This window comes from Modicisalibacter luteus DSM 23508 (genome assembly GCF_000378505.1).
GTDB lineage: Bacteria > Pseudomonadota > Gammaproteobacteria > Pseudomonadales > Halomonadaceae > Modicisalibacter > Modicisalibacter luteus.
The window spans coordinates 171,494-286,328 of the sequence record NZ_KB899990.1 but is presented as its reverse complement, the minus strand read 5'-3'; the positions used below and the strand labels follow the sequence as shown (position 1 = coordinate 286,328).

Here is a 114,835-nt window from a genome sequence, read left to right as displayed (position 1 = left end):
TCAGCGCTGCCTCGCAGTCGATGCCCTGCGCGGCAATACGGGACGCGGCGATCCAAACTATCATCGACTGGGCCGATTGTTCGAGTGGCTGGCGGATGAGGCCGACGAGGCCAAGGGCGATGGCGCCCGAATGCGTCTGATCGATCCCGTGTTGCGTCAGTATGCGGAGATCGCCGAGCAACTGTGCCGCATCGGCGAAGTTGATGAGGAGCGGCTGGTCGCGTTCCTGCGCTTCCAGCCGCAACCACCCAGGCTTAGAGAAACCGAGGCTCAGTAACCCTCGACCACGGCCGTGACGGTGATTTCCACCTTGAGCTCGTCCGCCGGCATGGGGGCGGTCACGCAGGTCCGCGCCGGCGCATGCCCATCAGGAACCCAGGCGTCCCAAACCTCGTTCATGGCCGCGAAGTCGCCCCCCTCTTTCAGGTAGATCGTCGCCGTCAACAGGCGGCTACGGTCGGAGCCGATCTCCGCAAGCAACGCATCGACGCGTGCCAGCATGCTGCGTGTCTGCTCCTGAATGTCGCCGTGGCGGGCTTCGGGCCCTGCCACCTGGCCGCACAGATAGGCGACGCCGTTATGAATGACGGCTCGGCTCATACGAGCCTTGGTATCGTGACGCTGGATCATATTGGATTCCTGAATGATGATGGGTTAGCGAAGCAATAGCAGCGGAATATACGTGTTACGCAACATGCCTGTCGTGGTGCTGCCGACCAGCAGGTGGCGAATGCGCGAGTGGCCGTAGGCACCCATCACCAGCAGGTCGATGTCGTGTTCCTGCTGATAGGCATGCAAGGTCGGCTCGACTTCACCGGCACGAATCTCGCCACGGGCATCGACTCCTCCCTTCTCGAGCGTACGCACTGCCCAGTCCAGTTGCGCCTGGACATCTGCGATCTCCGCCCCCACCGTCACGACATGGCAGGTCATGCCTTGCAGAAAGGAGCTGGCCGCCAGCGTCTCGATGCCCTTGCAGGTGGTCTTGCTGCCATCGAAGGCGATCAGTACCCGCTCAGGTCGCTTGAATGCCTCGGGAACGACCAGAATCGGGCGATGCAGGGCGCGTACCACGCGCTCCAGGTTGGAACCGAGATGTTCGCTGGCCTTATGCGCTGCCTCGCCGCGTTTACCCATCACCAACAGACGGATTTCCGACTCCAGTTCGCTCAAGGTAGCGACCAGCTCGCCGTTGCGCTGACGCGCCTTGGCCGACTCGACCCCGTGCTCGATGGCGCGCTCACGCGCAGCCTCGAGCATCATGCGCCCCTGCTCCTGGGCCAGGCGCGCGCGCTTTTCATCCAACGAGGCAAGCTCCTCGAGCAGATGTTCGCGACTACCAAGGCCGATGCTGCCCGACAGGTCGCCCTCGTTGGGGGGCGGGTGGTTGTCCAGCACATGCAGGAAGGTCAGTGGCGCCTCGAGTCGCTGGCTGGCCCAGGTCGCATAGTCGCAGACGGCGGTGGCATAGCCGGAGCCATCGATGCATGCCGTTACGTGTTCGCTCATCGTGCTCATTCCTTCTTGTCGTCTCGCGTCGTTCTAGGATGCATGCCCGCATGCCGCCAGGGAATCCTAATGCCCCCCCATCATCTTCTCGACCGCCTCGGGCTTGTCGTGAACAGCGAACCGATCGACGATCGTCGCGCTGGCTTCGTTCAGCCCCACTATCTCGACCTCGGTGCCTTCGCGACGGAACTTGATCACCACCTTATCCAGCGCGCCTACAGCGGTAATGTCCCAGAAATGGGCCCGCGACAGATCAATGCGTACCCGCTCGAGGGTTTCCTTGAAGTCGAAGGCATCGACGAAGCGATCCGCTGAAGTGAAGAACACCTGACCGACGACCTGATAGTTACGGGCGCGCCCGTCATTGCTCATCTCGCTGCTAATGTAGAGTACCCGCCCCACCTTATTGGCAAAGAACAGCGAGGCCAGCAGTACCCCGACGAATACGCCTATAGCCAGGTTATGGGTGAGGACTACCACGACTACCGTAGCCAGCATGACGATGTTGGTGCTCATGGGGTGCTTCTTCAGGTCGCGCAGTGAATCCCAGCTGAACGTACCGATCGAGACCATGATCATCACCGCTACCAGTGCGGCCATGGGTATCTGCGATACCCAGTCACTGAGGAACACTACCATCAGCAGCAACACGACACCGGCGATCAGGGTCGACAGACGCGTACGACCACCGGATTTCACATTGATCACCGACTGGCCGATCATCGCGCAGCCGGCCATGCCGCCGAACAGACCGGCGCCGATGTTGGCCAGCCCTTGCCCCTTGCACTCACGGTTTTTGTCACTGGGAGTATCGGTCAACTCATCGACAATGGTTGCCGTCATCATCGACTCGAGCAAACCGACCACACTCAGCATGATCGCATAGGGGAAGATGATCATCATGGTTTCGAGGGTCAGCGGTACGTCCGGCCACAGGAAGACCGGCAGAGTATCGGGCAATTCGCCCATGTCGCCGACGGTACGGATGTCCATGCCGCTCATCATGTAAACGAGGGTCAGCACAACGATACACACCAGCGGAGACGGTACCGTCTTGCCGATCTTGGGCAGCAGCGGAAACAGGTAGATGATGCCAAGCCCTGCAGCGGTCATGGCATAGACATGCCAGGTCACGCCGATCAGTTCGGGCAGCTGGGCCATGAAAATCAAAATTGCCAGGGCATTGACGAAGCCGGTCACTACAGAGCGCGACACGAAGCGCATCAGCTCGCCCAGGCGCAGGTAGCCGGCAACGATCTGTAGCACGCCGGTCAACAGTGTGGCCGCGAGCAGGTACTCGAGACCATGCTCACGCACCAGGGTCACCATAAGTAGCGCCATGGCACCGGTGGCCGCCGAGATCATCGCCGGTCGCCCGCCGGCGAAGGCGGTGATCACAGCGATACAGAACGAGGCGTAGAGACCGACCTTGGGGTCGACCCCGGCAATGATGGAAAAAGCGATGGCCTCGGGTATCAACGCCAAGGCGACGACGATACCGGCAAGGGAATCGTTCTTGATATTGGAAAACCAGGTCTGTTGTAGGGAGCGGATCATTCTCGATTCCGTGATTGTCAGCCGTTCACGTTCCCGCTGTGAGCATGACGCCCACTGAAGGAAGAACACGAGGCTGGATTTCGAAAATAGGCAGGCACATGCGCTACCGTCGTAAAGCAGATTGACGCGCTGGCCATGAGCGGAGAATGACGAGACGAGCTCATGCCATCGCAGCATGCAGGGAGCATGCGGGGAGGGTCAGACGCTAGGGTGGACTGCAGCCAGTGTGGGATGAAGACATTGGGTTACGCTTCCGGTCATGAATATCATCGACGCATGCGACAAAAGTCGCGTTCGTCCAATCAACAAGTGGCGGATTCTAGCAGGTTTTACCCACCCCGTTCACGGCCGAGCGGCGGAACGGGCATCACTGGGCGATGAACCACCAGCCTGACGCTCCAGGCGGCGTTCGATCAGGCTTTTGCCCAGTAGCGTGCCCAGAACCACAGTGCCGCCGATAAACGCCAGTAATGAGGGCTGTTCCTCAAGGATCCACCACACCCACAGCGTCCCGGCCACAGTCTCGAGCAGCATCAACAAGCTGACGTCGGCTGCTGACAGATAGAGCGGCCCGCGCTGGATCAAAGTAAAGCCCAGAGGAAGCAGGACCAGGCAAAGTAACGCTAGCCAACCTGCCTGCGTCACTGACGGCAGCAGTATCCCGCCCATCATCGTCGCCATGGGCCAGGCCACGACAATGAGAAACAGTCCCGACACGGCCAGCATAGGACTCATGTCGATATCGGGGCGGGTTCGGCATAGGGTGAAATTCGCCGCCATCGAAACGGCCGAGAGCAGAGCGAAGGCATTGCCCAGCCACGAGCCGGGGCCGGCATCGTCAAGCACGATCAGCGACGTCCCCGCCAGGCACAGCAGAATCGACAGCCAGGTCCGCCACGGCAGCCGCTCATGCAGGAAGAAACGCGACAGCAAGGCGGCGATCAATGGCGTACCAGCCAGGATCATCAATACATTGCCGCCTTTGGTGTATTGATTGCCCAGCACGAAGCCAAGATTGGAAAGGCCGAAGAACACGGCCACTCCCAGTCCGGTGAGCCCACAACGTCGAAACATCGTACCGATGCGACGTCCGCTGCGCAGTAGCAGCACGATCAGCATACCCAGCGCAAACAGCGCACCTCGCCAGAACAGGACCTGACTGTCGGGCATTCCGACCAGCTTGATCAGCAGCGCATCGGGAGAAATGATCAGCGGGCCAGCCGCCGTCATCAGCAGGCCTTTCTGGCGCAAGGACAACGAAGAGAACGACAAGGACAACCTCTCGGTCGGCAACGATCAGCCGCTCAGCCTGAACGCATTTCATGCCGTAGGCAAGCCGGGCCGAGACTCAGCCCAGATCTGTGCCATCGCCGCCCTGTTCGGTACGCTGCGAGGAAGAAGGTGCCCGCTCCGACAGCGTTGTGCGAGCGCCCCCCTGTCCCATCGCCTTGAAAGCCTCCATGATGTCCATGGGCAGAGGGAACACGATTGTCGAAGAGTTACGGTTGCTCATGTCGCTCATGGTCTGCAGGTAGCGCAACTGAAGTGCTGCGCCATTCTCGGACATGACGTTGGCCGCCTCGACCAGTTTCTGTGACGCTTGCAGCTCGCCCTCGGCATGGATCACCTTGGCACGCCGCTCACGCTCGGCCTCGGCCTGGCGGGCGATGGCGCGAATCATGCTCTCGTCGAGATCGACATGCTTGATCTCGACATTGGCAACCTTGATGCCCCAATCCTCGGTCTGGGTATCGAGGATTTCCTGGATATCATTGTTGAGCCTGTCGCGCTCGGAGAGCATCTCGTCGAGATCATGCTTGCCGAGAACCGAGCGCAGCGTGGTCTGCGCCAATTGGCTGGTGGCAACGACGAAGTTCTCGACCTGAATGATGGCCTTTTCGGGGTCGACGACGCGGAAATAAAGCACGGCATTGACGCGCACAGTGACGTTGTCGCGGGAAATCACGTCCTGTTCCGGTACATCCATGGTGATGACCCGCAGATCGACCACCTCCATCTTCTGGATCAACGGAATAATAAAGAACAGCCCCGGTCCCTTTACCGCCTGGTAGCGTCCCAGGAAGAACACCACGCCTCGCTTGTACTCGGGCAGGATGCGGATCGAAGCCGCGATCAGCAGCACGACCAGCACGACGGGGACAAGATAGGAAATCATCATGGGCCACCTCCAAGCGACGCTTGCATGAGCGATGGTTAGCGGGTTACACCGACATTCTTACAGGATTAGCCAGAGCTGAACGGGGCGGATGCACTACCGAGCGGCATAACCTCGAGGGTCAAACCATCGACAGCGACGACCTTCAACTGCTGCCCCTTGTGCACCGGCTGGCGACTCCGCGCATTCCAACGCTCGCCGCGAAGGCGAACATGCCCGCGGCTAGTGAAATCCTCGAGTGCCACCGCCTCTGCACCCAGCAGCTCGTCTTGACCGGTACGCGGCCGTTTTCGCCGCATCCTGACGAAGCCGATCACCGCCCATAACATGAACCCGGACGCCACCAGGGCCACCCCCCCGATCAATGGCACCGACACCGCCATGTTGCGATCGTCCATCAGGATGACCGAGCCGACCACGAAGGCGACGATCCCCCCGATCCCCAGAATGCCGAAACTGGGCATCAATGCTTCACCGACGATCAGCCCCAGCCCCAGCAATACCAGGGCCAGGCCGGCATAATTGACCGGCAGTACCTGGAATGCGAACAACGCCAGCAGCAGGCAGATCGCGCCGATAACGCCCGGCACCATGGCACCGGGATTGATTAGTTCGAACAGGAGTCCATAGAAGCCGGCGATCATCAGCAGATAGGCGACATTGGGATCGGCGATGATCGACAGAAGCTCGGTTCGCCAGTCGGGCTCGACGCGCTCGAGAGTCAGCCCCGCGGTATCCAGAGTCAGCGTCCCGTCGCGCATGACCACCTCACGACCATCGATCTGCGCCAGCAGGTCTTCGATGTCGGTCGCCACCACATCGGCAACGTCCTGCTCCAGTGCCTGGCGCGCCGTGAGATTCACCGCCTCGCGCACGGCACGTTCAGCCCAGTCGGCGTTGCGCCCGTGGCGCTCGGCCAGGCTACGAATATAGGCCACGGCATCTTCGAGAACCTTGCGCTCCATTGCCGTATCACCCCGGCGTGGCTCGCTGGTCTCCGGATTATCGTTCCCGTCCTGCTCGGGTCCGGCCGGATCCTCGGAGCGCTCGTCGCCACCGCCGGGCGGGCCACCGCCACCAATGCGTACCGGTGTGGCCGATCCCAAATGGGTAGCTGGCGCCATGGCCGCTACATGGCTGGCCATCAGCAGGTAGGTACCGGCACTGGCGGCGCGGGCGCCCTGCGGCGCAACATAGACGACGACCGGAACGTCGGAAACGAGCATGGCCCCGATCATGTCGCGCATTGCCGCATCCAGGCCGCCGGGGGTATCCAGGCGCAGGATCACGAGTTCGGCATCCTGGGCCTGGGCGCGTTGCAATCCACGCTGGAAGTAATCACTGGTGGCCGGGCTGATACTGCCATCGATAGTCATGACCACTGCAGTCTGGCGCGTCTCCTGGGCGCCGGCCACCCAGGCCAGCAACGCTCCACAGATCAACGCGACTATCCAGCCGACACAACGCAAGGCGCTTGAAGCGCGGATGGGATTCAGCACGGCGACCTCCCGGCCAGGAAAATCCTGATCCTGCTACCACTGTAGCTTACTCCAGGGCATCGCCGTGTAGACTCAGATCAAGTCATTGATCCGAGGGACTGGTCCGACGTCGGCCGGGACTGTGCTGCCTCACCGGGACGATACGCCGGGACGCCAGGCTGGGCAGCGGTTGCTGGAAGGCCGGCCGGACCGTGTCCGTTGACGCAAAGCCGATCCGGGGTAACTTCCTCGATACATGTCGCGCCCAGCAGTGCCATGTTGCGGGCCACCTCATCCTGCATCAGGCGAATCGCATGCGAGACTCCCGCTTCTCCGGCATAGGCCGCCGCGTAGTTGAAGGGTCGCCCGATGAATACGAACTTCGCTCCCAGCGCCAGGGCCTTGAGCACATCGGTGCCACGCCGAAAGCCACTATCGACCATGACCGGTAGGTCGCCGACGGCGTCGACCACGGCCGGCAACGCCCGCAGCGCAGCGATGGTACTGTCTAGCTGGCGTCCGCCATGGTTGGAAACGATGATGCCATCAACCCCGGCATCGCGCGCCTTCCGGGCATCCTCGGGGTTCAGGATACCCTTGACGATCAGTTGTCCCGGCCAGATTCGCCGGACCAGCTCGAGGTACTGCCAGTTGAGATGGCTGCGGCCGGAGAAGTCACGGTTGACGTTCGTAGAAATGACCGGAATACCGCGCGTGGCGTAATTGTTCTCGAAATGCGGAATACCATGCTTGTAGAGCGTGCGCAGGAAAGTGCCAAACAGCCAGCGGGGCCGAATGAGCCCGTCGAACGCCAGGCGTAGGCTGGGTCGCAATGGCGAGGAAAAACCACTGCGCTTGTTGTTGTCACTGTTGGGCGGTACAGGATAGTCCACAGTGATGACCAGTTTACTGAAGCCTGCCTGCCTGACGCGCTCGATGAGTGCCTCGATGCCTGCCGGATCGCCGGGCAGGTAAGCCTGGAACCAGTCCGTCCCTCCCGTTGCTGCCACTTCCTCCATGGGAATCAGCGAGGTGCCACTGAGTATCATGGGAATACCGGCCCTGACCGCAGCCTGAGCCTGGACGATGTCGCCCCGGTAGGCCGAGAGCGCGCTGATGCCCATCGGTGCAATACCGAAGGGCGCACTGTATCGCTTGCCGAGCAGATCGGTCTCCAGCGATACCCGGGAGACATCGACCAATGCCCGCGGCACGAAGCAATAATCGTCGAAGGCGCTGCGGTTGGCTGACAGCGTCTTGCGATCCTCGGCGGCATTGGCCACATAACCGAAGATCGGACGCGGCAGATGGCGTCGCGCCGCCTTCTCGAAATCCTCGAAATTCAGTATCGACGCCAGGCGTCGAGAGCGTAAACCGGACATGGCAGGTCCCTGAGTCATTTCATGTGGCTAGCGAGCCGTGCCCTTGGCGCAACGCCCATGCTTCGGCATTGACCAGATCGTGAGGTTTCTCACCATCCAGTGCCTGGCACAGGTTATCAACGGCACAGCGCGCCATCGCATCACGTGTCTCGAAGGTCGCGGAGCCGACATGCGGCAGGGCCACGACATTCGACATCCTCGGCAGAGGCGAGTCGGCCGGCAGGGGCTCGCGTTCGTACACGTCGAGGCCGGCCCCGGCGATGACGCCTTCCTTCAAGGCGTGGACCAGCGCCGCCTCGTCGACGACACGGCCACGGGCGATATTGATCAGTATCGACGATGGCTTCATGCACCGCAGTTGATCGGCGCCGATGAGATATTCGGTCTGGGGCGTCAAAGGCACGGTCAGGCAGACGAAGTCCGACTCGCCGAGCAGCGTCTCGCAATCGCGGCGCTCGACGCCCCAGCGCGATTCGAATTCCGGCTTGGGTGAGGCGTGGGTATAACGCACCTGCATACCGAAGCCCAGCGCACGCCTGGCAATGGCCTGCCCGATGCGCCCCATCCCGACCAGACCCAGCGTCTTGCCATGCACGTCGTGGCCGAACTGTGCCTCGCTGACATGCTGTGTCCAGTGCCCCTGCCGAACGAAATCGGTCAATTCCACCAACCGTCGCGCCGTGGCCATGAGCAGCAGGAAGCCGGTATCGGCAGTGGTCTCGGTCAGTACGTCAGGGGTATTGGTCAACACGATGCCGCGTCGGTTCATCTCATCGACCGGCAGGTTGTCGTACCCCACCGAGATGGTGGCAACGGCTTCCAGATGCGGTGCATCGTCCAGCGTGCCTGGCGAGACCTGCAACTTGCCGCCAATCAGGCCATGCGCCTTGTGCAGCGCTTCCCGGTAAGCCATGGGGTCGTGATCGGGCTCCTCGAAATAGTCGACGTGGAACCGCTCTTGCAGCCGATCGAGATGCCATGGCTTCAACCGGCGCACGGCAACGACACGTTTGCTGTTCATGGGATTGCCCTCGATCAGTTGCCTGTCGGCACGCCGGGCATATCGAAGCCGATATCATCCAGACGCGAGAATAACGTCTGTCGCTGTTCGGCATTGAGTTCGACCAGCGGCGGGCGCGGGCGAGCCCAGCTATCCATGCCGCTATAGCGCGCCGTGGCCGCCTTGAGTGCCGGAATCATCGGCACGCTCTCGAAGATGCGCCGGGTACGGATCAGGGCCGCCTGCTGGTCGTCGGCATCGTCGTCCTGCCATTGCCTGGCCAGCGCCGCGATCGGTCCGGGATTGACATTGGCCGTGGCGCTGATGCATCCCGCCCCGCCGGCACGCAGCGTATCGAGCAGGAACGGCTCGCTGCCGGCATATACCTGGAAGCCGTCGGCACCGAAGCTATCAATCATCGCCTTGGTGTTGTCCCAGTCCCCCGAGCTGTCCTTCACGCCGACCACGGTGCCGGGATAGGCCGCGAGCAGCCGTTCGATCAGCGACAGCGAGATCGGTACCTGGGAGACCGGCGGAATGTGGTACAGGTAGATGCGCAACCGCTCATCCCCCACCCGCTCGATGACATCGGCAAAGTAACGGAACAGCCCTTCGTCGGAGACGCCCTTGTAGTAGAACGGCGGCAGCATCAGCACGCCTTCCACCCCCTTGTCCACGGCGTGCCGGGTCAATGCCACAGCGTCGGGAATCGCACAGCTGCCGGTTCCCGGCATCAGCCGTTCGGCAGGAATGCCGTCATCGATCAGTGCGTCCAGCAACTTGCACTTCTCGTCCACCGACAGCGAATTGGCCTCGGAATTGGTGCCGAACACGGCCAGGCCCACATCGTTGTCCAGCAGCCAGCGGCAATGCGCCACGAAGCGCGCTGTGTCCGGCGCAAGGTCCGCCGTGAATGGGGTAATGACCGGCGACCATACGCGCCCTGTATCGATACTCATCGTTGTTCCTCTTGTCTATTTTTCTCTATGGCTGCCAGCTCAGCCCCACGGTGCCTGGGCGTAACGGTCGAGCACGTCCGGATCGAAATCGAAGCCCAGCCCGGGCCGCTGCGGCAAGAGCAGCTGACCATCGACGAATTCCAGTTGATGGTCGATCAACTTTCGGAAGTTAAGTACCTGGTCATCGGCGAAGAACTCGACATAGGAGGCGTTGGGTGTCGAGGCGACGAGGTGCGCATGCAGATCATGGAACCAGTGCGGGCACAGATCGACGCCATAGCTGGCCGCCGTTGCTGCGATACGCCGGAATTCGCTGATGCCGCCGCATACCGCAGCATCGGTCTGTAGGATCATTGCCGCTTCCTTGTCGAGCAGCTCCTTGAAGCGCCAACGTCCTGCCTCGATCTCGCCAGTGGCGACCGGCACCGGGGTGCGTTCGGCCAGGCGGCGGTGGTTGTCGATGTCGTCGGGGCTGAACGGCTCCTCTATCCAGTACGGCGCGTAGGGCTCGGCCATGCGCATGAAAGCCAGCGCCGACGGCAGGTCCCGCCAGGCGTTGTTGGCGTCCAGCATGACGATGACGTCGTCGCCGACGGCTTCTCGCACCGCAGCCAGGCGCGCCTCCTCGCCTTTCAGGTCCTCGCGGCCAACCTTCATCTTTACGGCCTTGAAGCCCAGTGACACGTAGTGGCGCATCTCGTCAGCGAGTCTGTCGGGAGTTTTGCCGTCCAGGTAGTAGCCACCGCTGGCGTAGGCCGGCACGCTGTCGGTGTAAGCCCCCAGAAACTTGTAAAGTGGCAGGTTGGAGGCCCGGGCATTGCGATCCCACAAGGCGGTATCAAGGATGCTGATGGCCCGCATCACGGAACCGGTGCGGCCATGCAACAGGCTTTCCTGATACATCGCCTGCCACAGGCCTTCGACGTGATGGGCGTCCTGCCCCACCAACACCGGACGCAGCAGGTCGCGTACGGCGCGGGTTACTAGCTCGCCGGCATTGTTTCCACCGTAACAGAAGCCGATCCCGGTCACGCCGTCGTCCCCTGTCACCTTCACCAAGGCGTAGTCGCGCTTGAACACCTGGCGATTGGAGAAACTGGTAGGAGTATCGAGCGGTACGCTGACGGTTCTGGCCTGGACATCGGTAATACGTGTCATTGAAAAAGTCTCCTGAATCGGGGTCGATCAACCGTGTTTGAGGCGGCGCTTGAACGGCGCGCGTAACCAGCGGAACAAAGGAGTGGCCTGCAGGACCGAGATCAAGGCGATGCCCAATAGCACCACGGCGATCGGGCTTTCCAGGAAGACGCCGTAGCTGCCATTACCGATCAGCATCGACTGGTGGAAACCGTTTTCCATGACCGGGCCGAGAATCAGACCGATCACCATCGGCGCGGGTGATACATCGGCCTTCTTCAACCAGTAGCCGAACAGACCAAAGGCCAGCATCAATCCCACATCGAAGATCCGGTTGTTGATGGCGAACGAGCCGATGATGCACAGCGTAATGATGGCGCAGGCGACGAATCCATCGGGAATCTTGGTCACGCTGACGCTGGCCTTGGTAAACAGCAGCCCGACGATCAGCAGGGAGACAGTGGACAGCATGACCGCCCAGATCAGGGTGTAGGTGACATCGCCATGCTCGGTCAGCAGGTTGGGTCCGGGCAGAATGCCGTGCACCATCAGTGCACCCAGCAGGATCGCCGTGGAAGAACTGCCCGGGATGCCCAAGGCGATGGTGGGAATTAGCGCACCACCGACCACCGCATTGTTGGCCGCTTCGGGGGCGGCGACCCCGGCGATGTCGCCCTGGCCGAATCGGCTCTTGTCCTTGGCGAAGCGCTTGGCCTCGTTGTAGGCGAACCAACTGGCAGTATCACCGCCAGTACCGGGAATCAGGCCGGTAGCGATGCCAATACCTCCCGAGCGCAGAATATTGGGCATCAGCGCCTTCAGTTCGGCGAACCGCGGCACCAGCCGGTCGGTGATGCGACTGGCGACCTTATTGTCGCGATGTGCGTTCTCGATCAGCGTCAGCGCCTGGGGAATAGAGAACAGGCCGATCAGGGCAATGGTGAACTCGACGCCCGAGAACAGATTGATGTTATTGAAGGTCATGCGCGGTGTGGCCGTGGTCAGGTCCATCCCGATGATGCTGATCAATAGGCCCAGTGCACCGGAGAACAGCCCGTTGATGACCGACCCCTGGGCCAACGAACCGATGATGGTGATGCCCAGCACAGCGATGGCGAACAGTTCCACCGGGCCGAACTCGACGACCAGGCTGCCCAGCAACGGAGCTGCCAGCAGGAGCGCCGCACCGCTCATCAGCCCGCCGAAGAAGGATGCGAACAACGAAATACCCAGCGCCTTTCCGGCCTGGCCCTGCTGCGACAGCGGGTAGCCGTCGAGGACCGTTGCAGCAGCGGCCGGCGTGCCTGGTGTTTTCAACAGGATGGCAGCGATGGAACCGCCATAGGAGGCCCCGACGTAGATGGAGGCCAGCATGCTCAACCCGGTGGCAGGGTCGAAGGTGAACGTCAGCGGCAGCAGTAGGGCCAGCGCCATCGTCGCCGAGAGCCCCGGCATGGTACCAACGAATAGCCCCAGCAATGTGCCCCCGACGACAAAGGCAATATTTGTCAAGGTGAGGACATTGGTCAGCCCCGTCATGACTAGTGACGTATCCATATTCTTTACCTGAAGCGAGTGAGTGCAACGTCAGACGAATGACGGCAGCAACGGTATGGGAAGGCCGAGGAATGCGATAAATACCAGGCAAATGACCGTAACCAATACGGCAATACCGATGGCCGCCACCTTGAGCGATACGGTGCGAATCATCGCCAAGGTAGCCACCATGAACAGCACGGTAGCGATCAAATAGCCCAGCACATTTATGAGCGGAACATAAAGGACGGCCAGGGCGAAGACGAGGGCGGCAGAAACCTTTCCCCGCATGCGCCCCTTCTCTTCTTCGGTTGCTTGGGGCTCGTCTTCACCCACCGTGTCGGGCCCGCTGGCTATCTTCCTTTTCCAAATTTCGGACACCACCATGGCCAGAGACAGCAGCCCGACCGTCACTGAATAGATGAGGGGCATCTGTGCAGCCGCATCTGGATATTCCAGTGCATTCACATAGAACAACACAGCGACGCCTACTCCAGAGATACCCAGGAATACACGGCTAACGTTCATGACATACCCCTCTCTATTTCAAGCTATTTCGCCGGTTACTTCTGGGAATCGCTGGCTTCCATGTTCGCCCACATTTCCTTGACCTGACTTTCCACGTCTTGGAACATCTGGTCGTATTCCTGCCCCGTTACCAAGTCCACATTGAGAGCGCGCTTCTTGGCCTCAGCCAGGAACTCCTCATTGGTTGCGAGCTTGTCGAAGGCCGCGACCAGTTGCTTGCGTGCTTCCTCGGGAATACCGGCAGGCGCGCTATAGCCACGGGAGGAGCCGGCTACCACATCAATCCCCTGCTCCTTGAGGGTCGGGACGTCAGGCAAGATGTCGAGACGCTCGTTGGCCAGCACAGCCAGGGCGCGTAGGTTTCCTGCCTCGATCTGGTTGTAGACGGTACCCACATTGTTGAAGCTGGCATCGATCTTGCCGCCCATGGCTGCCGTTGCAGACGGGCTGTCGCCTTGGAAGGGCACTTTCTTGAACTCAATACCCGCCTTGTTCTCGACGAGCAATGTCGAGAAGTGGTCATCACCACCGACGCCAGAATTGCCGACTGTGACCGTTCCAGGTTTTTTCTCTGCGGCTTGCTTGAGGTCCGCAAATGTCTTGAAGGGGCTGTCATTGGAGACCACGATGATGGCCGGATCGGTGACGACATTGGCCAGTGGCGTGAAGTCATCCTGGCGGTAGGAGATGGCATCGTTCATGACGTAATTGGTCATCAGCATAGGCGTATTCGTCACGCTGATAACCGAGCCATCCTTGGGCGACTGGGTGGTAAGCCGTGTCCAAGCAATAGCGCCGGCTGCGCCAGGCAGATACTCGTTGACGAAATTCACTCCCAGGCTCTCGCTCAGGTAGGGCTGGACGAGTTGGGCCAGGGTGTCGCTGCCCCCACCAGGCTTGAATCCGATGAGCACCTTGACCTCCTCGGCTGCAGAGTAGTCAGCGCTCGCCATCATTGGGGTAATGGATACGGTTATTCCAGCAACGAGTGCGGCAGTTAGCGTTTTTAATCTCATTTCGGCGTCTCCAATTTGCATTGTATTTGTTGCGTGCCGTTTGAAACCTAGTATTCTTACAACAAAATTGTCAATAATTTTGTTAACCATAAAACTAAAGGCGAATGTCGCCTCACAAAGACAATTAACTCGATGCGAAGACGCGCTAACGCTCGATCAGGAGACGGTAATGACCAACAAGAAAGGCATGTCGACACGGCTGACCAATTACGGTGACGAAGGATTCTCTCTTTTCCTGCGCAAGGCTTTCATTAAGGGCATGGGATACACGGACGATGCGCTGTCACGCCCAGTTATTGGCATCGCCAATACATTCAGCGGATATAATGCCTGCCATGGCAACGTGAACGATCTTGTCGAGAGCGTTAAGCGTGGCGTGATGCTGGCCGGCGGCCTCCCGGTAGATTTTCCAACCATCTCGCTGCATGAATCCTTCGCACACCCCACCAGCATGTATCTGCGCAATCTCATGGCGCTGGATACCGAGGAAATGATCCGCGCCCAGCCCATGGACGCCGTTGTCCTGATTGGCGGCTGCGATAAGACGGTGCCGGCCCAGTTGATGGCTGCTGCCAGTGCCGGTATTCCGGCGATCCAACTGGTGACGGGGCCCATGCTGGTAGGCTCGCACCGAGGCACGAGGGTGGGCGCCTGTACTGACTGCCGGCGTTTCTGGGCCGCCTACCGTGCCGGGGAAGTCGATGATCAGGAAATCATCGAGGTCAATGATCAGTTGGTTCCTACCGTCGGGACCTGTTCGGTGATGGGAACGGCAAGCACCATGGCTTGCCTGGCCGAGGCCATGGGAATGATGCTACCCGGTAGCGCCGCAGCCCCGGCCGTCACGGCAGATCGACGCCGGATCGCCGAACTCACCGGCACCGAAGCGGTACGTATCGCAGCTGAGAAAGTCACTCCTGCACTGATTATGACTCCCCAGGCTTTCGAGAATGCAATGCGCGTCCTGCTGGCCCTGGGCGGCTCTACCAATGCCGTGGTCCACCTGGCCGCCATCGCCGGTCGTCTGGGGTTCGACTTAGACTTGGAGGCTTTCGACCGGCTGGGACGTGATACGCCTGTCCTCGTCGACCTCAAGCCTTCGGGGCAGCACTACATGGAGGATCTGCATCGTGCAGGTGGCCTCGCCGCCCTGCTGCGTCCCATCCGGCATCTTCTTCACGAGGATGCGATGACAATTAACGGCCGAACCCTCGGCGAGAATATCGACGCCACGCCAGAAATTATCGATCAACAAGTGGTGCGTCCTCACGACAACCCTATCTATCCGCAAGGTGGAATTGCTGTTCTGAGAGGCAATCTGGCCCCTAACGGCGCTATCATCAAGCAGTCTGCCGCTCATCCAGAATTAATGCAGCACACAGGCCGCGCCGTGGTCTTCAGTTCCATGGATGATCTGGCAAATCGAATCGACGACCCTGAGCTGGACGTCGCCCCTGACGACGTGCTGGTATTACAGAATATCGGACCCAAAGGCGCCCCCGGCATGCCCGAAGCTGGTTACTTGCCGATTCCTAAAAAGCTGGCCAGTCGCGGCGTCAAGGACATGGTACGTATCTCCGACGGACGCATGAGTGGCACCGCCGCAGGCACTGTCGTGTTGCACGTTTCTCCGGAAGCTGCCGCCGGTGGACCACTGGCTCTAGTCAGAAATGGCGACCTTATCCGCCTCGATACTCGGGCCAGGGAGCTGACCTTACTGGTAGATGACGCGGAGCTCGAGCGCCGCCGGCAATCGCTATCTCCGGCGCTAGTAACCCAAGAGGCCCTTGGCTATCGCCGTCTGTTCTTGGAAGAGATACTTCAGGCGGAGGAGGGTTGCGATTTTCGTTTCAGCCGTCCGCCCATGACTCAGTCCGTACCAAGATAGATGTAAAGTACGTTTCGCAGGCCGACCAGGGTCGGCCTGCCGTTTCCCGGAAGCTTGCAATGACACGAATGCCCTTGACCAACTCCGCCGAGCCAATGAGACAAGCCGCCAGTGTGGAAGATATCGTGGCCGCGCTCGAAGCAGATATCGTGATTGGCCGCCTGTTTCCCAAGGAGCGCCTGGTAGAGGAGGACCTCATGGTCCGCTTCGACTGCAAACGTCATATGGTCCGGCAGGCCCTCTTTCAGTTGGAAACCACGGGGCTAGTCGAACGCATTAAGAACCGAGGGGCCTTCGTAAAATCCTATACGCCCGAGGAAGTCGAAGCCATTTATGCGATGCGCGAGATACTGGAAATCGCCAGTGCCGAGCGCATTCCCATGCCTGCTCCCAAAACAGTGATGGCCGAACTGGAAGAAATCCAGCGCCACCATAACGAGGCCGTGGACCGTGGCGATCTGCCGGCCGTGTTCCACTACAACATCGCCTTTCATCGCACGTTGTTCGCCGCTTGTGGCAACCAATACCTGTCGGAAACGATCAACGAATATGCCCAGAAAGTCTATGCCATACGTTCGATCGGTACCTCAGACCAAGCAAGCGTTCAGCGTGCCCGCCAGGAGCATATCGCTATGATCGAGGCGCTCAAGGCTGGCGACAGGGACGAACTCATTCGGCTTTGCCGCAACCACTTGGGAATTTCCAAGGATCGCTATATCAACCTCTACAACATGCGCCTGGGTCATCGCTAAATACGCTACGCAGGCATCGCCAGGATGGCGGACGACCCCATATAGTGAACGTGCCGACACTCAGCATCATCATCCCTACCCTCAACGAGGCTGCGGCCATCGAGTCGCAGCTATCGTCGTTGCTGGGTCTGTGGGTGTGTGGCTGCGAAATCATCGTCGTCGACGGGGGCAGTACCGACGAGACTCGCCGACTCGCCGCGCCTTATGCCAGCCTTGTCATCACCAGCCGTCCCGGTCGAGCGGCTCAGATGAACGCCGGTGCGCGTGCCAGCCGAAGTGAGCGGTTGCTGTTCTTGCATGCCGACACGCGCCTGCCACGCCGAGCCGACAAACGAGTGCTTGCCGCCTTGGTCGATGGTCATGTGTGGGGACGGTTCGACATCCGCCTGGAAGGACATTCGCCTTGGCTATCGATGGTGTCACTTGGCATGAACCTGCGTTCACGGCTGACCGGCATAGCCACCGGCGACCAGGCTTTGTTCATGACGCGTGATGCCTTCGAGACAGTCGGCGGCTTTCCGGAACAGCCCCTGATGGAAGACATCGAGCTTTGTCGCCGCCTGAATCGACTTTCTCCGCCCGTATGCCTGCGAGAGCGTGTCGTCAGTTCGGGCCGGCGCTGGGAGGCCCAGGGGACCTGGCGTACCATCTTTCAGATGTGGCGGTTGCGCTACCGCTACTGGCGAGGCGTCGACAGCCGGACCCTGGCAGAGGAATATCATGACGTACGCTGACGCCGCGTTCCCCCTGGCGATTCTCGCCAAGGCCCCCATCCCCGGCCAGGCCAAGACACGTCTCATCCCGCAACTAGGTGCAGAAGGGGCCGCCGAGCTACATCGTCAGTTGGTCTGGCAGACGCTGGAAACTGTAGTAGCAACCACGCCCCCGGCTTCGATCACTCTATGGACTTCGCTGGCCCACCCAGGCTCACCGGAATATGCCTTTTTCGAGACCTGTCGCGAACGCTTCGGCATCCGGCTGTGTGAACAGCCAACCGGAGACCTGGGCCGGCGCATGTACGCCGCCTTGGCAGCCATGCCAAGTCCTGGCCTGGTAATTGGTAGCGATTGTCCGGTATTGACTCCCGATCTGCTGAAGCGTTGCCATGTCGCGCTGGAAACGGTGGAATGTGTCTTCCTGCCTGCCGAGGATGGCGGCTATGCGCTGGTCGGCTTGCGCCGTGCCAACCGCCAGATATTCGAGGGCGTCGACTGGGGAAGCGCTCGAGTCATGCAACAGACACGGGAGCATATCGACGCACTCGGCTGGCGGTGCGCCTGCCCTGCCGTGGTCTGGGATATCGATCGTCCCGAAGATCTGGCGCGCTGGCAAGCCTGGCACCAAGACTCTATCTGACCGGGTCACTTGCCCGCCGCTTCGTGCGCCATCTCACCCACCACGCCGGCCATGTCGTCCAGTGGCAGATCGCAGTCCTGCAAGCCGTGGCGTTCGGCCAGATAAGCCGGGGAATTCCACTCGATACGCGTCCCGTCATCGACCTTGCGAATCACCATCTTTTGCGGCAGGTCGAGCGCCGCACTTCCCTGGCACTGCAGCATCGGCGTGTCTACCTTGGGATTGCCAAAGATCACGGTCAACGTGGGCGGCAATTCCTGGCCGGCATCTACGGCCCCCTGGGCATGATCAATGACCGTGAACAGCGTCAAGCCACGCGATTCCAGGGCCTTGCGTAGCTTCGCCTCGACCTCGTTGACCGACTCCTGGCTGGTCACATGCTCGATACCTGGAAAGGGACCTTCAGTTGTTGCTGCCTGGGCAACGCCCAGCGTGAGGGTCAACAGCAGGGCGCTGAGCGATGCGCGGTGACCGGCTGGGATACGTAGTGTCATGACAGTTTCTCCATGAAATGGGTGGTCGCCGTATCAACCAGCATCGCCATTGAAGAAACGGCGGGTGCCACGCTGTGTCATGGCATCGGCAATGCGCCCCAGCCCCTGCCGATAGGCCGCGGTGCGCAGGGAGAACCGCTTTTCCTCGGCCAGGTCGAAGCAACGCGTGGCCTCACGGTCAATCCGTTCGGCCAGCCTTGCTTCGATCTCGTCGGCGGACCAGTAATCGCCGGTACGATTCTGGACCCATTCGTAGTAGCTGACGACCACCCCGCCGGCATTGGCCAGCACATCCGGCAGCACGGTGACGCCGCGCTCCTCGAGACGGGCATCGGCTCCCGAGGTTACCGGGCCATTGGCGATTTCCAGAATGCTGTCGGCGCGCACCCGGTCGACGTTGTTCTCGTCGATCTGATTTTCCATGGCTGCCAGCACCAGCACGTCGACATCGAGCGCCAGCAGATCCTCGTTGCTCATGTGCTCCACGCCGGATTCCTCGCACAGCGAGGACTCGCAGTACAGCATGCCCTTGAGTTCACGCGTGGCGTGCTTGTGCTCATGGATGGGGTCGGGGTCGAGCCCGTCACGCGACAGGATGGCACCTTTCGAGTCCGACAGTGCCACGATGCGGTAGCCACCCTGCCTGGCCAGGCGGGCAAAATGGTAGGCGGCATTGCCGAATCCCTGAACAGCAACGGTCATGTCCTGAGGTGTCTTGCCCTGGCGCTGCACCCACAGGTTCAACACCTGCAACGCTCCGCGCCCGGTCGCCGCCACGCGCCCTTCTGACCCGCCAAGGCCAAGCGGCTTGCCGGTAATCACCGCCGGTACCTGTCGGCGGGCGATCTGATCGTACTCGTCGGTCATCCAGCCCATCACGGTGGGATTGGTATTCACGTCGGGCGCAGGGATATCGCGGTCGGGGCCGATGATGTCGTGAATGGCGCGAATGTAGCCGCGAGACAGCCGTTCCAGTTCGAGACGCGACAGCTTCTTGGGATCGACGCATACGCCGCCCTTGGCCCCGCCGAACGGCAGACCGAGCACACTGCACTTGATCGCCATCCAGAAACCCAGCGCCGTGACTTCGTCTTCATCGACATCGGGATGAAAGCGGATGCCGCCCTTGGCCGGCCCCCGGGTGTCGTCGTACTGCACCCGCCAGCCCTGAAAAACACGCAGCGAACCGTCATCCATGCGAACGGGAACACTGACGCGAATGCTCAGCCTGGGTTGGGCAAGGCGCTGGCGCACATCCTCATCGGCATCGAGATCGTCATAGATCGCTTCCAGGCGCGACTGGGCATCGCCCAGTGTCGTTTCCAGCTCGGTCATGAACCGCTCCTTCGCGTCGAATATCGTACGTCCTGTCTTTCCGGTCAGGGCGTGCTGCAGCTGGCCCCAAAACGATAGCAACTGAAACAGCGGTGATGGCGTAGCATGACTCGGGTATCGAGACTGTCACGCAGGGTATCCACCGCATAATCGGGATCGTCATCCACTAACGTACAAGCGTAGACTTTTACGTGCCCCTGCTCCTTGACCAACATGCGGCTGTAGCTGCACATGAAATGCGCCCGACTTGTCTCTGTCGGGTACTTTTCCATGCATTTTTCTGTGATTTCAGGCGAATTGTCGTCGCTGCCCGGCGTGCCGAAATCGGGAAAGGCGGTGAACGCCAGATTGTCGGGCAGGCCTTCACGCCGAAAGATCGTTCGGAAAGCTGCCTCGACAGCCTCGGCGTTCTCATCGGTCGATTGCTGCCGAGCCACCGAAACCTCGAAGCCATGCTCGTGAAGCCAGCGAATGCCCTGCAACGCCTTGGCGAAGCTGCCTTCTCCCCGGTCTCGATCGTGACGCACCGGGTCGGGATGATCGAGACTGACCCGGAAGCGAATCGGAAATGGTTGTGACACCAGCGGTAACAGCTGATGAGTTCGACGCAGCAGCGGGTCGGTGGCATTGGTTAACACGAAGCAAGGACGACGCTCGCTGGCATAACGCAGGATATCGATAACCCCCTTGATGACGAAGGGCTCGCCGCCGGTGAAGGAAAACTGCTTCACGCCCAGTTCTACGGCTTCATCCAGAAAGGGCTGAACATCGGCAAGGCGCATGGCGTCGAGCCGGCCATCGCCCGGACGGGATCCTTCCAGGCAAAAGGGACATGACAGATTGCAGGCGGTACCGGTATGCAGCCACAGCTCATCGAGACGTTGAAAATCGACGTAGCCGCGCGGTTCCCCAGCCCGCGTGTGCGTCCATGCCCCGCGCAGTGCCTGGTAGGGCGTCGCATCGATAGCGGGGATTCTACCTTGCACAGACGCAGTATCTGGTAATGTCATGGATACACTCCCAAAGGTATCGATAACGACGATGGCCCGCGCGTTCGGCCAGGAAACGCGATAGCGTATAACCACTGACCAGCGGCAAGGATGGCCGTTCCATTACTTTCAAGGATGATGAAGGTGGTGCTTATTGAAACGTAACAAGCTTTTCCTGCTGCTTCTCGTGGGTCTGGGCATCGGCCTGTTTTTTGTCCTGGGCGGTGACGACCTGCTCGAACTCGGGTTCCTGCGTGACCAACTCGGCAACTTCCGTAACTGGTTCGACGACTCGCCCTGGCTGATGGCGGGTGGTTTTTTTCTGGTTTACGTGACCGCTGCAGGCTTGTCATTGCCAGGCGCCGCCCTTCTGACACTTTTATCAGGCGCGTTGTTCGGCCTGGGCAAGGGTCTGCTGATCGCCTCGTTTGCCAGTGCCATCGGTGCCACACTGGCCTTTCTCCTTTCCCGCACCCTGCTGCGTAGCATCATCGAGAGGCGCTTCAAAGGGGTGCTGGCTAAAGTTAATCGCGGCCTGGAAAGTGACGGACCGTTTTACCTGTTCAGTCTGCGCCTGGTCCCGATCTTCCCATTCTTCATGGTCAACCTGGCGATGGGCGTGACTCGCCTGAAAACGCGTACCTTCTATTGGGTCAGTCAACTGGGGATGTTGCCCGGCACTGCGGTGTACGCCAACGCCGGGAAGCAGTTGAGCGAGCTGGAATCACTCGAGGGGATCCTGTCGCCTGAACTGCTGTTATCGCTAATTCTGCTGGGTTTGTTTCCCTTGGTCGGCAAGAAGATCGTCGATGGCATGAACCTGCGTCGGCAGCGAAGCCGATATCCACGACCGCGCCGGTTCGACTATGACATCGTAGTGGTCGGTGCGGGCTCGGCCGGCCTGATGGCCAGTTATATCGCTAGCGCGGTCAAGGCCAAGGTGGCACTGGTCGAAAAGCGCCGCATGGGGGGCGACTGCCTGAATACCGGCTGTGTGCCTTCGAAGGCATTGATCCGTGCGGCACGAGCCGCTCACGAAGTGCGTACAGCCTCACGCTTCGGGATTCATGGCACAAACGGGTTCGGCGAGCCGCGTATCGACTTCGCCGCCGTCATGGCCCATGTTCATGACGCCATCGCCAAGGTCGCCCCGCATGACAGTGTTGAACGCTGCACTGGCCTAGGCATCGATGTGATCCCAGAAGAAGCCACTCTCGAATCGCCCTGGATGGTGCGAGCCGGCGAGCGCCGGCTCGCCGCGCGGCATATCATCATTGCTACCGGCGCCCGGCCGCGCCTGCCCGACCTGCCCGGGCTCGAACATGTCGACGTGCTGACATCGGAAAATCTCTGGACCCTGGAGTCCCTGCCCGAACGACTGGCGATCCTGGGTGGCGGCACCATCGGCTGCGAACTCGGCCAGACCTTCGCGCGCCTGGGCAGCAACGTCACCCTGGTCGAGGGCGAGGCTGGCCTGTTGGCCAGGGAAGACGATGACGTCAGCGATCTCGTCCAGCAGCGGTTGATCGCGGAAGGAGTCACTCTGCGCCTCGGCTCCCGCGCCGTAGGTGTGGAAACCAACGAGACGGGACAGCATGCCCTGATCGTCGAGCATGACGGCGAACGCAACAAGGTGCCCTTCGACCGGCTGCTGGTCTGTTTTGGCCGCCAGGCCAATGTCGAAGGGCTCGGCCTCGAATCGCTGGGCATCGTCACTACCGACCAGGGCACACTGGAAACCAACGAATGTCTGCGGACCCGTTGCCCCAGTGTCTGGGCATGTGGCGATGTCTGCGGCCCCTATCAGTTGACGCATGCCGGAGCGCACCAGGCCTGGCATGCTGCCGTTAATGCCTTGTTCGGCGACGTGAGGAGCTTCGCGGTCGACTATCGCGTCATTCCTGCCGTGACTTATACGCAGCCCGAGGTTGCCCGTGTCGGTCTCAATGAGCGTCAGGCACAGGCCGAAGGCATCGAGTACGAAGTGACGCATTACGCCTTGCGAGAAAACGACCGCGCCATCACCGAGGGTGCAACTGAGGGATTCGTCAAGATTTTGACCGAGCCCGGCAAGGATCGCATCCTGGGCGCCACGCTGGTCGGGGAAAATGCCGGGGAGTGGCTGGCCGAAATCACCTTGGCGATGAAGCACCGTATCGGGCTGAGCAAGTTACTGGGCACCGTACATCCCTACCCGACCCTGTCCGAAGCCAACAAGGCGGCAGCAGGACAATGGAAGAACGCTCACAAGCCCGAGCGTCTACTGCGCTGGCTGGGACGCTACTTCGCCTGGCGGCGCCACGACCGACAGCAATGATAAGCGGGGTAAGCTTCTTGTATACTGCGTGACGCGACCCCGCTGATCCAGCGCTGTATCAACACTGCTGCGCTAGTCGATCCAGCGTTGAATAGGCTCATGACGCTCACTTACTTCTTGTAAACTGCGCCTTTTCACCTGTTCTTGCCCTGGCTGGCCGCTGCTCGCGACGTTCCGACACCAACTGGGTCGTCTCCGCTTTCCATCGCTTATCCAAGAAGGAAACACCGATGTTCAAGGACACGCTGCGCAAGCTCATGCTCACCCTGGCTTTGGTCGCACCGGTGGCCGCCGCCGAGCCGCTGGTGTTTACCGCTATTCCCGATCAGGACGAAACCAAACTGCGCGAGCGTTTCCAGAAGGTCGCAGACTACCTGGCCGAAGAACTCGACACCGAGGTCCGCTTCGTGCCGGTGAAATCCTATGCCGCTGCCGTGACTGCCTTCCGAAACAATCAGGTCCAGTTGGCATGGTTCGGCGGGCTCTCCGGCGTTCAGGCGCGTCAGCTCGTCCCCGGTTCCGAGGCGCTGGCTCAAGGCGTCGAAGATGCCCAGTTCCGTACCTATTTCATTGCCCATGAAAGTACGGGACTAGAGGCCTCGGACCAACTGCCGGAGTCCATTCAAGGCATGACCTTCACCTTCGGCTCGAAGGGCTCAACCTCCGGACGCTTGATGCCCGAGTATTACATTCGCCAGCAGTTCGACGCCTCTCCCGAGGAGGTATTCAGCCGAGTCGGCTTCAGCGGCAACCATTCTCGCACCATCGATCTGGTCGAGTCGGGTACCTACCAGACCGGTGCGCTCAACTTCGCCGTATGGGAGAGCGAGGTCGCCGCCGGTAACGTGAATACCGATGCCGTCAAGGTGATCTGGGAAACGCCCACTTATGCCGACTATCAATGGACCATTCGCGGCGATGTCGATGAACGCTTCGGCGCGGGTTTCAAGGAGCGTGTTCGCAAGGCGCTGGTCAACATGGACGACCCGAAACTTCTCGCCAGCTTCCCCCGCGAGGGTTTCATCCCGGCCAGCAACGATGACTATCAGGGCATTCGCGATACTGCGCAGGCGCTGGATCTGATCGATTGATGACGGCTCTAGCTCTCGAGCGAATCAGTGCCGCTTATGGCGAACAGCGTGTCCTCGGCCCGCTGACGTTGCACGTCGCCCGTGGCGAGAAGGTCGCCTTGGTCGGCCATAGCGGCGCGGGCAAGTCCACGCTACTCAGTTTGTTGTACGACAAGCGGCGTCGAGATATCGCCCTGCTGCCTCAGGACCTGGGCCTGGTGCAGACGCTTAGTGTGTTTCACAACGTCTACATGGGTCGCCTGGCGGCCCATTCCACTCTCTACAACCTGGCCAACCTGATCCGGCCGTTGCCGAAAGAAGTCCACCGCGTGCGCCAAGTGCTCGAGACACTGGATATGGTCGACAAGCTATGGTCGCCGGCGGGTGAGCTCTCGGGAGGTCAACGCCAGCGCACCGCCATCGCACGTGCGCTCAATCAACCGGCCAGCGTGCTGCTTGCCGATGAGCCAGTGTCAGCGCTGGACGGGCCACGTGCAGAATCGGTCATGCAGGCCCTGACCCAGCATTTCGAGACCAGTGTGATCGCATTACATGACGTCGAGCTCGCTCTGCGCCACAGCACGCGCATCGTCGGCATTCGTGACGGCGGCATCGCCCTGGATAGAGCAAGTGAACGCCTCAGCACCGGCGACCTGCGCTTCCTTTATGACGTTTCCGCCCCGGCCGCCTGATGTTTCGCTCGTCGTCTGATACCGCCCATTCCGGCCTCCGCCGATCCGCGACGGTTCGCACCAGCCTCGGGTTTGTGGGCGTGGCATTGTTGTGTCTGGCAATCGCCGACATCCAGGTCACGACTGTAGCGCCATGGCGCGAGCTGGGAAGGCTGGTGATCGGCCTGGTCACGCCGGACTTCAGCGATCCTGCGTCGATCGGCACGGCGTTGATGCGTACGGTGGCCTTCGCCTTCGTCGGAGTCGCCCTGGGAGCATCGGCGGGGTTTCTGCTGGCACTGGTCTTCCATCTTCGAGCGGTGCGCACGCTCTGCGCCTTCGTGCGTGCCATTCATGAGCTTTTCTGGGCGTTGATCTTCCTGCAATTCTTCGGCCTGCATCCATTGACCGGAGTACTGGCGATTGCCCTGCCCTACGCTGGCGTGTTCGCCAAAGTCTATTCGGAGATTCTCGACGAAGCCGACCCACTGCCCATGCAGGTGGTACCGGCAGGTACGGGACTGATTTCCAGCTTCCTGTTCGCCCGCGTGCCTGACGCTTGGCAACACTTGGTCAGCTACACTGCCTACCGTCTGGAATGCGGCTTACGCTCCAGTGCGGTGCTCGGCTTCGTCGGCATGCCCACACTGGGCTTTGCGCTGCAGTCGTCGTTCGCGCAGGGTTATTATTCCGAGGTCGGCGCTTTGCTGCTGGTGTTCTTCGTGCTGATTGCCACCCTGCGCTTTTGGGTCCGCCCTTGGCTGGTGCCGCTTTACGTCGTTGTGTCCCCGTTCCTGCTCGGTAACGGCCTGCCGATCATGTGGGGCAACGTGACGCGCTTCTTCACCGAGGACATCGTGCCGGCGCCGCTACGCCATGGCGAAGGCTGGGCAGCCCTCTGGCACTGGTTCAGCGACCTGCTGCTCACCGAGGCCCTGCCCGGTTTATGGACCACCGTGGTGCTTACCCAGATTGCGCTGGTCGGCACCGGAGTCATTGCGCTGCTGACCTTTCCGTTGATCTCGCGGCACTTCACTACACGCCCCGGCAGCATGCTCGGTCACGTCGCACTGGTCGTGGCCCGCTCGACACCGGAATACCTGCTCGCCTACGTCCTGCTGCAGCTCTGGGGACCCTCGATGCTGCCCGCCATCGTGGCCCTGGCGCTTCACAACGGCGGCATCATCGGCCATCTGATCGGCCGACGCAGCAACGAGATGACGCTACGCCTCGACGCATCCCGCGGGGTCGACCGCTACGCCTACGAGATAGTGCCGCGTCTCTACGGGCCGTTCCTTGCCTTTCTCTTCTACCGCTGGGAAATCATCATGCGAGAGACGGCGATTCTGGGCATTCTGGGTATCGCCACATTGGGCTTTTATGTCGATAGCGCCATTCAGGAACTGCGCTTCGATCGTGCCCTGGTGCTGATCGTGATCACCGCCCTGCTCAACATTGGCGTCGACAGTGTGGCCCGCGCCCTGCGCCGTCGCCTGCGGCTACGTCACATGGTCAACTGCGAACCCTAGGGCGCGGCCGTCATGGCCTCTGCCAGCCGCCGGGAGGCGTCTCTCCTCGCCAAGGAGTGTCGTCTGAATGCGTTATCCGTTCGGCGATCAGCAGGGTCCCTGCTCCCCAGACAACATGAGCACAGAGCATCAGCCGGCGCCGGCTGGCCGGCTGCCGAGTAGCCGGCTCCAGTACGTTGAATGCCGGCACCCAGCCCAGATAGCTGGCAGCCCAGATCGCCATTCCATAGCCACTACCGTATACCACCGGATGCCGGACTGGCTCTCGAAGCACCAAGGGATACAGCGCACCGGTTGCTGCGCCATAGGCGAAGTGGGACAGCAGGCTCGACTCGATGAGTCGGTCTTCGTCCAAGTGCTGGTCGTACCCCATCTTGCCGGCAATGTTTTCGGTCACTTCACGCGGCGGGAGTGGATAGCGCGCTTCACGGGGTAGGCGCCGGTACAGGCTCTCCATGACGAGGGTCATGGGCACGGTAGCGAGCAGCCCACCGATCGCTCCGGCGAGATAACGGTTCATGCCTTCCTCCTTGATGGCAATTCTGCGCTAACCATAGCCACTTCATGGCCGGAAGGGAAAGTAACGGCCATGACGCGCCTGACTTCAGGACAGTCGATCCAACAACTCGTCGAGATCGCTCACCGTCAGGTCCGGCTCATCGCCCCAAGGGTCGAAAGGCGCTTCGGCGCTACGCCGCAGCCAGGCGGCATGCAGGCCTGCATGCTTGGCACCGATCACGTCGAAAGGGTTGCATGAAACCAGCCAGGTATCATTGGCCGCCGCTTCGACGCGAGCCCGTAAATGCGCGTAGACCGCCGGATCCGGCTTGAAACGCCGCACCTCCTCAACACTGACGATATCGTCGAAGTGCTTTAGGATGCCGGCGCCTTCGAGGAGTTTGGACACTGCCTGACGGCTGCCATTGGAAAACGCCACACAACGCACCTGGCGGCTATCGGCAATGCGCGCCACCGCGTCGGCGGCATCAGGGAAAGCCGGAAGTGTCGTATAGGTTTCCATCAGATGATCCTTGGCATGGTCGGAGAGTCGCGTCCCCATGGCCCGATCGACATACTCCAGTGCCTCGCGAGTGCACTGGGCAAAGTCGGCATAGGCCCCCATCAACCCACGGCGAAACGCATACTCGAGCTGCCGGTCACGCCAGCGCTGGGAAAAGACCCTCGCTTGATCCCCTACCTGGCTACTGAGTTCCTCGATGACACCGTGTGTGTCGATCAGTGTTCCATAGACATCGAAGGCCAACACTTTCTTCATGACAGGGCTCCAGTTGGTAAAACTCACCTACAAACTGACCATTTTCCCCGGTCCCGGCAAGCTTTCGCTATGCCGATATGACAAACGCAGGATATCCCCGCACAATATAATAGTTTTCGTTTCATCCATTTTCGCATGACCCTGCATCGGGGTTGACTCGAGGCACCAAGATGGCATTCAAGATCTACGTGGACGGACAGGAAGGCACTACCGGGCTGCGCCTGTTCGATTACCTCAACGGCCGCAACGATATCGAACTGCTGCGCATCGACAGCGACAAGCGCAAGGACGCTCGAGAACGCGCCCGGTTACTCAATGCCGCCGATGTCGCTTTTCTCTGCCTGCCTGACGACGCCTCACGCGAGGCTGTCGATATGCTGGAGAACCCCGATACCTGCCTGATAGATGCCAGCACCGCATTTCGCACGGCAGACGATTGGGTCTACGGGCTACCGGAGCTGGCCCCCGGGCAGCGTGAGCGCATCCAGACCAGCAAGCGCATCGCCAACCCCGGCTGCCATGCCAGCGCCTTCGTGCTGCTGACCCGGCCCTTGGTGGATGCTGGCCTTCTGCCTCCGGACTATCCGCTCTCGGCCTTCTCACTGACAGGTTACAGCGGTGGCGGCAAGACGCTGATCGCCGAGTATGAGAACGACACCGACAACCGCCTAGCTGCACCGCGCCCGTATGCCTTGCCGCTGGGCCATAAGCATTTACCGGAAATGCGTCTTCACGGCGGGCTGGCATCGGCGCCGGTGTTCAATCCTGTCGTCGGCCCGTTCCTCAAGGGACTGGCCGTGACAGTGCCCCTGCATGTGTCTCATCTGGCCCCAGGCGTCGATGCCGAAGCGATACGCGAGGCCTACCTCACGCACTACCAGGGCGAACGGTTCATCCAGATCATGCCACTCGACGATGCGGCCAATCTGGATAACGGCTTCTTCGATGTTCAGGGAGCCAACGACACCAACCGGGTCGATATCTTCGTGTTCGGTGGCGAAGAGCGCCTGGCCCTGGTTGCCCGGCTGGACAACCTCGGCAAGGGCGCGGCCGGCGCTGCTGTGCAATCAATGAACATTCACCTCGGCATGGACGAAGCCACCGGCCTGTAGTTTGTCCTTTCCGAGGGCCTTAATTACCTTGGAATTGAGGGAATGCCAGGGAATATTCGTTCATAGACAATACAAGGCAAGGATTGCCATATGTCAGGATCCAAGGACAAGGGTCGCCTACAAGTCGTTGACGCCGTCAGGGCCCTGGCCCTGTTCGGCGTACTGGTCATGAACCTGCGGGACATGTCGGGGTTGAACTTTTTAACGGCGGAAGCACTGGCCTCCCTGCAGGGCCCGGTCGACGAAGCCGTCGACTTTCTGCTGCATGTCGTTTTCGACGAGAAGTTCCTGTCCTCGTTCTCGTTTCTCTTCGGTTTGAGCTTTTATCTCCTTCTCGAACGCAAGTCGGACCAGCCGGGCTTTCTGGCCATGTACTTTCGCCGCTTGCTGGCCTTGGCCGGCTTCGGCCTGATCAATATCGCCTTCCTGTATTGGGCCGATATCTTGCTGGTCTATGCCGTATTCGGCACCACGCTAGTACTGATGGTGCGCCTGCCGCAATGGTTGCTGTTGAGTCTGTCAGCGGCGTTCCTGTTCGGCGCGCCGGTGGTCCTGGCCATGCTGGGTGCCGTACGCGGAGGCGAGGTCCAGACATCCACCGAACTCGATGCCCTGCAGACTTTCAGCCATCCTGCCTACTGGCCGGATGTCGCCCAAGGCCTGGGCCTGTACTTCGGTCTAGGAGCGTCGGGCAACCTGATCGAGCTGTGGGACCATACCAACGTCTACGGCATGTTGTTGCTGGGCCTGTGGGCCGGACGCGCGCAGATTCCGCATCGGGTCGAAGAAAACCGAACTTTACTGCGCAGCGTGGCCTCGATCTGTCTGCCGGTGGGCCTGTTGCTGAGCGTACTATGGGAAGTGATGCCCAACGGCAACCCTCTCACCACGGTGATGCGTATCGGTGCGCCGATATTGGCGGTGGGTTACATGTCGCTGGCCGCCCTGCTGCTCAGCCGCCCTGGAGCACAGAGCATGCGCACCTGGCTGGCGTCACCTGGACGTCTGGCCCTGACCAACTATCTCGCTTATGGCCTGGTCGGCCAGGTACTGTTCTATGGCTGGGGGCTGGGTTGGATCGGTAATCTCGGTTCTACCGAAATTCTGTTGCTGGCGGTCGCAATCTATACCGTGGCACTCGTGCTGAGTCGCCTCTGGCTGAAGCCGTTCAAGATGGGGCCTATGGAGTGGGTGTGGAGGTGCTTGACCAATCTTCGCCTTTCTCCTTTACGTCGTAAGTAAAAAGGGGCTGCGCTCGTTCATGCTGTGTTAAAAATCGGCTCAAGCGCTTCATTTACGCTAAGTAAACTCAGCGCCTTCGCCGCTTTTTGCCTTGCCTGAACCACGCTCGCCGCCTTTCTCGAGGGCGGCGATACTCCTTGCCTAAACGTTAGAGCTCGGCAACGGTGTCGGCGAACAGATTTCCTCGGCGGCCTGCTCGCTGCCGCCCGGCAGTACGCGGGCGAAGAAGCGGCAGACATTGAGGCCGGCAATGTTGCGGATGGTACGCTCGTCGAAGGGTTGCTCACGTTGACGCATCACCGCAGTGAGAATATCGAGATCACTGACGTCGAAGAACGGCGTCACCGAGCCGTCGTAGTCCGAGCCGAAAGCGACATGACGCCCCGGTTCCAGCCCCATCCTGTCGGCGACCTGCATGACGTGTTGCATGGCATCGGCGATATTCCAGACGCTGGGGCCAACGGCGTAAGGCCAGTAGCCGATGCCGATGATACCGCGATGCTCGAGCACGGATTCGATCTGCCGATCACTTAGGTTACGTGCCGGCCGGCAAGGATCCTCGCAACTGCCTTTGACCCCGGTGTGCGAGACCATGAATGGCTTACTGAGAATCCGCGCAGCATCGTCCATGCCCTTCTGGGAGATGTGCGCCACGTCTATGGCGATGCCCAGCTGCTCTGCGGTCTTCAGTGCACGTTCGCCCATCGCGGTCAGACCGTAACGCTCGCAGCCTTCCCCCGAGCCGGAAAGCGCATTGTCGAAGCGATGATTGGGCGCGAGCTGACGCACTCCGAGGTCGAACAGCTCCTGCATATCCTCTTCGACCCTCTGCAGGTCGTTCGGGCTGTTGCCGACCCAATGCCCCCCTTCGATACCCATCACAGCCCCCACGACCTGCGTCCCTGCCTGACGATCGGCCATTAGCTGACGCAGGTCGTCGACGTTGCGAATCAGGCGCAGTTCCGGCCCTTCTCCCTGCCTGGAGCGTTCAATGGCATTCTTGAGTCGCTCGATCTGATTGATGGCACGCTCGCGGGTACTAAAGGCCGGTCTTCCCTGCGACGCGGCCAGCAAAGCAGCCATATCGACACTACCACCACTGACGCACTTCTCGTCATTCTGATAGCGCTCGCGGCTACCGTACGGTAACGGGCTTTGAGTGACGATGGTGAAGGCCTGCAGCGCAACATTGCCCTCCACCAGGCGAGGCAGATCGACATGCCCCTGCCCGTTACGCTCCAACAGGTCGCGATTCCACTTCAAGGTATCGGCATGCAGGTCGGCAATGAACAATGACTCATGCAACGCCTTGTCTTCGGCCGTGGGTGCTGGCGCTTCGGGGTCGGCCGCAATGCGATTCATCAGTCGATCGTAGGTTTCCGCCCCGAATAGCCTTACTGCCCCCAGCAGCACCAGCAGGAACACCACGATAATGCCGCAACTGACCAATACACCTCTAAGCATGTCTCATCCTTGAGCCATATTTTCCATGTGTAGCATGTGTCTGCGCCAACCGGAAGCCGTCGTCCCGGCTGGCAAAGGTCCAGTCTACTGGGTCAAGCGGCTCAGGGCATAATTGGCTATTGCCGTATCCTGCACTCCGGTCCCGGTCAGGTCACAGACCGTGATGCTGGACGGCGAAACGCGCAGACGCTGCTTGTCGGCGATGACACGGCCCAGTTCGTAGATCTTGAAGGGTGGCTCGCCGCCTGCATACGCCTTGAGCTCGCCATTGTGCTCACTCTGGGCGCGTGTATCGCAGACGAAGGCATCGGCCCGGGTCATGGCGGATTCGTCGAGCTCGCGCTTTTCTGGGCTGTCCGAGCCCATCGCCGTGACATGTACGCCTTCCGGCAGATCCTGGGCAGTCAGGAGCGCTTCACGGGACGGCGTGGTGGTAACCACGATGTCCGCCTCGGCACAGGCGGCCTTGACGCTATCGTGCACGTTGACCGTCAAGCCCTGTGCCCGAAGGCGTTCCGCATAGGCTTCGGCCTGTTCGTGCCTGCGCGCCCAGACATCCAGGGTGTCTATGTCCCGGACCAGTTGCAGTGCCCGTACCTGCAGCTCGGCCTGCTCGCCAGCACCGAGTACGGCAACACGGCGGCTGTCATCGCGGGATAGATGCTTGGCAGCGATGGCCCCAGCCAGGGCGGTGCGCACCGCAGTCAGGTAGCCCTCATCGAACAGCACGGCATCGACCAGGCCTGTCTTGGCCGAGAACACCATCATCAGGCCATTGAGACTCGGTAGCCCGAGCTTGGGATTATCGAAGAAACCGGGACTGACCTTGATGGCGAAGCGCTCGAAGCCCCGAATGTGCGCTGTCTTGACGTCGACCTCGCCGTTGGACTCTTCGATGGCCATCGAAAGGATGGGTGGTTGAACTACCTCTCCGCGCCCCAGTGCCGCAAAGCCGGCTTCTACCGTGGCCAGGGCATCGTGGTCGATCTTGACCACCGCCTCTATGGCGTCGCGCTGATAAAGCTGCATGGCACTCTCCATGATCGTTTTCTTCGTGAATAAGCGATGAGATGTTCACCGTCCTGCGAGCGACCGGGCCCTGTCAAACGTGGCAAGGTCGACACCATTACCGGATACGATCAGGGCCACCTTCTGGCCGCGGATGTCCAGGCCGTGCTCGTCGATAGCCGCCAGACCGACGGCGGCCGCACCTTCGACCAGAATCTTCTCATGTTGGAGTAGATCGACCATGGCCCGGGCGATGGCACCTTCCGAGACCTGAACGTGATCGTCCATGACCTCACGCACCAAGGCGAACGTACAGACGTTATCGAGCCCGATACCGCCGCCCAGCGAATCGCCCAGGCTCGCGACTTCCTCTACATCCACCGGCTGGCCGGCCTGGAGGCTCTCCCACATCGCCGCCCCCTGCGACAGGCTCACGCCGGTAACCTGCACGCCCCGGCGAATGCCCTTGACGGCGGCGCCTATGCCGCCAAGCAGCCCCCCTCCCGACAAGCCGACAATGACTCGGTCCAGGGCGGGCTGATCCTCGAGCAGCTCTACCCCGATGGTACCCTGCCCGCTGGCGATCAGTGGATCATCGAAGGGCGGGACCAGTGTCATGCCCTGTTCATTGACGAGTCGCGCCACCTCCTGAAAAGCCTCATCCTGGCTACGCCCGACGCGGCGCACCTCGGCGCCCAGCGCCTCGATGGCATGTGCCTTGTTGGCTGGCACCAGCTCCGATAGGCAGACGACCGCCGGCACTCCCAGGCGGGCTGCCGCAAAGGCTACTGCGCGCCCATGATTGCCAGTGGATGCGGTAGTTACCCCACGCTGCAGGGCCTCGAGGCCATCGCGGTCCATCAATGCCGCGATCATGTTTGTCGCGCCGCGCAGCTTGAACGCCCCGCTGGGTTGCTGGTTCTCGAGCTTGAGGTAGACCTCGGCATCGAAACGCTCGGACAACGTCAACGACCGTACCAGCGGCGTTCGCGCCACTTGCCCCTGGATGCGCGCGCGTGCCTCGTAGATCGATGCCAGGGTCACTCCATGGCTGGGTGGGTTCATGGCTCCTCCGGAAACTGGTCGGCTCAACACAAACAGTAGCGCCGCAAAAGATTGCGGCGCCAAGGGTCGGGCTCAGGTTTTAAACATCAACGCTGGCTAGACGCTCAAACCTTGAAATCGCCCGATTTCGTTAATTCATCGGTTACCTTGTCCACCGCTCGCTTGGCCCGCGCCACGATGTCGTCTACTTCGTCGCGGCTGACCACCAGCGGCGGTGCAAAACCGAGGATGTCGCCATGTGGCATGGCCCGAGCGATCAGGTCCTGCTCCAACGCGGCAGCGCTAATGCGCGGCCCCACCTTTAATGCCGGGTCGAAGTGCTCGCGCTTGAGCTTGTTGGGCGAGAACTCCAACGAGGCCAGCAGCCCGACGCCGCGCACATCGCCAACCAGCGGATGTTCCGCAAAGGTCGCCTGCATCCGTTGCTGAAGATAGGCCCCGGTTTCGGCGGCATTCCGGGTCAGCCCCTCGCGCTCGATGATCGCCAGGTTGGCCAGTGCAGCGGCAGCGCCCAATGGATGACCGGAGTAGGTCCAACCGTGGCCGATCGGACCGTATTCACCGGTGCCCTGCTCAAGCACCTGCCACACCTTGTCGCCGACAATAACCCCGGACAGCGGCTGGTAGGCACTGGTCAGGCCCTTGGCCACGGTGATCAGATCAGGCTTCATGCCGTAGAAATGCGACCCGAAATCGGTACCGATACGTCCGAAGCCGCAGACCACCTCATCGGCGATGAGCAGCACGTCGTACTTGGCCAGCACCTGCTGGATCGCCTCCCAATAGCCTTCCGGCGGGGGCACGATCCCCCCGGTCCCGAGTACCGGCTCACCGATGAAAGCAGCCACGGTGTCCGGCCCTTCGGCGAGAATCATCTCCTCGAGCTTGAGCGCGCAGTGCTGTGCGAATTCACGTTCGCTCATGTTGGCCTGGGCATCGCTGCGCCGGTAGTAATACGGTGCCTCGGTGTGCCGGATGGTCTCGATAGGCAGATCGAAATGGTCGTGGAACGCCGCCAGACCGGTCAATGAACCAGAGGCGATGCCGGAGCCGTGATAACCGCGATTGCGCGAAATGACCTTCTTCTTGTGCGGCCGGCCCAGCACGTTGTTGTAATAGCGCACGATCTTCAACTGGGTCTCGTTGGCATCGGACCCCGACATGCCGTAGTAGACCTTGGACATTCCCATGCCGGCAAGCCCGATGATCTTCTCGGAGAGTTCGATCAACGGTTCGTTGGTGGAGCCTACATAGGTATGGTAATAGGACAGCTCCAGCGCCTGCTTGTAGATCGCCTCAGCCATCTCGGTGCGCCCATAGCCGATGTTCACGCAGTACAACCCGGCAAAGCCATCGATGAACTCGCGGCCCTCCTTGTCGACGATACGAATACCCTTACCACCGCTGATCACGCGGCCCGGGGCATCGCCGTGGGCAAAGTCGCGCAGGTGGGTAGACGCGTGAAAAGTAACCTTGCGGTCGCGATCGATCAGATCCTGATGGGCGCTCACAGCAGCCTCCTTAGTGAATATTATTAATTCGTTATTACAACTGAAACTGAGCGAGCAATGGCCAGGCCGGGACACGCTGTCTAGGCGAGTCACTGACGGAAAAGCGGAGTGGACTGAAGTCCCTGAGCATTTCAAGCCAGTGGCTCAACAACGCCTGGCCGAGCGCAGCCAGTGTCAATCAGCTTCCCGATACGGAGCCCAGGCCACCCAGGCAGTAATACTTCGTGTCGAGGAATTCCTCGATCCCCGCGGTGCCGCCTTCACGTCCCAGCCCGGACTGCTTCACGCCACCGAACGGAATGGGTGGGCCGGTCATCTTCACGGTATTGATCGACACCATGCCGTTCTGCAGGGCACGCAGCATCGTCCAGATGCGACGGATATCGTGAGTGAAGACATAGGCGGCCAGCCCATATTCGGTATCGTTGGCCATCTCGATGGCCTCTTCATCGGTCGAGTAACGCGTAACCCCGGCGACCGGCGCGAAGTTTTCCTCGCGCCAGATCTTCATTTCGGACGTGACGTCCGTAATCAGCGTCGGCATGAAGAAGTTGGGGCCCGGCGCCATGGACTGGTCGCCATGCACCAGAGTTGCCCCCCGCGACAGGGCATCATCGACAATGCTCGCCGCCTTTTCCACGGCGCGCCGGTGAATCAGCGGGCCGATATCGATCTCGCTGACCAAGCCATTGCCGACCTTGAGGGCCTTCATGCGCTCGGCAAAATACTCGACGAATTCATCGTGGACGTCTTCGTGCACCAGGATACGGTTGGCGGCCAGGCAATCCTGTCCTGCGGTCTGGAACTTGGCGGCCACGGCGGCGAAGGCGGCTTCCTTGGGATTGACGTCTGGGCCGACGATGAACGGTGCGTTGCCACCCAACTCAAGCGAGACCCGCTTGACGGTGCTGGCGGACTGCTCGAGCAACAGGCGCCCTACCGGGGTAGAACCGGTGAACGACAAGGCCTTGACGCGGTCCTCATGGCACAACACGTCGGAAACCTGTGCCGCATCGCCCAGCACCACATTGAATACGCCAGCGGGAATTCCCGCACGCTCGGCCAGCTCGGCCAGCGCCAGCGCAGAGAACGGGGTCTCGCTGGCCGGCTTGACGACCACGGTACAGCCGGCGGCCATCGCCGCGGCGGCCTTACGGGTGATCATTGCCAGCGGAAAGTTCCAAGGCGTGATCAGCGCAGCGACGCCGACCGGCTCCTTGATGGTGCCCAACGCCGCATTGGGGATGTGGCTGGGAATGGTCTGCCCAAAGGTGCGCTTGCCTTCTTCGGCAAACCAACGCACGAAACTGGCACCATACTCGACCTCGCCCCGTGCGTCCGGCAACGGCTTGCCCTGCTCCAGGGTCATGATGATGGCCAAGTCCTCGCGGTTGGCCTGTAGCAGGTCATACCAGGCGAGCAGCCGTTCGCAACGCTCGTCGGCCCGCAATGCACGCCACTGTACGAATGCCTGATCGGCAGCTTCCACCGCGGCACGGATCTGATGCGACTCGAGCAGCGGAATGTGGCCCAGCGTTTCTTCGGTCGCCGGATCGATCACGGCCTCTTCGCGACCGCCGTCACCATGGGTCCACTTGCCGTCGATGTAGGCATACTGGCGAAATAGACGCGGATCGTTGAGCTTCATGCTGCACCTCCCTGAAACACAGACACCGTTATCGGCTTGTCTTGATGTTCAGGGTACGCGCTCTACGCAACGGAGACTTTTTGTCCCCTCAGGGCGGAAGCCCGGTTTTTTTTGGAGTTGGGCACTGGCGATGAAGAATTTTCTGTGGGCCTGGCCTCATGAGGGGTGGCACCGCCGAGTGCCTCAGTCAGGCGCCTGGCCGCTCAGCAACTCGAGTCGGCTGCCTCGGTGACAGCAGATCAAGTTGAGGTCGCAGGCACGGGCAACCTCAACCGCCATCGCTGACGGGGAAGACAGGGTTGCCAGGGTGGTAATTCCCGCACGCACGGTTTTCTGGACCAATTCCAGGCTACAACGACTGGAAAGCAGTACCGCTCGGGGCCATTCTCCACTGCGCAGGCTGTCGCCGATGACACGATCGAGGGCATTGTGACGCCCGATGTCCACGCCTACCGACATTACCTCTCCGGAATCGTCCAACCCCAGCGCGCAATGCTGGCCACGGCGGGAATGATCCTTTAGCAGTGCCAGACCACGCTGCAATGCGACAGGAGATAACGGTGGTACGGTCCGCAGCCGCACCAGACCCGCCATGATCTGAGCCTCTTCCGCTGCGCCACACGCACCACAACTCGAGACTGAAGCCTCACGCGGAGCATGCTCGGCGGCCTGGGCAGCCAAGCGTGGGGGGACTGTCATGCGAATGGCCAAGCCGTGCCGCAGACGCGAACGCTCCAGCCGCTCGATCTGCTCGTATCGCTCGATCCACCCCGCCGTATAGGCATGGCCGATGGCCAACGCCTCAAGAGATTCGGGTGTGGCCAACAGGGTAGCCATGGCCGTGTCATTGAGGATCAGCGTGATCGGCAGCTCGCTGGGACCTTCGAATTCACGCAGCGGGCGCTGACGTTGGTCTTCATAACAGAGCCGAGCGGCCTCCTCATCGGAAGCAGCTGACTCGATAATGGGAGGAGAGGAACCAAGAGACATGACAGATCCATTGACGCGGTCTTCGTATCAGCTTACGGCCGAAAGTGCGGAGGCGCCAACCCGGAATAGACGCGACACGGCATTCACTCCGCATCGAACCCCAGCGGCGGCGACTGCTGTTTAACGGTCTTTGTCACGATGTAGGTGAAATAACGCTCGATACCGAGATCGGAGATCAACCAGTCGTCGATCAGGCGCTGGTAGGCGTCAATAGACTCGGCCTCGACCTTGACCAGGTAATCGACGCCCCCACCCACCGCCACACATTCGGTGACCTCGGGCGTGTCACGTACGGCCTGCTCGAATCGCGAAAAACTCTCGGCATTGTGCTGCTTGAGCTCGATCTGCATCCATACCGGGGTCAGCTTAAGCAGCACGCGCGAATTGATGCGTGCCGTATAGCCTTCGATGATGCCGGCCTTCTCCAGACGCCGCACACGTTCCCAGCACGGACTGACCGAGAGATTGATCGCCTCGGCCAGACGCGACTTGGTGATCCGGCCGTCCTTGGCCAGAATTTCCAATATTCTGAAATCGTAGCGGTCAAGCTTCATGGATTTCAGTCCAGCGAGTCGACGACTTCGGCAATCACTGCAATGGTATCGCCCATGTTGACCTGAGACGGGAAACGTCGGGCCACCAGTACACCGCTACGCTGGGCATGGTATTCCACAGGCATCGCACCGGTGCGGGTCATGTCGTAGACACGCGCGATCACGTCGCCCTTGGCGACCATCTCACCGAGCGTCACACTCAGTTCGAGCAGGCCGGTGTGCTCACTCTGCACATAGCAGGAGGCATCGGGCATATCGACATAGACCTGGGGCTGACCGGGACCTTCCAGTTCGCCATCGATCAACCCGTAGTGGATCAGGAAATTGCGTACACCACGCTCGGCGATCTCCATCCGTTCGGGTGTGGTGGTACCGCCACCGCCCAGTTCGGTGGCCACGAAGATCTTGCCCTGGCTTTCCACGGCAGTATCGAACAGCCGCGCGGCATCGAGTTCGAACATCATCATTGCAGTGGGTGCGCCGAACGCTTTGGCGCCTTCCAGCGCCTGGCGCTGCTGATCCTTGTTGTCGAGCAGGTGCGAGGCCGCGAACGGTATGATGTCCAGCGTCCGCCCCCCAGAGTGCAGATCGAGAACCACATCAACCAACGGCACCAGATAGCGTGTGAAGTAATCGGCGATCTGCTCGGTAACGGTACCGTTGGGATCGCCGGGAAAACTGCGGTTGAGGTTGCCGCCATCCATTGGTGACGTCCGCCGACCCACCTGGGCTGCCGGCACGTTCATCATCGGCACGATGATCACGCGACCATGCACATCTTCTGCCTTGAGGGTATTGGCCAGTTTGAGAAGCGCGGTGATTCCCTCGTATTCGTCGCCATGATTGCCCCCGGTGAGTAGCGCGCTGGGGCCTTCGCCATTCTTGACAACGGTGATCGGGATCATCACCGCGCCCCAGGCGGACTCATCGTTGGAAATCGGCAATTTGAGGAAGCCGTGCTGCACGCCATCGGCTTCGAAATCGACGGTGGCGGAAATTGGGCTGGGTCGCTTGCTCATGGTGCGGCTCCTGTCGTTCGGCAAACAGCCGACTCATTTGACGAATAGCTGACGCGGAAAGTTGGTCAATGTCTCGGCACCGGTATCGGTGATCAGGATGCTTTCGGTGATCTCGAGTCCCCAATCGTCCATCCACATGCCCGGCATGAAATGAAAGGTCATGCCCGGCTCGAGAATCGTCTCGTCGGAGGGACGCAGGCTCATGGTGCGCTCGCCCCAGTCCGGCGGGTAACTGATACCAATGGGATAGCCGCAACGCGCCCCACCCCGGTCGAAGCCGTATTTATCCATCGCCGCACCGAGTGCCATGGCGATGTCTGCACAGCGGTTGCCGGGCTTGGCCACGGCCAGGCCGTTCTCGATCCCCTCGAGCAGGGCTGACTCGCCACGGACGAATTCCTTGGGCGGGCGCCCCAGGAATACGGTACGCGACAGGGGGGCGTGATAGCGCTTGAAGCAGCCGGCGATCTCGAAGAAGGTCCCCTCACCTTCACGAAATGGCGTGTCATCCCAGGTCAGATGCGGCGCAGCAGCATCGGAGCCGGTCGGCAGCAACGGCACGATCGCAGGGTAGTCGCCGCCCAGAGGAACCCCCGCCTCGTCGGTGCAGCCCTCGATTCCCACACGGTAGATTTCCGACACCAGGCGGCTCTTGGGCAGACCGGGTTCGATCATCTCGAGAATTCGCGAATGCATGCCCTCGACGATACGCGCAGCAACCCGCATATAGGCGATTTCCTGGGGCGACTTGATCGCCCGGCACCAATTGACCAGCGCGTTGGCGTCCTGGAAGCGGGCGTGCGGCAGTTCCCTGACCAGGCTCTGATAGGCCTTGGCGGAAAAATAGTAGTTGTCCATTTCAAGGCCCACGACCCCAGTATGCCAACCGCGATCGGGCATGATCGACTGAGCCAGATACTCCATGGGGTGCATGTCCGGATTCTGGACATAATAGTCGGGGTAGTAGGTAATGTTATCGGGGTCGATCCAGCAGGTGCGCAGGGCACCGTTACTGTCCTGGCGCCGTCCATACCATACCGGCTCCCCTTCCAGACCCAGCAGTACGCATTGGTGAACGTAGAAGGACCAACCATCATAGCCGGTCAGCCAAGCCATGTTGGACGGGTCGCTGACAACCAGTACGTCGATGCCCCGACTGGCCATCGCCGTGCGTACCTTCATCAGGCGCTGGGCATATTCTTCACGCGTGAACGGCAGGGAAACCTTGATCATTCGGCCTCGCCCCAGAATGAAAATCGCAAAAACCGACCGCTCGCACGCCTGCGAGGGAAGTCGGACCGCTATTTTGGAAACCTGATGGTTAATGAACACTAACATTGTCATGATCATGAAAGATTGAAACCATGACAATTGCCTGCCAATGTCCTGATGCTGATACTAGCACCAACGCAGAGTCGGCCGTCAAAGGCTTTATTGAATCATGACAATTGACCTCACGCCCTACCTTTCACCGCAGGGCCCCAAGTACTTGGCCATTGCGCGTGCCTTATCCGAGGCGATCCGCCAGGGCGAGCTGACGCCGGGGACACGCCTTCCTCCACACCGACAGCTGGCCGAGGCGCTGGGCGTCAGCGTGCAGACGGTATCGCGGGCCTATGCCCAAGCCGAAAAGATGGGGCTGGTCCAGGCCCGGGTGGGTAGTGGAACGTGGATCAATATCCTCGATGACGCTCGAGAATCCGAATACTTGCGTGGCGGAGAGCCACGCCCGGAGGCGCCGCTGGTCGACCTGTCCATCGCCCACCCGGTGTGCCTGCCTACCCACCACCTGCGCTTTCGCGAGGCCTTGGCCGAACTCGCCGACCATGCATCGCCTGATGTAATCGCCGCCTGTCGCCCCATCGCCGGGTTGCCCTATCAGCGTGAGCGCGCCAACGTCTGGCTGCAAGACACTCTGGGTGTTCCCGGCGATGCTGAGACCCGCATTCTGTGCAACGGCGCCGCCCATGGCCTGATGCTAGCAATCGCCACCGTGGTCCAGCATGGCGATGTGGTGCTGACCGAAGCATTGACCGATCATGGCCTGATCGCCCTGTCGCGTACGCTGGGCTTTCAATTACGCGGCGTGACCATTGATGCCGAAGGCGTTGTCCCCGAGGCGCTGGACGCTGCTTGCCGGCGCTTCCAGCCACGGGCCGTGTGCCTGACGCCGACCCAGCTCAACCCCACCGGGGCGACCATGAGCCAGGCCCGGCGCGATGCCGTGGCGGCAGTCATCGCCCGGCATGGCGTATGGCTGATCGAGGATGACGTTCAGGCCCTGCTCGAGCCCCCCGGCCTGACGCCGCTGACTGCCCGGCTGCCACGCCAGAGCTTTCACGTCACCAGCCTGACCAAGGTGACCGTCCCGGGCCTGCGAGCCGGTTACCTGAGCGTACCGCATAGTCAGTTACACCATACCTTGCCTCGTTTGCGAGCTACCAGCTGGATGGCGACGCCGCTGGTCTTCGAACTCGCCAACCTATGGCTGAGCGATGGCACCGTAAACGCCATGGCCAGCGAACAGCGCCAACTGCTCGCCGAGCGCCAGCAGCTGGCGGCCCACTGCCTGCACGGCCACGAGTTCAGCGCGCGCGACTCCAGCCTGCATGTCTGGCTAGCGCTGCCCTCGGCCTGGCGTGCCGAAGAACTCCAACAACAGGCCGAACGTGAAGGCTTGTCGATCACCACGGCCCAGCCGTTCATGGTCGATCAATCACCGCCACCACGCCGAGTCCGCCTCAGCCTAGGGGCAGAGGCGGAAATGGCTCGATTAAGGTGGGGTCTGGAAACCCTGGCGCGCTTGCTGAACGAGGCGCCGCCCCCCATGCTGCAGATCGTTTACTGATTCTAAAGTCGTTAGGAGAAGAGAGATGCGCGTACTGGTCCACATCGACGAGGCCGAGACCTGGCGCGAGGCCTTGGCACAACGTTTGCCCGACGCCGAGATCGTCACCAGCAGCGACGACAGCGGTACCCCTGTGGATTATCTGGCAGTCTGGAAGCCGCCGGAATCCTTGCTGGAGAACCATCCCCACCTGAAGGGCATCGTTAACTTGGGGGCCGGAGTCGATGCGCTGCTCAACAACCCCGGCCTGCCCCGCGATGTGCCGATCGTCAAACTGCGTGATGCCGGCATGGGGCCCCTAATGGCCGACTATGTCCGCTATGGCGTGCTGCATTTCCAGCGCGATTTCGACCGCTATCGAATCCAGCAAACCGATGCGCAGTGGCGCGAACGCCCGCTGACCGACAAGGCTGACTGGCCGGTAGGCATTCTGGGTCTGGGGGCGATTGGCGCCCATGTAGCCTGTACACTGGCCGATGACGGATTTCCCGTGCATGGCTGGAGTCGCTCGCCCAAGGCCCTTGATGGCGTGACCTGCCACCATGGTGACGATGGCCTGGCGTCGCTGCTTGGCGCAGTCAATACACTGGTCACTTTGTTACCGGACACACCCAGTACGCGCCATATCATCAATGCTGACACCTTGGCGCAACTGCCCGCTGGCGCCAGTCTGGTCAATCCCGGGCGCGGCACGTTGGTCGATGAAGCTGCCCTGCTCGAGGCGCTGGGCGACGGGCCCGAGGAAGGCCGGCTGCGTGGAGCCCTGCTGGATGCCTTTCCCGAAGAACCCCTGCCAGCCAACAGTCCGCTCTGGTCACATCCTCGCGTACTGATCACGCCGCATATGGCAGCACCAACGCCTGTGCGCGACGCTGCCGATCAGGTCGCCGAGCTGATCCGCGCCATGGAGAACGGCGACCCCGTCGAGACCATCGACCCACAGGCCGGCTACTGAAGCCATAGTCGGTGAGACAGGAATCCGATAGCCGATCCCCGGGGGTCGGCTTTGTCTTGACGCCGCAAACGTGCTATTTCCCCCGCCAGTCCTCCCATCCACAGACCTGTACCCGAGCGTTTCATGCCGATACTGCACAGCATCGTTCACCTCATCGACAAGCAACCCGACGGCCAGCCAGCGACTCTGCATGGCCGGGACAGTGAATTGGCCGTTACGCCGGCGCTGGAAGACCTGCTGGAGTCGCTGAACGACAGCTATAACGGCAAGCCCAAGAGCTGGGGCTTTTTCAATGCCGATGCCGAGACCTACCCGTTCAGCGTGTGGCTTGCCCACTACCTGGATGGCGAGAAGGACTTCGTTGCCTTCAGCCGTCAGGCCGCGGAGCATTTGAAAACGTTGATGGAAGGCAACAACCTTTCGGTGGGTGGTCATGTCCTCTTCGTTCACTATCGCCACGGCGAGAGCGACTACCTGGCCATTGCCCTGCTCCACCATAGCGAGGGCGTCAGTGTCACCGAGTCCCTGGATGTCGCCCCGGCGCGCCAGTTGGATATGGGACAACTTCACCTGGCGGCACGTATCGATCTGTCCGACTGGCGGCGCGAGGATCCTTCACGACAGTATATTTCGTTCATCAAGGGCAAGGGCGGTAAACGCATCGCCGACTATTTCCGGGATTTCATCGGCCACGAGGAGGGTATCGACGCCTCCGGCGAGACGCGCACGCTACTCAAGGCTTTTAGCGACTATGTCGAGAGCGAGGACTTTGCCGAGGAGCAAGCCCGCGAGAAGACCGAAACATTGATCGACTATGCCAGCAATCAGGCGCGAAGCGGTCAGCCGATCACGCTGGACGAACTTTCCGAGCTGGTCGACGAGAGCCAGCCCAAGGCGTTCTACGACTACATTCGCAACAAGGATTACGGCTTGTCATCGGAAATTCCGCCCGACAAGCGCACCCTCCATCAGTTCCGCCGTTTTGCCGGGCGTGCCGGCGGGCTTTCGGTAAGCTTCGATACCCACCTGCTCGGCTCGCAGGTCGAGTACGATGAGGAAAACGACAAACTAACCATTCATAAGGTTCCGCCCGCACTACGCGATCAGATCAAACGTCGCAAAGAGTAGTGTACGTAACGCCATATCTGAACGGATAGGCGTTGCGCTCGTTAACAACAGCAACGGGCGCGCCTAGCGCCCAGCATAGTCACGTCGCCAAGTGTCGCTTCATAGAGAACGCCAAGCTTCACGTGTCTCCATGAGCATACACAGCAAGCTTTTGATTTGTATTAACTTTTACGAAAACGGTGTTTTACTGTCGCAAAATAGGAACATAACGGACACCTGGTCGCAGCCATTTGAGAGGCCATGGTAAAGCCGGCCAACCAACACCAACCACAAGGCACTGAAATAAAAGGGTTTATAAAAAACTGGCACCTAATTCGCTATATACTAGGACAGACAGGCAATCAACTTTCCCTTTTGTTGCCTGGGGCTTTGGCCCAGCAGTACCCTTCAGTTCCCTGCGTACCTTGGACCGCTCTGCGGTCCAATTTTTTATGCGCGTTATTCAGCGTTTTCTTCGCTCCCTCGCTTTTACCCACGCCTCTATTTCCGGCTCTCACTTCGTATCATCGTGCGTGCTTGCAAAAAATGACCCGAGCTCGCCGACCCGGGCCATATGCTGCCTTGTTTCAAGAGCAAACGCTTTATGACAGCAAAGCGTGAAACTGTCTGAGCCATTCCGGATGGGCCGGCCAAGCCGGCGCGGTAACCAGCTTGCCGCAGGTCACCGCCTGGGTTACCTCGAGATCGACGAAGCTGGCCCCCGCCAGACGTACCTCGGGAGCACATGCGGGATAGGCCGAGACACGCCGCCCTTCGAGCGACACCGCAGCGGCTAGCAGTTGCGCGCCATGGCAAATCGCCGCGACCGGCTTGTCGCTGGTCATGAAATGGCGCACGACCTCCAGTACTCGCTCATCAAGGCGCAGATACTCCGGCGCCCGTCCGCCCGGCACGACCAGCGCATCGTAAGCGCCAGGATCGATGTCGGCGAAAGTGGCGTTGAGCGCAAAGTTATGCCCCGGTTTTTCACTGTAGGTCTGGTCACCTTCAAAGTCATGAATGGCCGTCCTGACGCTCTCCCCCTCGCGCTTGTCAGGACAGATGGCATGCAACTCATGCCCCATGGCTTGCAGGGCCTGGAACGGCACCATGATCTCGTAATCTTCGACGAAGTCGCCGGCTAGCAGCAGTAGCTTGGCCATGACAGAAATCTCCAGGTGGGAAGGTAAGCGGTAAGCGAAACGGCTCGCACATGCAGCGTAGTGGGTTGCCAATGTACGCGCACGGAACGTTCTCAACGCACCGGCGTCCTACTCAGGGCATCTCGATACCCCCTGTTAGCTTCTGCCAGGAGTGACTAGTCATGGCCCGCCCGCAATGCCGATTCTTATTGGCTCAAGACCTGTTTCGAACCATCGGCCCATGGCTGCTATTGATGGCATGCTTGACACTGTCGAGCCTGGCCCATGCCAGCCCGACACCGTTCCAGGCCAGTTATGCGCTGCGCATCGACGGCTGGCCGGAAGCCACCATCAGCCATACGCTCTCGAAGCACGGGGCAACCTGGGAAAGCGAGATGCAGGTGGCCATCGCTATCGCTGAAGGCAGCGAACGAAGCCGCTTTCGTGTGCAGGAGAAGACGATCGACCCCCTGCAGTTCGTCAGTGGTTACCGAATGCTGGGGCTTGGCAAACGTTACAGCCTGTCGGCCGAGGACATGCGCGCCCTTCCCGATCGTCAGGCTGCTCTCTTCGAGCTGTCCCGCCAGGTGCGTTCGGCGCGATGCACGCATCCTCAAGTATCGCCATGCACGATTCGTTATCTCGATCACAAGGGCGATGAAGAAACACTCGACTATCGAATCGTGGCACATCCCGACGTCACGCTACCCGTCGGTGCCTTCCCCGGCATACGCATCGACGCCTGGGACCCCAGGAAGCGTGACCGGCACCTGATCATGACATTTCATGCCGACATCCCTGGCCTGTTGCTAGGCATGGAGTACCAGCGTGACGGTGAAACTACAAGCCGGCTCACTCTGACCAGGCTGGCCCTTACTGCAGACGATTAGTCCTCATGATGGGGCATCAACAGAACTTTCTGACAGTTGCACCCAGCGGACGCTAAAGTAACGCTCTTTTCCTTCAAGGAGCGAGGATGTTCTCCGGTCTGCTACTGATTCTGCTGCCCCTGGTACTGGGCTACCTGGTTCCGATACACGACAAGCGCCTGCAGACGGTCATCAATCGTGGCGTCAATCTTTCGGTGTACGCCATCCTCGGCCTGATGGGTGTCAGCCTGACCGGCCTGGACAATCTTGGCGAAGAACTGGCGCGCATGGGTGGCCAGGCCGCGTTGCTGTTTCTGGTCATTACCCCGGTCAACGTGGTGGCGCTGCTATGGCTGTCGCGCCGCAGCCGCTTGCATGTCGGCCAGTCGAGAGTGGTCGCCAACGCCCCGACCAGCAAGCTGGCTGCCCTGCAGGGCTCATTGCAACTGGCTGGCGTCGTGGCGCTGGGCGTGTTGCTCGGCGTAATGCTTTTCAGGCTTGGCCTGGGTGCGGCGCCGACCTACGCCGAACGACTCGCCGAATGGGTGCTCTATGCCTTGCTCGCGTTGATTGGCTGCCAACTGCGCAACTCGGGCATGCCACTCAAGCAGATATTGCTCAATCGTCATGGCCTGGCCATCGCTTCGACGGTCGCGGTGAGTTCGCTGTTTGCCGGCCTTCTCGCCGCCCCGCTACTCGGCCTGCGCTGGAACGAAGGTTTGGCCATGGCGGCCGGCTTCGGCTGGTATTCGCTATCGGGCATTCTGATCGGCGATCAGCTCGGTCCGGTACTCGGCGGTGTGGCATTCTTCAACGACCTGGCTCGCGAGTTGCTGGCCTTTCTACTAATCCCTTTGGTCATCCATCGTGCCACCCCGCTGGCCATCGGCTATGGCGGTGCAACCTCAATGGATTTCACACTGCCGGTCATCCAACAGCATGGCGGAGTCGCCTGCGTGCCCATTGCCGTGGTCAGTGGCTTCATTCTCTCGTTACTGTCGCCGCCGCTGATCCTTTTGCTGCTGACGCTCTAACCTTGCTTTCTACGCAACACTGCCGGCATGTCGACAGCGCGGCCGCCCATCATAGATTGCACGTTTCTTGCACATTTCATGAGCAATCCCTGCATGGCGTTGTCCGATAGTGGCCTGACTCACTGGAACAACGAGCCCACGCATGTCCGTACGTCACACGCCTTGTCTTTCCGTCTCATTGCGCCAGCAGGCAGGCCGTAGCCACTGGGGTGCGCTCGCGGCCCTGTTGGTTATCGCACTGGGCATCGGCATCGGTTACTGGCTGATCAGTCAGCCTCCCCGCGTCGAGCGCCGCGCCGCACCAGCCTCGCCCGCCCCGAGTGTCGAGGTCATCCGCCCCGAAACCGGCGCCGTTGCGCCCGACATCCAAGGCTATGGCAGAGTCATTGCCGCCCGGCAGACTGATATCGCCGCTCAGGTGGGCGGACGTCTGGTCGACTTCAGCGATGCCGCCGAGCCGGGCCGTGTGGTCGAGGATGGTGCCCCGCTGGCTACCCTGGATGTCAGCGATTATCAGTTGGCGGTACGCAGCGCCCAGGCCGCCCTCGACCAGGCCGAAGCCAACCTGGCCATTGAACGTGCCGAACAGATTCGCGCTCGGAGTGAATATGAATCCTTTGGACGCCAGCTATCCGCCGAACGACGTGCCCTGGTGCTGCGTGAACCCCAATTGAAAGTGGCACAGGCCACCGTGGATAGTGCTGAAGTGGATCTCGAGTCGGCACAACTCGACCTATCGCGTACTCAGATCAAGGCTCCCTACCGGGCCATGATTCAGGAGCGCCTGGCTGGCCCGGGCAGCGAGATTTCCGCCAACACCGCCGTACTCAGCCTGGTCGACGTGGAACACTTCTGGGTTCGCGTCTCGCTGCCCAGCGAGGAACTGACTTGGCTGGACACCGGCGAAGACGGCTCTCCCGGTGCCAGCGTTCGCCTGACCAGCCGAGGCTGGCCTGATGGCGTGTACCGTGAGGGCAAGGTATTTTCGGTGCTTCCCGATCTTGAAGAGAGCGGCCTGTTGGCCCAGGTACTGGTACGTGTCGATGATCCATTGGCATTGGAAAGCGACGCACCGGCATTGCGCTTGGGCGACGTGGTCAATGCCACCTTCGAGGCCACACCCCAGGATGGCCTGATCGCGCTGCCAACGCTGGCCCTACGCGACGACAGCCGGGTCTGGATCGCTGATGAAGACGGGCGCCTGCAGATACGCAATGTCAACGTGATCTATCGTGGCGAGGAACGCGCCCTGCTCGACGCCGACAGCTCGGCTCTGACATCAGGCCAACGTATCATTGTCAGCAATCTCGCTCAGGCGAGAGAAGGCATGCAGCTACGTGTCATTGGCGATGCCCAGGATACCGGTACCGCCACTACAGCCCCCCTTCCTCCAGCGAAAGGCAACACACCCGGCAACGCGGCCCCGCACACCGAGGGGGCTCGCTCATGATGCGCCATGGCCCGATCGCCTGGATGACCCGCCATGGCGTGGCACCGAATCTGCTGATGCTGGCGCTGTTGATCGGCGGGCTACTGGCCAGCCTGCATATCAAGAAAGAAGTCTTCCCTGATTTCACGCTGGAATCGGTAGCGATCAGTGTCAGCTATTCCGGCGCAACCCCCGAAGAAGTCGAACAGAGCCTCTTGCTGGCTATCGAGGCCGAACTGGCCGACATCGAGGGGATCGACGAAATCACTTCTACCGCCAGTGAGGGTAGTGGCAGCGTGCAGGTCGATCTATTGGACGGCGTCGACATCATGCGCGTCTATCAGGAGATTCAGCAGGCCATAGACTCCATTACCACCTTTCCCGATGCTGCCGACCCACCCCGCTTCAGCCTGGCGGGCCGTTCGCGAGGGGTGCTTGAACTGCAGTTACACGGCAATGTGGATGACCTGACCCTCAGCAAACTGGGCGAACAGGTCCGTACCGAACTGATGTCGGGCACTGACATCACCAAGGTAGAACTATCCGGTAACCGTGAGCGCGAAATACAGGTCCTGCTCGACGAAGAGGCCATTCGGCGCTACGGGCTCAGCCATGCTGACCTGGCCTCGCTGATCGCCGGCGAAGCGCTGGATCTGGCCGGTGGTAGTCTCGATACCCGTGACAGCGAGTGGTTGATTCGCTACCAGGGGCGCCGCGAGGGCGCTCAGGCGTTTGCCGATTTGCCGGTACGCAGTGCCACCAACGGTGGCGTGATTCGCCTTGGAGACATCGCCAAAGTGCGTGAGGGCTTGGCCGAGAGCGATCGCGAAGTGCTGTTCAATGGCGAGCCCGGCCTGACATTGGACATTTATCAGGTCGGCAACCAGACACCGTTGGGCATTTCCGAGACCGTGCGCGGCGAACTCGATCGGCTGCGTGCCGATCTGCCGGAAGGCGTATCGCTGACGCTGGGCTGGGACAGCTCGGAAATTTACCGCGAACGTCTCGACCTGCTGCTCAAGAACGCCTGGATGGGTCTGGCCCTGGTATTAGTGCTAATGGCGCTATTCCTCGAAGCTCGCCTGGCGTTCTGGGTCACCCTCGGCATCCCCACTGCCTTTCTCGGGGCCCTGCTGTTCCTGCCTTGGATGGGTGTCTCTATCAACATGATGTCGATGTTTGCCTTCATCATCGCGCTGGGCATCGTCGTCGATGATGCCATCATGGTCGGTGAGAACATCTACGCCTACCGTGAGCAAGGGCATTCGGTACGTGAGGCTGCAGTCCGCGGTGCACGCGAGATCGCCGTGCCGATCAGCTTTGCCGTGCTCTCGAACATCGTCGCCTTTCTGCCACTGCTCTACTTGCCGGGTTTTCTGGGCATGATCATGGCTGTTGTACCGCTGGTAGTGGTCACGGTGTTTCTAGTGTCCTGGCTGGAAGCCCTGTTCATTCTGCCTGCCCACTTGGCGCATAGCCGTGAGCGAAGCACCGTGCCCGCCTGGCAGCGCCCGCTGGAGCGAGTGCGCCTTTACATGCAGGGTGGTCTGCACCGCTTTACGCACCGTTCCTTCGAGCCCTTTCTGCAGCGCACGCTGGATCAGCGCGGCCTCACCGTGGCCATCGGCGTGGCGATTCTCTGCGTCGCGCTGGCTTACGCCATGAGCGGTCGGCTGGGATTCTCGCTGATGCCGCGCGTGGAGTCCGATCGCGTGCAGGCCAGCGTGACCCTGCCGGCAGGCAGCCCGATCGCCGAGGACCGGGCAGTACGTGATGTCCTGTTGGCCAGCGCTCAACGGCTTGCCGAGCGTGACGACGGGCCAGTCATTGAGAGCACAAGCACGCGTCTGAGCGGGGATAGTCTGGAAGTCCGCCTCGATCTGGCACCCGAGAGTTTGGCCACCTGGCCGCCTTCCCGCGTAGCGCGTGAATGGCGTCAGCTAAGCGGGGAGCTGAACGATGTACAGTCGATCCGTTTCGAGGCCGATGCGCGCGGACCGGGCAGTGGCGCCGCGCTCACCATCCGCCTGTCGCATTCGCAGAGCGCCGTGCTGGAAGACGCCGCAACGGCGCTCGCCAGTAGTCTCAATGGCTTTGATGGCGTCACCGAGATCGACAGCGGGATCGCCAACGGCAAGCCTCAGCTGTCGATCCGCCTGTCCCCAGAAGGACGCGCCCTCGGCCTGACGGGCACCGAGCTGGCCGCCCAGCTGCGCGGGCCACTTCAAGGCGCCACGGCGTTGGAACAGCAGCACGGTACCAGCGTTGTCAGTGTCGAAGTGCGCCTGCCACCGGAGGATCGCGACAGCCTTAGCGAGCTGGGGCGTTTGCCAGTCGTGACACCCGAAGGTGCCGAAGTGCCGCTGTCGCGGGTAGCTGAGATCGTGGCCGGACGCGCTTCCGCCGAACTGACGCGCATCGATGGGCGGCGCGTCATCAACGTTACCGCCGATGTCGCCGACGGGCCGCAGATCAACCGCATCATCAATACCCTGCAGACAGACGTCTATCCGGAACTACGACAGCGCTACCCAGGCCTGGATATCGGCGCCGGTGGCCGACAGGAGGAAACTGCAGACAATCTCGCCGCACTGAAGACCGCCATGTGGCTGACCCTGGCGGTGCTGTATGCACTGCTGGCGATCCCCTTCCGCAGCTACCTTCAGCCATTGCTGGTGATGGCGGCGATTCCGTTCGGTATTATCGGCGCCGTCATTGGGCACATGTTGATGGGCTTCGGGCTATCGGTGATCAGCCTGCTGGGCATGCTGGCGCTATCGGGTGTAGTGATCAACGATGCCTTGGTGTTGATCGACTACGCCAATCGACGCCGGCGCGAAGGGATGGGCCCGCGTGAAGCGATCGTTGCCGCCGCGACCCGTCGTCTGCGGCCGATCATGATGACGACGCTGACCACCTTCCTGGGATTGGCACCGATGATCTTCGAGACGTCGCGACAGGCACGCTTCATCATTCCCATGGCAGTTTCGCTGGGCTTCGGCATTCTGTTCGCCACGCTGATTCTACTCATTCTGGTGCCCTGCCTGTATCTGATACTCGAAAACCTGCGATCACGCCTGGGGCTAACAACCGCACCAGCCACGGAGGCCTCATGACGCGTTTTGCCAAGCCTGCTGTGTCGCGACTTGGACTCAAGTTGTTCGCGACGATCCTGATCGTCAACGTGCTGACCAGCGCCCTGATCTTTCTGTTCGTTTCGCGCAGCCTGGACCAGGGATTCATCGACTATCTGGAACGCGCACAGACCCAGCGTGCCGAGACACTGGCTACCGCACTGGGAGAAGAGTGGTCAGCGCGTGGCGGCTGGCAGTGGCTACAGGATAACGAGCGGGCCTGGTTCCGGCTGGTTCATCGCCAGCTCTGGCCCGACCGGGAGCGACCGCCACCGGGCCTTCAGCGGCAACTCGGCGATCCGCGTGACTTTCAGGTACGTGATGCCCAAGGTAATGTGGTCATCGGTCCGCCGCGCCGCGATGATGACGATGCCCGAACTCGCGAGCGTGGACGGCACGATCCGCTACGCATCCTGCCTATCGTCAGCCAGGGTCAACAGGTCGGCGAGCTGGTCTACCGGCCCCCGCGCGAACTCATGGCCCGCATGGACCGCATTTTTATCGAACGCCAGCAGCGCAACCTGTCGATCATTGTGGGTTCTCTGGCGCTGGCGTCCTTGTTGCTGGCCGGTGTGCTGAGCTGGTGGCTGGGCCGGCGCACGCGGGGCATGGCACTGGCGACTCGTCGCCTGACCGAAGGTGACTACAGCGTGCGTCTTGCCGAACGAGGCCATGATGAACTCTCACGCTTGGCCCATGATTTCAATGTTCTGGCCGAGACGCTGGAAGCCAACCGTCAGGCTCGCCAACGCTGGGTAGCGGATATCGCCCACGAGCTACGCACCCCATTGGCCGTACTGCATGGCGAAATCGAAGCGATGCAAGACGGAATCCGCCCCTTGGATGCCGACAGCCTGGGCTCTTTGGCTCAGGAGGTCGGCCAGTTGGAGCGACTGGTTCAGGACTTGCGTCTACTCGCGCAAAGCGATGCCGGCGCTTTGGACGTACGCCTGGAAAATCTGGACCTTGCCAAGGCACTTGGTGAACGTTTGGAAGATGCTCGCGGCTGGCTGGAAGGCGCCGGCATCACTCTCGACCTGACCATGCACGGCCCCGCGCCCGTCAGGGGCGACCTGCAGCGCCTGCATCAGCTATGGAATAATCTGCTAGGCAATACCCGCGCCTATACCGATGCGCCGGGACATTTGCGGGTCAGCCTGGACGTGATTGGTCACCAGGTGCGTATTCGCTGGGAAGATAGTGCACCGGGTGTCGAAGACGATGAACTTCCTCGCCTGACCGAGCGTCTTTACCGGGTCGAGGCCTCGCGTAACCGCCGCCTTGGGGGAAGCGGGCTGGGACTATCCATCGCGATGGCGTTGGTCCGGGCCCACGGGGGCGACATGCAGGTATCGCACTCGACACTGGGCGGCCTATGCTGGACGCTGAAATTCCCCCTGACAGGGGAATAGGAGAACCGAAGTGAGTGAGCACATTCTGATCGTAGAAGACGAACCAAAGATCGCCCGCGTGATTGCCGATTACCTGTCCGGCAACGGCTACATACCCCATCACCTCGCCCATGGCGACGACGTCATGCCATGGTTGCAGGACCGATCCGAAGGCACCCAGCCGGTACTGGTGCTGCTGGATCTGATGTTGCCCGGCACCGATGGACTGAGCCTGTGTCGGCAGATTCGTCAGCAGTGGCCTACCCTGCCCGTCATTATGCTGACGGCCCGTGTCGAGGAGGTCGACCGCCTGCTCGGATTGGAGCTGGGTGCCGACGACTATATCTGCAAGCCGTTCAGCCCGCGCGAGGTGGTCGCCAGGGTCAAGGCCGTGTTGCGCCGTGCTCGCGCTCCCGAGCAGGAACCCCAGCAGAGCGGGTCTTTAAATCAGCTGACCCTTGATCACGATGGCTGGCGTGCGCTGGCCGACGGGCGAGACATTGAACTGACCGCCGTCGAGTTCCAGTTGCTCAAGGTAATGATGGCCTCACCGGGACGAATCTTTTCCCGGGATCAGTTGATGGATCATATGTATCGGGATCACCGCATCGTTTCCGAACGCACTGTAGACAGTCACGTCAAGAAATTGCGCCGCAAGATAGCCGATATATGGCCCGATCGGGAGATCATTCGCTCGGTTTATGGCGTGGGCTATAAATACCAGCCCGAGGAGTGAGGTAGCCAGCGTGCACACAATGTGCACGCCAATACGCAAAGTCTGTCGATTCGCTTCACCTTTCCTGCACGCCCCCCGTCGATACTGACAGTGTCCACTCAAAGGAGACACCGTCATGAAACGACCGACATCTTCCGCCCTGCTCCTGGCCGCGCTGCTTTCCGCCGGTACCATTCAGCTGGCCAGCGCCTCGCCTAGTGACGCCCCGCACGCGTCAAAGGCTGAGTCCCACCTGGCCCAGCCCTTCGGGCCGCATGACCGTGTGGAAGCCCTGTTCGATAGCTGGAATCTGGATGACAGCCAGCGCGACGCTTTCAAGCAGGCCCAGCAGGAATACCGCGATCAGCGCCAAGCCCTGCGCAAACAGCATGAGCAGCGCCTGGCCGAGATTCTCGATGAAGACCAGTTGAAGGCACTGCATGCCATGCAACACCCCGGTCCCGATTCCGACCGCGGACCAGGCTTCGATCATGGCAAGCGGAACAAGGATCACGGTCACGGCGCCAGGATGCCGCATAAGCGCATGGTTGACCTCATCGACTCCCTTTACACCAGCTGGGGGCTGAGCGACGCACAGCGTACCGAACTGGCCAACGCGCGCGAGCAATTCATGGCCGAGGCCAAGGCACTTCGCGACCAGTCTTTCGACACTCGTACGGCCAAGCGCGAGGCCTTCCAGGCCCTGCGGAAACAGCATCGCCAAGCCATGGGCGACGTCCTGAGTGACGAGCAGATGGCAGTGTTCGACCAGTTGATGCCAACGCCCCGCCACCAGCCTGGCCCCGGCGAAGCCTGATCACTCCTTACCGTTCACCTTCGTTGCCCATCTTCGGATGGGCATTTTTTTGGGTCTCGTCGACATTTTCCCTCGACACTACGCTCGGTGACACCGACCTTCACTGCACTTCTTTCGGGAAAGCCCCAGTTGAATTACTGCCTCGAATGGCGTATTTTTATTAAACGTTCAATCAAAAATAAATTTACGTTTCGCTCAGCCGTTATCGCCAAGCTCCACTCCGCGTGCGCATGATCGTTGCCTCGGAGTTCACTTCGGATCAGCTTTTCCTCATGACCGCCTATTCAGCATCGTCTATCGGGTGGTCGTCAGTAAAAGCTGTTAGAAGGTAAGGGGCCGACAGGACGTCACACCGTAACGCTGATGACACTGCTGTGTTCACCAACAAACGGGGCTTCTATGACTTCGCAACCCAATGAGGAGGTCCATAACGACCGCCTCAATCCCGTCGTGTTCTACGGATCAGTGACCGGGATTGTGGTGTTTGCCTTATGGACCATGTTCTTCACCGAGTCAGCCAGTAGCGTCATATATGGCGTTCTGGGCTGGATCTCGAACACCTTTGGCTGGTACTACTTCGTTGCTGTCGTGGCCTATCTGGTCTTTGTGATCGGTATCGGGCTTTCTCGCTTCGGCAAGATCAAGCTGGGCCCAGAGCAGTCAAAGCCCGACTTCAACATGGCCTCCTGGGCCGCCATGCTGTTCTCCGCCGGCATCGGCATCGACCTGCTATTCTTTTGCATCGCCGAGCCGGTGACCCAGTTCCTGGCACCGCCCACCGGCGAGCCGAACACCGTGGCCGCGGCACGCCATGCCATGGAGCTGACCTTTCTGCATTGGGGGCTGTCGGGCTGGGGTATTTATACCTTGGTCGGCATGTCGCTAGCCTTCTTCAGCTATCGGCATAACCTGCCGTTGACCATACGTTCGGCGCTCTACCCGATCTTCGGTAAGCGTATCGAGGGGCCTATCGGTCATGCCGTGGATATCGCCGCCGTGCTGGGGACCGTATTCGGCATCGCCACCAGCCTGGGCATTGGCGTTATCCAGCTGAATTTCGGACTTAACTATATGTTCGATATTCCGGAGAACACCATGATCCAGGCAGTCCTGGTCATCATGATCGTGTTCTTCGCCACCGTGTCTGCAGTGACCGGGGTCGAGAAAGGCATACGTCGCCTGTCCGAGTTCAACATGCTGCTGGCCCTGGTGCTGTTGCTGTTCGTGCTCTTCACCGGCAAGACGTTGTTCCTGCTCAATGCGCTGGTCATGAACATCGGTGACTATTTTTCGAACTTCATTGACCTGTCGATGAATACCTATGCTTTCGATCCCCCCACTGACTGGCTCAATGGTTGGACGATCTTCTTCTGGGCCTGGTGGATTGCCTGGGGCCCGTTTGTCGGCCTGTTCCTGGCACGCATCTCGCGCGGCCGTACCATCCGTGAGTTCGTTGCTGGCACGCTGATACTGCCGCTCGCCTTCATGATGGCGTGGATGTCGATCATGGGTAACAGCGCTATTGATCTGGTGATGCAGGGCGCCTCCGAGTTTGGCGAGGTAGCGATGAATACGCCGGAGTCCTCCATCTACCTGTTCCTGGAAAACCTGCCATGGACAGGGGTAACCACGCTGGTGGTGACAATTCTGGCCATCGTGTTCTTCGTGACGTCGGGCGACTCGGGAGCATTGGTCCTTTCGAACTTCACCTCGATCCTCAAGGACGTCAATCGCGACGCCCCAATCTGGATGCGTATCCTGTGGGCCATGGTGATCGGCGTACTGACGTTGGCCCTGTTGATGGCAGGGGGATTGTCCGCCTTGCAGAGCGCGGTAGTGATCACCGGTCTGCCCTTCTCCATCGTGCTGTTCTTCGTCATGGCAGGCCTTTTGAAGGCGCTGAAGGTCGAAGGCATCAAGGAGGACAGTCATCGCGCCAGCCTGGCCGGTAGCCTGTCGAGCCGCTCCACCAATGTCGAGCGTGGCCAGCGGAGCTGGACGCAGCGCCTATCACGCGCCATGAGCTTCCCGAGCCATCGCCAGACTCGCCGGTTCATGGATGAGGTGGCCAAACCAGCAATGCAGGACGTCCGTCAGGCTCTCTCTCAACAGGGCGTGGAGGCCAGCATTCACGAGGGTGAAGGCGATAATGAACACTTGGCGTTGAGCGCTCCGCTCGCCGATGAGCAGGACTTCACTTATCAGCTATGGCCGCGCCGGTTCTCGACGCCCTCATTCGCGATCCGTGCCCAGCATTCAAATGCCGACTACTACCGTCTGGAGGTTTACCTGCTGGAAGGTAGCCAGGGCTACGACCTGATGGGCTACACCAAGGAGCAGGTGATCGAGGATATCCTCGACCAATACGAACGTCACTTGAACTTCCTGCACATGAACCGGGAAGCCCCCGGCAATACGAGCATGCCGGACGATAGTTACCACCCCCCGGCCTGACGCAGACGCCCACCGCATGCGGTGGGCGTCTTTGGGTTTGCAAACTGACTGCCCACCGGTATCTCCGGTGGGCAGTTTCTTATCTCGACCGTGCTATTCGCGTATTGCGCGCCTGGCTCGGCCTGGCATGACGCCTTGAGTAACGCGGCAGGCAGTCCTTGAGTTTGGCTCGTCCCCCTTCTCAGAAGATGCCAGCCCCGAGGATGGTACCCCGCCGACAAACCCGGCACTAAGCCGCTCAGCAACTTTGGGAGTGAACCCTTGGGCCGCGCGACGGCAAGCTAGCGGATCTTCGCGTTAGCTGTAAGCAGAAGCCACATAGCGATAAGCGCTCCGATGTTACTCATCGGATTCTGTCCAGGTTTCGCCCTGATCTTCGCTGCGCATGAGTTCGCCTTCTGCATCCAAGGCATAGAGCGTTCCCTCTGGTGTCAGGGCCAGCGCCACTTTATCTTCGCCCTCACTGGCTACCGGCTGCCATTGTTGGCCGCCATTATCGCTACGGAACAGGCCCTGCTCTGCACTCACGAAAACCTGTTGAGGTGCATTGACGTCGTATGTCACGTCATAGACCTTGCCAGCATCGAGATCACCGCTCAGGCGCCACCCACAGAAACAGTCCATGGAGAGGCGTACAGCATCGTCAGAAACTGCATAGAGCCAACCGGTTTGCATGCTGCCTTCCATATCGGAGTGTACGAGGCGCCGTATGGTCTGGGTCGGTCCGCTGTCCATTTTCTTCCACGTCTTGCCAGCGTCATCGCTCTGATAGAGTCCATCGTCAGCTATCACGGTATACAGCGTTTCCGGCTGATTACGATGAACCGCAAGGGCAATGGCGTTCTGGCTGGGCAAGCCATCGTTAAGGGCTTGCCAGGATTCACCATTGTCTTCGCTACGCTGCACCCCAATAACGGGGCCGGCAATATAAAGCACATTACCGTCCTCTGCCGTCGCAGCCGCCGTCATTAACGTTCCCTTCTCTGCGACAGCCGGTAGAGCGATTTCCTGCCAAGTCTTGCCACCGTTCTCGCTCTGCGAAAGCCCGTTGTCCTCCACTTTGAGCAACCGATTGCCTGCCTGGTCATAACTCAGCGAAGGAAGCACTGTCTCGGCAGCCATCACCCCACCCGCTGCGCTCAGGCTGGCCATCGCGAAACCTGCCAACGATACGGCACGTAAGAAGTGGTTCACTGTTTTGCGCATAAAATGTCCTTGAAGTATGTCAACCAATGGAGCCTAGTGCAGGGAATGTCGCCAAGAGCCAGTAGGACAACGCGGTCAGCTGTCCGGTGACCATCAAACCACCCATGCCTACCATGATGAGGCCCGCCATGATATGCATGGGCCGCCCCCAGCGACGCAAAAGCTTTTGATGCTGAAGGAATCGATCAAGCGAGATGGCCGTGAGAAGAAAAGGAATACCAAGGCCCAGCGAATAAACAGCGAGAAGCGCCAAGCCACTAGAGACGTTAGCTGTCGAAGCGCTAACGGTAAGGATAGCGCCCAGAATAGGGCCGATACAGGGCGTCCAGCCGAACGCGAAAGCGACGCCTAGCAGATAAGCTGCGCCGGGACCGCCACCTTCATCCTTGAGCCTTCCTATGAAGCGCCACTCCCGTTGCAGCCACTGCAGCGGAAGCATGCCGGTCATCAATGTTCCAAACAGGATAACAATGACGCCGCCTATTAGGTTCGCTTCCTGACGGTAGGTCAGGAGTAAGCGACCAATAGCCGTGGCGCTGGCTCCCAGAATTAGAAATATCGTGGAGAACCCAAGCACGAACCATATCGACTGGGTCAGTACCCTGAGTCGCTCATGCCGATTCGCCTCCTGAATCTGACCCAGCGAGCGCCCGGCCACGAAGGAGAGGTAGCCGGGCACCAGTGGCAGGACACAAGGAGAGACAAAAGAGATCAGGCCTGCTAGAAACGCCGTCAGCAGGCCAATGTTGGCGACTTCGAGCATGCTTCAGCTGTGTGCTAGACCGTTTCCTTGGAGGATGCAGGAGCCCCCTCAGCGTGGGCCTGCTGCGTTACCGCTTCACTCTTTGTAGCAGACTCGTCTTTCTTGTCCTTCTTGCAGTTCATCAGGCACATCACTCCACACATGAGCAGACACGGCAAGAGAGTCACCAGCATCGGGGCAATGCCAAGTATGACCAGTTGATCCCACCCCATGGCGAGGCCACCGGCCACGATTACAGCACCCAGGATCCACAAGCGACGCGGGCCTGACACCAAGCTTTTCAACCCCGAGTGCTCTTGACCTTGATTAGATTTGTTTCCGCCACAGCAGTTCATAGTGATGCCTCTTTCGAAAGTCGAATGGTTTCTTTGAGAAACTCGGTCATTTCCGGGCTGTCCCATTCTGTTGCCCCTACTAGGCGCCCGATCTCGTTCCCATGGGGGTCTATCAATAACGTCGTCGGAATTCCCACAGCCCCAAGTTGGGCCCCGGCCATGCCGGTGGTGTCGATATATTGGCGAAGGTGCTCGATACCCACGTCTTCATAAAAATCCTGTACGACCTCGATCCCCTTGCGATCGATCGACAGGGCGACAACCTCGAAGTCCTCCCCGCTCAACGCAGCCTGTAATGCATCCAGCGTTGGCATTTCTTCACGGCAGGGGCCGCACCATGTCGCCCAGATGTTTAACAGCACTGTCCGGCCCTGGAAATCGGCAAGGGTCAGTGGCTTACCCTTGCCATCTTCGAAAGCCAACTCAGGCAAGTCGCGTGGGCTTTCCCAAATCATGAACCCTTGTGGGCCGACGCCTTGGGGGGGGCTGGCAACAGCGGTTGATGCCACAGCCATCAGACACATGATTGCCACGGTTCGCTTGAAAGAAACCAGTCTCATAGCTGTCCATTGCTAGCGTTAGTAGGTAGCGTAAACTTCAGGCGAATCGGTTGGCTGAAAGGCCAAAGTATAGACTTCGATAGGACCTTGTTTTTCGCCTCCCATGCCCGGTGATCCCAGGGGCATTCCGGGTACGCTCAAGCCTTTGATGAAAGGCTTCTCTTCCAGCACCTGCTGGATGCTTTCGACATTGACATGCCCTTCGAAGGCATAGTTATCGATCAGCGTAGAGTGACAACCATAAAGCTTTTCAGGAACATTGTGCTCCGCCTTAATCTTTGACAAGTCGTTGGTTTCTACAACCTCGACATCGAAGCCGTTTTCTTTAAGATACTCGGCATGCCCGGCACAGCATCCGCAGTTCGGATTTTTGTAGAGAGTAGCCGACATCTCTGCAGCAAGACCCGACAGGGGAAAAACCATCAAGGCAGTAAAAGCCAGTTTTTTGAAGTGTTTCATTGATAACTCTCTAACGGTTTTAATACTTGTCCAACGCTAACTAGATAGCGAAATAGACATATTCTCGAGATAGTGACGCACCTTATCCCAAACGCCATAGGACAAGGAGTCCGGGCCTTTTACCAATACCTTGGCGTAAGAAACCAAGTGCTCCGGCTCAAACTTAAGGCCATGGAAACGTGCCCGCATTTGCCCTGACTGATCAATAACATGCGTAACGACACCATGGGCCTGAACACCGTCAGCGACAGGGTCGAACCTGAGCCCATAAGACTCGGCAATTTGACGCGTCGTTCCGGCAATCTCTGTTTCATTACGGTAAAGAAAATGCCAATTGGCAGGTTCTAGCTCGAAATTCTTAACATAGGCTTGCAAACGGGTGCGTGTGCCTTCGGTATCTTCGGTGTCTGTCGCAACCGTGATAAACTCGACGTTGTCCTGCAAGTCCGCATCGCTAATCTGGTCTTGTACCTCAGCAAGCAAGTTCATATGCAGAGGACATGCGTTTGCGCATCGCGTATAGATAAAGTTGAGTACGACGACCTTATCCTGAAAATTCGTTAAGGAAACTATGTTACCGCGGGAATCAGCCAAGGAAAATTCCGGGGCTGGGCGGTCAACGAACTGTACGTAATTCTCCTGCTTTTGGATTGCTTTTTCGGCATCCTGAAGCGAGTGAGCAAGCAAAGGAGAGCTGACAAAAATAAAGAGAGCGAATAACGGAAAACACCGTTTTTGACTCATATATGTCTCCTCGGCTTGGCCAAGCGTGAAAGGAGGCTGCTCCAGACCGCAATGGCGCAGCCTCTTGCGTGTTAAACGCTAGTCTTGGCTTCTTCAGCCTGCTTCTGCTGCATCGTCTCCATCATGGCACTGCACTTTTCCATCATGGAATGCATCTGTCCCATCATGTTTCCATGCATGCCGCCCTCACCCATCATGTTGCCCTCGCCCATCATGTTGCCTTGCATGCCGTTGGGCTGTGCCTCTTCTTTTTGCGCGTTTTCCTGCGCGAAGAGAGAACCTGCACCGAAGGTGCCCACAGTGATAACGGCAGCGGTGAGCATTACGTTGCGTATCTTTCGCATGATGTTGTCCCTCGTATCGGACTCGAAGCTATGTTTTTCACATGTTGCTGTCTTGGCGCCGTGTAGTGCCTAGAGTTGTTGGGCTGTGACTCTTGGCGGTGCACGCTTACCAGTCCAGCAGAATTACTCTAGAACCTATGGCCTAGCTGTAGGTCAAGGGCCAACCCATTGGCTATACACCTTTCCAAGCCACCATGTCTTCAATGAACCATATCCTTAAAGGTAACTTTAAGGTCAAGCCTTTCTTTCCTGCGCTTTCTACCCAACACCTCTTGACCTTGGGGTGGCCCGAGCCTTCTAAACTTTTCGGGTTTCAGTGCAGGGGAGGCCACATATGAAAGTCAGCGAACTCGCCCAGGTAGGCGGGGTAACGGCGGAAACCGTGCGCTATTACACACGTGAGGGTTTGTTACGGCCGCATCGTGATCCCCAAAATGGTTATCAACTCTACGACAGCGAGTCAGTTAGGAAGCTATGCTTTATTCAGTGCTTCCGCATGCTGGGCTTCAGCCTTGGGGAAATTAGAGGCCTGCTAGCCGAGGCCATGCAGGAAGGCACTCCCAGCCCCAACACTTACGCTACCTTGGCTGAACAACTTCCCCAGATCCATGCGCGCATTCAAGAACTGCAGGCGTTGTCCAGGCGAATGGATCAGGCTATGGAGTCTTGGCAGGATATTCCAGATGGCTTGCCTACTGGCCATCTCGTCAGCCGGCTCCTAGACGACTTGTCTCAACCTGTCATTGTTTAGCTCTTCCCGACGTAGGCAGCACTTATCGGTAGAGCCAGCATTGCGAGTCAACACTGCCCCGGATACTGGCCCTGCAACCGATAGGAGCTGACATGAGGCGTTATAAAGGCCATAGGCTCTCACACAAGTCCCAGTAGTTATTGGCCCGAGGCAAAAGTGGCAGGAGCGGAGCCAGCGAATGCCTGCAGCTCTGTTTGAGCTTGTGGGTAGCAGAGCCCTTCGTCCGAACAACCCTGAAACGTCACCATTGTGGTCAACGGGCCAATATCCTCGCTTTCCGAGGCGATAGGAGCACTGAGCACGACCTTGTCATAGAAGACGTGTATCTTGCCCAGTTGTGGGTGATCGACAGGCTCCCCCGGGGGAACTTCCAACTCGCCGAAACTGACTGAAGGGTCGCGGCTTTCTAATGCAAACTGGTGTCGATGCAGATAGTAGCCGGGGGCATTCTTAAACCCAACGAATAGCCTTCCATCGCTTCGCCATGCCCTGGCCTGGAAGGCTTCTTTAACCGGGAGAAACTTGCCCAGGAAAAGGGGCTCGGAGCTCTGGGCCTTGCCACTGCCCAGCGGCAGAGTCTCGCTAGCATATGTTTGGGTAAATGCAGCCAGCACAATGATGAAGGAAAGAAGATACTTTCTTAGGTGCGTTCTCATGAGGTAACTACCTTGCTTGCATCATCTACCGGCTGGTTTCTAGCCCAGGCCATCAAGATCAAGCCGACGGCAATCATGGGTAAACTCAGCAGTTGCCCCATGGTCAGCCAATCAAAAGCAATGAACCCCAACTGGGGGTCCGGTTGGCGCACAAACTCCACGGCAAAGCGGAAAACACCGTAGAGCAACAAGAACAGGCCGGATGTCATGCCACGCTGACGTGGTCGGCTGGAAAACCACCACAAGATAATGAACATGACGATGCCCTCCAGAGCGAACTCATACAGCGCAGAAGGGTGGCGTGGTTCTGCTCCCAACCCCATCATGGGAGGCCATACCATCGCCCAAGGCACATCGCTAACACGGCCAGGCAATTCGTGATTGATAAAATTCCCGATACGCCCGGCGCCCAGGCCGATCGGTACTAATGGTGCTATGAAGTCAGTCAGCTGAAAGAAAGCCAGCCGGTGTTTGCGTGCAAACAACCAGGCTGCAGCCAGTACACCAACTAGACCGCCATGGAAACTCATTCCCCCTTCCCAAATCTTGAATAGCCACATGGGATTGGCAAGCCACTGTTCAAAACCGTAGACCAGGACGTAGCCAACACGACCTCCTACAATGATGCCGAGCGCACCGTAGAAGATCAGGTCACCGATGTCATCATGACTCAACCCGATGCGGGAGGCCCGACGACGCCCTAGCCACCAGGCGGCTATCAACCCGATCACGTACATGAGGCCGTACCAATGGACCTGCACCGGCCCGACAGCGATGGCTACAGGGTCGATCGAAGGATACTGAAGCATGAATCCTACCTTTTAGATTAGCTTGCCCATTGATCGCAGGGCTTATGCTTGGGAGGGGATACGGTATGAATACAGCACCAAGAGCGCTCTATCGCTGAGCATGGTGCGCATCAATCTCGCTAGCGGAGTGGCCTTTAACCTGTCGAATCTCGAACGCTTCTTTCAACTTCCTGCATAACCTTCTCGACATCGTCTGGGGTGATATACCCGGTATGCTTGTAGTGAATGATCCCATCGGCGTCGACGAGAAAAGTTTCTGGCACGCCATATACACCAAGATCGAAGCCCAAGTCGCCATTGGGATCGAAGATGTTGACTTCGAAAGGATTGCCGAACGTGTCGAGAAATTCCCGCCCCTTGGTCCGGGTATCCTTGTAATTGATACCGACCAGCCTGACGCCACGCTCGGCCAGCATTAGCAGCTGAGGCATCTCTTCCTTGCAGGTAGGACACCACTCGGCCCAGACATTGACCAACGTGACTTCTCCCCGCAATAGCGACTCATCGACGCGAGCGTCAGGATCTTCCAGCGTTGACAATGTAAAGGTGGGAAACTCCTGGGACAGCAGCGCCGAATCACGAGCACTGGGATCCATCGCCAGACCACGGTAGAAGAAGAAACCCAGCCCCAGGAAGATGAGTAAAGGCAACAGCAACAGCAGTCGGCGTTTCACGCATAGCCTCGCGGATTCAAAATGTCACTTCAGTGATGAGTGCCCTTGGTAGGCACTCCATTGTTGCTGTTCAGGCATGACGCACCTGCCTTGCTTGAGAGCCAGGCCTAGGTCCTGTTGGGAGCCTAGGGCTGTTTGGCTGAAAGCGACGCAGTCGTAGCGAATTTGCCAGAACGAAGATACTGGAAAGGCTCATGGCCGCTGCCGCCAATATCGGGTTGAGCAGGAAGCCGGTGAACGGATACAACGCACCTGCCGCTACCGGAATCAGTGCCACGTTGTAGCCATAAGCCCAGGCAAAGTTGGAAAGAATCGTCCTGCGGGTGCGCTTGGACAGTGCCGTGGCATTGACGATGCCTCTCAGATCGCCACGCATGAGCACGACGTCACCGGCCTCAATCGCAATATCGGTACCCGTGCCAATAGCAATGCCTACGTTAGCCTGCGCCAATGCCGGCGCATCGTTGATACCATCGCCAACGAATGCGGTGTTGTGGCCTTCAGCCTGCAGCCGCTTGATCTCATTTGCCTTCTGATCCGGCAACACTTCGGCGAGCACCTGCTGAATCCCCACCTGCCTGGCGATAGCCTTGGCCGTGGCGCGGTTATCGCCGGTCAGCATGGCCACATTCAGGCCCTGTGCCTTGAGTGACTCGATAGCCTCAACCGAGCCCTCCTTGAGCGGGTCGGCAACAGCAATAATAGCTGCAAGCTTGCCATCGATTGCTGCGTACAGCGGGCTCTTGGCCTCTCTGGCAAGCGCCACGGCACGCCCTTCCGCCTTGCCTAGCTCAATGCCAAGCAGGCTCATATAACGGTCAGCTCCCACATTGAGCTTATGGCCGTCGACCTCGGCTTCGATGCCAAAACCAGGCTCAGCCTGGAAGCGGCTGATGGATGGCAGGTCCAGGCCCCGACCTTGGGCGCCACGTACAATCGCTTCGGCAATAGGATGCTCACTTTGCGCTTCGACTGCGGCGACCCATCGGAGCACTTCATTCTCTTGCCCTTCGAGCACAACGAAGTCCGTCAGTTCGGGGCGTCCCCTCGTCAACGTGCCGGTCTTATCCAATACGATCGTGTCTACCTTGGCCAGCGTCTCCAGTGCTGCCCCTTTACGAAACAGCACTCCCATCTCGGCCCCTTTTCCAGTCCCCACCATGATTGCGGTAGGCGTCGCCAGGCCCATGGCACAGGGACAGGCAATCAACAGCACGCTGACTGTAGTGACAAAAGCGAAAGCCAGCGCGGGCGTTGGGCCGAAACCGAGCCACACAGCAAACGTGATCATTGCAATCACGAGTACGACCGGCACGAAGATTCCAGCAATCTTGTCGGCCAGCTTCTGGATCGGCGGCTTTTCCGCCTGGGCCGATTCCACCATCTTGACGATTTGCGACAACACCGTGTCAGTACCGACCCGGACAGCACGGAACGTCAGCGCCCCGTTCTTGTTGATCGTTCCGCCAACTACCTCACTATCTTTCTGCTTGGCAACCGGCACCGGCTCGCCGCTGATCATCGATTCATCGACATAGGAGTGTCCCTCCTCGACGATGCCATCGACGGGGATACGTTCACCTGGACGAGTCTGGATACGGTCTCCCGGAACAACGGCCTCGATCAGCACTTCAACCATGTCATTGCCGCGGATAACGCGGGCCGTCTTTGCCTGTAGCTGCAGAAGCTTCTTGATCGCCTCGGAGGTGCGGCCCTTGGCAACATGCTCGAAGTAGCGACCCAGTAGAATGAGGGTAACGATGACCGCGGCCGCCTCGAAGTAGCTCTCGGCGGTCCCCGCCGGGAAAAAGCCGGGAATCAGGAGTGCAGCCACAGAATAGAAATAGGCGGCACTCGAACCGATCATGACCAGGCTGTTCATCCCCGGGTTCGCATGTCGCAGTTCCGCGAAGCCTGCCCGATAGAAGCGGGCCCCGGCATAGAACTGGACCGGGGTAGTCAGCAACCACTCGATGCCCATCCAACCACGGTGCGGCATGATGCTGGTGAAGATTGCTTCCAGCGCAGGAATCATCTTGCCCATGGCAATAATCACGACAGGAATCGTGAATGCAGCCGCAATCAGCACCTTGTTGCGAAGCTGGATACCTTCCCGATCCTCTCGCTCGGTCTGCGCGTTCTCAGTCTGATCCTGCGGCTCATAGCCGGCATCGCGAATGGCATGCTGGATGCGCGGTAGTGTCACCGCATCAGGCAGGAAACGCACGAATGCCTTTTGCGTAGTGAGGTTCACACTGGACTGGATAATGCCTGGCAGCTTCTCGATGGTGCGCTCAACCCGCGAGACACAGGAACCGCAGGTCATCCCGATAATAGGAATCTCCGCGGTTTCGATTACCGGCTGGTAGCCGGCCTCTTCAACGGCATGGGCTATTTGGCTGGGGTTGGCACGCTCTTCGAAGACAACCGTAGCCTTTTCGGTCGCAAGATTCACTTGCGCATCAGAAACGCCCGGCTGCTTCATGAGGGCGCGTTCCACACGTCCGACGCAAGAGGCACAGGACATTCCCCGTATGATGATATCGACACGCTCGGCCATGCAGAACTCCTGACAGCATCGCTCATTGAGAAGGCTCAGATGGCTGGCGATCGTTCCGCCAGGCCAGAAGGCTGGATAGAGAGGCTTACTTGCCGTCAGTGATCGCTTCGACAATGGGACACCCTTCCTGCATGGGCCCCTCACCGGAACACTCTGAGAGCGTTTTCGTAAGCACCGACTCGATTCTTGAAAGGTGTTTGATCTGTTCTCGAATTTTGGTCAACTTCTCTTCGGCAATCCGCTTGGCTTGTGCCCGGTCACCGTTGGCATCCTGCAGGATCAGCAACTCGCGAATTTCGTCGAGTGTAAAACCCCATTGCTTGGCCTCAAGAATGAACTGCAACCTAGCCACATGCTCCTCGGGGTAGCGGCGATAGTTTGACTCCGTTCGCTGGGGTTTCGGCATGAGCTGCTCTTGCTCGTAATAGCGAATTGCCTGAGGGGCAATGCCGCAGCGCTCGGCCAGCTGCCCGATACTGTAGGTTTTCATCAGTATGTCCTCAGCGAAACTGTGGGCGGCCCAGTACAACTGAGCCACCTAACGACTCGTCAAGTTATCTGGGCTGGCGTACCACACGCAGATACGGTGTCTGCTCATCCCAGCCCTCAGGAAAGCGCTCTTTGGCTTCCTCGTCCGAGAGGGAGGGAACGATAATGACGTCTTCGCCGTTCTGCCAGTCGACGGGAGTGGCCACCTTGTGCGTGTCGGTCAGCTGAAGTGAGTCGATAACACGCAGAATCTCATCGACGTTGCGCCCGGTGCTGGGCGGGTAAGTCAACATCAGGCGTATCTTCTTGCTGGGGTCGATGATGAACACGGTGCGCACTGTCACCTTGGGATCGGCCTTGGGATGAATCATCCCGTAAAGCTCTGCAACCACTCGGTCATCGTCAGCCAGTAGCGGATAGTTGAGGGACGCACCTTGGGTAGTCTCGATATCCTTGGCCCAGCCGGTATGTGATTCCAGTGGGTCGACGGAAACGCCGATCAGCTTGGCGCCACGCTTGTCGAACTCGCTCTTACGCTTGGCAAATGCGCCAAGCTCTGTCGTGCAGACAGGGGTATAATCGGCCGGGTGGGAAAACAGTACGGCCCAACTATCACCAAGCCACTCGTGGAAGCTAACGGTGCCTTCCGTGGACGCCACCGTAAAATCGGGCGCTACTTCTCCAAGCTGCAATGTCATCACGCTATCCTTACGTTGGGGTTGGATGATGCATTGCCTACGATAGCCTTAAAGTGAACTTTAAGGTCAACCCCTCCTTCAGCGCTTAGCATCCTTGCAACCAAGGGACCCTTGACCTCCGGGTGGAGCTTAGGTCTTATGCTAGCGTGCGTATGCAGCCATTAGCCATTTCGCTCGGCCGATGCGCATTTCCCCATTGCTCAGGAAGTCGTAGCTTGGACTCGCTCTCGTCTATTGGTTTGGTTGGCGCTTTTGCTGGAGGGTTGATCTCCTTCTTCTCTCCCTGCACGTTGCCACTCCTGCCGGGCTATCTTTCTGTCGTCACTGGCGGCAGCGTCAACAAACGGGACAAGAAGGTCGAAGCGCTGATACTCAGTGTCTTCTTTGTGACAGGCTTTACGCTGGTATTCATTATATTAGGGCTAGGCGCCAGTTCGCTCAGTCAACTCCTGCGTGGCTACCGCCAGGAACTCAACTGGATTACAGGCTCGGTTGTCATCTTGCTGGGGATCTTCATGACGGGCCTGCTCAATCTGCCAGTCTTCCAGCGCACTCTGCAGTTCAATCCCAGATTCCAAGGGGGTTCCCCCCTGTCGGCTACGGCGTTTGGCATAGCATTCGCTATCGGCTGGACGCCCTGTATCGGCCCCATCCTCGGTGCGATTCTGATGGCCACCTCCAATGCTGCCAATGCACAGCACGGTATGATCTATCTGGGCATGTACTCTGCCGGAATGGCACTGCCCTTTCTGGCAAGTACGCTCTGCATCAACAGCCTCAGCCGCCATAGCAAGAAACTTGGCAAATGGAGCGCCTATACCCGTCCGATTGCCGGCACAATCCTGATTCTTATGGGAATAGCCATCGTTTCAGGGACCATGACCCGCTTATCCAGCGTTATGGTTGATTTGTTTCCTTCCCTGGCAACGCTGGGGTAGCCAAGGCCGGCTTGGGTCTGGCCACACTGCAAGTCCGGATTGAATATCAGTTCATCAGCGCCACCTTCCGTAGTGCCGCTACCTGCCCTGTCGTTGCATACACTCGGTGTAGTTAACCTACAACGGCCCATGCATCTAATGGCGCTTTGTAGGACGTCTCGCCCTGGCCCATAGTGAAATCACGGCGCAAGGCAGGGTATCGCTACCCAGGTACACTGACCTGATGCCCGGCTACAACCTGAGCGCCATAGGTTTTTTGATCCAGGCGCCAGGAGCGAAGGTCTTGGAACGCTTATGACCCTGCGGCAGTGCAGCCCTGAAGGCCTACCCGGCCCGGCATGCAGCCAAGGCACCAGAAGTCATCGGAGACAGCCCAAACGGTATTTCCCAAGGTAATAATGACCTTGCAAGAGGATGGAACCATGAACTGCACCCAACTGACCCAGCAAGCCGACCTTATCGCCAGCACCTTCAGCAAGCAGGACCTTGCCAAGGTGGTGATTGCCCTGAAAGCCAGCGGCCACTCCCTGCAGCATGCTGTCGAGGTACTCGACACGATCAACGCTTGTCAGGGCTACACCCTCGACCAGGCCTGGGAAGAAGTGCTCACCGGCGAGACTCGTGTTATGACTATTAACGACGACTGATGTATCTGCTTGGCATGGGCGGCTCACCCTTGGCCAACAGAATGCCGAGGGTGAGCCATGAGCGACGTCATTGACTTGCTCGTCTCGACAGCATGAAAAGGCTCAGAAAGCGTCCTCCCTGATGCCGCGCCTTTCCTTGGAAAGCCACGATGGGTGGCCGCCCGATACCGAATATATTGCGCACCAGAATCACCGCCGGTTCATCGAAACGCGTCACGGTGAAAATCAGCCAAGCTAACTACATCGCTAATGCCTGGCTCTTCGATTTCAGGAGGATCCCCACCCGCCAGGACCTCCAGAACGGTCCGGACCCCGCGCGCCAATGATTCAAGATGGTAGCCACCTTCCAGCACCATGGCTAAACGCCCGCCACAATGCTTATCCGCCAACTCCTGTACGATGCCCGTCAGTGCGCCAAAGCCGCTATAGCTCAAGTTCATGCATAGATCCAGACGGTGCATGTCGAAGCCCGCAGAGACCAGGATCAGATCCGGCTTGAACCACTCCACCGCTGGAACCAGTATCTCGCGGTAAGCCCTGACCAGCGTCGGGTCGCCGCAACCGGCCGGTAGGGGCACGTTAACGGTCAGCCCCTCACCCAAGCCCACGCCGATCTCTTCCTTGTTACCGGAGCCCGGATAGAAGGGCGCTGCTCGATGAGTATCGAAGAACAGTACATTTGGCGAAGCCCAGAAAATGTCCTGGGTTCCATTACCATGATGGACATCCCAGTCGATGATCAATACCCGCTCGCAGCCAAGCTCAGCTTGGGCATGGGCTGCAGCCACCGCAACGTTATTGAACAGGCAGAAGCCTCGCGCACGTACCGAATCCGCATGATGGCCCGGGGGGCGACAAAGGGCGAAAGCGCTGCCGGCACGCCCCTCCATGACCGCCTCGACCGCAGCAATGGCCGAGCCCGCAGCCACTTCGGCGGCAGCGACACTGCCTGGAGAAACCGCGGTGGTATCGACATCCAGCCATGCCTGCTTACCACGCAGAGCATAGATATTCTCGACGTAAGAGGTGATGTGCACCCTGCCAAGCTGGTCTTCTGTGGCAGGCCTGCCCGTCTCATAACGAACGCCGGGCACGGGCTCGCGCATCAATAAGTCGGTAATAGCCTGTAACCGTCCTGGATGCTCCGGGTAGCTCCACTTGATCACGGCGCCTTCGAAAAGCCCTCCGAGAATCGCCTGTACACGGCTATCCAGTTTTCCGGGCTGGAAAGGCTCCTCGGCGTTAGGCCGATGTGCCAGCATACGTTCGTCGTGAATGACGAGTACATCGCGCTCACCGATCAAAAGCAAACCCTCTATGGAAGCGATGAAAGATAGCTTTGCTCCATCTTCAGGGTAGTCGAGACGTTAGCTACGCGAAGCGAATTTGGCCTAGCATCCATTACGATAATTCCAGAGGCGAGGGAACAGCACGAATTGAACGCCCCTTCCGCTGGAGAGGATACATAGTCGGGAACTCTCTTGCCCGATCCAGATCGTCTGAAACCAGGCTCCTTGTTGTTTCATGCGTTTAGTAATGAAAAATAGATGATTTTGACATTCACCTTAAAGATGACGGCGTTTAATTTTCATTCTTATATTTGTAACCTCCTGTGGCAAAAACCACGTGCATCATTCATTCCATAGATTCCGGTTCACTCTGGTTCGTTAACATTGCTACCGCAGATGCCCCCCCTGTCGCTACACCCCGTATGCGTGAGCCTCCCTGCCCGAACCACTCATCTCGCCCAAGGCGCGCTGCAATCCAGCGCTACCTATGGCAAGGGCCAGACAGTCCTCAGTGATCCCCAACGCCGCATTGGTGAATGGCCCGAAACTGCCGTAGCGGCTACGCAAACTGGCACCGACTTTCGCCGACACGCAGGCGGCCGTTGCACCTGCCAGCGCCGGGAGCAGAATCGGTTGCCGCCGTGCACTGGCAAGAGCCGCTGCGGTCATTCCGCCCGATACTGCACGCACCATCATGGAGGCACTGATCGTACGATCCGGAGCGAAGGGCAACTTGTCGCCTACCAGTTCACCGACTGCCAGCGGTATTAGCAAGTAGCGCGTTTGCTGCGCTGCCAGCGTACGGGCGGGCTCGTCGGCATTATTGGCATCCGGGTGCTTGGCGAGAGCCCGGCTGGTCATCGTTGGCGCGAGCATACTACGCATGCCGGCTACCGCCCCAAGGGCCAACGCGCCCCATAACAGACTGCTCGACCTTTTCATGCTCATGTCTCCAGATAACCGAATGACTCGACCGTCACTGATAATGCTGAGTATATTTCCAGAAAAATTCAGACAAATGGAAAACTTACAGCACATGGATGAAGATTTTATACCCCAGCCTTACGGTGCCTTTAGATCCTTTTATATACAAGCGCCGCCTTACCCTCGGTTAGCGATTTACTATAGAAGCACAACCATAATTTTTAAACTTACTTTAATTAGCTAACTCTAACTTTATTCCTGCTCGATTTTTTCAATCAACTACACTATCTATGCAGAGCTATCTTTCGAGACCACACCGACAGGCAAAGCAGGAAAGCTGTGCCTGTTTATGGATGCAGGGATCAGACTTGGAGATCAAATGGCTGAGCACATTACACTGATCTTGTCAGGGGGAAACGCTCTCGGCGCCTATCAGGGCGGCGCTTATGAAACGCTGCACGAAAGAGGCTTTCACGCCGATAAAATCTTTGCTGTCTCTACCGGAGCGGTCAACGCGGCACTAATCGCCGGCAATCCTCCGGAAAAACGTGTCAGCGTCCTTCGCAGCTTCTGGGATGCCGCAGCGCAAGACGGGCCCTGGGCTTTTCGGCCAACCTGGCCAACCACGTGGGACAGTAAACGGACACGTGCGCTGCAGAGTCTTTTCCTCGGCAGTCCTGCCTTCTATCGCGCACGCTTTCCAGGCGCCTTGTCAATGTTACCTGGAATGCCCACCGATACCGGCCTCTACGACCTCGCGCCCTTGCGCAAAACCCTGGAGCAGGCGGTCGATTTTGATCGGCTGAATGATGGACAGACAAGGCTGGTCATCGTGGCTGTGGATGCCAACAGCGGAGAGGAGGTGCGTTTCGATACTGCCAAGACGACAATCGAGGTTGATCATTTGTTGGCGAGTTGCGGATTTATTCCCTTTTTCCCACCGACACGCATCAATGATCGAGTCGTGGTGGATGGAGGCATGGCCTCAAATCTCCCACTAGAGGCTGCCTTGGACGAGCCGGTTGCGGATGACCGGTTGTGCGTTGCACTGGATCTGTTTCGACGCCTTGGGCCCGACTTCAGGACCGTTGGGCAAGCGATGGACCGGCAATTGGAATTGCTCCTTTCGGCCCAGAGCTGGAGCGCACTGCAATATCTGCGTCAACGCCACGAGTTGCGTCGCCAGTTGCGGCTACTTGGCAGCCGAATTCCGGAACATCAGCGAGGAGATCCCAGCCTGGCGACAGCCTTGGCGGAAGCAGCACAAACCGAAGGTGCGACCACGCTGCTCATGCTCAGCCACGCTGGCGTGCCTAACGATACCGAAATGAGGGCTTTCGATTTCTCACGCCCTTCCCTGACCGAACGATGGAAAGCTGGTCGCTCGGATATGATTCAAGCCCTGGAGACCCTGGGCTCCCAGCGTGCTGCCCCGGGTGAGTTCGCCGTGCATGCTTTCAATGGAAACGAAACTGAGAACGCCAGCATTGATTCGGCGTAACCCTGACTATGGGGAGAATCACATTGCTTGTCTTCATGCCTGGCCAAGGCATTTGAGACGCCGTTTGCTACTTGGGTTCCGTCTGGATTTCCGTTCTTCTGGCTTAACCTGCGTTGTCTATGACCAGATGCCTTTTCCGCTCTTCCTTCGCCAAACCTCTGGCATATTGATGTATCTCTGCCACCCTTAACCTATTCCATAGGGGGACGAGTGATGGATAGCCAAGTTTGGTAAAACCAAGACACCCCCTGTGTTTACAATCCTGAAGCCGAGGTATCTCGATCTGAGGGTACGAGTCGGCGCAATCTCAAGTGGTGTAGTCTATGAGCGAGCGGCAAGAACCTGCCGACCTGGAGCAAATGCTGGAACGGATCAGCCAAGCCGAGAAGCACAAGGGCGATCAAGTCTCGGTCGGCGATGTCGTATCAGAAGTTGGGCGCAGATCGTTTGGTCCGCTTCTATTAGTGGCCGGTATTATTACCGTAATGCCAATCGTTGGTGATATTCCGGGCGTACCTACAATCATGGCGCTATTCGTATTGATTGTAGCCGGCCAGTTACTTATCCGCCGTGAATTCTTCTGGTTGCCACATTCGCTGCTCAAGCGTTCTGTGTCGCAAGACAAGCTCGGCAAGGCCTTGAAGTGGATGCGCCCACCCGCGCGATTTATCGACCGTTTCCTTAGGCCACGCCTGACGACGTTCACCCATGGAGCAGGTATCTATGCCATTGCTGCTGTATGTATTGTCATAGCACTTTCCATGCCACCAATGGAGGTAGTGCCCTTTACTGCTAATGGGGCAGGGTTGGCCCTCACTCTGTTTGGTCTTTCTCTCATGGCTAATGATGGCTTGCTGGCATTGCTGGCTTTCATCGCCACTGCGGTAACTCTTGGATTCGTACTTTATGGCTTGGTTTAGACCCAAGCCTTGAATCGTACGATGGCCTGACAGCACTGGAAGCCACAACATTACGTGTCCTCCAGAATGATCGGCTCTCGTAGGCATGTTCGCCTGGACAGGCTCCTTTCTTACCTGCTCTGACTCAGGGATGCCGTATCAAGGCGTTCCCTGCGGATCGCTGATGCCTTGGAGTATATAATGCCTAGCGATGCCGATGTGGTAGTCGACGGCCGCCTCGCAGCGGGCAGGATCGCCGCTAGCCAAGGCCTCGATCAGGCGCCAGTGGCTGGTGGAGATGCTGCCGGGGTCGGAATGAGTGATCCCTATCAACGCCATGCAAAGCCGTAACTCATGGGCGAGATCGTTGAACGTCTTTAGCAGGCGACTGTTACCCGCCATCTCGAAGATCATGCGATGAAAGCGTATATCTTCTTCGATTTTGCGATTGTCCTCGCTATCCCTGGCCACGTCGCACATGACTTCCACCTGACGATTCAAGGTCATATGCATCTCGGGAGAAAAGGACGCAACCAGAAGGCGGAAAGCATGACGTTCGAGGCACAGGCGAAGGTCGAACACATCGGCCAAGTCAGCGCGGTCCAGTTCACGAACGAAAAACCCCCGCCCAGGACGCGACACCAGAAAACCACGGCTTTCGAGGAGACGGGCCGCCTCGCGCAGAGGCGCACGGCTGATTCCCATATCTCGGGAGAGCTGCATTTCGGATAAGCGCTCACCCGGCTTGAAGCGACGGTCAATGATGGCCTCAGTCAGCACGTCGGCCACCTGGTCAACCAGATTGCGCTGACGCAAGTTGGGTAAAGTCACACCGCGCTTGGCATCCATGAGGTTCGCGCTGCCTTTGCTGCCCTGTGTTGTTTTTGGCTCATTTATCAACACTAAGCGGCGTTTTTCTGTTTGTCGACTGCCAATGTCGACTGTCGACAGCTTTGTCAAGCGCTGCTATGGTCAAAATGTCTTCTTCATCACGAACGCTGCCGGCACTGCCAAGGTACTTCCAGGCACTGAAGTCCTTCTAGCCGGCAAGCAACTCCAAGAACAACGGAAAAGAAGAGTACAATGAAAGCACCTCTCGCCTGTGCAGTCGCCGCGTGTGGCCTAGCCACCCTTCCCGCCATGGCCGATCCGCAACCCGGCGGCGTCATCGATACCATTATCCAGCCGGAACCGCCCGGCCTGGTACTGGGCATGATCCAGAATGCCCCGACCCGCACCGTGGCCGGCAATATCTACGAAGGGCTTCTACGCTACGACACCGACCTCAATCCCATACCCCAACTCGCGGAATCCTGGGAAGAGAGCGATGATGGGCTGACCTATACCTTCCACCTGCGCAAAGGGGTGACCTGGCACGACGGCGAACCGTTCACTGCCGAGGACGTGGTGTTCTCGGCCGATGTTTTCCATCGCGATCTTAACCCCAGCGCCCGTGCCGTGCTCCAGCATGTCGAAAGCATCGAGGCCACGGACGATCACACCGTAGTGTTTACGCTCAAGCAGCCATTCGGACCGTTCCTACTCTCGTTCGAGGCGGGCACTTTCACCATGGTGCCCAAGCACATCTACGAGGGCACCGAGTTCCGCGACAACGAGGCCAACAATCAGCCTGTCGGCACCGGGCCGTTCAAGTTCGAGAACTGGGACCGCGGCACGGTGATCGAGCTGGTCAAGAATGAGGATTACTACGAAGAGGGGCTTCCCTATCTCGATGGCGTGAACTGGCACATTATACCGGATGGTGCCTCCCGCGCCGTGGCATATGAAAACGGTACGGTCGATGTCCTGCCTTATGGCACGGTCGAGAATTTCGATGTGCCGCGCCTGGCCGAGATGGAAAATACTTGTATGACCCAGGAGGGCCACGAGTATTTCAGCCCCTTCGCCATGCTCTGGATGAACAACCGTGAAGGTCCCACAGCCGACAAGCGCTTCCGGCAGGCGGTCATGTACGCCATGGACCGCGAGTTCGCCCGCGATGTACTGTGGAATGGCCTCGGTAACGTGCCGCTGTCAGCCTTCGGTTCCAATGCCAAGTTCCAGAACGAAGATCTCGAGCCCTACGACCACGACCCAGAGAAGGCACGCGAACTGCTCGACGAAATGGGCTACGACGGCGAGGAAGTGACGCTGCTGCCGCTACCCTATGGCGAGACTTGGACCCGCTGGGCCGAAGCCGTCAAGCAGAACCTTTCCGAAGTCGGCATCAACGTGCGTACCGAAGCCACTGACGTAGGCGGCTGGAACCAGCGCCTGGGCGAGTGGGACTACGACCTGGCATTTACCTACCTTTACCAGTACGGCGATCCCGCCCTGGGTATCTCGCGGACCTATCTCTCCAGCAATATCGAGAAAGGCTCGCCCTGGAATAACGTCGAAGGCTATGAAAACGAGCGCGTCGACGAATTGTTCAACGAAGCGGCTACGGCCTACCCTGAAGCGAAGCGCGAGGCGCTCTACCACGAGGTGCAGGAGATCCTGCATGAGGATGTTCCCGTCGGCTGGCTGCTCGAACTCGGCTTCCCCACTATTTACCGCTGCAATATCAAAAACCTGGTGACTTCAGGCGTCGGCGTTAACGACGGCTTCAAGGACGCCTGGATCGAGAAATGATCCGTCACGGAGGGGCGCACAAGCGCCTCTCCGTGGTTTCGGTAGGGTTTCGAGGTTTATCGCATGGTTTATGCTCGCCTGATCGCGATGCGGCTGCTCAAGGCCGTGATCGTCTTGTTCCTGATTATTGTATTCAACTTTTTCCTGATCCAACTGGCGCCCGGGGATCCCGCGGCTATCCTGGCCGGCGAGGCCGGTGCCACGGATGAGGCATTCCTGCGCCAGTTGCGTGAACAGTTTGGGCTCGACCAGCCGTTATACGTCCAGCTTTGGCATTATGTTTCGGGGATTGCCACGCTCGATTTTGGCTATTCCTACCGGCAACAGATGCCAGTGCTCGACCTGATCCTGGAGCGCCTCCCCGCCACCCTGCTGTTGACCGGTACCGCATTCGTGCTGTCGCTGGCACTGGGCATTTTCGCCGGCTCCATGGCAGCCGCCCGGGTCAAGAAGATTTCAGGCTCGGTGATCATGGCTCTGGCTCTGGTCTTTTATGCCACCCCGCTGTTCTGGGTCGCGCTCATGGCGGTATTGCTGTTCTCGGTCTATCTCGACTGGCTGCCCGCCTACGGAATGTTCACCGTGGGTGCACACTATACCGGCATGGCCCATATCCTGGATGTCGCCAAGCACCTGATATTGCCGGCATCGACCCTGGCACTGTTCTTCATGGCTATTTACACCCGCATGACCCGCGCCTCGATGCTCGAGGCCAGCCAGCAGGACTACGTCAAAACGGCCCGCGCCAAGGGACTCAAAGACCGCGTGATCCAGCGCCGACACATCCTGCGCAATGCCCTGCTACCGATCATCACCCTGGCCGGCCTGCAAGCCGGGCAAATGGTCGGTGGTGCCATTCTTACCGAAACCGTGTTCGCTTGGCCGGGCATCGGACGGTTGATGTACGAGGCACTGATGCAGCGTGACTACAATCTTCTCCTCGGCATATTCTTCTTCTCCGCCGCACTGGTCATCGTCTTCAACATTTTTACCGACCTGGTCTATCGCCTCGCCGATCCGCGTATCAAGGAGGCGTCATGAGCTTTTTTGCCCGCTTCGCACAAAACCGTGGCGCACTGATCGGACTCATCATTCTGGCCCTGATCATTGCCATGGCAATATTGGCACCGCTTCTCTTTCCCGAGTCGCCCTGGCGCATGGTGCAGCGCCCCTTCCTGCCCCCTTTCGAAGTCGACGGCTTCGTGCTGGGCACCGATACCATGGGCCGCAACGTCGCCGCCGGGCTGATGCATGGCGCCTGGGTATCGTTGTTGATCGGTCTGGTGTCGACCAGCGTGGCACTGATAATCGGCGTGCCACTGGGGGCCGTGGCCGGCTATTACGGTGGGCTGGTCGACGATGCCCTAATGCGCTTCACCGAATTCTTCCAGACCATTCCCAACTTCGCGCTGGCGATCGTGCTCGTCGCCATCATGCAGCCCAGCGTGACCTCCATTGTGCTTGCCATCGCCATCGTCAGCTGGCCCCCCGTGGCGCGCCTGGTACGAGCCGAGTTCATGTCGCTGCGAAACCGGGAATACGTCGAGGCGGCACGGCTCGTCGGACAGGGCAACACCACCATCATTCTGAAGCAAATCCTGCCCAACACCCTTTCACCGATCATCGTGTTGGCCTCGCTGATGGTGGCTACGGCAATCCTGCTGGAATCGGCGCTGTCATTCCTGGGCCTGGGCGACCCCAACGTGATGTCCTGGGGATACATGATCGGCGCGGCACGCACGGTGATTCGTCAGGCCTGGTGGCTGAGCTTCTTCCCGGGCATGGCGATCCTGCTCACCGTGCTGGCCCTGAATCTGGTCGGCGAAGGGCTCGATGATGCCCTGAATCCCAAGCTTGCCCGTGAACGCCAGTAGGGGAACCTCATGACCGATACCGTACTGAGCATTCGCAACCTGACCCTGGCACTACCCAAGGGGGCCGATCGGCGCTATGCGGCTGAAAATGTCACCTATGATGTCGCTAAAGGCGAGATCATGTGCGTGGTCGGCGAGTCCGGCTCCGGCAAGTCGATGGCCGCCAACGCAGTGATGGGTCTGCTGCCCAAAGGGGTTCGGCCAACGGATGGTGAGATCCTGTTCCACGGCGAAGACCTGTTGAAACTCGATGAAAAGCGCCACCGGGAGCTTCGAGGCCTGCGCATCGGAATGATCTTCCAAGAGCCGATGACGGCGCTGAATCCGCTGATGCGGGCCGGCGACCAGATTGCCGAAGTCTTCGAGGCCCACGGGTTATATAACGCCAAGGAGCGCCAGCAAAAAGCCTTGTCGCTGCTAGAGGAAGTCGGCATTCCGCAGCCCGAAAAAGCGATTCGCGCCTACCCCTTCGAGCTGTCAGGCGGCCAGCGCCAGCGCGTGATGATCGCCATGGCCTTGGCCTTGGAGCCGGAATTGCTGATCGCCGACGAGCCCACCACGGCGCTGGACGTGACCACCCAGGCACAGATTCTCGAGTTGATCCGCGATCTTCAGCAGCGCCGCAACATGGCAGTGATGTTCATCACCCACGACTTCGGCGTGGTGGCCGAGATCGCCACCCGCGTTTGTGTCATGCGGCTAGGTAAGGTCGTCGAGTTGGGGCTGGCCAGCGACATATTGGGCAACCCACAACACGAATATACCCGCTCGCTCATTGACGCCATTCCCAGCAATGCCGTGCCCCCTGCACGCGACGTCCGCGATCCCGCCCCCCTGCTCGAGGTGCGCCAGCTCAACAAGGTATTCCGCTCGCGTGGCGGCCTGTTCAAGCCCTCGCGTGAAGTCGTTGCGCTGAATGACGTGTCGTTCACGCTCGACCGCGGCGAGACCGTAGGAATCGTGGGTGAATCCGGCTCCGGCAAATCGACCATGGGCCGTTGCGTGGTCCGTCTCGAACGCCCCGATAGCGGCGAGCTGCTGCTCGATGGCGTCAACCTGAGCGCTCTCAAGGGTGATGCCCTGCGTCGCGAACGCAAGCGGGTACAGATGGTATTCCAGGACCCCTACGCCTCGCTCAACCCGCGAACCCGGGTCGGCCTGGCCATCGCCCAGGGCCCGATAGCCAATGGCGTGCCACGCCAGGAGGCCCTCAAGCAAGCCGGCGACCTGCTCGACCTGGTGGGGCTGGGGGCCGCTGCTGCCGAGCGCTTTCCCCACGAATTCTCCGGCGGCCAGCGCCAGCGTATCGGTATCGCCCGCGCCCTGGCCCTGAACCCCGAGCTGATCGTCGCCGATGAAGCCGTGTCCGCCCTGGATGTATCGATCCAGGCTCAGATCCTGGAACTGCTCGAGGACCTTAAACGGAAGCTATCGCTGTCGCTGCTGTTCATCACCCATGACCTGCGGGTAGCCGCACAGGTCTGTGATCGAATCATCGTGATGCAGCACGGGCGCATCGTCGAACAGGGCACAGCACAGGAAGTCTTCCTCTCCCCCCGTGAGGCCTACACTCGCGAGCTGCTCGACGCGATACCCGGCCGCGCCCATGAAGCGGCCGCGGTGTAGCGGCCGCGGTGTAGCGGCCGCGGTGTAGCGGCCGCGGTGTAGCGGCCGCGGTGTAGCGGCCGCGGTGTTGCGGCTGCCTAACAGGTAAAGGACATTGATGGACGCGTTATTGACCGACATCCAAGCCATTGTCGACCCCAGCGGACTCATCCGTGGTGAGGCCGTCGGCCAGCGCATCAACGACTGGCTTAGCGGCGCCCCCTGTCGCGCCACTGCCATTGTGAGACCGACCGACACCCAGCAGCTTGCTGCAGTGATGCGCTGTTGCCATGCCGCAGGCCAGCCGGTCGTGACCCAGGGCGGCATGACCGGATTGGTCCACGGCGGTCAGGCCGGCCGGGACGAATTGGTGATTTCACTGGAGCGCATGACGGCAGTGGAAACCCTGGACCCGTTGGATGGTACCTTGACGGTCCAGGCCGGGGCGCCTCTGGAAATTGTACAGCAGGCTGCCGCGTCACAGGGCTGGCATTTTCCGCTCGATCTCGGCGCCCGGGGGTCGTGCACCATCGGCGGCAATATCTCGACCAACGCCGGCGGCAACCGGGTAATCCGCCACGGCATGATGCGCCAGCACGTGCTTGGCCTGGAGGCGGTGCTCGCCGACGGTACCGTCATCAGTTCGCTCAACCGCATGCTCAAGAACAATGCCGGCTATGACGTCAAGCAGCTCTTCATCGGCAGTGAGGGTACCTTGGGTATCGTGACCCGTGCCGTATTGCGACTGCAACGTCCCACTACCAGCGAAAACACGGCACTGCTCGCCGTACCAGGCTTCGAGGCGTTGACGAGCATCCTCAATGGTCTGCGGCAACGGCTGGGCGCCAACCTCACCGCCTGCGAGGTCATGTGGCAATCGCATTATCGCCTACTGACCGAAGAACTCGGTCGCCATACGCCACCGCTTTCTGCCGACTCGCCCTATTATCTCCTCGTTGAGGCTCAGGGGATCGATCAGCAACACGACGAACAATTGTTCAGCGCAGCCCTGAAAGACTTTTTCGAGGCGGGCTGGGTAAGTGATGCGGTGATGGCTCACTCAGGCGCGCAGCGTCAGGCCCTGTGGGCGATCCGCGAGGATATCGAGGGGTTGATCCAGGCCTTGCGCCCTTTGTTCGCCTTCGATGTCAGCCTGCCCATCGGCAGCATGCCGGGCTATGTCGAGACACTTGAATGCGAACTTGCGGCAGTCCGCCCCGGTAGCCGCCTGGTTGTGTTCGGCCATATCGGCGATGGCAATCTGCATCTCTCCATCAACGCCGGCAGTGACGATGCCGACACCCGACAGGCCGTCGAGCGACTGGTGTACGGCCCGTTGGCCGCCTTGGGAGGCTCGGTCTCGGCCGAGCATGGTATCGGTCTCGAAAAGCGCGACTACCTCGCCCTGTGCCGAAGTCCCGAGGAAATCGCGCTGATGCATACGCTCAAGCAGGCCCTCGATCCCAAGGGGCTGCTCAATCGGCACAAAGTGCTACCTTTCATCGCCTGCTCTCGTCAGGAGGAGTCCACATAACCGTCACGCTCACGGCGTCCAGCGACGTCGACAGCCCCAACTCGGTCGCCGACCAACTCAACAGCGACTGCACGAGACGATAGGAGCAACGCTCAAGCCAAGGCGCCTTGCAGCCTCGGAAGAAGCGCTGAAACCATCCCCAGAATCTTAGAGCTCACATTGCGGAAATCTGTAGGAGAAGTGCCTGGTAACGTCGCCGGTCCCCGCTAAATTCATGGGACGTGACATGCCAATTGCCGTTCGGAAATGACTTGGATACCGTGTCGTTGCAGCAAGGCGGCAGTAACGCCGTTCCCCGCCACAGCCTTGCCATCGAAACGACCATCATAGATCAGAGAACTGCCGCATGAGGGGCTGTATTCCTTGAGCACAACCTTGGTCGCCTTCAGCGACTGCGCCTTCTCCAGGGTGCGATAGGCTCCTTCGAGAAAGGCCGCTGTTACATCAATACCTGATTGCGTCATGACCCTGGCAGTTCCATCAAGAACATCCTGTCCATGGCCGCCCACGATCTCTGCGGGCTCGCGCGGTGTTGTAAGGCCACCGAGCATTTCCGGACACACCATGATTGCTCTACCCTCGGCAACGAGCCGGCGCACTGTTTCATCCAGCTTGTTCGATGCGTCGTATCTGACATTCAATCCAGCCAAACACGCACTGACCAAAAGCATGGATTTTTCCTCCGGTTCTCAATCAGGGACGCAATAGCAACACAGCTGCAGCGAATAGCGATAACAGCACCAGTGACACCAAGGTGCCGCTAGCTATGGCCTGTGCGGACCTACCGGTGCCTCGATAATAGGTTTCCAGTACCACGGTATTCGCTGCTGGGGGGAGTAAAGGCAGAATGAACAGTACCGCCACATTAGAGGCGATCAACTCGATCCCCAGTTCACTGCAGCCCCAGACGAACATCCCGACGATCATTGCCCCCAGACCAGCCCGCAACAGCGACACCGGCACGGCTGCCCGCAAGCTGGCCAATGTCATTTTGGAACAATATAGCCAGATGCCGAGCGTGCACATCCCGGCAATCGTCATGAGCTGCTTGGCCAGTTCATAGGCCACCGCCAGCCAGGAAGCGTCAGCCAGATCGAACGGCGACATATGCAGAAGCAGGCCCGAGAAGACGGCCAACACCGGTGGCGAGGACACTGTGTTGCGAATCATGTCTCGCCCACTGGCCTCGTCCTGCATGGCCAACACACAGGCGATATTGCCGAAAACCGACCCGCCGATGTAGGCCGCAATAATGATCCGGCTGGCGGCGTCACCGAAAATGGCGATGGCTAACGGCAAGCCCAACCATCCAATATTGAGATAACTGAACGTCAGTGATCGCAACTTGTCCCGCCAGAAGACCTGCCCGAGGAGAAACAGCACGCCGCAGAAAATGAAACAGAAAATGGCGAGCAGTGCCGTGCCAGCCTGGTAGGTCAGCAGGTTATAGGCGATGACAAAGGGAATGAGTATCCGGGTGAGGATAGCCGATAGCCCTGTCCTCGCACTGGGTATAAACCGGCCGACAACCAGGCCGCCGAGCATGTACAACAGAGGATAAATGACCGTCATGGCGCCATCTTCTTTATGTATGCGCTAGCTATACCATGTAGACGGCGTACCGTGTCGTTTTTAATAGCTATAACGCCATCGCCCCGCAGAGCGGGGCGATGGCGATAAAAGGCAGCGGCCATGTCGGAGTGCGGCCGTTTTCAGCCTCCTACCCCGGCACGCAACACCACACAATCCATACCTTGGCTGGCCAGCTGTTGGCAGGAGCGGCGCGCCTGCTCCTCTTCCAGATCGATCAGGCGAGCACGATACATTTGACGCGCGCCGTCGGCAGGTACCACCGAGACACGCGTATTGGTGAGCTCACTTCTCAGCGCGGTCGCCGCCTGATTGGCACGGACCTGTGCGCCATCGCGGTTACTGAAAGCACCTACCTGAACCATCCAGCCAGTCGTATCGGGATGATCCATGCTGGCCATCAGGGTACGAATCGGATCGTCCTGAGCATCCCCCTGGGCCACGGCGGCAGCCTCGGCAGCGGCCGGAGCGGATGGGCGTGCCACCGTTGCTGCCACGCTGCGGGCTTTCGGCGCTGCGGCCAACGCGATCGCTTCGCCAGTACCGAATACATCTGTCTTGGCGATCCAATCGCCACGGGTCAATAGGGACGCCCTTACGAAGCCCCTGTCGAGAAGATCCGCCATATGGGCATCGCGTGACTTTGCAGTAAAGCCACCCATGACGACCGAGACGATGCGGCGTCCGTCTCGTACCGCCGAGGTCGCCACGTTGAAACCCGACGCCCGGATATAACCGGTCTTTAGACCATCGGCACCGGTATAATCATCCAACAGTCGATTGTGCCCCTTGTAGGTCTTGCCTCGATAGGCAAAGTGCGTGCGCGAGAAATAGCCGTAAAACCGAGGAAAGTCACGCATCAGATGCATGGATAGCGTGGCCATGTCCCGGGCTGTGGTCACTTGCGCGTCGTCCGGCAAGCCCGAGGCATTGCGGAACGTGGTCGAGGTCATTCCCATTGCCCTGGCCTTGGCAGTCATGCGTTCGGCAAATGCTCGCTCGGAGCCTGCCAGGCTCTCTGCCACCACCGCCGCGACGTCGTTCGCCGAGCGAACGACCAAGGCCAGGATCGCCTCCTCGACGGCAATCGTCTGCCCGGGTCGTACCCAGAGCTTGGAAGGTGGCTGAGCGGCGGCATGCGCCGATACCGGCAGTTGGGATTCCATCGTCAACCGCCCGCTTTCGACTGCCTCGAACAAGAGGTAAAGCGTCATCATCTTGGTTAATGACGCAGGGTAACGCGCGGCATCGGCATGTTCGGAGGATAATACTTCGCCACTCTGGGCATCGATAACGATGGAGGCGTATCGTGGATTGGCCTGCACTTGCGAAGCAAACAGCGACAAGCCAGAAACGAGCATACAGAAAATAAACACCACGTGGCTGCGCGGCGTGGCGATAGAAGGATTAGGCGCCATGATCGTTCCCTGCGAATATTAGTTATATTGGTATTAATCAAAAAAATACAATTTCAGTAAGTCTACCCTGGCTATCGGTGAGCAAAGAGTCGGTTAACGCCGATTTTTATCGTTATTATTGGCGAGCGATACGGCTACTGTACAGCGTTATCATCGCCAACGCTTTGCTCCACGGCGCCCCGTTTCTGCATCCAGCGCGCGACGATCCAGCATAGCGAAGCCCATGCCGCGCCTGCCGTCCAGCCAGCCAGCACATCGGTGGGCCAGTGGACGCCCAGATAGACACGACTGATCCCCACCAGCACTGTAATCAGGATCGCTACCAGAAGTAGGTAGGCTTTCAATCGGCGCTTCGGCTGCATGCGGATCAGCAGCGCTGCCAGAGTCAGGTAGGTGACGGCCGCCATCATCGAATGGCCGCTGGGAAAGCTCGCGGTATATACGATTGAACCGTGCGAGACCAGGTCGGGTCGGGGCCGATCGAAGCCCATCTTCAGCAGCGTACTCATCAACCATCCACCGCTTACCGATACCAGCATGAACAGCGCTGCATGGTAATAACGTGAAAGTAACAGGTACCCCAGCGAAAATGTAGAGATGATGACTAGCACGGCCACACCGCCCAGTGCAGTAAAGTCGCGTCCCATTTCTTCGGCCCAGCCTGGACCGATCGGATCCGACAGGTCCGTGGCAGTACGAAAGGCCAGCAATAACCTTTCGTCGAGGTTTCGTGTCTCACCTTCCATGACCGTATCGGCCAGCTCAACGAAGCCCCAGAAACCGCCCGAGACAATGAGGACGCAAAGCAGGACCGGCAACTCATGCCGCCCCAGCCAAAATAGGAAGTCATACGGTTTCTGCAAGAACTGGCGCTTATCCCTAGCTGATTCCATTCCGCCACATCCTGTTCATCGGTTATTACTGCTGTATATCAGCTTATCATCCCTGCAGGGTACCCGGCGATATGCACTATATTCTGTTTGACTTGGTCATAGTGCGATAACTGCTGGTCACGTTATTAATCAATTCATTAATAACGCCATATTGATAGAAAACATCTATAATTTCTGTGCGGATCTCTCCGTAAAATCCTCTGTTCCATTGCATGCACAGCTATGCTGCAAATAACCGCCTATTCTTTTCTTCATTCGACGCTGGAGCCTTCATGGATGACGACACCTTGCTCGATTGCCTTATCATTGGAGCCGGCCCGGCCGGTTTGACGGCAGGCATCAATCTGAGCCGCTTCTACCGGACGATTCGTATCATCGATGCAGGTTACAGTCGTGCCTCGCTTATTCCCTGTAGCCACAATTATCCCGGCTATCCGGATGGCATCGGAGGCAACGAGTTGTTGGATCAGTTGCGAACGCAACTTCGGGTCAACGGTGGCAGCGTGAGTTCGGGAACCGTACTGCGACTGCAGCGCACGGAAGACGGTTTGTTCCTCGCCCATACTGATAGCGAGGTTATCCACGCCCGCACAGTCCTGCTGGCTACAGGTGTAGTCGATATCGACCCTGAGCTGGAGGGCTTCCAGGCGGTCAAGGAGCAGGGATTGATTCGTTACTGCCCTATCTGCGACGGCTTCGAGTTCAGCAATGAATGCATCGGTATCATCGCTCGAAACGAGCACGGCGTGCGTGAGTCAGTTTTCATCAAGCGCTTCAGCGCCAACCTGACGATGATCGACATCGACAATGGCGCCTTCCTTGATCAGCGTGCGACAGATCAGTTGGCGAACGAGGATATTTCACTGGTCCAGGGTCTCATCCAGCGCCTCTCGACCGACGACCAGCAGCTTATTCATGTTCATATGGTGGATGGCCGCACATATACCTTCGATGTGCTCTATTGTGCGCTTGGCACTCGGGTGCGGAGCGACCTTAGCCGTGGACTCGGGGCTCGACGCAATTCGGATGACTATCTGATCGTCGACGAGCACATGCAGACCGGGGTCGAAGGGCTCTATGCTGCCGGCGACATGACCAACCGACTGAGTCAGATCACCGTCGCTACCGGGCAGGCCGCCATTGCCGCGACTGCAATTCACAACCGGCTACAGCACCGATAGCCGAGAAAGGCCAGAAACGAAGTGGGGCATACGAAGTATCGTATGCCCCATCGTAGTCAAGAACAGCTCAAGACATGATTGACTCGAGGCCAATCATGAGTGGCTTAGAAGAACCCAAGCGGATTGGTGTCATAACTCACCAATAGGTTCTTGGTCTGCTGGTAATGCTCCAGCGCCATCTTGTGGGTTTCGCGACCGACCCCCGACTTCTTGTAACCCCCGAAGGCGGCATGTGCCGGATACTGGTGGTAGCAGTTGGTCCATACGCGGCCGGCCTGGATGCCCCGTCCCATGCGGAAGGCGAGATTGATGTCCCGGGTCCACACGCCAGCGCCAAGTCCAAACTCGGTATCGTTGGCAATCGCCAGCGCTTCCGCCTCGTCCTTGAAGGTGGTGACGGCGACTACCGGTCCGAAGATCTCTTCCTGGAAGACGCGCATCTTGTTGTTGCCCTTGAGCAGCGTCGGTTGGATATAGAAGCCTTTGTCGTAGGCAGGATCGAAGCTTTCCTTGCCTCCCCCGGTCAGGAACTCGGCCCCTTCTTCACGCGCCACATCCATGTAGGACATGATTTTATCGTACTGTTCCTGAGACGCCTGGGCCCCGACCTGAACATCGGTATCCAGCGGATTGCCGCGCTTGATGAGCTTGGTGCGCTCGAGTACACGCGACATGAAAGCGTCGTACATGCTTTCCTGAATCAACGCACGTGACGGACAGGTACAAACTTCACCCTGGTTGAAGAAGGCCAGCACCATGCCTTCCGCTGCCTTGTCGATGAATTCCGGCTCGGCGTTGAGGATATCGGCGAAGTAGATGTTGGGGGACTTGCCACCCAGCTCGACGGTCGACGGGATGATGTTTTCAGCTGCGCACTTGAGGATGTGCGACCCCACAGGCGTGGACCCGGTAAAGGCAATCTTGGCGATTCGCTTGCTGGTAGCCAGCGCTTGTCCGGCCTCGGCACCGTAGCCGTTGACGATATTCAGCACGCCAGGCGGCAACAGGTCGCCGATCAGTTCGACAACCTTGAGGATTGACGCTGGGGTCTGTTCGGCGGGCTTGAGTACTACACAATTGCCCGCGGCCAGTGCCGGACCAAGCTTCCAGCATGCCATCAGGATCGGAAAGTTCCAGGGAATGATCTGGCCCACTACGCCAAGCGGTTCATGAAAATGGTAGGCCACGGTGTTGGCATCGATGTCCGCCGCCGTACCCTCCTGGGCGCGGATACACCCCGCAAAATAGCGGAAGTGATCGACGGCCAGCGGAATGTCGGCATTCAGCGTTTCACGCACCGCCTTGCCGTTATCCCAGGTCTCGGCAACGGCAAGCATCTCCAGGTTCTGTTCGATGCGATCGGCGATCTTTAGCAGGATATTGCTGCGCTCCTGAGCCGATGTCCGGCCCCAGGCCGGAGCCGCCTTGTGCGCAGCATCCAGTGCCAGGTCGATGTCCTCGGCAGTCGAACGAGGAATCTCACAGATCACCTCGCCATTGACCGGGCTGATGTTCTCGAAATACTGGCCCTTGACCGGCGCGACGAACTCACCACCGATGTAGTTGCCGTAACGCTTCTCGAAACTGACGATGGCGTCGGCACTGCCGGGATTGGCATAGATCATGAAGGCATGCTCCTCTGTTGTTGATCTTCTTAGACCCGGCAGAGAGGTCACGACATGTCGCGCACCGTCATGACCGAGTCCACCTTTGAGAGTAGCGAAACCTTCAAGTTACAGATGGTTTACCGTAGCATTCTTTGGTCGTAGTCCTGAATAACTGCACGTTGGACGAGTGACCCCATGCGTGAAGTTCAGATGTGCGGAGCCGTTGTTGAGCTCAACCAGCTCCGCCATCAGGGGCTCACTGAAAGCTACCGGCACGTTACCTGCATGCCCCTTTGATACGGAATGCCAGTCATACCCAAGCAATGAACTGGTGGTATAGCGGAATGCCAACCAACACATTGAACGGGAACGTAACCCCCAGTGAAGCGAGCATTGCCAAGCCGATATTGGCCTCGGGAACTGCCGTTCGCATGGCCGCAGGAGCGGCAATGTACGATGCACTTGCGGTAAGAGTGGCGAGTATCAGCATCGAGCCGTCGGGCAAACCGAGCAGTGCACCCATAACGATACCTGTCAGAGCGAGAACTGGCGGAGCCATCAATGCGAATGTCAGCAAGCGCCAATGTTTCCACGGCAATGGTCGTAGGGTTTCAGCAGCCGTCAGCCCCATCTCGAGCAGGAACAGAGCCAGAACACCATGGAACGCAGATGTATAGAGGTCGGTAACTGAGGCTCCCTGCATCGGGCCATAGAGCGTTCCGATAATCACACCGCCAGCAAGCAGAATCACCCCGCGGTTGGTCAAGGTCTCATGCCATAACCCTGACATGATTGCTTCCTTGTTACGCTCCCCCTGATATCGGCGGTACAGGGCAATGCCGACCATGATCGCAGGAAGCTCCATCATCACGAGATACAACGTCGTCTCGGCCCCGGCTGTTAACCCCTTGCTTTCTACATAGGCCAGCACTACGGCAAAGGTTCCTGCACTAACGGAACCATAATGTGCGGCCAGGCTGGCGCTGTCAGCGGCATTCAAACGAACCATCTTTCGAAGCAGCGGTGCTAACGCCAACGGAATCAGGCCACCCAACGCAGCAACACCCAAGAGGTCGGGAACCAGGTTCCAGTTCAGGTTGCCATACAGCGCCATCCCCCCCTTGAGCCCTATCGTCAGCATCAGCAATAGGCTGAGGGTGTCGTAGGCGGCGCGGGGAATGGTCAGGTTGGATTTAACCAGGCCAGCAGCCAGGCCCAGCAAAAAAAACATAACAATGATGTCAGGCATTTAGGTTTCTTCTGGTTTATCAAAATCAGGCGAGATTGTGCACAGCCTTGGTATTGATAACAAATCCTACAGCCGCCGTTGCCCCAAAGCCGACGTTACGCGATCTGGACACTCCGGAACCGATCACCTGTTATTGGCTGTTAATCCTGCATCGCGAGCACCGGCTTCCTTATGCCGCATTGGGCTTTCTGCGCTTCGCCGAACAAGTCATCCAGGAGTATTTCGAACCTCGTTGGATATGTAACGAAATCGATGCTCTGCTTGCAGGCCTCGAAAACTAGCGCTATGCCCTGCGCTGGCGCATGATCCGGCGTGGGCGGTCAGCCGGTGCATTCAACCAGGGCGACAGTAGACGCGTCGATAGCGGGATGAACAAGAACACCATGACCGGCGTCAGCATTAGCGTACTGGCCAGCACGCGAGGCACCAAGGGCAAGCCAGCCAGGGCATCGCCAAACAGCCATTGAAAGGCCAGCGACACCGGGAAGAACGCCAACCAGATTGCGATTGCCTGCTTCCAGCGCGGCGGTGTGCGCCCCTGGCCATCGCGGAACCAGCTTCCCAGCCCGGTGGCGCGATGTTCGTGCGGCGCTTCGAATAGTCCGTATCCACGCTCAAGCCAAGCCCGCCGGGAGGCGGAGTGCTCCCAGGCAACAAGCGCAGCGTCATCGGCGAAACGGAAAACGATCTGGTACTCATCGTCGCCGGGCGGTGGCGCCAGCACGCCGGAGCCTAGGTAACCGCCGAAGTCGGAGGCCAGTTCACGGCCCTCGTCGAGCCAAGTCATGAAGTCGCGATAGCGTCCGCGGGCGACGCGGCGCGCCACCATCAGGGTGACGGGTTGGGCAGACATTGTGTATCTCCTGTTCGCTTTCGACTACCCGGGTAGGGCCTGACGAAAAGGACACGGGCCCGGGTAAGGGTCCATGCCATGAAGGCTGCAAAAACTACTCCAACTCCGCCGGCAATGCCAGCGCCTCCTCACTATCCGATGGATAACGGCAAATAAAAAAACGCCACCGGGATACCGGTGGCGTTGAAGACTCATGACACGCCGTTCAGGCCTGACTGGTAGCTCCCACGGCCACTTCCTCGCCATGACGCTTGATTGCGGCATAGCCCAGTCCGGTAATCAACGATCCCGCGACGATGGCCAGCAGGTAGAGCATGACCGGCGTAATGGCGTTGGGAATCAACAGTACGAAGATGCCGCCATGCGGCGCCATCAGCTTAGCGCCAAACAGCATGGATAGTGCTCCGGTCACCGCCCCGCCGATCATGCTGGCGGGAATCACGCGCAGCGGATCCTTCGCCGCAAACGGGATAGCACCTTCACTGATGAAGCACAGGCCCAATACGAACGAGGCCTTGCCCGCTTCACGCTCCGGCTCGGAGAACTTCTTGCGCGCCACGAAACTGGCTATTCCCATACCCAGCGCCGGTACCATGCCAGCGGCCATGATCGCCGCCATGGGCGCGTAGGTTTCGGAAGCCAGCAGGCCGACCCCGAAAGTATAGGCGGCCTTGTTGACAGGCCCGCCGAGGTCGAAACACATCATCGCGCCAAGCAGCATGCCGAGCAGCACGGCGTTGGTCGAGCCCATGTTCTCGAGAAACGTCGTCAATGCCGCGAGAATGCCGGCCACCGGCTCGCCGACGATGTAGATCATCACCAGGCCTGTCACCAGGCTAGCGATCAGCGGAATGATCAGGATCGGCTTGAGCGACTCGACACTTGCCGGCAGCTTGAAATACTTGATTACGACCATGGCGGTATAACCGGCGAGGAAGCCGGCGAGGATACCGCCGATGAAGCCCGAGCCGATGTCCGCGGCGAGCCAGCCACCGATCATGCCCGGCGCAATACCCGGCCGGTCAGCGATGGAATAGGCGATGTAGCCGGCGAGTACCGGAATCATCAGCTTGAAGGCACTGCCTCCGCCGATCTGCATCAATGCAGCGGCCAATGAGCCCTCTTCCTTGAACGCTTCGATACCGAACACGAACGACAGCGCGATCAGCAGGCCACCTGCAACCACCATCGGCAGCATGAACGAAACGCCGGTGAGCAGATGCTTGTAAACCCCTTTTTCCTTTACGCTCTTCTTGCGCTCGCCCCCGCCGGACGCCGCGCCCTGGTTTTCAACCTCGGCCTCGGCCAGTGCCGCCTCGATGGTCGGCTTGGGCTTCTTCAGTGCGCTACCGGTGGACGTGCGCCAGATGCGCTTGCCCGCAAAACGCGTCGGGTCGACCTCGATATCGCAGGCCAGGATGACCACGTCGGCGTCACGGATCTCCTCGTCGCTGAGCTCGTTCTGAGCCCCCACGGAGCCCTGGGTCTCGACGCGGATCTGGTGGCCCAGCGAACGCCCGGCCTCGGCCAATGCCTCGGCTGCCATGAAGGTATGCGCTACCCCGGTGGGGCACGCCGTGACGGCAACGATTCTCTTCTGACCAGCGTTCGCGGCAGCCTCGGCCGATGCAATGGGCGCCTCAGCCGGCGGGGTGTACTCGCGTGCCTCCCGGTTGGCCCGGTCTAGGAAACCGGCCGGATCCGGCAATGCCTGGGCGATAGAAGCCTGGAACAGACGCTTGCCGGCAAAGCGCTGCGGATCGGGCACGTGATCGGCGGCGACGACGATCAGCTCGGCCGTATCGATGTCGGCCTGGCTGACCGGTTTGGGCGGCTCGAGCTCACCATGCATTTCCACGCTCGGCTGCCAGCCACGGCGGCGAGCGGCCTGCTCGAGACGGCGGGCGGCAAGAAAGGTCGTGGCCATGCCACTCGGGCAGGCGGTAATCAGGATCACATTCATGGGCGCTCCCCTGCGGTATCGTCGAGTCGACGCACATGCGTCTGTTGTTGGAGATCATCGAAGTCGGCCGCGGCTGGGTCCCCCACGCCGACATGACGCACGGATTCGGCGGATAGCGCCGTAGCCAGTTGCAAGGCGCGCTCGGGCGCGAGACCTTCCAGTACGCCATGCAGCATGCCGGCAACCAGCGTATCCCCCGCACCGACGGTACTCACCACCGTCATTATTGGAGGCGTGGCCAGCCAGGCCCCGCGCCGGCTGACCCACAGCACACCCTCACCGCCCGCGGAAATCAGTGCCTCGTCGACGCCTTCGGCATGCAGGCGACGGGCAGCACGCAGTCGGGCCGACTCGCTGTCCAGAGACTCGCCCGCCCACTGGGCGAGCTCCTGCTCGTTGGGTTTGACAGCTGTAGGCCGGGTCTCGATGGCCCGCTGCAGTGCCGGACCACTGGTGTCGACCCATACCGGCAGGCCATGCCGCTGTAGACATTCGATCAACATGGCCAGGTCATTGGCGGTGACACCAGGTGGCAGACTGCCAGCGATGACCACGGCATCCAGGCGATGGTTTAGGTCGCTGGCGCGGGACTCAAGGATATCGAGCAATTGCCCTACCTCCTCTACCCCTACCTGCAGCCCCGGGCCGTTGATATCGGTAATCCGACCGTCATGCTCGGCTACCTTGGCGTTGATGCGGGTCTCGCCGGGTACACGCAGGAAGCTGTCGGTTACGCCTAGATCGGCGAAGGCCCGTACGAAAGGAGCGTCGTTGGCCGCACCGAGAAAACCGGAAACCACCACGTCGTGACCCAGCGCCACCAGAACGCGGGCCACGTTGACGCCCTTGCCCGCCGCATCCAGGCGCGTCGACTCGGTACGATTGACGTGGCCCAAGGCCAGCTGCGGCAGGCGGACTGCCAAATCCAACGCCGGATTGAGGCTGATCGTCAGGATACGGGCCATTACAGCGCCTCCAGAGCTTCACGCACGGCTTCTGCAGTGGCCTGTCCCAGTGCCAGCTCGGCCTGACGACGCGCCTCGGACAAGTCGAACTCGCGCAGACGTGCCTTGACCATAGGCACCTGGCGCAGCGAGACAGACAATTCATCGACCCCCAGCCCGACCAATACCGGAACCGCCTGAGCGTCGCTGGCCAGCTCACCGCACACGCCGACCCACTTGCCCTTGGCGTGGGCGGCAATGACGGTCATCTGGATCAATCGCAGCACCGCCGGATGCAGGCCGTCGGATTGCGCGGAAAGCTCGGGATGGCCACGGTCGATGGCCAGGGTGTACTGGGTCAGGTCGTTGGTGCCGATGGAGAAGAAGTCGACCTCCTCGGCGAGGCTCGGCGCCAGCAGCGCGCAGGACGGGATTTCGATCATTACGCCGAGTTGCACGTCCGGCGCCTGGATCTCACGCTGCAGACGGTCGAGGATAGCCTTGGCTGCACGGAACTCGCCGATGTCCTTGACCATCGGCAGCATGATGCGCAGCGGCTTGTCACCGGCAGCGATCAGCAATGCGCGCAGCTGGGTCTCGAGAATATCGGGTCGGGTCAGCGCCAGGCGAATGCCGCGCAGGCCGAGGAAAGGATTATCCTCCTGGGGCAGTGGCCAGTACGGGAGCGGCTTGTCGCCGCCAACGTCCAGCGTCCGCGCAACCAGCGGCCGACCACCGAGCGCGTCGATGGCTTCGCGATATTCGGCGATCTGGGTGTCCAAGTTCGGTGCATCGGCATGCGCCATGAACACGAACTCCGTACGCAGCAGGCCGACGCCCTCGGCCCCGTACTCGACGGCATCGGCGGCATGGGCGGTGTTGCCCAGGTTAGCGGCAACCTCGACGCGGTGCCCATCGCGCGTGCGCCCCTCATCGAAGCGGGCGGCATAGGCCGCCTTCTGGCGCGCCTCGTGCTCTTTGAGACGCAGCTCAGCACGATCCAAGCGCTCACGCGTTGGTGCAGGAATCACCCGACCGCGCTCGCCATCGAGGATCAACTCGGTGCCGTCGGTCAGCGTCATGATGCGTTCGCCGGCGCCAACCACTGCGGGGATGCCCAGCGCTCGTGCCAGGATTGCGCTATGCGAGGTTGCCCCGCCACGCGCAGTGAGCAGGCCACGAACCTTGGCGGTGTCCAAACGCGCCACGTCGGACGGGCCGATATCGTCCATGACCAGGATATAGGGCGTGTCAGGCGGTGTCGGCAACTCCACGCCACACAGGATGCCCAGTACGCGCCGTCCCACATCACGTAAATCGGCGGCGCGCTCGGCCAGCAGCCGATCGGCAAGCATCTCCTGGGCACGGGCGGCAGTGTCCACGCTACGCCACCAGGCCGCCTCGGCGGACAACCCTTCGTCGATACCTTCATGGGCAGACTCGCGAAGCTCGGGGTCTTCCAGCATCTCTTCATGCATGGAGAGGATTTCCGCCACCTCGCCGCCCTGCGCACGCCGGATCAGTGCCTCAAGCTGCTCGGCTGCAGCCTGCAAGGCGTGCCCCAGCCGCGCCTTCTGCGCCGAGGCATCGCCGCCGCGCGTCCCGTCGAGATCGCGAGCACGCTCAGGATACTCGAAACGCGGCGTGCGCATGACAAAGACCGTGCCGATGGCCAACCCCGGCGCCGCCGGCACAGCGGGATGTGGGGTATCGGCGTCGAGTGGCTCAAGTTCGACCGGGGCCGGGCGGTATTCCTCGATCTCGCTGCGCTCGTCCAGCGGCGTGACCTTCTCCCCCAACCCACCACGTACCGCCTCGACCATTGCCTGCAGCGCCTCGACGGCACCGTCGCCCTCGGCAGAGAACACCAGCGTCTGCCCGCGCCGTGCGCCAAGGCCGATGACCTTGGTCAGGCTCGCGGCGGACACTGTCTCGGCGCCTCCCTCGAGCAGTCGTACCTTGATCGGCATGCCCTGATTGCGTGCCACCTGGACCAGTTGTTTGGCTGGACGCGCATGCAGACCGTGGGCATTGAGCACACGGACACGTACGGTCTCGGCACTGGCACTCTCGCCAGCCAGGCGTGCCAGCACGGTGGCGGCATCGGCATCAGTCAGCGCTTCGCCATCGCCACTGTCGAGTAGCTCGGCAATACGCTCGAGCAAGCCGAGATGGGCTTCGCCCTGCGCGGCCAGGCAGAAAACACCGTTAACGGCCCCCTTCGGGCCGATGAAAGCTGCTTCGGGCGTGGCCAGTGACAATGCCGGAGTAGCCACTCCCTGGGCGCTGCTGGCCAGCCATAGACCCTGCCCCAGTGCGACCGGCTCCTGCTCGACGATGGCGGTAACGAACTCGGCGTTGACGCAACCGGCCTGGCGTAGCCGTGCGGCGCCGGCCAGGGCCAATTCGAAGCGATCCTTGGCCGGGAAGTTAAGACACAGGGTGTCTATATCGACCCGGGCCACCACGGGGGCCTTGGAAAGCTCGGCGATGACATCGGCGCGGGTTCCGGCCTTGGCAAGACGCTCCGGCACACCCTCTCGATCGAGGACATGGGTCAAGGCACGCAGAATATCCAGGTGCTCGTCACTCTGGGCGGCAATAGTGACCAGCACGTGGACACGGTTGCCGTCGTGCCATTCCACCCCTTGGGGAAACTGAAGCACCCTCACTCCGGTGCTAAGCACTTGGTCACGGCTGGCCGGCGTGCCATGCGGAATGGCAATGGCGTTGCCCAGGTAAGTCGAGGACTGCGCCTCGCGGTCATGCAGTCCCTGGCGATAATCCGGCGTGGCTCGGCCGGCCTCGGCCAGCGACGCGGCGGCCTGGTCCAGGGCGTCTCGCCAGTCGGATGCGTGGCAATCGAGCAGGACGTCGTCCTGATGAAGCGTGAGCATGGAGCCTCCTTTCAGCCTTCCCAGCGATTGAAACGGAACGCTGAATCGTGTCACCTTTAATTAATTGCAATGCTGAAACGAGACAGCCAATTAATCAAGCACTAGTAGCATCGACCTTAGCAGGGGATACCGTTCCCCAGCGCTACCGTAGAATTGAATGACTTAACCAGACCTGCCTCACCGTAATACAAGGAAACGCCATGACGCTTGCCGAAATCGCCCACCTCGCCGGGGTCTCGCGCACCACTGCCAGCTATGTGATCAATGGCAAGGCCGCGGAACGCCGCATTAGCCGCGAAACGGTGGAGCGCGTCATGGCAGTCGTCGAGCGCCACCACTACCGGGTCGATGCCCAGGCCGCCGCACTGCGACGTGGCCAGAGCCGCACCCTGGGCCTGATCATCCCCGATCTGGAAAATGCCAGCTATGCCCGCCTGGCCAAGCGCCTGGAGCGCGGCGCCCGGGAAAAAGGCTATCAGCTGCTCATTGCCGGCTCGGACGACGATCCCGATACCGAACGCGAGCTGGCCAGGGCGCTACGCGCCCAACGATGCCAGGCGTTGATCGTCGCCAGCAGCCTGGCCCCGAACGATCCCTTCTATGTTGATATCATGAATGGTGGGCTGCCGATCATCGCCATCGACCGCAAACTGGACCCGACACGTTTCGTCTGCATCATCAGCCAGAACGCCGCCGCCGCCGAAGCGCTGACCCGATCCGTGCTGACACCGGAAGTTCGGCGTATCGCCTGGTTCGATGCCGTCGATGAGCTTTCGATTACCCGCGAACGACGCCAGGGATTTCGCCAGGCCCTGGCAGATACGAAAGCCACACCGCTGATCCAGACCGCCAAGCGCTATGATCGCAGCGAAGGTGCGGCACTGATGCGTCAGTTACTCGATGTGCATGGCCTGCCCGATGCCTTGGTCACAGCCTCCTACACCCTGCTCGACGGCGCATTTGATGTGCTGCTGGAAAACGGCGGTCTGCCTGAACCTCTGCGCCTGGCGACCTTCGGTGACGATCGCCTGCTCGACTTCCTGCCCCTGCCGGTCAACTCGCTGCCGCAGGATCATGCCCGTATCGCCGACCTTACGCTGGCACGGGCGCTGGCCGCAGCCCAGGGTGAGTATTGCCCCGGCAGCGACATCGTCGAGCGATCCCTGCGTTATCGGCGCGCGGCATCGTGAACGCCCGGTTGGAAAAAAGCCCTGCCCCTGACCACGCTGTGCACTAGGACATGACATACGAACATGTGGGAGCGTTGCCGAGCCCACAAGGAGGTCACGATGTCGGAAGTTCCTTTCACCAATCGTCGCGCGGCCGGCCAGGCGCTCGCCGACCGGCTGAAAGCGCGCGCCGGTCAGGACAACGTACTGGTGCTGGCCCTACCCCGAGGCGGTGTTCCGGTGGCGGCGGAAGTTGCCCGCGCCTTGGACGCCCCGCTTGACGTCATGGTGGTGCGCAAGCTGGGCATGCCAGGCCATGAAGAGTTTGCGATGGGCGCCATTGCCAGTGGCGGTGTCACGGTGCTGGATGAGTCGCTGCTGCAGCGCCTGCGCCTTGACGAAGACAGCCTGCAGGCCGTTATCGACAAGGAGAATCGTGAGCTGGCACGTCGCGAGTTGGCCTACCGTGGCGAGCGCCCTTATCCAGACTTGCAGGGCAAGGAAGTCATTCTGGTCGATGACGGCATTGCCACGGGGGCGAGTATGCGCGCCGCCATTCAGGCCGTTAACCAATTGGGCGCCAAGCATTGCACCCTGGCTGTTCCTGTTGCTCCCAGCGAGACGTTGGAAGGCTTAGCCAACGATGTCGACGAGATCGTGTGTGTCGCGACGCCGGAGCCCTTTCGTGCCGTCGGTCAGTGGTACGTGGAATTTGGCCAGACCAGTGATGACGAGGTCAGTAGCTGCCTGAGCGATCCCACGCTGCGTACCCGCGATACAGACGCATAGCCGCCAGATTCTTGGTCAACTCTCGCGGGGCGGGTTATGCTGCGTACCCTATGCAAACCGCCCCGCTCAGCGCCGGCAACAATATGGCGACACTTAATACTCTGCCAGACGTACTTGCCGGCCCCATATTGCGCCGTATCGAACCCGGCCGCATGGCGCTTTGGCTGGCCACCAGCCGTCAGCTGTCGTTGAGCATGGCGCTGTATCCCGATAGCGAGTCTGCCCGTCATTTCGCCCTCGATGCTCACTGCGAGTGCGTTCCTCTGGGTGCTCATGCCTACGTCTATCTCATCGACATTGAGCTGACCTCCCCTTTAGCAAGCGATGTCCTGATCGGTTACGACCTGTTCATTCGCAGTGAGCAAGGCAGAGAGACGGGCATCGCTTCCTGGGCCCCGCACCTTCTGTATCCCGGCGAGACACACCCTTCTTTTGTGATCAAGTCGAGACTAGATAGCCTGCTGCATGGCTCCTGTCGCAAACCGCATCATGTTTCAAAGGATGGCCTGGCACGCGCCGATGCCTGGCTGGAAGAGCGGCGCCTCGACGCCGCCGAACGCCCCGCTCTGCTGCTATTGACCGGAGATCAAATCTACGCCGACGACGTTGCCGGCCCCATGCTGTCAGCCATTCACGAGTTGATCCGGCGCCTCGGTCTGGTTGGAGAACGCCTGGAAGGCGCCGTAGTGGAGGACAGCGAGGCACTCTACGCTGCCGAGTCGACCTATTATCGGCGTGAGCAGTTGCTTCCGGCATTCGAGTCCAACGAAGCGCTGCGAGAGCGTTTTTTTGGCGGGGTCGAGAAACCCATCTTCACATCGGCCAATGCCGCCAATCACCTGATCACCTTTGCCGAAGTCGTTGCCATGTACCTGCTGGTCTGGTCGCCGCAGCCGTGGCGGCTGATCAATTGCCAGGCCCCGCCGCTGGACGAGACATGTGCCGTACGCTTCGCCGCCGAGCGCGACATTATCGATGACTTCGTGGCCGAGCTGCCCGCCGCGGCCCGCCTGCTGGCCCAGGTTCCGACGTTGATGATATTCGACGACCATGACGTCACCGACGATTGGAACTTGACTGCCGCCTGGGAGGAAAGCGCCTACGGCCATCCGTTCTCGCGTCGCATTATCGGCAATGCCTTACTCGCCTATCTGCTGTTTCAGGGCTGGGGTAACGCTCCCGACACGCTGGCTGCGCCCCTATCTCGGTTGCGTCAGTTGCTGGATGAACGAATCGACGGCTACCTGCCAACCCTGCGTCAGGATCAGGTCATCGGAGAATTGCTGCGTTTCGAGGGCTGGGGATACGTTCTGCCCACCTCGCCTCGGCTAATCGTACTGGATACCCGCACCCGGCGCTGGCGCAGCGAACGCCACCGACATCGTCCCTCAGGTCTCATGGACTGGGAGGCGCTCAGCGAGCTGCAACAGGACCTGCTCGGCGAGCGCTCGGTGATCATCGTCTCACCTGCGCCAATGTTCGGGGTCAAACTGATCGAAGGTGTCCAGCGTATCTTCAGTTGGGCGGGCAAGCCGCTGCTGGTGGATGCCGAGAACTGGATGGCGCATCGCGGCGCCGCTAGCGTCATGCTGAACATCTTTCGGCACACGCGGACACCACAGAGTTATGTCATCCTCTCGGGGGACGTGCATTATTCGTTCGTCTACGATATACGCATACGCCATCGTGAACATGGTCCGAACATCTGGCAGATCACCAGTAGCGGTGTGAAAAACGAATTTCCCGACACGCTGCTGGACTGGTTCGACAGGCTCAACCGCTGGCTTTACGCGCCTTGGTCCCCCTTGAACTGGTTCACCAAGCGGCGGCGCATGCATGTTCAACCCAGAGTGCCGGATCACGCCAAGGCGGGCGAACGCTTATGGAACGGAGCCGGCATTGGTCATGTCACGTTTGATCGTACGGGATGCCCCATAGATATCCAGCAGCTGGATACCGACGGGCAGACAATACGCTTTCTTCCCGATCCTGACTCTCGGCTCATGATGAGTACATCGAAGAAAATCAAAGTCGGTTCTGACACGCCCCGAGGATAGTCATTGGGGCAACACCGAGGTACCGGCTTCCAGTTCCGTCAGACTGCGCTCGATATAGTCCTTGAGGGTCGCCACATGCCGCTCTCGCTCGGTTCGCGACAATCGTTGGCCACGCAACTCGAGCTCTTCGGCCAAGTCAGCCACCGCCTTGAGCCCAAGGCCACTCGACTCCCCCTTGATAAGATGAGCTTGGTGCACCAGCTCCTTGTCATCATCCTTGGCCAAGGCTGTATCAAGGGCGGCAAAGCGTCCGGGCGTCTGGTCGCGGTATAGGGTCAGTAAGTCACGCAACATGGCCAGGCCCAGGGAATACTCGAGCTCGCGCAGCAGCGCATAATCGATCGTGCCGGTATCGTTCGCTCGACGCGGCGGAGCATCGTCCGGCACTGGCTGGCCCAGGTGGCGGGCCAATACCATCCCCAAACTATCGGGCATGATCGGCTTGGTCAGATAGTCATTCATGCCGGCAGCCTGCGCCTTGGCCTGCTCGCCACCAAGGGCACTGGCAGTCATGGCGATGATAGGGACTTGTGCCAGACGCTCATCGGTCGCGCGGATCTGGCGCGTTGCCTCGAAGCCATCCATTCCCGGCATCTGCATATCCATGAAAATTATGGCGTAATCCTGCTTCCGAGCCATGTCGACTGCCTCGGCGCCATTGGCAGCGAGATCGACCCGATGACCGAAGCGTTCCAGCATGGCAACGGCCACCTGCTGGTTGACCGGGTTGTCTTCGGCAACCAACAAACGCTCGCACTTTTGCATGCCGCCTTGGCTATCCAGCGTAAAAAAAGCCCTCGATTGTTGCGGCACGGACTCAGGCGGGGCCTCTTTGAGTGGCAACTCGAACCAGAACCGGCTGCCCTCGCCTTCGCGGCTATCGAAGCCGATCTTGCCCCCCATCGCTTCGACCAGGCGTTTGCAAATGGCCAGCCCCAGCCCCGAGCCACCAAAACGTCGCGCGGTCGAGGCATCGCCTTGGCGAAACGGCTCGAATAACCCTTCGCGCTGCTCAAGCGGGATACCGCATCCGGTATCGCTGACTTCGAAATGTACGCCACCGCTCGACGCCCGCCAGACGTTGAGTTCCACCTGGCCTTCCATCGTGAACTTGAAGGCATTCGACAGCAGGTTGAGCAGCACCTGACGTATCCGGCTTGAATCCCCGATCAGGCAGGGCGGCAATTGTGGATCTATATCATGAGCCAGACGCAGCATTCCGCCTTCGAGACGTGGCGCGAACAGCGCCAGCACACCATCGGTGGTATCGCGCAGATGAAAGACCGTATGCTCGAGTTCCAGGCGTCCGGCCTCGATCTTCGAGAAATCCAGAATATCGTTTATCAGACTGAGCAGAATTTCCGCGCTTTCATGAATGGTACGCGCATAACGCCGTGACTGCGGGTCGCCTTGGCGATCCAGGAGCAGTGCACTCATGCCGATCACGCCATTCAATGGGGTGCGTACCTCGTGGCTGACCGTGGCCAGAAAATCCGACTTGGCCCGGCTGGCCGATTCGGCCTTGCGGGCAGTGATCTCCAGTTCGCGGCTCAACGTTTCCATGGCTTGCCGCGAGGCCTCGTTGTCGCGTGCCTCCTGAAACAGGAAACGGATGATGACCAGTGCCGTGAGGCTCTTGAAGATGATCAGCGCCAGCAATAACCCATAAAGCTTGAGCAGGGTTTTCCGCTCATGAGTCTTGGATTCGGCCAGATACTCGTTGATGGCAATGACCAGGCGCTGGGAGCTGTCACCAAGCGTGGCCAGGCTGGACTGAAGAAGGTCAATGTCCGCCGGGTCCAAGGCGCCCACGCTAGTAATTGTCCTGTCGATAGACTCGACCTGACCGAAGATGCGCGGCAGTACCTCGTTGACACTATCGATGGTGCGGAACAGTTCTGCGACCTGCCCCGTCCGCAGCAGGTTGGTGCGACTGTATAGCAGCTCGAACCCCAGCTGGATATCGGCCAGGTCATCCTCCGAACCTGGTTCGCTTTGCAGCAACCGGCTACGCAGCTCGACGGCTTCACGGTCCAGCTTGTAAGCCGCCCAGGCAGCATCGCCACCGACACTCTGGGTAAGACTGTTCTGGCGCCAGGCAATCAGACTGACGACACCGATTGCCGCCGTGAAAAAGAGCACGGCGGCAATGGCACCTAATTTCAAGCGGAGCGGATAATGCACATCAGGTCTCTATCAAGGCTGCTTGCTGGCCCGCTATTCCACGCGGATGCTGCTCACCTGCCAGACAGAACGGAACCGGTACGTTTCATTGAGCAGATCGGGGTTCTCGTCAAAAGGGTACAGTACGAATATCGGGCCGAAATCGCGAACAGGCATACGTTCCCCATCCCTTTCGACCGCCAGGATGACATCATGGCTCCGAAGGTCCGCGATTGGCACATCGGCCACGAATTCGTTGAGCGCCTTGACCTTGAGAAGGTCACCCTGTGCTCCAACGGCGTCAAGCAAATCCCGCCCCAACGGGCCGGCAAAACGTGACATGCCTTCCGTCCAGGGAGTGTGAGTCTCGATTACGTGCATACCCAGCGCCTCGAGCATGGCGTAATCGAAGTGCGCTTCATCGCCAACATTGGTCTGGGTAATTTTCCCGGTCACCTTGAGAACGGCCTGCCCTTCGGGCATGGGCAAGGTGTCGGCCCACAATAAACGTAACGGCAGAACCCAGGCCAGAACTAACAGCGCTATACGGGAAGTGAGCATGTCGAGCGTCTCTAGGTGATGGGCCAGGCGGACAAGCGCAATACTTGCCGGCTCCTTGAACTCATCTTGGTCTTCCCTGTGCAGTCTGCCCTCTGCCGGCAGGCGCAAGGGTACCCCAGCTTATATAAAAGTTCAGTGAATCAGCTTCTACGATATAAAAACGTTCAATCAATGCTGCTTTTCATTCTTTGTCGGCACGGACACCACCATCCCCCAAACATGAATGGAGGCTACCTGCCAGACGGAACGAAAGCGGATCTGCTCAGTAAGCAGCTCGGGCTTCTGGTCGAAGGGATAGACGACAATGATGGGCCCCCGGTCGCGGACACGAAGCCGTTCACCGTTTTTCTTAAGCGCCAGGATGACGTCATGCTGGTAAAAATCACTGACCGGCACCTCCGCGACATACCCATCGAGTGCTTGCACCATGAGCTGACTGCCATGCGCATCAACCGCCTCGAGCAGGTTTCTCCCCGAAGGCCCTTCGAAGCGAACCAGGCCTTCCGTCCAAGGCGTGTGCGTAACGATCTCGTGCATGCCCATTGCCATGAGCATGGCGTAGTCGAAATGTGCCTCATCGCCATGATTGGTCTGTGAAATGCTTCCCGATACCTTGAGAAGGACAGGCCCTTGAGGCTGTGGAAGCTCGGCGTCCGCCCACGCTGTGCCGATGAATACCTGCAGCAATAACGAAGTCAATAACCCGCGCAACGAAAGCATTCATACACTCGGTCGATCCGGACATGCCTACCACTATAGTCTTCAAGACTTTAGTGTCGACAGACGAGCCTAACCATGCTGAGCGCATGAGGCTATGTAAAAATACAGGATATTTCGATGAAGCCTGCCTCGCATGGCTAGGCGCCTGGACAAGTCATCGCGGAGGAAGCGAATTCCAACACGTCTACCTCGTTGCCTAGAGTGATTAACCCTTCGTTGAGGGCGATCAGGTTCTGCCCGAAGTAGACCTTGCCTCCTGGGCCGCGCCGATAATTGGCCAAGGTACGTAGCGGCTCACCGCGTGCCTGGAACTGCCCGGTTGACGGATCGACAGTGACCATGGCGCAACGCGAACATGGCGCGTCAACGAGAAACTCTACCTCACCGATGCGAATGCGTTTCCAGCTGTCCTCGGCATAAGGCTGAGTACCGGCAACCACGAGATTGGGACGAAACTGCGCCATTCGCTGCGGGATTCCCATTCTCTGATTGAGGTCGTCCAGCGAGGCTTGAGAGATCAGCATCAATGGGTAACCATCGGCAAAGCCCACACGACGCTCGATCGTTGTCCGATAACGCGGCGAGCGTCTTCCTATCCATAGCAACCTTACCGCCTCCCCTGCTGCTCGACTGAACCAGTCATCCAGTGCAGCGGTAGTGGTCAAGGCATCGAAAGGATCATCCCATACCTGAGTGGCGAAAGGTCTTCCTTCGAACTCCGCTTCACGAACGCGGGTCTCGCCCAACTCCGGATGGCTAACATCAAGCCCGCCCGATACCGGCGTAGCTACCACTCGCTGCAACCGAGGGTGGGTGCGCGCCGTCAGGAATGTGCCATCTGGCTTGGCGAGCATATACCGGCGATCCCCCTCGAGCCCTTCCTCCTTGACCGTCATGCTGTCGAGCGCCTGACCGGCAGTGGATTTGATGGGATAGCGATAGAGTCCCGATAGGGCGGGCATAGAAGGCATACTGATTTTCCTGGCTGGGTAGCGCGGCGGAACCGCGCCTTACAAGGTAGCGAGGCACTGGGCAGCTATTGTGAAGAAGGCGCTTCTTCGGGCTGGATCTGGATCTCCTGGCCACGCTGCACATCCTGCTCTTCAGCAGCCTTGAACTGCTCTTCCAGTTCCTTTTCTGCCTCTCTGAAGCGCCTCTCGGTCTCTTTCAGCGCCTCGCTGACATCGTCTTCCGTGTTCTCCCAGGATTCATCGGCCAGGCGCTCACCTTCATCGGGCACGCTCCCATTATCGGTTGTCTGCCCGGTACCTTCCTCCGCCTGACCGGGGCCAACATCCGCAGACGCGGAGGACGTCACTTCGTCATTCTCTTGCGTCGAGCCTTCGCCCTGAGCCGCACCATCGGCAGACGCAGTGCCAGGCTGGCCTTCCTCAGTGTCAGTCTGAGCTGGGGTACTGCGCGCTTCGCGCTCCCCACCATTTGACGCCTCGCTTGTAGGCGGATTGGTCTCGCCGGGGCTCTGCTCAGGCTGGGCTTCCTCGCCTCCGTCGCAAGCCGCCAGACCTAAAGTCAATGTCAGGGCGGCTACCGTCGGTATCCAAGGCGCTCTGGCCATCATTATCACTCCTCATTGAAGGATCTGCCTTGCATGGTGGCGACATTCCAGCAAACCGCATTTGCAGGCGCAAGGAAACGAAGTCGCCGCAAGGTCTGATTACTCGCCGATATCTTCATTCCAGACATCGGGATGACGGGCGATGAAGGTGTTCATCAGTTCACGGCATTCGATGCTATCCAGCACCTCAAGGGTGATGCCGTGCTGACGCAGATTGTCTTCAGCCCCCATGAAGGTACGGTTTTCACCGATAACGACACGCGGTATTCCGTACAGAAGGATTGCCCCGCTACACATGGGACACGGAGATAACGTCGTATAAAGCACCGAGTCACGATAGACGGATGCAGGCTGGCGTCCGGCGTTTTCCAAGGCATCCATTTCCCCGTGCAACACGACGCTGCCACGCTGCTGCCGCTGGTTATGGCCTCGGCCAATGATGCGGCCTTGATGTACCAGGACCGAGCCGATAGGAACTCCGCCTTCTTCGAGTCCTTGTCGGGCCTCGGCGATTGCGGCCTTCATGAATTCGTCCAAGGACGTCTCCTCAGTGTCGGGATGATGATGAAAGTAACGGGCAGTCGGACTGTACCAGCAGCTTGAGGGCACGCGGTTCCAGCTTGACCTCGAACGTCTTCAGCTGCCTGGGCTCGCCATCCAGATTGAGCGGGAAGGCGCTATCACCCTGAAAGGAGAGCCGCGAGGTATGCACCGTGCGCACGAACTCGCCATCTTCCGGAATCCTTTCCAGCTCCGCAAGAAGCTGGCGCATTTCGGAAAGCGACGAAAAATGACGCACGAGTAGCACATTCAGCAAGCCATCATCGAGCTTGGCATCGGGTGCAAGCTTTTGGCCTCCGCCCGCTTGAACACCGTTGCCGATTGCAAGCAGGAACAAGGGACCCTCGAACTCCCCTTCCGGCCAGCTCAGATGGCCACTATAGGGCTGGTAGTGCCAGAGCTTGAGCATACCCATCAATGAATAGGCGCCACCGCCAAGCAAACGCTTGAGAGACACCGGCGTCGACGTAGTAATTTCGGCACCGAAGCCACCCGAGGCCATATTGATGAAGTAATCGGCGCCCAGATGCGCCACATCCACAGCCCGGGAAGAGACAGTCAGCGCCGTGTGCAGGGCCTGGTGCGGATCCATGGGCAAGCAAACCCCATGGGCAAAGTCGTTGGCACTCCCCAGTGGAAGAATGCCCAGCGCAGGCCGGTGCGCTTCGTCCAGGTGCATCAACCCGTTAACGATTTCGTTGACACTACCATCGCCACCACCCGCAATGAGGCGTAATACTCCCTCTTGCGCAGCCTCCTCGACGAAACGCAAGGCGTCACCGGTTTCCCAGGTGATACGCACCTGCAGGTCGCATCCTGCTTCGCGCATGGCGGAGACCGCCTCACGCACTTCGGGCTCTTGGGCGACCTTGCCATTGAGAATCAGGCGAGCACTCCTTGCCATCGCGTCGGCCATGCATCGTTTCCTTGTCCAGCCTGCCTTGGTCTGGCTATACCATCGCCTGTCACCCGGGAAATCGCAAGATAGACTCTATTGGGCTAACTCAGGCCACAGCCAGCCTAAATTCCAGAATGGTCCTGGATTCACGCAAACTCGCCGCCAACTTCACCAGGTTATCCTTATCATGAGTTTGTAAAACCATATGATAACGGTATATTTTGCCGCGTTCAGCCAAGCGGTAACTCATCGTCTTGATGACACAGCCATGCCTGGCGATCATCTCCCTGACTTCGCTCTCATCATCTACGGATTCGATGGGATAGCTGATGACATGGTCGGCATAGAACTCGTTGGGCAGGTGACCTTCGACCCATCGGAATAAGGATAGCGTTATCAAGGTGACCACCGTCACGATGACAGCCGGGTAGAGAAACCCAATACCAAACAGGATGCCCAGTGCCGATGTGATCCAAATCGAGGCGGCGGTGGTCAACCCATGCACCGTCAAGCCCTCCTTGAAGATAACACCGGCTCCCAGAAAGCCGATACCGGTCATGATCCCTTGCGCCATGCGGGTCGGGTCGGTCTGAATGGCGGAGTCGGGGAGCATCCCCCCCACCCATTCTGCCTGGTGCGTAGAAACCAGCATCAGCAGTGCCGAAGCGACACAGACCAGCGCATGGGTACGAAACCCGGCCGGACGACCATGGTAGCTGCGCTCCAGGCCGATCAGGCTGCCCGCCAGCCAGGCGGTCCCCAAGTTGATGAGTATCGAGACCATTCCTTCAGACATAAGCCCTCCTTAGCTTGAGCATGTCTTACTTAATCATAATCGGAAACGGCTGACATCTTGCGCGAGTGGCTGAACTTAGCCACATTCAACCGAACCACTCTCAAGGATGAGGTTGTGCCATGACGCCCCAAGATGATTCACAGACCCTTGGACAGGACGCCAAACGAGTCAAAGAATCGCCCGCCGAAGCCGCGGGTGTGCACAAGGCCATACGCGAAGGCGGCGAGAAGGAACTCTCTCGAACGGCATCAGCACTGTTCTGGTCTGCTGTCGCCGCAGGATTATCGATCAGCTTCTCGATGGTCACCATGGGGCTACTGCGCGCCCACCTGCCTGATACCGAGGTGGCGTTTCTCGTGGAATGTTTTGGCTATACCGTCGGTTTTCTAGTCATTGGTCTTGCCAAGCAGCAGCTGTTTACCGAAAACACGCTGACGGCTGTCCTGCCGATCATGACCTCCCCCAACTTCACCAACCTGGCCAAGATGCTGCGTCTCTGGGTCGTTGTTTTGATAGGAAACCTTGTCGGCGTGGCCGTGTTTGCCTATGCCATTCAGGCCCTACCGATCCTGGACCCCAAAACGCATGAGGCCTTTGTCAGCCTGGGCGAGGATGTGCTGATCAACACCAAGGGGGAGATGTTCGCCAAGGGCATCGTGGCCGGCTGGATTATCGCCACAATGGTCTGGCTGATGCCCGCCGCTGACCAGGCCAAGATCTGGGTAATCATCATCATGACCTATCTGGTCGCCTTGGGTGAGTTCACGCATATCATTGTCGGCTCAACCGAGATCCTGTTTCTGGTCTTCGATGGCCAAGCCTCATGGTCGGAATATCTTTTCCATTTCATGTTCCCGGTGCTGGCCGGCAACGTCATTGGCGGAACGTTCATCTTCGCCCTGATCAGTCATGCCCAGATTCGTAGTGACAAACCGCCCCGTTAATTCGCGAAATACCGCCCAGGCGGGAGTCGACCACCTTCAGAATTGGTCGACACAAGGAGCAAGGAGGACAGGATGCAACTCGACGGTAGCTGCCACTGTGGCGCAGTGCGTTTCAGCGTGGAAGCCGATGCGCCCTACCCTTTCAATCTTTGTTACTGCAGTATCTGCCGCAAGACCGCCGGCACCGGTGGATTCGCCATCAATCTCGGCGCACGTACCGAGACCATGGAGGTCCATGGCGAGGAACACATCAGCATCTACCGAGCCCGCATGGAGGACGGCTCGACCAGCAGCGCCGAGCGCCGTTTCTGTCGCGAGTGCGGCACCGCGCTTTGGCTATGGTCTCCTGAGCGGCCGGAACTCGTACATCCCCATGCCGGCGCCATCGACACTCCGCTGCCGCTCCCGCCAGAGCATACCCACATGATGCTGGGCTCCAGGCCCGATTGGGTGTTGTTTCGCCCCGACGATCAGGACCGCTGCTTTCAGGAGTACCCCGACGAATCACTGGCACAGTGGCACGAGCGCGTCGCCACCCCATGATGCCGGTGGCAGTGATTGAGGGCACCTGAACGATATCGGCCGCCCATGGGCGGCCGATGTTTGTCCGTGACGGCAAGTGTGGCCCGGAAGTGGTTCAGGCCTGTACCGCCTCACCTGTCGCTATCTCGTTCAGGGCCTGCGCCGCTCCAGCGCGGTTTAGCGCAGAAAGCACCGCCTTGAGCGAGGCACTGACAGTATCCCCATCCTCGGCCATGCCACTTATACGCGTACCGTCCACGTTGAGCTGCACGAAGGCAATGGCCACCGCATCGCTTCCCTCGCCCAAGGCGTGTTCGCCATAGTCGACGACATTGACGCGTTGTCCGGTATGCCGCTGCCAGGCATCCATGAACGCTGAGATCGCACCATTCCCCTGGCCACTCAAGGTCATGCTTGCCTGGTCATGGCGCAAGGTGACAGACAGGCACTCTGCGTCATCCCGATCCAGCCGATAGCCTTTGAGAGTCACCGGCGCAGCGCACATGAAGGTATCGAGCAAGATGTCGCGAATCGTCTGGCTGGAAAGCTCGCCCGTTACCTGCTCGCTGGCCTGCTGGACATGCGGCGCCAACTCCAGGGTCATCCAGCGCGGCAAACTGATACCGAAATCGCGCTCGAGCAGGAATGCCATGCCCCCCTTACCCGACTGGCTGTTGACGCGAATCACCGCCTGGAAATCACGGCCAAGATCCTGAGGATCAATGGGCAGATACGCCACCTGCCAGGCTTCGTCGGCCTGCTGCTTATGCAGGCACTTGCGAATGGCGTCCTGATGGCTCCCAGAGAAGGCGGTATAAACCAGCTCGCCAATCCAGGGGTGGCGTGGATGTACCGGTAGCCCAGTGCACTCGGTGCATACCTGAATGATTTCGTCGGGGTTCGACAGGTCGAGCTGGGGGTCGATGCCCTGACTGTAGAGGTTCATCGCCAGGGTGACGATATCCATGTTGCCGGTGCGCTCACCGTTGCCCAGCAGCGTACCCTCGACACGATCGGCCCCGGCCAGCAGGCCCAGTTCGGCGGCAGCTGCTGCGCCCCCACGGTCGTTATGGGTGTGCAGCGAAATGATCGCGCTATCGCGATTGCTCAGATGGGTAATGAAATATTCTATCTGGTCGGCGAAATGGTTGACCGGCCCGACCTCGACAGTGGCCGGCAGGTTGAGGATACAGGGCTTTTCCGGCGTAGGCTGCCAGATCGACATGACCGCCTCGCAGATCGCTACCGAGAAATCCACTTCGGTACTCGTGAAACTCTCGGGGGAATACTGAAAGGTCCACTGCGTGTCGGGATAGCGCGCCGCATACTCCTGTACCCAGCGAGCGCCCTGCTCGGCAATGGTGATAATTCCCTCGCGATCCTGCTCGAATACCCGCTCGCGTTGAACCTTGGACGTGGAGTTGTATACGTGCACGATGGCGCGCTCCACGCCCTCCAGTGCCGCGAAGGTTCTTTCGATGAGGTGTTCACGGGCCTGCACGAGCACCTGGATATGGACATCCTCGGGTATCTGATTGTCCTCGATCAGCCAGCGCACGAAATCGTAATCGTGCTGACTGGCCGCAGGAAAGCCGACTTCAATCTCCTTGAGCCCGACCTTGACCAGCAGCGCCCAGAGACGCTTCTTCTGCTCGACAGTCATCGGCTCGAGTAGCGCCTGGTTGCCGTCGCGCAGGTCCACGCTAGCCCAGATCGGAGCCCGGCTCAGGGTCCGGGAAGGCCACTGGCGATGGGTCAGCGGTACCGGCTCGGCCGGCACGTACTTACGATGATCGAAGGCGCGGGAGAGTGAAGCCATGGTTGACGGTCCTTGCGATGTCCGGCGCCGTGGATGCGCCCTGGTTGTCGAAGTTGCCATTGCCGCCTTGTGAGCGACGCCAGGCCCACCTCTTGTGGAGACGGCCCCGGACAGCATGTCGATCGCTGGTGGCGATGATTACTAGCTTAAACCTGGCGCCAGGGTCAGTGATTGCGAAGTTGGGCTGCAGCCGCGCATAATTCGGCAGCATATGCTAAAAAATCCCAATAATGACACCAAAGATTGCCCAATATGACTTTCCAGCACATTTCCCCTGCGCTTGACCGTTATGATCGCCGCATCCTCGATATCCTTCAGCACGATGGGCGACTCAGCAATCAGGAACTGGCCGAACGCATCGGGCTGTCTCCCTCGCCTTGCCTCAGGCGCGTACGAGCTTTGGAACAGAGCGGACTGATCACGGGCTATCGCGCCATCGTTGACAGCAAGCGCCTGGGTTACAGTCTGATGGCATTGCTGCATATCTCCATGGACCGACACACCCCGGAGCGCTTCGCAAATTTCGAGAAGAAAGTCGCGGCACTGCCACAGGTCCTGGAGTGCTTGTTGATCACTGGGCAGGAAGCCGATTACCAGCTCAAGGTTGTGGTCAAGGATATGGACGACTATCAGGATCTGCTGCTCAACCGCATCACACGTATCGAGGGCGTCAGCGGGGCCCATTCGAGTTTCGTGCTGCGCCGCGTGATCGATAACCCGGCGGTGCCGGTTGAATAACGAGGCCCCAGCGTCCATTCACAACGTAACCAGTGCTATCGTTACGTTTCACATTTACCGCGATTTGGAACCCCTATGACATCCAAGGTTTATTGCATCGCCAGCTTCAAACCCAAGCCTGGCAAGGAAGAAGCCGTTTTCAAGGCGTTGCAGGCTCTTGAGCCTAACGCCCATCGTGAAGACGCCTGCCTGCATTACACCGTGACTCGACACATCGACAACCCTTTTGCCCAAGGGAGCAGCTACCCGATCGTGTTCCACGAGATATGGGCCAACCGGGAGGCCTTCGAGGCACATTGCCAACGCGCGGAAATTCGCAGCTTTTTTGCCAAGCATCTGGAAGCTGAGGACGGTGACATTGAGGACGCCAACGTGTGCGTTTATACCGACGAGCCGATCGACTTCGACGCGCCGCAGATCTGACACAAGCCAAGGCCATAAAAAACGCCGTAGCTTATAGCCACGGCGTTCTCATTGCTTGAGGCGGGAGATCACGCGAAGGTATTGATGCGTGTTCCGACAGTGCCGGTCGATGCCAGCGAGTCCTTCGGCGCGGCCGATTCCATGATTTCAGAAACCTGATTAGCCTGAGTGTCCAGGGACTCCTTGAGCAGGTCCATCTGAGACTGCTGGCCGGCATTGAATTGCTGCAGGGCCAAAGCCATGCCTACGGTTGCATTGACTGACGTATCCACGTGGCAAACCTCGCTCATGTTAGTGAAGCCTGAACCTACCATCCCCCTTTCTGCATGACGAGTTGGGGGCATCAACGCGTACCGTGGCGAAACAAAATCAGGCAATAAGTGATTCTGGGGATCACGTTCCCTGCACTTATACTGGGATCATTATTTTTCATTCAGGGCCATGTCCAGCGCCGCCGCAACATGCAGCGTCGTGGTGTCATAAAGCCCCACGGTTGTATCGGGCGGCTGAACCAGCATGCCGATCTCAGTACAGCCCAGAATCACGCCTTCGGCCCCGCGCTGAGCGAGATCGTTGATAATCGAGAGGAAGCGGTCCCTAGAGGCGCCGACGACCTTGCCATGCACAAGCTCGTTGAAGATCACCTCATGGATGAAGTCACGGTCTTCCCGTTGGGGCGTGATGACCTCGATACCGAATCTGGACTGAATGCGATCGCGATAAAACGCTTGCTCCATGGTAAACCGAGTCCCCAACAGACCAATGCGACGTAGGCCATCGCGCTGCAGAGCCAAGCCTGTCGCATCAGCAATGTGCAGCAGAGGGATATCGATCGTCGCTTCGATCGCGTCTGCCACGCGATGCATGGTGTTTGTAGCTATCAGCAGGAAATCTGCCCCAGCCGCTTGGGCCTGGCGTGCCGAACTGGCCAGATAGCGGCCGGCCGCATCCCAGTCACCAGCACGCTGAAGCGCTTCGACCTCGGCAAAATCGACACTTATCAGGCAGATCGAGGCGGAATGATAGCCACCGAGCCTATCTCGGACGCCTTCGTTCAGGCCCCGGTAGTAGCTTTGCGTCGACTCCCAGCTCATTCCACCCAAGATTCCGATGGTCTTCATGCTGCCTGCCTCCCTGTATGCGCTTAGGTCATCTTCGTGCATTTTCGCATTTACGAAAACGGGCAGGGCCTTCCCTGCCCTACCCGTTTTTCTGATTGGCCACGACCGCATCCTGCGGCCGCGGCCTGGCTAAGCCAAGGTGGCTCCACATGCGGGACACACTTTCAAAGGTGTCTCCACCTTCTCCAGGGCGTCTTCGTTCCGGGGGGCCACCATCGGGACGTTGGTCTCCGTGGTTTTCGGGTGCAGCGGACGCACGATGCCCTGATCCACGTAAAGGCCGATATCCCTGAGCAAATGATCGTCGAGATGGGCCAACGTCCGATAGTTGCTCCGATGACGATGGGCGATGGTCACTGCCTTGCGTATGCGTGCGAACCAGCCTGCGATATTCATGTCTCCGTCTCCTTAGCAGGAGGCCGGGACCTTAGCGGAGCAAGAGCTGGGTCATGCTGGGGAGACTCGGGCCGCGGTAAGATCCGCGGCCGAAGGAACTGATGTCAGGCGACGCGCGGACAGGCGAAGAATCGCAGCGCATGATTATTCATGCGTACGGAATCGAACACTGCCGGCGCCCACATCAGTTGGGTCATGGAAAGTCTTCCTATGTCGTTCAATGCCAGCTAATTCAGCCGACACTTTCATTAAAGATGCCATTGTGCAGCGCGTCAAATCGCTGGCGGTCGCGATCGGAACGCCAACGCACTACCATAGCAACCCTTCACTTGCGATGGACACTTGGCATGAAATACCTTGGCGCCCATGTCAGCGCAGCCGGCGGTGCTGCCCAGGCGGTCATCAGGGCCCACGAGATCGGGGCCAACGCCTTTGCACTATTTACCAAGAATCAGCGTCAGTGGCGTGCCAAGCCGCTAAGCGACGAGGCTATCGCCTCGTTCAAGACGGCCTGCCAACGCTACGGATTCGGTCCCGGGCAGATCCTTCCGCATGACAGCTACCTGATCAACCTGGGCCACCCCGATACTTTAGCGCTGAACAAGAGCCGGGAAGCGTTTCTCGACGAGTT

Annotated in this window: 107 protein-coding genes (2 of these 107 cut by a window edge); 41 read left to right on the top strand and 66 right to left on the bottom strand. The window is 59.6% G+C overall.

Annotation, left to right across the window (positions count from 1 at the left end; translation table 11 throughout):
* Nucleotides 1–277: the end of a hypothetical protein gene (locus tag F568_RS0104005; RefSeq protein ID WP_019017418.1), read on the top strand. The gene continues 332 nt to the left of window position 1, outside the view; only the last 277 of its 609 coding nucleotides appear in the window; its start codon lies beyond the left edge, outside the window; it ends in the stop codon at nt 275–277.
* On the opposite strand, the gene F568_RS0104000 is transcribed toward F568_RS0104005, so the two are convergent.
* From F568_RS0104000 to F568_RS22115, 13 genes are all read right to left on the bottom strand, one after another.
* Entirely contained in the window at nt 271–630 is a 360-nt protein-coding gene (locus F568_RS0104000; protein ID WP_019017417.1) for a RidA family protein, read from the bottom strand. The two genes, F568_RS0104005 and F568_RS0104000, sit on opposite strands and share 7 nt — an antisense overlap.
* 24 nt (nt 631–654) lie before the next feature.
* Nucleotides 655–1,509: a universal stress protein gene (locus F568_RS0103995; protein ID WP_019017416.1), complete on the bottom strand. Its 855-nt coding sequence runs from the start codon at nt 1,507–1,509 to the stop codon at nt 655–657.
* Nucleotides 1,510–1,575: 66 nt separating this feature from the next.
* Nucleotides 1,576–3,066 (bottom strand): SulP family inorganic anion transporter, encoded by a 1,491-nt coding sequence (locus F568_RS0103990; RefSeq protein ID WP_019017415.1) that lies wholly within the window; start codon nt 3,064–3,066, stop codon nt 1,576–1,578.
* Between the two features lie 342 nt (nt 3,067–3,408).
* Complete coding sequence (locus F568_RS0103985) at nt 3,409–4,338, bottom strand: DMT family transporter (RefSeq protein WP_019017414.1); 930 nt, start codon at nt 4,336–4,338, stop codon at nt 3,409–3,411.
* A 76-nt stretch (nt 4,339–4,414) separates the two neighbouring features.
* Entirely contained in the window at nt 4,415–5,245 is an 831-nt protein-coding gene (locus F568_RS0103980) for a slipin family protein (RefSeq protein ID WP_019017413.1), read from the bottom strand.
* A gap of 65 nt (nt 5,246–5,310) precedes the next feature.
* Nucleotides 5,311–6,741 (bottom strand): NfeD family protein, encoded by a 1,431-nt coding sequence (locus F568_RS0103975; protein ID WP_019017412.1) that lies wholly within the window; start codon nt 6,739–6,741, stop codon nt 5,311–5,313.
* Nucleotides 6,742–6,818: 77 nt separating this feature from the next.
* Complete coding sequence (locus F568_RS0103970) at nt 6,819–8,102, bottom strand: alpha-hydroxy acid oxidase (protein WP_019017411.1); 1,284 nt, start codon at nt 8,100–8,102, stop codon at nt 6,819–6,821.
* Between the two features lie 19 nt (nt 8,103–8,121).
* Nucleotides 8,122–9,123, bottom strand: coding sequence for a 2-hydroxyacid dehydrogenase (locus F568_RS0103965; protein ID WP_019017410.1), 1,002 nt, complete (start codon nt 9,121–9,123; stop codon nt 8,122–8,124).
* Between the two features lie 14 nt (nt 9,124–9,137).
* On the bottom strand, nt 9,138–10,061 hold the full coding sequence (locus F568_RS0103960) for a dihydrodipicolinate synthase family protein (protein WP_019017409.1): 924 nt from the start codon (nt 10,059–10,061) through the stop codon (nt 9,138–9,140).
* 39 nt (nt 10,062–10,100) lie between these two features.
* Nucleotides 10,101–11,219, bottom strand: coding sequence for a mandelate racemase/muconate lactonizing enzyme family protein (locus F568_RS0103955; protein WP_019017408.1), 1,119 nt, complete (start codon nt 11,217–11,219; stop codon nt 10,101–10,103).
* A 27-nt stretch (nt 11,220–11,246) separates the two neighbouring features.
* Nucleotides 11,247–12,755: a tripartite tricarboxylate transporter permease gene (locus F568_RS0103950; RefSeq protein WP_026300316.1), complete on the bottom strand. Its 1,509-nt coding sequence runs from the start codon at nt 12,753–12,755 to the stop codon at nt 11,247–11,249.
* A gap of 30 nt (nt 12,756–12,785) precedes the next feature.
* The gene (locus F568_RS0103945; RefSeq protein ID WP_019017406.1) at nt 12,786–13,262 is read right to left on the bottom strand and encodes a tripartite tricarboxylate transporter TctB family protein; all 477 of its coding nucleotides are present in this window, start codon (nt 13,260–13,262) and stop codon (nt 12,786–12,788) included.
* A gap of 35 nt (nt 13,263–13,297) precedes the next feature.
* Nucleotides 13,298–14,278, bottom strand: a complete 981-nt coding sequence (locus F568_RS22115; RefSeq protein WP_040475811.1) for a tripartite tricarboxylate transporter substrate binding protein — start codon at nt 14,276–14,278, stop codon at nt 13,298–13,300.
* Between the two features lie 169 nt (nt 14,279–14,447).
* Between F568_RS22115 and F568_RS0103935 the strand changes: the two genes are divergently transcribed.
* The 4 genes from F568_RS0103935 to F568_RS0103920 are packed head-to-tail and all read left to right on the top strand — an operon-like array spanning nt 14,448 to nt 18,274.
* Complete coding sequence (locus F568_RS0103935) at nt 14,448–16,166, top strand: IlvD/Edd family dehydratase (protein ID WP_019017404.1); 1,719 nt, start codon at nt 14,448–14,450, stop codon at nt 16,164–16,166.
* 59 nt (nt 16,167–16,225) lie between these two features.
* The gene (locus F568_RS0103930; protein ID WP_019017403.1) at nt 16,226–16,918 is read left to right on the top strand and encodes a GntR family transcriptional regulator; all 693 of its coding nucleotides are present in this window, start codon (nt 16,226–16,228) and stop codon (nt 16,916–16,918) included.
* A 44-nt stretch (nt 16,919–16,962) separates the two neighbouring features.
* Entirely contained in the window at nt 16,963–17,652 is a 690-nt protein-coding gene (locus tag F568_RS0103925) for a TIGR04283 family arsenosugar biosynthesis glycosyltransferase (protein WP_019017402.1), read from the top strand.
* Nucleotides 17,639–18,274, top strand: a complete 636-nt coding sequence (locus F568_RS0103920) for a TIGR04282 family arsenosugar biosynthesis glycosyltransferase (RefSeq protein WP_019017401.1) — start codon at nt 17,639–17,641, stop codon at nt 18,272–18,274. The genes F568_RS0103925 and F568_RS0103920 overlap by 14 nt, the downstream gene beginning before the upstream one ends.
* A gap of 5 nt (nt 18,275–18,279) precedes the next feature.
* Here F568_RS0103920 and F568_RS0103915 read toward each other — a convergent pair whose 3' ends face one another.
* From F568_RS0103915 to F568_RS0103905, 3 genes are read right to left on the bottom strand one after another with little or no spacing between them, the layout of a single operon-like run.
* Nucleotides 18,280–18,768 carry a DUF302 domain-containing protein gene (locus F568_RS0103915; protein ID WP_019017400.1) on the bottom strand — a complete coding sequence of 163 codons (489 nt, stop codon included), beginning with the start codon at nt 18,766–18,768 and terminating at the stop codon, nt 18,280–18,282.
* Nucleotides 18,769–18,801: 33 nt separating this feature from the next.
* Nucleotides 18,802–20,103 (bottom strand): Glu/Leu/Phe/Val family dehydrogenase, encoded by a 1,302-nt coding sequence (locus F568_RS0103910; protein ID WP_019017399.1) that lies wholly within the window; start codon nt 20,101–20,103, stop codon nt 18,802–18,804.
* Between the two features lie 44 nt (nt 20,104–20,147).
* The gene (locus tag F568_RS0103905) at nt 20,148–21,113 is read right to left on the bottom strand and encodes a radical SAM protein (RefSeq protein WP_019017398.1); all 966 of its coding nucleotides are present in this window, start codon (nt 21,111–21,113) and stop codon (nt 20,148–20,150) included.
* A 133-nt stretch (nt 21,114–21,246) separates the two neighbouring features.
* Between F568_RS0103905 and F568_RS0103900 the strand changes: the two genes are divergently transcribed.
* From F568_RS0103900 to F568_RS0103885, 4 genes are all read left to right on the top strand, one after another.
* On the top strand, nt 21,247–23,409 hold the full coding sequence (locus F568_RS0103900) for a dihydrolipoyl dehydrogenase family protein (protein WP_019017397.1): 2,163 nt from the start codon (nt 21,247–21,249) through the stop codon (nt 23,407–23,409).
* Nucleotides 23,410–23,639: 230 nt separating this feature from the next.
* Nucleotides 23,640–24,500 carry a putative selenate ABC transporter substrate-binding protein gene (locus F568_RS0103895; RefSeq protein WP_019017396.1) on the top strand — a complete coding sequence of 287 codons (861 nt, stop codon included), beginning with the start codon at nt 23,640–23,642 and terminating at the stop codon, nt 24,498–24,500.
* Nucleotides 24,500–25,171, top strand: coding sequence for a phosphonate ABC transporter ATP-binding protein (locus F568_RS0103890; RefSeq protein ID WP_019017395.1), 672 nt, complete (start codon nt 24,500–24,502; stop codon nt 25,169–25,171). The genes F568_RS0103895 and F568_RS0103890 overlap by 1 nt, the downstream gene beginning before the upstream one ends.
* Before the next feature lie 80 nt (nt 25,172–25,251).
* Entirely contained in the window at nt 25,252–26,679 is a 1,428-nt protein-coding gene (locus F568_RS0103885; protein WP_229804198.1) for a PhnE/PtxC family ABC transporter permease, read from the top strand.
* A gap of 10 nt (nt 26,680–26,689) precedes the next feature.
* Here F568_RS0103885 and F568_RS0103880 read toward each other — a convergent pair whose 3' ends face one another.
* Together F568_RS0103880 and F568_RS0103875 are read right to left on the bottom strand one after the other, a co-directional pair.
* Nucleotides 26,690–27,199: a hypothetical protein gene (locus F568_RS0103880; protein ID WP_019017393.1), complete on the bottom strand. Its 510-nt coding sequence runs from the start codon at nt 27,197–27,199 to the stop codon at nt 26,690–26,692.
* A gap of 84 nt (nt 27,200–27,283) precedes the next feature.
* Nucleotides 27,284–27,955, bottom strand: coding sequence for a haloacid dehalogenase type II (locus tag F568_RS0103875; protein ID WP_019017392.1), 672 nt, complete (start codon nt 27,953–27,955; stop codon nt 27,284–27,286).
* A gap of 170 nt (nt 27,956–28,125) precedes the next feature.
* Here F568_RS0103875 and argC point away from each other — a divergent pair, with 170 nt between their 5' ends.
* Nucleotides 28,126–29,067, top strand: coding sequence for an N-acetyl-gamma-glutamyl-phosphate reductase (gene argC / locus F568_RS0103870; RefSeq protein ID WP_019017391.1), 942 nt, complete (start codon nt 28,126–28,128; stop codon nt 29,065–29,067).
* A 90-nt stretch (nt 29,068–29,157) separates the two neighbouring features.
* Complete coding sequence (locus tag F568_RS0103865) at nt 29,158–30,309, top strand: DUF418 domain-containing protein (protein ID WP_019017390.1); 1,152 nt, start codon at nt 29,158–29,160, stop codon at nt 30,307–30,309.
* 141 nt (nt 30,310–30,450) lie between these two features.
* Here the strand turns inward: F568_RS0103865 and F568_RS22110 are convergent, their stop codons facing one another.
* The 9 genes from F568_RS22110 to doeA all read right to left on the bottom strand — a co-directional run bounded on the left by F568_RS22110 (nt 30,451) and on the right by doeA (nt 40,801).
* Entirely contained in the window at nt 30,451–31,773 is a 1,323-nt protein-coding gene (locus F568_RS22110) for a dipeptidase (RefSeq protein ID WP_019017389.1), read from the bottom strand.
* A gap of 84 nt (nt 31,774–31,857) precedes the next feature.
* A complete protein-coding gene (locus tag F568_RS0103855; RefSeq protein WP_019017388.1) occupies nt 31,858–32,802 on the bottom strand; it encodes a cyclodeaminase in 945 nt (314 codons plus the stop codon).
* A 45-nt stretch (nt 32,803–32,847) separates the two neighbouring features.
* A complete protein-coding gene (eutB, locus tag F568_RS0103850) occupies nt 32,848–33,846 on the bottom strand; it encodes a hydroxyectoine utilization dehydratase EutB (RefSeq protein ID WP_019017387.1) in 999 nt (332 codons plus the stop codon).
* A gap of 104 nt (nt 33,847–33,950) precedes the next feature.
* Nucleotides 33,951–35,357, bottom strand: coding sequence for an aminotransferase (locus F568_RS0103845; protein ID WP_019017386.1), 1,407 nt, complete (start codon nt 35,355–35,357; stop codon nt 33,951–33,953).
* A gap of 178 nt (nt 35,358–35,535) precedes the next feature.
* A complete protein-coding gene (locus F568_RS0103840) occupies nt 35,536–37,005 on the bottom strand; it encodes an NAD-dependent succinate-semialdehyde dehydrogenase (protein ID WP_019017385.1) in 1,470 nt (489 codons plus the stop codon).
* Between the two features lie 183 nt (nt 37,006–37,188).
* Entirely contained in the window at nt 37,189–37,995 is an 807-nt protein-coding gene (locus tag F568_RS0103835) for a formate dehydrogenase accessory sulfurtransferase FdhD (protein WP_019017384.1), read from the bottom strand.
* A gap of 83 nt (nt 37,996–38,078) precedes the next feature.
* Complete coding sequence (locus F568_RS0103830; protein ID WP_019017383.1) at nt 38,079–38,549, bottom strand: Lrp/AsnC family transcriptional regulator; 471 nt, start codon at nt 38,547–38,549, stop codon at nt 38,079–38,081.
* 5 nt (nt 38,550–38,554) lie between these two features.
* Nucleotides 38,555–39,568 carry a N(2)-acetyl-L-2,4-diaminobutanoate deacetylase DoeB gene (gene doeB, locus F568_RS0103825; RefSeq protein ID WP_019017382.1) on the bottom strand — a complete coding sequence of 338 codons (1,014 nt, stop codon included), beginning with the start codon at nt 39,566–39,568 and terminating at the stop codon, nt 38,555–38,557.
* Nucleotides 39,569–39,601: 33 nt separating this feature from the next.
* A complete protein-coding gene (gene doeA / locus F568_RS0103820) occupies nt 39,602–40,801 on the bottom strand; it encodes an ectoine hydrolase DoeA (RefSeq protein WP_019017381.1) in 1,200 nt (399 codons plus the stop codon).
* A gap of 208 nt (nt 40,802–41,009) precedes the next feature.
* Here doeA and ehuR point away from each other — a divergent pair, with 208 nt between their 5' ends.
* From ehuR to yejK, 3 genes are all read left to right on the top strand, one after another.
* A complete protein-coding gene (ehuR, locus tag F568_RS0103815; protein ID WP_019017380.1) occupies nt 41,010–42,416 on the top strand; it encodes a MocR-like ectoine utilization transcription factor EhuR in 1,407 nt (468 codons plus the stop codon).
* A 25-nt stretch (nt 42,417–42,441) separates the two neighbouring features.
* Nucleotides 42,442–43,371: a 2-hydroxyacid dehydrogenase gene (locus tag F568_RS0103810; protein ID WP_019017379.1), complete on the top strand. Its 930-nt coding sequence runs from the start codon at nt 42,442–42,444 to the stop codon at nt 43,369–43,371.
* 123 nt (nt 43,372–43,494) lie between these two features.
* Nucleotides 43,495–44,499, top strand: a complete 1,005-nt coding sequence (gene yejK / locus F568_RS0103805; protein WP_019017378.1) for a nucleoid-associated protein YejK — start codon at nt 43,495–43,497, stop codon at nt 44,497–44,499.
* Nucleotides 44,500–45,080: 581 nt separating this feature from the next.
* On the opposite strand, the gene F568_RS0103800 is transcribed toward yejK, so the two are convergent.
* Nucleotides 45,081–45,641, bottom strand: coding sequence for a DJ-1/PfpI family protein (locus F568_RS0103800; protein ID WP_019017377.1), 561 nt, complete (start codon nt 45,639–45,641; stop codon nt 45,081–45,083).
* A gap of 161 nt (nt 45,642–45,802) precedes the next feature.
* Here F568_RS0103800 and F568_RS22105 point away from each other — a divergent pair, with 161 nt between their 5' ends.
* The 8 genes from F568_RS22105 to F568_RS0103760 all read left to right on the top strand — a co-directional run bounded on the left by F568_RS22105 (nt 45,803) and on the right by F568_RS0103760 (nt 57,463).
* Nucleotides 45,803–46,510, top strand: a complete 708-nt coding sequence (locus tag F568_RS22105; RefSeq protein WP_019017376.1) for a hypothetical protein — start codon at nt 45,803–45,805, stop codon at nt 46,508–46,510.
* An 86-nt stretch (nt 46,511–46,596) separates the two neighbouring features.
* Nucleotides 46,597–47,523 (top strand): LysO family transporter, encoded by a 927-nt coding sequence (locus F568_RS0103790; protein ID WP_019017375.1) that lies wholly within the window; start codon nt 46,597–46,599, stop codon nt 47,521–47,523.
* Between the two features lie 142 nt (nt 47,524–47,665).
* Nucleotides 47,666–48,973, top strand: coding sequence for an efflux RND transporter periplasmic adaptor subunit (locus tag F568_RS0103785; protein WP_019017374.1), 1,308 nt, complete (start codon nt 47,666–47,668; stop codon nt 48,971–48,973).
* Nucleotides 48,970–52,068: an efflux RND transporter permease subunit gene (locus F568_RS0103780; protein WP_019017373.1), complete on the top strand. Its 3,099-nt coding sequence runs from the start codon at nt 48,970–48,972 to the stop codon at nt 52,066–52,068. Before F568_RS0103785 ends, F568_RS0103780 begins: the two co-directional genes overlap by 4 nt.
* Nucleotides 52,065–53,498, top strand: a complete 1,434-nt coding sequence (locus tag F568_RS0103775) for an ATP-binding protein (protein ID WP_019017372.1) — start codon at nt 52,065–52,067, stop codon at nt 53,496–53,498. The genes F568_RS0103780 and F568_RS0103775 overlap by 4 nt, the downstream gene beginning before the upstream one ends.
* A 10-nt stretch (nt 53,499–53,508) precedes the next feature.
* The gene (locus tag F568_RS0103770; protein ID WP_019017371.1) at nt 53,509–54,213 is read left to right on the top strand and encodes a response regulator; all 705 of its coding nucleotides are present in this window, start codon (nt 53,509–53,511) and stop codon (nt 54,211–54,213) included.
* Between the two features lie 115 nt (nt 54,214–54,328).
* Nucleotides 54,329–55,009 carry a hypothetical protein gene (locus F568_RS0103765; RefSeq protein ID WP_019017370.1) on the top strand — a complete coding sequence of 227 codons (681 nt, stop codon included), beginning with the start codon at nt 54,329–54,331 and terminating at the stop codon, nt 55,007–55,009.
* A gap of 399 nt (nt 55,010–55,408) precedes the next feature.
* Nucleotides 55,409–57,463 (top strand): choline transporter, encoded by a 2,055-nt coding sequence (locus F568_RS0103760; RefSeq protein WP_019017369.1) that lies wholly within the window; start codon nt 55,409–55,411, stop codon nt 57,461–57,463.
* 339 nt (nt 57,464–57,802) lie between these two features.
* On the opposite strand, the gene F568_RS0103755 is transcribed toward F568_RS0103760, so the two are convergent.
* The 7 genes from F568_RS0103755 to F568_RS25225 all read right to left on the bottom strand — a co-directional run bounded on the left by F568_RS0103755 (nt 57,803) and on the right by F568_RS25225 (nt 61,874).
* The gene (locus F568_RS0103755; RefSeq protein WP_019017368.1) at nt 57,803–58,669 is read right to left on the bottom strand and encodes a WD40/YVTN/BNR-like repeat-containing protein; all 867 of its coding nucleotides are present in this window, start codon (nt 58,667–58,669) and stop codon (nt 57,803–57,805) included.
* A gap of 19 nt (nt 58,670–58,688) precedes the next feature.
* Nucleotides 58,689–59,432, bottom strand: coding sequence for a cytochrome c biogenesis CcdA family protein (locus F568_RS0103750; protein ID WP_019017367.1), 744 nt, complete (start codon nt 59,430–59,432; stop codon nt 58,689–58,691).
* Between the two features lie 14 nt (nt 59,433–59,446).
* On the bottom strand, nt 59,447–59,704 hold the full coding sequence (locus F568_RS0103745; protein ID WP_211213417.1) for a hypothetical protein: 258 nt from the start codon (nt 59,702–59,704) through the stop codon (nt 59,447–59,449).
* A gap of 59 nt (nt 59,705–59,763) precedes the next feature.
* Nucleotides 59,764–60,327: a TlpA family protein disulfide reductase gene (locus F568_RS22100; protein ID WP_019017365.1), complete on the bottom strand. Its 564-nt coding sequence runs from the start codon at nt 60,325–60,327 to the stop codon at nt 59,764–59,766.
* A gap of 18 nt (nt 60,328–60,345) precedes the next feature.
* Complete coding sequence (locus F568_RS0103735) at nt 60,346–60,786, bottom strand: DUF411 domain-containing protein (protein WP_019017364.1); 441 nt, start codon at nt 60,784–60,786, stop codon at nt 60,346–60,348.
* A gap of 36 nt (nt 60,787–60,822) precedes the next feature.
* Complete coding sequence (locus F568_RS0103730; RefSeq protein WP_019017363.1) at nt 60,823–61,530, bottom strand: SCO family protein; 708 nt, start codon at nt 61,528–61,530, stop codon at nt 60,823–60,825.
* Nucleotides 61,531–61,601: 71 nt separating this feature from the next.
* Nucleotides 61,602–61,874 carry a hypothetical protein gene (locus F568_RS25225; protein WP_019017362.1) on the bottom strand — a complete coding sequence of 91 codons (273 nt, stop codon included), beginning with the start codon at nt 61,872–61,874 and terminating at the stop codon, nt 61,602–61,604.
* A 334-nt stretch (nt 61,875–62,208) separates the two neighbouring features.
* Between F568_RS25225 and F568_RS0103720 the strand changes: the two genes are divergently transcribed.
* Nucleotides 62,209–62,625, top strand: a complete 417-nt coding sequence (locus F568_RS0103720; RefSeq protein WP_019017361.1) for a MerR family transcriptional regulator — start codon at nt 62,209–62,211, stop codon at nt 62,623–62,625.
* A gap of 137 nt (nt 62,626–62,762) precedes the next feature.
* Here the strand turns inward: F568_RS0103720 and F568_RS22095 are convergent, their stop codons facing one another.
* From F568_RS22095 to F568_RS0103690, 6 genes are all read right to left on the bottom strand, one after another.
* Complete coding sequence (locus F568_RS22095) at nt 62,763–63,281, bottom strand: protein-disulfide reductase DsbD domain-containing protein (protein WP_019017360.1); 519 nt, start codon at nt 63,279–63,281, stop codon at nt 62,763–62,765.
* On the bottom strand, nt 63,278–64,090 hold the full coding sequence (gene lgt, locus F568_RS0103710; RefSeq protein WP_019017359.1) for a prolipoprotein diacylglyceryl transferase: 813 nt from the start codon (nt 64,088–64,090) through the stop codon (nt 63,278–63,280). The genes F568_RS22095 and lgt overlap by 4 nt, the downstream gene beginning before the upstream one ends.
* 134 nt (nt 64,091–64,224) lie before the next feature.
* Entirely contained in the window at nt 64,225–64,764 is a 540-nt protein-coding gene (locus F568_RS0103705) for a DsbE family thiol:disulfide interchange protein (RefSeq protein ID WP_019017358.1), read from the bottom strand.
* Nucleotides 64,765–64,834: 70 nt separating this feature from the next.
* Nucleotides 64,835–67,324, bottom strand: coding sequence for a heavy metal translocating P-type ATPase (locus F568_RS0103700; RefSeq protein WP_019017357.1), 2,490 nt, complete (start codon nt 67,322–67,324; stop codon nt 64,835–64,837).
* 85 nt (nt 67,325–67,409) lie between these two features.
* Nucleotides 67,410–67,814: a heavy metal-responsive transcriptional regulator gene (locus tag F568_RS0103695; protein WP_026300314.1), complete on the bottom strand. Its 405-nt coding sequence runs from the start codon at nt 67,812–67,814 to the stop codon at nt 67,410–67,412.
* 64 nt (nt 67,815–67,878) lie between these two features.
* Nucleotides 67,879–68,511, bottom strand: coding sequence for a peroxiredoxin (locus F568_RS0103690; RefSeq protein ID WP_019017355.1), 633 nt, complete (start codon nt 68,509–68,511; stop codon nt 67,879–67,881).
* A gap of 215 nt (nt 68,512–68,726) precedes the next feature.
* Between F568_RS0103690 and F568_RS0103685 the strand changes: the two genes are divergently transcribed.
* Together F568_RS0103685 and F568_RS0103680 are read left to right on the top strand one after the other, a co-directional pair.
* Entirely contained in the window at nt 68,727–69,449 is a 723-nt protein-coding gene (locus F568_RS0103685; RefSeq protein ID WP_040475809.1) for a cytochrome c biogenesis CcdA family protein, read from the top strand.
* 422 nt (nt 69,450–69,871) lie between these two features.
* On the top strand, nt 69,872–70,096 hold the full coding sequence (locus F568_RS0103680) for a hypothetical protein (protein ID WP_019017353.1): 225 nt from the start codon (nt 69,872–69,874) through the stop codon (nt 70,094–70,096).
* Nucleotides 70,097–70,296: 200 nt separating this feature from the next.
* On the opposite strand, the gene F568_RS0103675 is transcribed toward F568_RS0103680, so the two are convergent.
* Nucleotides 70,297–71,400 (bottom strand): histone deacetylase family protein, encoded by a 1,104-nt coding sequence (locus F568_RS0103675; protein ID WP_026300312.1) that lies wholly within the window; start codon nt 71,398–71,400, stop codon nt 70,297–70,299.
* Nucleotides 71,401–71,796: 396 nt separating this feature from the next.
* Nucleotides 71,797–72,327: a DUF4126 family protein gene (locus F568_RS22090; protein WP_019017351.1), complete on the bottom strand. Its 531-nt coding sequence runs from the start codon at nt 72,325–72,327 to the stop codon at nt 71,797–71,799.
* A 361-nt stretch (nt 72,328–72,688) separates the two neighbouring features.
* On the opposite strand from F568_RS22090, the gene F568_RS0103665 reads away from it, so the two are divergent.
* Nucleotides 72,689–73,810 (top strand): patatin-like phospholipase family protein, encoded by a 1,122-nt coding sequence (locus tag F568_RS0103665; protein WP_019017350.1) that lies wholly within the window; start codon nt 72,689–72,691, stop codon nt 73,808–73,810.
* A 323-nt stretch (nt 73,811–74,133) separates the two neighbouring features.
* The gene (locus F568_RS0103660; RefSeq protein ID WP_019017349.1) at nt 74,134–74,730 is read left to right on the top strand and encodes an exopolysaccharide biosynthesis protein; all 597 of its coding nucleotides are present in this window, start codon (nt 74,134–74,136) and stop codon (nt 74,728–74,730) included.
* Between the two features lie 138 nt (nt 74,731–74,868).
* On the opposite strand, the gene F568_RS0103655 is transcribed toward F568_RS0103660, so the two are convergent.
* The gene (locus F568_RS0103655; RefSeq protein ID WP_019017348.1) at nt 74,869–75,558 is read right to left on the bottom strand and encodes a GntR family transcriptional regulator; all 690 of its coding nucleotides are present in this window, start codon (nt 75,556–75,558) and stop codon (nt 74,869–74,871) included.
* 234 nt (nt 75,559–75,792) lie between these two features.
* Here F568_RS0103655 and F568_RS0103650 point away from each other — a divergent pair, with 234 nt between their 5' ends.
* The 5 genes from F568_RS0103650 (at nt 75,793) to F568_RS0103630 (ending at nt 82,356) form a co-directional block, all read left to right on the top strand.
* Entirely contained in the window at nt 75,793–77,343 is a 1,551-nt protein-coding gene (locus F568_RS0103650; RefSeq protein ID WP_019017347.1) for an ABC transporter substrate-binding protein, read from the top strand.
* 63 nt (nt 77,344–77,406) lie between these two features.
* Nucleotides 77,407–78,384 (top strand): ABC transporter permease, encoded by a 978-nt coding sequence (locus tag F568_RS0103645; RefSeq protein ID WP_019017346.1) that lies wholly within the window; start codon nt 77,407–77,409, stop codon nt 78,382–78,384.
* Nucleotides 78,381–79,217, top strand: coding sequence for an ABC transporter permease (locus F568_RS0103640; RefSeq protein WP_019017345.1), 837 nt, complete (start codon nt 78,381–78,383; stop codon nt 79,215–79,217). The genes F568_RS0103645 and F568_RS0103640 overlap by 4 nt, the downstream gene beginning before the upstream one ends.
* Nucleotides 79,218–79,226: 9 nt before the next feature.
* Nucleotides 79,227–80,843 carry an ABC transporter ATP-binding protein gene (locus F568_RS0103635; RefSeq protein ID WP_019017344.1) on the top strand — a complete coding sequence of 539 codons (1,617 nt, stop codon included), beginning with the start codon at nt 79,227–79,229 and terminating at the stop codon, nt 80,841–80,843.
* Nucleotides 80,844–80,940: 97 nt separating this feature from the next.
* Nucleotides 80,941–82,356 carry an FAD-binding oxidoreductase gene (locus tag F568_RS0103630; protein WP_019017343.1) on the top strand — a complete coding sequence of 472 codons (1,416 nt, stop codon included), beginning with the start codon at nt 80,941–80,943 and terminating at the stop codon, nt 82,354–82,356.
* Between the two features lie 212 nt (nt 82,357–82,568).
* On the opposite strand, the gene F568_RS0103625 is transcribed toward F568_RS0103630, so the two are convergent.
* The 4 genes from F568_RS0103625 to F568_RS0103610 all read right to left on the bottom strand — a co-directional run bounded on the left by F568_RS0103625 (nt 82,569) and on the right by F568_RS0103610 (nt 86,257).
* Nucleotides 82,569–83,027, bottom strand: a complete 459-nt coding sequence (locus F568_RS0103625) for a 2-thiouracil desulfurase family protein (protein WP_019017342.1) — start codon at nt 83,025–83,027, stop codon at nt 82,569–82,571.
* Between the two features lie 22 nt (nt 83,028–83,049).
* The gene (locus F568_RS0103620) at nt 83,050–83,928 is read right to left on the bottom strand and encodes an AEC family transporter (RefSeq protein WP_019017341.1); all 879 of its coding nucleotides are present in this window, start codon (nt 83,926–83,928) and stop codon (nt 83,050–83,052) included.
* Between the two features lie 140 nt (nt 83,929–84,068).
* Complete coding sequence (locus tag F568_RS0103615) at nt 84,069–85,364, bottom strand: D-alanyl-D-alanine carboxypeptidase (RefSeq protein WP_019017340.1); 1,296 nt, start codon at nt 85,362–85,364, stop codon at nt 84,069–84,071.
* Nucleotides 85,365–85,498: 134 nt separating this feature from the next.
* A complete protein-coding gene (locus F568_RS0103610; RefSeq protein WP_019017339.1) occupies nt 85,499–86,257 on the bottom strand; it encodes a phosphatase PAP2 family protein in 759 nt (252 codons plus the stop codon).
* 272 nt (nt 86,258–86,529) lie between these two features.
* On the opposite strand from F568_RS0103610, the gene F568_RS0103605 reads away from it, so the two are divergent.
* Nucleotides 86,530–87,438, top strand: a complete 909-nt coding sequence (locus F568_RS0103605; protein WP_019017338.1) for an NAD(P)/FAD-dependent oxidoreductase — start codon at nt 86,530–86,532, stop codon at nt 87,436–87,438.
* Between the two features lie 104 nt (nt 87,439–87,542).
* On the opposite strand, the gene exaC is transcribed toward F568_RS0103605, so the two are convergent.
* The 6 genes from exaC to ptsP form a co-directional block, all read right to left on the bottom strand.
* On the bottom strand, nt 87,543–89,063 hold the full coding sequence (gene exaC, locus F568_RS0103600) for an acetaldehyde dehydrogenase ExaC (protein ID WP_019017337.1): 1,521 nt from the start codon (nt 89,061–89,063) through the stop codon (nt 87,543–87,545).
* Between the two features lie 292 nt (nt 89,064–89,355).
* Nucleotides 89,356–90,294 carry a sodium-dependent bicarbonate transport family permease gene (locus F568_RS0103590; RefSeq protein ID WP_019017335.1) on the bottom strand — a complete coding sequence of 313 codons (939 nt, stop codon included), beginning with the start codon at nt 90,292–90,294 and terminating at the stop codon, nt 89,356–89,358.
* 283 nt (nt 90,295–90,577) lie between these two features.
* Complete coding sequence (locus F568_RS0103580) at nt 90,578–91,147, bottom strand: antibiotic biosynthesis monooxygenase (RefSeq protein ID WP_019017333.1); 570 nt, start codon at nt 91,145–91,147, stop codon at nt 90,578–90,580.
* A 205-nt stretch (nt 91,148–91,352) separates the two neighbouring features.
* Nucleotides 91,353–93,110, bottom strand: coding sequence for a PTS fructose-like transporter subunit IIB (locus F568_RS0103575; RefSeq protein WP_019017332.1), 1,758 nt, complete (start codon nt 93,108–93,110; stop codon nt 91,353–91,355).
* On the bottom strand, nt 93,107–94,075 hold the full coding sequence (gene pfkB / locus F568_RS0103570; RefSeq protein ID WP_019017331.1) for a 1-phosphofructokinase: 969 nt from the start codon (nt 94,073–94,075) through the stop codon (nt 93,107–93,109). The genes F568_RS0103575 and pfkB overlap by 4 nt, the downstream gene beginning before the upstream one ends.
* On the bottom strand, nt 94,075–96,951 hold the full coding sequence (gene ptsP / locus F568_RS0103565; protein WP_019017330.1) for a phosphoenolpyruvate--protein phosphotransferase: 2,877 nt from the start codon (nt 96,949–96,951) through the stop codon (nt 94,075–94,077). The genes pfkB and ptsP overlap by 1 nt, the downstream gene beginning before the upstream one ends.
* Nucleotides 96,952–97,151: 200 nt before the next feature.
* Here ptsP and cra point away from each other — a divergent pair, with 200 nt between their 5' ends.
* The 3 genes from cra (at nt 97,152) to F568_RS22085 (ending at nt 100,966) form a co-directional block, all read left to right on the top strand.
* Nucleotides 97,152–98,141 (top strand): catabolite repressor/activator, encoded by a 990-nt coding sequence (cra, locus tag F568_RS0103560; protein ID WP_019017329.1) that lies wholly within the window; start codon nt 97,152–97,154, stop codon nt 98,139–98,141.
* A 99-nt stretch (nt 98,142–98,240) separates the two neighbouring features.
* Nucleotides 98,241–98,909 (top strand): phosphoribosyltransferase, encoded by a 669-nt coding sequence (locus tag F568_RS0103555; RefSeq protein ID WP_019017328.1) that lies wholly within the window; start codon nt 98,241–98,243, stop codon nt 98,907–98,909.
* 50 nt (nt 98,910–98,959) lie between these two features.
* Nucleotides 98,960–100,966, top strand: a complete 2,007-nt coding sequence (locus F568_RS22085) for an alkaline phosphatase D family protein (RefSeq protein WP_019017327.1) — start codon at nt 98,960–98,962, stop codon at nt 100,964–100,966.
* Here the strand turns inward: F568_RS22085 and F568_RS0103545 are convergent, their stop codons facing one another.
* From F568_RS0103545 to F568_RS0103510, 8 genes are all read right to left on the bottom strand, one after another.
* The gene (locus tag F568_RS0103545; RefSeq protein ID WP_019017326.1) at nt 100,967–103,150 is read right to left on the bottom strand and encodes an ATP-binding protein; all 2,184 of its coding nucleotides are present in this window, start codon (nt 103,148–103,150) and stop codon (nt 100,967–100,969) included.
* Nucleotides 103,151–103,183: 33 nt separating this feature from the next.
* Nucleotides 103,184–103,690 carry a putative pterin-binding protein gene (locus F568_RS0103540; protein ID WP_026300309.1) on the bottom strand — a complete coding sequence of 169 codons (507 nt, stop codon included), beginning with the start codon at nt 103,688–103,690 and terminating at the stop codon, nt 103,184–103,186.
* A gap of 168 nt (nt 103,691–103,858) precedes the next feature.
* Entirely contained in the window at nt 103,859–104,410 is a 552-nt protein-coding gene (locus tag F568_RS0103535; RefSeq protein ID WP_019017324.1) for a putative pterin-binding protein, read from the bottom strand.
* A 137-nt stretch (nt 104,411–104,547) separates the two neighbouring features.
* Nucleotides 104,548–105,381, bottom strand: coding sequence for an MOSC domain-containing protein (locus F568_RS0103530; RefSeq protein WP_019017323.1), 834 nt, complete (start codon nt 105,379–105,381; stop codon nt 104,548–104,550).
* Between the two features lie 65 nt (nt 105,382–105,446).
* Nucleotides 105,447–105,986: a hypothetical protein gene (locus F568_RS0103525; protein ID WP_156817333.1), complete on the bottom strand. Its 540-nt coding sequence runs from the start codon at nt 105,984–105,986 to the stop codon at nt 105,447–105,449.
* Nucleotides 105,987–106,085: 99 nt separating this feature from the next.
* Entirely contained in the window at nt 106,086–106,523 is a 438-nt protein-coding gene (locus F568_RS0103520) for a nucleoside deaminase (protein ID WP_019017321.1), read from the bottom strand.
* 10 nt (nt 106,524–106,533) lie between these two features.
* Nucleotides 106,534–107,463 carry a lipid kinase YegS gene (gene yegS / locus F568_RS0103515; RefSeq protein WP_019017320.1) on the bottom strand — a complete coding sequence of 310 codons (930 nt, stop codon included), beginning with the start codon at nt 107,461–107,463 and terminating at the stop codon, nt 106,534–106,536.
* Nucleotides 107,464–107,551: 88 nt separating this feature from the next.
* The gene (locus F568_RS0103510) at nt 107,552–108,241 is read right to left on the bottom strand and encodes an MgtC/SapB family protein (RefSeq protein ID WP_019017319.1); all 690 of its coding nucleotides are present in this window, start codon (nt 108,239–108,241) and stop codon (nt 107,552–107,554) included.
* A 119-nt stretch (nt 108,242–108,360) separates the two neighbouring features.
* On the opposite strand from F568_RS0103510, the gene F568_RS22080 reads away from it, so the two are divergent.
* Together F568_RS22080 and F568_RS0103500 are read left to right on the top strand one after the other, a co-directional pair.
* Nucleotides 108,361–109,185, top strand: coding sequence for a formate/nitrite transporter family protein (locus tag F568_RS22080; protein ID WP_019017318.1), 825 nt, complete (start codon nt 108,361–108,363; stop codon nt 109,183–109,185).
* Nucleotides 109,186–109,257: 72 nt separating this feature from the next.
* Entirely contained in the window at nt 109,258–109,728 is a 471-nt protein-coding gene (locus F568_RS0103500; RefSeq protein ID WP_019017317.1) for a GFA family protein, read from the top strand.
* Nucleotides 109,729–109,822: 94 nt separating this feature from the next.
* On the opposite strand, the gene F568_RS0103495 is transcribed toward F568_RS0103500, so the two are convergent.
* Complete coding sequence (locus tag F568_RS0103495; protein ID WP_019017316.1) at nt 109,823–111,526, bottom strand: 2-isopropylmalate synthase; 1,704 nt, start codon at nt 111,524–111,526, stop codon at nt 109,823–109,825.
* Between the two features lie 252 nt (nt 111,527–111,778).
* Between F568_RS0103495 and F568_RS0103490 the strand changes: the two genes are divergently transcribed.
* A complete protein-coding gene (locus F568_RS0103490; RefSeq protein WP_019017315.1) occupies nt 111,779–112,264 on the top strand; it encodes an Lrp/AsnC family transcriptional regulator in 486 nt (161 codons plus the stop codon).
* 75 nt (nt 112,265–112,339) lie between these two features.
* Nucleotides 112,340–112,687: a putative quinol monooxygenase gene (locus tag F568_RS0103485; protein ID WP_019017314.1), complete on the top strand. Its 348-nt coding sequence runs from the start codon at nt 112,340–112,342 to the stop codon at nt 112,685–112,687.
* A gap of 68 nt (nt 112,688–112,755) precedes the next feature.
* Here the strand turns inward: F568_RS0103485 and F568_RS0103480 are convergent, their stop codons facing one another.
* From F568_RS0103480 to F568_RS0103470, 3 genes are all read right to left on the bottom strand, one after another.
* Complete coding sequence (locus F568_RS0103480; protein ID WP_019017313.1) at nt 112,756–112,977, bottom strand: putative motility protein; 222 nt, start codon at nt 112,975–112,977, stop codon at nt 112,756–112,758.
* Nucleotides 112,978–113,109: 132 nt separating this feature from the next.
* Nucleotides 113,110–113,808: an aspartate/glutamate racemase family protein gene (locus tag F568_RS0103475; RefSeq protein ID WP_019017312.1), complete on the bottom strand. Its 699-nt coding sequence runs from the start codon at nt 113,806–113,808 to the stop codon at nt 113,110–113,112.
* 129 nt (nt 113,809–113,937) lie between these two features.
* A complete protein-coding gene (locus F568_RS0103470) occupies nt 113,938–114,204 on the bottom strand; it encodes a DUF1127 domain-containing protein (protein WP_019017311.1) in 267 nt (88 codons plus the stop codon).
* Between the two features lie 347 nt (nt 114,205–114,551).
* Here F568_RS0103470 and nfo point away from each other — a divergent pair, with 347 nt between their 5' ends.
* Nucleotides 114,552–114,835, top strand: partial view of a deoxyribonuclease IV gene (nfo, locus tag F568_RS0103460; RefSeq protein ID WP_019017309.1) — the 5' portion only. Its footprint extends 586 nt past the window's final position; the window shows 284 of its 870 coding nt (coding positions 1–284); its start codon is at nt 114,552–114,554; the stop codon falls past the right edge of the window.

What these genes read in the sequence shown, in the direction of transcription:
- F568_RS22085 (WP_019017327.1), top strand. Translation starts at nt 98,960, where the DNA reads ATGCAAACCGCCCCGCTCAGCGCCGGCAACAATATGGCGACACTTAAT.
- F568_RS0103475 (WP_019017312.1), bottom strand. Translation starts at nt 113,808, where the DNA reads ATGAAGACCATCGGAATCTTGGGTGGAATGAGCTGGGAGTCGACGCAA.
- F568_RS0103735 (WP_019017364.1), bottom strand. Translation starts at nt 60,786, where the DNA reads ATGAAACACTTCAAAAAACTGGCTTTTACTGCCTTGATGGTTTTTCCC.
- F568_RS0103910 (WP_019017399.1), bottom strand. Translation starts at nt 20,103, where the DNA reads ATGACCGAGCTGGAAACGACACTGGGCGATGCCCAGTCGCGCCTGGAA.
- F568_RS22115 (WP_040475811.1), bottom strand. Translation starts at nt 14,278, where the DNA reads ATGAGATTAAAAACGCTAACTGCCGCACTCGTTGCTGGAATAACCGTA.
- F568_RS0103965 (WP_019017410.1), bottom strand. Translation starts at nt 9,123, where the DNA reads ATGAACAGCAAACGTGTCGTTGCCGTGCGCCGGTTGAAGCCATGGCAT.
- F568_RS0103575 (WP_019017332.1), bottom strand. Translation starts at nt 93,110, where the DNA reads ATGAATGTGATCCTGATTACCGCCTGCCCGAGTGGCATGGCCACGACC.
- F568_RS22080 (WP_019017318.1), top strand. Translation starts at nt 108,361, where the DNA reads ATGACGCCCCAAGATGATTCACAGACCCTTGGACAGGACGCCAAACGA.
- F568_RS0103680 (WP_019017353.1), top strand. Translation starts at nt 69,872, where the DNA reads ATGAACTGCACCCAACTGACCCAGCAAGCCGACCTTATCGCCAGCACC.
- F568_RS0103780 (WP_019017373.1), top strand. Translation starts at nt 48,970, where the DNA reads ATGATGCGCCATGGCCCGATCGCCTGGATGACCCGCCATGGCGTGGCA.
- F568_RS0103625 (WP_019017342.1), bottom strand. Translation starts at nt 83,027, where the DNA reads ATGCTTTTGGTCAGTGCGTGTTTGGCTGGATTGAATGTCAGATACGAC.
- F568_RS22110 (WP_019017389.1), bottom strand. Translation starts at nt 31,773, where the DNA reads ATGCTTAGAGGTGTATTGGTCAGTTGCGGCATTATCGTGGTGTTCCTG.
- F568_RS0103635 (WP_019017344.1), top strand. Translation starts at nt 79,227, where the DNA reads ATGACCGATACCGTACTGAGCATTCGCAACCTGACCCTGGCACTACCC.
- F568_RS0103640 (WP_019017345.1), top strand. Translation starts at nt 78,381, where the DNA reads ATGAGCTTTTTTGCCCGCTTCGCACAAAACCGTGGCGCACTGATCGGA.
- F568_RS0103995 (WP_019017416.1), bottom strand. Translation starts at nt 1,509, where the DNA reads ATGAGCGAACACGTAACGGCATGCATCGATGGCTCCGGCTATGCCACC.
- doeA (WP_019017381.1), bottom strand. Translation starts at nt 40,801, where the DNA reads ATGATCAAGGTTTCCCTGCCGTTCACGCGTGAAGAATATGCCCAGCGC.
- eutB (WP_019017387.1), bottom strand. Translation starts at nt 33,846, where the DNA reads ATGAACCCACCCAGCCATGGAGTGACCCTGGCATCGATCTACGAGGCA.
- F568_RS0103980 (WP_019017413.1), bottom strand. Translation starts at nt 5,245, where the DNA reads ATGATGATTTCCTATCTTGTCCCCGTCGTGCTGGTCGTGCTGCTGATC.
- F568_RS22090 (WP_019017351.1), bottom strand. Translation starts at nt 72,327, where the DNA reads ATGAAAAGGTCGAGCAGTCTGTTATGGGGCGCGTTGGCCCTTGGGGCG.
- F568_RS0103955 (WP_019017408.1), bottom strand. Translation starts at nt 11,219, where the DNA reads ATGACACGTATTACCGATGTCCAGGCCAGAACCGTCAGCGTACCGCTC.
- F568_RS0103990 (WP_019017415.1), bottom strand. Translation starts at nt 3,066, where the DNA reads ATGATCCGCTCCCTACAACAGACCTGGTTTTCCAATATCAAGAACGAT.
- F568_RS22095 (WP_019017360.1), bottom strand. Translation starts at nt 63,281, where the DNA reads ATGAGAACGCACCTAAGAAAGTATCTTCTTTCCTTCATCATTGTGCTG.
- F568_RS0103970 (WP_019017411.1), bottom strand. Translation starts at nt 8,102, where the DNA reads ATGTCCGGTTTACGCTCTCGACGCCTGGCGTCGATACTGAATTTCGAG.
- F568_RS0103500 (WP_019017317.1), top strand. Translation starts at nt 109,258, where the DNA reads ATGCAACTCGACGGTAGCTGCCACTGTGGCGCAGTGCGTTTCAGCGTG.
- yejK (WP_019017378.1), top strand. Translation starts at nt 43,495, where the DNA reads ATGCCGATACTGCACAGCATCGTTCACCTCATCGACAAGCAACCCGAC.
- F568_RS0103555 (WP_019017328.1), top strand. Translation starts at nt 98,241, where the DNA reads ATGTCGGAAGTTCCTTTCACCAATCGTCGCGCGGCCGGCCAGGCGCTC.
- argC (WP_019017391.1), top strand. Translation starts at nt 28,126, where the DNA reads ATGGCATTCAAGATCTACGTGGACGGACAGGAAGGCACTACCGGGCTG.
- F568_RS0103480 (WP_019017313.1), bottom strand. Translation starts at nt 112,977, where the DNA reads ATGAGCGAGGTTTGCCACGTGGATACGTCAGTCAATGCAACCGTAGGC.
- F568_RS0103610 (WP_019017339.1), bottom strand. Translation starts at nt 86,257, where the DNA reads ATGGAATCAGCTAGGGATAAGCGCCAGTTCTTGCAGAAACCGTATGAC.
- F568_RS0103615 (WP_019017340.1), bottom strand. Translation starts at nt 85,364, where the DNA reads ATGGCGCCTAATCCTTCTATCGCCACGCCGCGCAGCCACGTGGTGTTT.
- F568_RS0103755 (WP_019017368.1), bottom strand. Translation starts at nt 58,669, where the DNA reads ATGCGCAAAACAGTGAACCACTTCTTACGTGCCGTATCGTTGGCAGGT.
- F568_RS0103540 (WP_026300309.1), bottom strand. Translation starts at nt 103,690, where the DNA reads ATGCTCACTTCCCGTATAGCGCTGTTAGTTCTGGCCTGGGTTCTGCCG.
- F568_RS0103590 (WP_019017335.1), bottom strand. Translation starts at nt 90,294, where the DNA reads ATGCCTGACATCATTGTTATGTTTTTTTTGCTGGGCCTGGCTGCTGGC.
- F568_RS0103810 (WP_019017379.1), top strand. Translation starts at nt 42,442, where the DNA reads ATGCGCGTACTGGTCCACATCGACGAGGCCGAGACCTGGCGCGAGGCC.
- F568_RS0103645 (WP_019017346.1), top strand. Translation starts at nt 77,407, where the DNA reads ATGGTTTATGCTCGCCTGATCGCGATGCGGCTGCTCAAGGCCGTGATC.
- F568_RS0103790 (WP_019017375.1), top strand. Translation starts at nt 46,597, where the DNA reads ATGTTCTCCGGTCTGCTACTGATTCTGCTGCCCCTGGTACTGGGCTAC.
- F568_RS0103605 (WP_019017338.1), top strand. Translation starts at nt 86,530, where the DNA reads ATGGATGACGACACCTTGCTCGATTGCCTTATCATTGGAGCCGGCCCG.
- F568_RS0103905 (WP_019017398.1), bottom strand. Translation starts at nt 21,113, where the DNA reads ATGACATTACCAGATACTGCGTCTGTGCAAGGTAGAATCCCCGCTATC.
- F568_RS0103775 (WP_019017372.1), top strand. Translation starts at nt 52,065, where the DNA reads ATGACGCGTTTTGCCAAGCCTGCTGTGTCGCGACTTGGACTCAAGTTG.
- F568_RS0103720 (WP_019017361.1), top strand. Translation starts at nt 62,209, where the DNA reads ATGAAAGTCAGCGAACTCGCCCAGGTAGGCGGGGTAACGGCGGAAACC.
- exaC (WP_019017337.1), bottom strand. Translation starts at nt 89,063, where the DNA reads ATGATCTATGCCAATCCCGGCAGTGCCGACGCCATCGTCAGTTTCGAG.
- F568_RS25225 (WP_019017362.1), bottom strand. Translation starts at nt 61,874, where the DNA reads ATGCGAAAGATACGCAACGTAATGCTCACCGCTGCCGTTATCACTGTG.
- F568_RS0103880 (WP_019017393.1), bottom strand. Translation starts at nt 27,199, where the DNA reads ATGAACCGTTATCTCGCCGGAGCGATCGGTGGGCTGCTCGCTACCGTG.
- F568_RS0103530 (WP_019017323.1), bottom strand. Translation starts at nt 105,381, where the DNA reads ATGCCTTCTATGCCCGCCCTATCGGGACTCTATCGCTATCCCATCAAA.
- F568_RS0103620 (WP_019017341.1), bottom strand. Translation starts at nt 83,928, where the DNA reads ATGACGGTCATTTATCCTCTGTTGTACATGCTCGGCGGCCTGGTTGTC.
- ptsP (WP_019017330.1), bottom strand. Translation starts at nt 96,951, where the DNA reads ATGCTCACGCTTCATCAGGACGACGTCCTGCTCGATTGCCACGCATCC.
- F568_RS0103665 (WP_019017350.1), top strand. Translation starts at nt 72,689, where the DNA reads ATGGCTGAGCACATTACACTGATCTTGTCAGGGGGAAACGCTCTCGGC.
- F568_RS0103580 (WP_019017333.1), bottom strand. Translation starts at nt 91,147, where the DNA reads ATGTCTGCCCAACCCGTCACCCTGATGGTGGCGCGCCGCGTCGCCCGC.
- yegS (WP_019017320.1), bottom strand. Translation starts at nt 107,463, where the DNA reads ATGGCCGACGCGATGGCAAGGAGTGCTCGCCTGATTCTCAATGGCAAG.
- cra (WP_019017329.1), top strand. Translation starts at nt 97,152, where the DNA reads ATGACGCTTGCCGAAATCGCCCACCTCGCCGGGGTCTCGCGCACCACT.
- F568_RS0103960 (WP_019017409.1), bottom strand. Translation starts at nt 10,061, where the DNA reads ATGAGTATCGATACAGGGCGCGTATGGTCGCCGGTCATTACCCCATTC.
- F568_RS0103700 (WP_019017357.1), bottom strand. Translation starts at nt 67,324, where the DNA reads ATGGCCGAGCGTGTCGATATCATCATACGGGGAATGTCCTGTGCCTCT.
- F568_RS0103830 (WP_019017383.1), bottom strand. Translation starts at nt 38,549, where the DNA reads ATGAAGCTTGACCGCTACGATTTCAGAATATTGGAAATTCTGGCCAAG.
- F568_RS0103655 (WP_019017348.1), bottom strand. Translation starts at nt 75,558, where the DNA reads ATGGATGCCAAGCGCGGTGTGACTTTACCCAACTTGCGTCAGCGCAAT.
- ehuR (WP_019017380.1), top strand. Translation starts at nt 41,010, where the DNA reads ATGACAATTGACCTCACGCCCTACCTTTCACCGCAGGGCCCCAAGTAC.
- F568_RS0103750 (WP_019017367.1), bottom strand. Translation starts at nt 59,432, where the DNA reads ATGCTCGAAGTCGCCAACATTGGCCTGCTGACGGCGTTTCTAGCAGGC.
- F568_RS0103485 (WP_019017314.1), top strand. Translation starts at nt 112,340, where the DNA reads ATGACATCCAAGGTTTATTGCATCGCCAGCTTCAAACCCAAGCCTGGC.
- F568_RS0103895 (WP_019017396.1), top strand. Translation starts at nt 23,640, where the DNA reads ATGTTCAAGGACACGCTGCGCAAGCTCATGCTCACCCTGGCTTTGGTC.
- F568_RS0103930 (WP_019017403.1), top strand. Translation starts at nt 16,226, where the DNA reads ATGACACGAATGCCCTTGACCAACTCCGCCGAGCCAATGAGACAAGCC.
- F568_RS0103760 (WP_019017369.1), top strand. Translation starts at nt 55,409, where the DNA reads ATGACTTCGCAACCCAATGAGGAGGTCCATAACGACCGCCTCAATCCC.
- lgt (WP_019017359.1), bottom strand. Translation starts at nt 64,090, where the DNA reads ATGCTTCAGTATCCTTCGATCGACCCTGTAGCCATCGCTGTCGGGCCG.
- F568_RS0103835 (WP_019017384.1), bottom strand. Translation starts at nt 37,995, where the DNA reads ATGTCTCTTGGTTCCTCTCCTCCCATTATCGAGTCAGCTGCTTCCGAT.
- F568_RS0103495 (WP_019017316.1), bottom strand. Translation starts at nt 111,526, where the DNA reads ATGGCTTCACTCTCCCGCGCCTTCGATCATCGTAAGTACGTGCCGGCC.
- F568_RS22105 (WP_019017376.1), top strand. Translation starts at nt 45,803, where the DNA reads ATGGCCCGCCCGCAATGCCGATTCTTATTGGCTCAAGACCTGTTTCGA.
- F568_RS0103490 (WP_019017315.1), top strand. Translation starts at nt 111,779, where the DNA reads ATGACTTTCCAGCACATTTCCCCTGCGCTTGACCGTTATGATCGCCGC.
- F568_RS0103525 (WP_156817333.1), bottom strand. Translation starts at nt 105,986, where the DNA reads ATGGCCAGAGCGCCTTGGATACCGACGGTAGCCGCCCTGACATTGACT.
- F568_RS0103535 (WP_019017324.1), bottom strand. Translation starts at nt 104,410, where the DNA reads ATGCTTTCGTTGCGCGGGTTATTGACTTCGTTATTGCTGCAGGTATTC.
- F568_RS0103650 (WP_019017347.1), top strand. Translation starts at nt 75,793, where the DNA reads ATGAAAGCACCTCTCGCCTGTGCAGTCGCCGCGTGTGGCCTAGCCACC.
- F568_RS0103660 (WP_019017349.1), top strand. Translation starts at nt 74,134, where the DNA reads ATGAGCGAGCGGCAAGAACCTGCCGACCTGGAGCAAATGCTGGAACGG.
- F568_RS0104000 (WP_019017417.1), bottom strand. Translation starts at nt 630, where the DNA reads ATGATCCAGCGTCACGATACCAAGGCTCGTATGAGCCGAGCCGTCATT.
- F568_RS0103510 (WP_019017319.1), bottom strand. Translation starts at nt 108,241, where the DNA reads ATGTCTGAAGGAATGGTCTCGATACTCATCAACTTGGGGACCGCCTGG.
- F568_RS0103730 (WP_019017363.1), bottom strand. Translation starts at nt 61,530, where the DNA reads ATGAGTCAAAAACGGTGTTTTCCGTTATTCGCTCTCTTTATTTTTGTC.
- F568_RS0103765 (WP_019017370.1), top strand. Translation starts at nt 54,329, where the DNA reads ATGAAACGACCGACATCTTCCGCCCTGCTCCTGGCCGCGCTGCTTTCC.
- F568_RS0103865 (WP_019017390.1), top strand. Translation starts at nt 29,158, where the DNA reads ATGTCAGGATCCAAGGACAAGGGTCGCCTACAAGTCGTTGACGCCGTC.
- pfkB (WP_019017331.1), bottom strand. Translation starts at nt 94,075, where the DNA reads ATGGCCCGTATCCTGACGATCAGCCTCAATCCGGCGTTGGATTTGGCA.
- doeB (WP_019017382.1), bottom strand. Translation starts at nt 39,568, where the DNA reads ATGAGCAAGCGACCCAGCCCAATTTCCGCCACCGTCGATTTCGAAGCC.
- F568_RS0103690 (WP_019017355.1), bottom strand. Translation starts at nt 68,511, where the DNA reads ATGACATTGCAGCTTGGAGAAGTAGCGCCCGATTTTACGGTGGCGTCC.
- F568_RS0103800 (WP_019017377.1), bottom strand. Translation starts at nt 45,641, where the DNA reads ATGGCCAAGCTACTGCTGCTAGCCGGCGACTTCGTCGAAGATTACGAG.
- F568_RS22100 (WP_019017365.1), bottom strand. Translation starts at nt 60,327, where the DNA reads ATGAGACTGGTTTCTTTCAAGCGAACCGTGGCAATCATGTGTCTGATG.
- F568_RS0103945 (WP_019017406.1), bottom strand. Translation starts at nt 13,262, where the DNA reads ATGAACGTTAGCCGTGTATTCCTGGGTATCTCTGGAGTAGGCGTCGCT.
- F568_RS0103890 (WP_019017395.1), top strand. Translation starts at nt 24,500, where the DNA reads ATGACGGCTCTAGCTCTCGAGCGAATCAGTGCCGCTTATGGCGAACAG.
- F568_RS0103630 (WP_019017343.1), top strand. Translation starts at nt 80,941, where the DNA reads ATGGACGCGTTATTGACCGACATCCAAGCCATTGTCGACCCCAGCGGA.
- F568_RS0103840 (WP_019017385.1), bottom strand. Translation starts at nt 37,005, where the DNA reads ATGAAGCTCAACGATCCGCGTCTATTTCGCCAGTATGCCTACATCGAC.
- F568_RS0103915 (WP_019017400.1), bottom strand. Translation starts at nt 18,768, where the DNA reads ATGACACTACGTATCCCAGCCGGTCACCGCGCATCGCTCAGCGCCCTG.
- F568_RS0103920 (WP_019017401.1), top strand. Translation starts at nt 17,639, where the DNA reads ATGACGTACGCTGACGCCGCGTTCCCCCTGGCGATTCTCGCCAAGGCC.
- F568_RS0103935 (WP_019017404.1), top strand. Translation starts at nt 14,448, where the DNA reads ATGACCAACAAGAAAGGCATGTCGACACGGCTGACCAATTACGGTGAC.
- F568_RS0103785 (WP_019017374.1), top strand. Translation starts at nt 47,666, where the DNA reads ATGTCCGTACGTCACACGCCTTGTCTTTCCGTCTCATTGCGCCAGCAG.
- F568_RS0103950 (WP_026300316.1), bottom strand. Translation starts at nt 12,755, where the DNA reads ATGGATACGTCACTAGTCATGACGGGGCTGACCAATGTCCTCACCTTG.
- F568_RS0103855 (WP_019017388.1), bottom strand. Translation starts at nt 32,802, where the DNA reads ATGCAGCTTTATCAGCGCGACGCCATAGAGGCGGTGGTCAAGATCGAC.
- F568_RS0103470 (WP_019017311.1), bottom strand. Translation starts at nt 114,204, where the DNA reads ATGAATATCGCAGGCTGGTTCGCACGCATACGCAAGGCAGTGACCATC.
- F568_RS0103875 (WP_019017392.1), bottom strand. Translation starts at nt 27,955, where the DNA reads ATGAAGAAAGTGTTGGCCTTCGATGTCTATGGAACACTGATCGACACA.
- F568_RS0103695 (WP_026300314.1), bottom strand. Translation starts at nt 67,814, where the DNA reads ATGAAAACCTACAGTATCGGGCAGCTGGCCGAGCGCTGCGGCATTGCC.